The sequence below is a fragment of the Paracoccus sp. JM45 genome (assembly GCF_003590715.1).
In the GTDB taxonomy this organism is placed as follows: Bacteria; Pseudomonadota; Alphaproteobacteria; order Rhodobacterales; family Rhodobacteraceae; genus Paracoccus.
Genome location: NZ_QQVY01000001.1, coordinates 1 through 113,373, shown reverse-complemented (window position 1 = coordinate 113,373; position 113,373 = coordinate 1). Strand labels below are relative to the sequence as shown.

The window sequence follows — 113,373 nt, the reverse complement described above, 5'->3', positions numbered from 1 at the left end:
TTGCGGTTGTTGATGCGGACCATGAAATCGCCACGGGCGATGCCCACGGCCTCCAATGCGTCGGCCAGCATAGCGCATATCTCGGCGTCTGCCGCGACCGATGCGCTGCCCACCGTATCGGCGTCGCATTGATAGAACTGGCGGAAGCGGCCCGGGCCCGGCTTTTCATTGCGCCAGACAGGCCCCATCGCATAGCGGCGGTACGGGCTGGGCAGGTCGTTGCGGAACTGCGCCGCCACACGCGCCAAGGGCGCTGTCAGATCGTAGCGCAGCGCCAGCCAGTCGCCAGCGGTGCCGCCACCCGGGACAGCCTCTTCCTGCCACGCAAAGACGCCGGCGTTGGGGCGGTCCACATCGGGCAGGAATTTGCCCAAGGCATCCACCGTTTCGACCGCGCTGGTTTCCAGCGGATCAAAGCCATGGCGATGATAGATTGCAGCGATGCGATCCAGCATCTGCTTGCGTTCGGTGACATCCGCGCCGAAATAGTCGCGAAAGCCCTTGGGCGTCTCGGCCTTGGGTCGGGGCTGCTTCTTTTGATCTTTTGCCATGGTTCCTGTGCCTTTACGGGGCCAAATCCAAACGCCGACTTAACGGAAGGAGCCGACATGGACAAGAAGCCCGACGACCGTATCACCGAACTAGAGGAGGCTTTGGCCTATCTGACCCGCGTGACCGACGATTTATCCGAGGTGATTGCACGTCAGGATCAGGATATTTCCCGACTGACGCGCCGTCTTGATATGTTGATGCGCGCCGAGGCCGAACGCCAGTCCCAAAGTGACGGCAGCATCGCCGTCGCGGACCAGCCACCGCCGCATTACTAGGTCGCGGGCCGAAATCGCTGCTTCCCCCGCGCAGGGGGATGCGCTAAGTCCAATCCGAAAAGATTTCGGAAAACGGAAGGATCGTCCATGGCCAATGTTGTGGTTGTCGGTGCGCAATGGGGCGACGAAGGCAAAGGCAAAATCGTTGACTGGTTGTCTGAACGCGCAGATGTGATCGCGCGGTTCCAAGGCGGCCATAACGCCGGACATACGCTGGTGATCGACGGTAAAGTCTTTAAACTGTCGCTGCTGCCCTCGGGGATTGTGCGCGAAGACAAGCTGGCCATCATCGGCAATGGTGTGGTTCTGGACCCTTGGTCGCTGTTTGCGGAAATCGACAAGCTGGCGGCGCAGGGCGTCAAGATCAGCACCGATAACCTGATGATCGCGGAAAACACCCCGCTGATCCTGCCGCTGCATCAGGATCTGGACAAGCTGCGCGAAGAAGCCGCTGGTAAGGCCAAGATCGGCACGACCGGTCGCGGCATCGGCCCCTCGTACGAGGATAAGGTCGGTCGCCGTGCGATCCGTCTGGCCGATCTGGCCGATGAGAAGACGCTGGACGACCGTCTGGACCGCCTGCTGGCGCATCACGATGCGCTGCGTAAGGGTCTGGGCGCGGACCCCATCGACCGTGCCGATCTGAAGGCCAAGCTGCTGGAAATCGCGCCGCAATTGCTGCCCTATGCCCAGCCGGTCTGGAAGGTCATGTCCGACGCCCGCAAATCGGGCAAGCGTATCCTGTTCGAGGGCGCACAAGGCAGCCTGCTGGACATTGATTTCGGCACCTATCCCTATGTCACCAGCTCGACCACCACATCGGGTGCTGCGGCTTCTGGCACCGGCATGGGTCCGGGCGCGATCGATTTCGTGCTGGGCATCGTCAAAGCCTATACCACCCGTGTTGGCGAAGGTCCGTTCCCGACCGAACTGGACGACGCGGACGGCCAGCGCCTTGGCGAACGGGGCCATGAATTCGGCACCGTAACGGGACGCAAGCGTCGCTGCGGTTGGTTCGATGCGGTTCTAGTGCGCCAGACCTGTGCGATCAGCGGCGTCAGCGGCATTGCCCTGACCAAGCTGGACGTGTTGGACGGTTTCAAGAAGCTGAAAATCTGCGTCGGTTATGAAATTGACGGCGTGAAATATGATTACCTGCCCACGGCGGCGGCCCTTCAGGCCAAAGTCACCCCTATCTATGAAGAAATGGACGGCTGGCAGGAATCGACCCAAGGTGCCCGCAGCTGGGCCGATCTGCCCGCTGCTGCCATCAAATACGTCCGTCGGGTCGAAGAACTGATCCATTGCCCCGTGGCAATGCTGTCGACCAGTCCCGAACGTGATGATACCATTCTGGTAACCGACCCCTTCGAGGATTGATCCCCGATCCGGAACTGCCGGGGGCGCCGTCGCCATGACGGCGCCCTTTGCAAAGGAAACAACGCAATGAACCTGAAGACCCGCAAGCGCCTGTCCCTGTTGATCCTTGTCGTCGGATTGCCGCTTTATGTGGTTGTTGCCGTGACGCTGATGAACTGGCTGGACACGCGTTTTGGCCGCCAGCCCATCCTGATCGAGGTTGGGATCTATGTCCTCCTGGGCATTCTTTGGGCATTGCCGTTCAAGAACGTCTTTCGCGGCGTCGGCAAGGACGAATGATCGCGCGCCCCGTGATCAGCAACCGGGGCGTGACCGTTATCGGCGGGGGTGAGGTCAGCCCCGCCGATCTTGCGCTGGCCATGACCATCGCACCGACTTTGGTGGCCGCCGATGGCGGGGCTGATCGCGCCCTGTCGCTTGGCAGAATGCCCGATTGGGTGATGGGTGATCTGGACAGCATTTCTCCGCCTGCGCGGGCATCGATTCCTGCGGATCGTCTGCTGCATATCGAAGAACAGGACAGCACCGATTTCGTCAAATGCCTGACACGCATAGACGCCCCCGTGGTCATGGCCGTGGGGTTTGCAGGGTTGCGGCTGGATCACACATTGGCCGCCCTGACTGCCATGGTCACGGCGGAAGGGCCAAGGGTTATCATGATCGCCCCGAATGACGTCGTCTTCGTGGCGCCACGGCGGATCACCTTGCCTTTGATGCCCGGAACGCGGGTCTCGCTTTATCCGATGGGGCCGACGCGGGGGACCAGCAGCGGGCTGGAATGGCCGATCGATGACATCGAATTCATGCCGGGCGGACGTGTCGGGACCTCGAACCGGGCGACCGGTCTGGTATCATTGCATATTCATGGCCGGATGCTGGTCATGTTGCCGCGTGCCTGTCTGGGCACAATCCTGACAGCACTGGCCATTCCCACAGCTTGATGCATGGGGGGCGGTTGTCGTCCTGCCCTGCATGGCATATCTGAAGGGCAACCCGTCCACCGGAGGCTTTCTGATGTCGCTGAACCCGATCCGTCCATGGCGCAATATCGAGCGTCGGAAATCCCGCCAGATCATGGTTGGCAATGTGCCCGTCGGGGGCGACGCGCCGATCAGTGTCCAGACGATGACCAATACCAATGGCCATGATGTCCGCGCCACGCTGGATCAGGTGATCCGCGCCGCCGATGCCGGTGCCGATATCGTCCGCATCAGCGCACCCGATCAGGAAACCACCCATGCGCTGAAAGAAATTTGCCGCCAAAGCCCCGTGCCCATCGTGGCGGATATCCATTTCCACTACAAACGCGCGATCGAGGCCGCGCAGGCGGGCGCTGCCTGTCTGCGGATCAATCCCGGTAATATCGGCAGCCCCGAACGCGTCCGCGAGGTGATCAAGGCTGCGCGGGATTACGGCTGTTCGATCCGGATCGGCGTGAATGCGGGCAGTCTGGAAAAGCATCTGCTGGACAAATACGGTGAACCTTGCCCCGACGCGATGGTCGAAAGCGGTATGGATCACATCAAGATCCTGCAGGACAACGACTTTCATGAATTCAAGATCAGTGTGAAGGCCAGCGATATCTTCATGGCGGCTGCTGCCTATCAGCAGCTGGCCGATGTCACCGACGCACCGATCCATCTGGGCATCACCGAGGCGGGCGGCTTTGTCGGTGGCACGGTCAAATCCGCTATCGGCATGGGCAACCTGCTCTGGGCCGGTATCGGTGACACCATCCGCGTCAGCCTTTCCGCCGATCCGGTCGAGGAAGTGAAAGTCGGGTTCGAGATCCTGAAATCCCTTGGTCTGCGGACCCGTGGTGTTCAGATCATTTCCTGCCCCAGCTGCGCCCGTCAGGGCTTTGACGTCATCAAGACGGTCGAGGCTTTGGAAAAGCGTCTGGAACATATCAAGATCCCGATGAGCCTGTCGATCATCGGCTGCGTGGTGAATGGCCCGGGCGAGGCGCTGATGACCGATCTGGGCTTTACCGGCGGCGGTGCGGGCAGCGGCATGATCTATATGGCCGGCAAGCAAAGCCATAAGCTGTCGAACGAAAAGATGGTCGATCACATCGTCGAACTGGTCGAGGAACGCGCCGAAAAACTGACCGCCGAAGCTGCCACAGCCGAAGCCGCGGCAGAATAATTTCAACCTAAGAATTTAGTGGCAATGGACGGACCCGCGGGAATTATCCATGTGACAGCATTGCCCCGGAGGAGAGTTTTACGGCATCCTCCGCCATGGGCTAATGCTATTTGCGGTGCAACCAATGCTGCCAGACAAATCAGTTTTACGATTCAACCTTTCAAAATACACCTCTGAAAGGTTAACAAGTCGTTAACAAAATACCAGCCAGATCAACCGCCAGTATGGCTCATGTGGCGGGTCATCTGGCCTTCGATTTTCTGGCGGGAATAATCGAAATCATGGCCCTTAGGTTTGCGCGAGATTGCATTGCGGATTTCTTCACGCAGGGCCGTGTCGTCGGAATATGCCCGCAATGGTGCCCGCAGATCGGCGTTATCTTCCTGACCCAGACACATGAACAATTCGCCCGTGCAGGTGACGCGCACACGGTTGCAGCTTTCGCAGAAATTATGCGTCATCGGGGTAATAAAGCCGATCTTCTGACCCGTTTCGGCCAGTTTGACATATCGGGCAGGGCCGCCAGTGCGTTCGGCCAGATCCAGTAAGGTAAAGCGTTCGGTCAGTTGGTCGCGCAGGTCTGACAGGGGCCAATATTGGTCCAGTCGATCCTCGTTTCCAAGGTCGCCCATCGGCATCACCTCGATGAAGGTCAGGTCATGGCCTTCGTCACTACACCATTTGACCAGATCGAACAATTCGACATCATTCACACCCTTCAGCGCCACGGCGTTGATTTTGACCTGCAATCCGGCGGCTTTCGCGGCCTTGATGCCATCCAGCACTTGGGCCAAACGGCCCCAGCGGGTGATTTCGGCAAATTTCGCCGTATCCAGCGTGTCCAGTGAGACATTCACGCGGCGGACACCACATTCATACAATTCAGCCGCGTATTTGCCCAACTGGCTGCCGTTGGTGGTCAGGGTCAATTCATCCAGACCCTTACCCAGATGGCGGGACATCTGGCGGAAAAACCCCATGATGCCGCGCCGGACCAGCGGTTCACCGCCGGTGATGCGCAGCTTGCGAACGCCCAGACCGACGAAGGTGGTGCACAGGCGGTCCAGCTCCTCCAGCGTCAGCAGCTCTGCTTTGGGCAGGAACTGCATATGTTCGGCCATGCAATACACACAGCGGAAATCGCAGCGGTCAGTGACCGACACCCGCAAATAGTTGATGGGGCGGGCGAAGGGGTCAATCAGGGGTGCGTGCATGTCCATGGCTGCAATCTAGGCACGCAAGGCGTCCTGAACAATGGGCAGGATCACAGGACTGCCAGTGGACCTTTCACTTTTCTCGTGCCTAAGGTGGGCCCAAAGACAAAGAGACAGGAGACGCCGATGCGCATGACATCCCTTGCCGTGACGATGGGCTTTGGGCTGGCACTGGCCGGTTGCACCCAGACCGCCAAGACCGAGGATCGCCCGACCGGCGAACCCGCAACCGCAGCCACCGCCGAACAGGTATCTGCCGCCACCGCAATCACCCGCGCCCCTGCGCCGCGTCCGGCAGCCCGCGCAACGCCCGCGCAGCTGGACACAACCACCAAGGAACAGCGCGAGGCTGCGGCACAAATCCCTGTAGCGGGCGGTGAAACCAAGCTGGGCACCACAATCGGGTCGCTTGGCAATCCATCCGAGGGGGGGTTGTGGATCAAGACGCCGCTGGTCAAGGAAAGGGCCATGGGGCGGATCGTAAACCCCGCGACCAAAAAATCGGCCAAGGTGGAATTGATCCCGCTGACCGGTGGCGGCAGCGGCAGTCAGGTGTCCCTGCCTGCGCTGCAATTGCTGGGCGTCTCGTTGACCGATCTGCCGACGCTTGAGGTTTACAAATCCTGATCGGGATCTGACGGAGCCTGCTGATCCCGCGGCGCGCTATCTGCCGCAGGGTTTTCAGCAGTCGGTTCGGCTTCGGCGCGCAAGGCCAAGGCACCCGCAACGTCAGCGGCGCGCGTGCTGCGCCATTCGGCCACGCGTTCGGGCGCACGTTTGGCAAGATCGCGCAGCCATGTCTCGATCGCCTGACGGACGGCACCGTTGCTGTCATCGGCCAGATGCAAGGTCCAATCCAGCACGCGTTCGCGGATATCGACGTCCTCGGGCTTGGGGTTATTCATCTTGGCCCAAGGCAGGGTGGCCATCAGTGCCGCGCGACGTAACCACGGGCTGGACGATTGTGCCCAGTCCAGCATCACATCCATCCGTTCGGGATGCGCCACGACGCGGCGCGATGCGGCGGTGGTGACGGCATCGGTAATATCGGGGCCATCCATCTTGGCCGACCAGTCAAGGATCGCTGCCCAGACAGCGTCATCCTGCGGGATGCGGGCCTGCACCAGCAGACGGGGGGCGGCAAGGCGTGCCTCGTGGATATTGCTGTCCCACAACTGACGCGCAAGGGCCACGCGGCCGTCCAGATCCAGCCCTTCGCGCCATCCGGTGACGGCGGCCTCGATTTGGGCAGGCGTCAGGCCAAGCGTCTCGCGGCCGCTTTTATGTCGCGCGGCCATGCGTTCGGCCAGTTCGGGATTGGCCAAAGCGCGCAGCTGGTCCAGTTCCTGCATGAAATTCTCCTGTTTTCTGGGGTCCTTCTAGGCGCGTGCGGGCAAAGCCTCAAGAAGATGGTGGAAGCGGCGCGGCCTGCAGGCTAAAAGACCCGCAAAATCACGAGGTATCCCATGTCGCATTCCGCCCCAGCCCGTCCGATGACCTCTCGCCGCAGCGGCCCCCTGACGGGCGAGGCGCTGATCCCCGGCGACAAGTCCATCAGCCACCGCGCCCTGATCCTTGGCGCGATGGCCATAGGTGAAACCCGCATCACCGGCCTGCTGGAGGGCGAGGATGTTCTGGACACCGCCAAAGCCATGCGCGCTTTCGGTGCGGAAGTAACCCAGCACGGCAAAGGCGAATGGAGCGTGCATGGCGTCGGCGTCGGTGGTTTCCGGTCGCCCGAGGGCGTGATCGATTGCGGCAATTCGGGCACCGGTGTCCGCCTGATCATGGGGGCGATGGCCACGACCGCCATCACCGCGACCTTTACCGGCGATGCCAGCCTGTCGCGCCGCCCAATGGCGCGTGTGACCGTGCCGCTGGCGCAATTGGGCGCGCACATCACCGCCCGCGAAGGTGATCGCCTGCCGATCACCATCGAAGGTGCGGCTGATCCCGTGCCGCTGACCTATCGCACGCCGGTGGCCAGTGCGCAGATCAAATCGGCGATCCTGCTGGCCGGGTTGAACGTGCCCGGTGAAACGGTCGTGATTGAATCCGAACCGACGCGTGACCATTCCGAACGTATGCTGGCAGGTTTCGGTGCGGAAATCCGGTCCGAAACGACCGAAGATGGCCATAAGATCACCCTGACAGGTCGCCCCGAATTGCGTGCACAACCGGTTGCTGTGCCGCGAGATCCCTCTAGCGCGGCCTTCCCTGTCGCGGCTGCGCTGATCGTGCCGGGCAGTGAAATCCGCGTGCCCGGTGTCAGTCGCAACCCGACGCGCGACGGCCTTTATGTCACGCTTTTGGAAATGGGTGCGGATATCACCTTTGAAAACACGCGCGAGGAAGGCGGCGAACCCGTTGCCGATCTGGTCGTCCGTCATGGCCCGTTGAAGGGTGTCACTGTGCCCGCCGAACGCGCGGCCAGCATGATTGACGAATTCCCGATCCTGTCGGTGATTGCGGCATTTGCCAAAGGCCCGACCGTTATGAACGGCGTGGCGGAACTGCGCGTCAAGGAAAGCGACCGCATTGATGCGATGGCCCGCGGGCTAGAGGCCAATGGCGTCAAGGTCGAGGAAACCAATGACACCATGACCGTGCATGGCGCGGCAACGGTGGCGGGTGGTGGCAATGCTGTGACCCATCTGGATCACCGCATCGCCATGTCGTTCATGGTGCTGGGCCTTGCGACGCAAAACCCTGTGCAGATTGACGATGCAACGCCGATCACCACCTCTTTCCCCGATTTCGAGCCGCTGATGATCCGCCTTGGCGCAAGCCTTGGCTAAGTGCGATCAGCCTTCGCAGGGATAACCGACCCCTGCCAGCGCGATGCGGATTTCATCCAGAATGGCGGGGTCGTCGATGGTGGCGGGGGTTTTCATCTCCTCGCCATCGGCAATCTTGGCCATCGTTGCCCGCAGGATTTTGCCGGATCGGGTTTTGGGCAGACGGTCGACAATGCAGGCGGTCTTGAAGGCCGCCACAGGGCCGATGTGGTCGCGGACCATGCGGACCACCTCGGTCAGGATCTGGTCGGGGGCGGTGGTCACGCCCTTTTTCAGACAGAGCAGCCCCAGTGGCGCTTGCCCTTTCAACGTATCGACGACGCCGATCACCGCGCATTCCGCAACGGCAGGGTGGGATGCCAGAACCTCTTCCATCGCGCCGGTGGACAGGCGGTGGCCTGCGACGTTGATCACATCGTCAGTGCGGGCCATGATAAAGACATAGCCGTCATCGTCGACATATCCGGCATCGCCGGTTTCGTAATAGCCGGGGAAATGGTCCAGATAGGCTTTGCGGAACCGGTCCTCGGCGTTCCACAGCGTCGGCAATGTGCCGGGCGGCAGGGGCAGTTTCAGCGCAATCGCCCCTAATGTTCCGGCAGGGACCTGATGGCCAGCCTCATCCAGAACATGGATGTCATAGCCGGGCATAGGAACCGAGGGACTGCCTTTGCGCACCGGCAACAGCCCCGCACCGACCGGATTGGCAGCAATCGCCCAGCCGGTTTCCGTCTGCCACCAATGGTCGATGACCGGAACCTTCAGGTGGTTTTCGGCCCATGTGATGGTGTCGGGGTCGGCACGTTCGCCCGCCAGAAACAGCGCCTTAAGATTGCCAAGGTCGTATTTTTCGATCAGTGTCCCGTCAGGGTCGTCGCGACGCACGGCACGGATGGCGGTGGGCGCGGTGAAAAAGCTTTTGACGCGGTGATCGGAAATGATCCGCCAGAAGGTGCCCGCGTCGGGGGTGCCTACGGGCTTGCCTTCGAATATCACCGTCGTCGCACCTGCAATCAGCGGGCCATAGACGATATAGCTGTGGCCCACGACCCAACCCACATCGGATGCCACAAAGAAAACATCGCCCGCATGGATGTCATAGATATGCGGCACGCTCCACGCCAAAGCCACCAGATGACCGGCAGTTTGGCGGACAACGCCCTTGGGTTGGCCGGTCGTACCCGACGTATAGAGGATATAGGCGGGGTGGTTGCCTTCGACCGTCACGCAATCAACGGGGGTGGCATCGGCCACGGCCTGCGTCCAGTCAAGATCGCGCCCCGCCGTCATCGCCGCTTTGCAGTCGGAACGCTGGAAGACCACACACAGATCAGGTTTATGCGTCGCTTCGTCCAGTGCCTGATCCATCAGCGGCTTATAGGGGACGACGCGGTTCGGCTCTAACCCGCAGGACGCGGCCAGCATGGCTTTGGGGCGGGCATCGTCGATGCGGACGGCCAGTTCATGCGCTGCAAATCCGCCAAAGACGACCGAATGGATGGCACCGATCCGCGCGCAGGCCATCATCGCCTGCAAGGCTTCGGGGATCATCGGCATATAGATCAGGACACGGTCGCCTTTGGTCACCCCATGCGCCGCCAGAACCCCCGCCAGCCGCGCAACCTGATCCTGCAACTGGGCATAGGTCAGACGCTGGACCTGACCGGTCATCGCGCTGTCGTGGATCACGGCCATCCGGTCGCCATGCCCTGCCTGAACATGGCGGTCGATGGCGTTCCAGCAGGTGTTGACCATGCCATCGGCGAACCATTCGCCCGCTGGTCCCTGATCGAAAAAGGCGCGGCTTGGTGGTCGGGTCCAATCAATGGCCTGACTGGCATTCATCCAGAAAGCTTCGGGATTGTGTTGCCAATCCGCATAGATGTCGTGATATGTCATGCCGTCCCCCCACAAGTCAGCTTGCACATTGTTGCGCCAGACATACGGGATCACGCAAGCATGTTAGCGCCTGTGATCAGGGGGATTCTGCAAATATGGCCATCACGGACGGTCAGGGGTTTGCAAAGTTGTCCCTGCCGCAAAACCCGCTTTGCGCGGGTTCGCATTTTGCAAAATCGGGGGGCGAATCCATCGCCCCCCGAAGGTATCAGCCGTAGTGGTTGACGGGGGTGCCTGCCAGCACGCTCATGTTCAGCAGGCCGCGTGTGGTGATCGAGGGCGTGACGATATGTGCGCGGTTGCCCATACCCATCAGGATCGGCCCCACCTCAAGCCCGCTGGCGCGCATCTTCAGCGCGTTGCGCACGCCGGATGCCGCATCGGTGCCTGCAAAGACCAGCACGTTGGCGACACCCTCCAGACGCGAATTCGGGAAGATCCGTTCGCGCAATTCGGGGTCCAGTGCCGCATCGACGTGCATTTCGCCGTCATACATGAAGTCGGGTTCGCGCGCGTCCAGCATTTCCAGCGCATCACGCATTTTGCGGCCCGAATAGCTGTCGGTATTGCCGAATTGCGAATGGCTGCACAGCGCGATTTTCGGCGTCAGGCCAAAGCGGCGCACGTGGCGGGCAGCACCCAGCACGGCCTCCATCACCTGATGCGGGGTGGGGTCGTTGTGGCACTGGGTGTCTGCAATAAACAGCGGGCCGTCTTCCAGAATGATCATCGACAACGCACCCGTCGGATGCAGACCGTCGCGCGCCAGAATCTGGCGGACGTATTCCAGATGCCAGCTGTATTGGCCAAAGGTGCCGCAAATCAGGCTGTCAGCCTCGTTCCGGTGGACCATGACCGCGCCGATGGCGGTGGTGTTGGTGCGCATGATGGCGCGGGCGATGTCGGGGCTGACACCGCGACGGGCCATCAGCCCGTGATAGGTTTCCCAGTAATCGCGGTAACGCGGATCGTTTTCGGGGTTCACGATCTGGAAATCGACATCGGGCCGGATCGGCAGGCCTGCGCGTTCGGCGCGTATGGCGATCACCTCGGGGCGGCCGATCAGGATCGGGACATCGGTGGTTTCTTCCAGCATGGCGTTGGCGGCGCGCAAGACGCGTTCATCCTCGCCCTCGGCAAAGACAATGCGGCGTTCGGTGGTGGCGGCAGCCTCGAAGACCGGACGCATGATCATCGCCGATTTGAAGACCGAGCTGTCCAGCTTATGCTTATACGCCTCAAGATCCTCCAGCGGGCGGGCGGCGACGCCGGTTTCCATCGCGGCCTTAGCCACGGCGGAACTGACGACACCGACCAGACGCGGATCGAAGGGTTTGGGGATCAGGTAGTCCGGCCCGAAGGTCAGCGTTTCACCGCGATAGGCGGCGGCAGCCTCGGCTGCGGTGGTGGCGCGGGCAAGGGCGGCGATGCCTTCGATGCAGGCGATCTTCATGTCGTCATTGATGGTTGTCGCACCGACATCCAGCGCACCGCGGAAGATGAATGGGAAGCACAATACGTTGTTGACCTGATTGGGATAATCGCTGCGACCGGTGGCTATGATCGCATTCGGTTTGACCGCACGCGCGGCATCGGGATCAATTTCGGGATTGGGGTTGGCCAGCGCGAAGATGATCGGCTGATCGGTCATGCGGGCAACCATTTCAGGCTTCAGCACGCCGGGGCCTGACAGCCCGAGGAACAGATCGGCACCGTCGATCACATCGCCCAAGATACGCTTGTCCGAGGCTTGGGCATAGGCAGCCTTTTGCGGGTTCATATCCTCGGTCCGGCCTTCATAGACCAGCCCGTGGATGTCACACAGCCAGACGTTTTCGCGTTTGACGCCCAGCTTCAGCAGCATATCTAGACAAGCGATGCCGGCAGCGCCGCCGCCGGTGGAGACGATCTTGATATCCTCGAACCGCTTTCCGGCAATCCGCAGCGCGTTGGTGGCGGCAGCACCTACAACAATGGCGGTGCCGTGCTGGTCGTCGTGGAAGACCGGAATGTTCATCCGTTCACGGCAGATTTTTTCGACGACAAAGCAATCGGGTGCCTTGATGTCCTCAAGATTGACGGCACCGAAGGTGGGTTCCAGCGCACAAACGATTTCAGCAAGTTTGACGGGGTCAGGTTCGTTCACCTCGATGTCGAAGCAATCGATATCGGCGAATTTCTTGAACAGAACAGCCTTGCCTTCCATTACCGGCTTGGATGCCAGCGCACCGATATTGCCCAGCCCCAGAACCGCAGTGCCGTTGGAGATCACCGCCACAAGATTGCCACGGCTGGTATAGCGGGCAGCAGTCGCGGGATCGGCCTTGATTTCCAGACAGGCTTCGGCCACGCCGGGCGAATAGGCGCGGGCCAGATCGCGGCCATTGGCCATCGGCTTTGTTGCGCGGATCTCCAGCTTCCCGGGACGCGGGAATTCGTGATAATCCAGCGCCGCCTGACGTGCTTTATCCTGCCTGCGATCTTCCATGACTCACCTCCGGTTTCGGAATTGGTTGACCGTTAAACCATTTATATCGCGGGGAACAGCAGCCTTCTACGCTGCGTTTGCACGGCAGAACGGGACGGCCCGCTTGCACTGATCGCCGCAGACGCGCAAATTGACAGAAATAACACAAGGGGACGGATGATGTCTTTGTTGGATGCGGCGCAGGATGTGCGCGAACGGGCCTATGCGCCATATTCGAAATTCAAGGTCGGCGCGGCCATCCGGGGCGAGTCGGGGGCAATCTATCGCGGATGCAACGTGGAAAACGTGGCCTATCCCGAAGGCACTTGCGCCGAAGCCGGTGCCATTTCCTCAATGATCGCCGCCGGAGAGACGCGCCTGACCAAAGTCGCCGTCATCGCCGACAGCCCGAACCCCGTCCCGCCATGCGGCGGCTGTCGCCAGAAGCTGGCCGAATTCGGTGCCGAAGATACGGTCGTTATCCTTGCCACAACTGATGGTGCGCGTCTGGAAACGACAATCGGTGATTTACTGCCCGGCCGTTTCGATGCGGGCCATATGACGAATGCATCATGACAGATCCCCGTCCCGTTATCGCCTCTGTTCGCGACGGTCGTGGGTTGGACGGTCCCGGCGCGGCCCTGATCGCCCAAGGTCTGGCTGACGGATCGGTCAGTGACGCACAGGCCGCGGCATTTGCCATGGCGATATTGACCAAAGGCGCAGGCCCCGCCGGACGGGTGGCCCTGACGCGGGCCATGCGCGATTCGGGGCAGGTGTTGCAATGGGACCTGTCGGGGCCTGTGGTGGACAAGCATTCCACCGGCGGTATTGGCGATACGGTCAGCCTTGTGCTGGCACCGCTGCTGGCGGCACGCGGGGTCTTTGTGCCGATGGTGTCGGGTCGTGGTTTGGGCCACACCGGCGGCACGCTGGATAAGTTGGAGTCGATCCCGGGCTTCATCTGCGATCAGCCGCAACAGGATTTCGCCCGGATCGTCCGGCAGGTCGGCTGTGCGATCGTTTCCGCGACGGGGGATGTCGCGCCTGCGGACAAGCGCCTTTACGGCATTCGCGACGAATCCGGCACGGTGGAATCCATCGACCTGATCACCGCGTCGATCCTGTCCAAGAAGCTGGCCGCAGGTCTGGATGCCTTGGTGTTGGATGTTAAGGCAGGGTCGGGGGCGATCATGAAAAAGCCCGACAGCGCGCCGCGTCTGGCCCGTGCTTTGGTCGATACGGCCAATGGGGCGGGCTGCGTCACCTCGGCCATGATCACCGATATGGACCAACCGCTGGCCCGCAGCGCCGGTAACGCGCTGGAGGTGGCCGAGGCGATCCGCGTCCTGCAGGGCGAAAAGGGGGCTTTGCGCGACCTGACGCTGGCTTTGGCCGCTGAATGCTTGCGGCTGGCTGGACAGTCGGCGGACGGGCTGGAAAGCACATTGGACAGCGGTGCCGCAGCCCAGGTGTTTGGCCGGATGGTTGCCGCCCAAGGCGGTCCGACTGATCTGATGGAACAGGCGCAGGCCTATCTGTTGCCCGCACCGGTAATCATGCCGGTTTACGGCCCTGCGGCGGGTCGCGTGGCCCGTATCGATGTGACTGCCCTTGGGCATGCCGTTGTGGCCCTTGGTGGCGGGCGCGTGCGCGCGGGTGAAGTCATCGACCCCCGCGTCGGTCTGGACCGGATGGCCAAGCTGGGTGATGATGTCGGCCCCGACCGGCCCTTGGGCTTTGTCCATGCCGCCGATGAGACCGCAGCGCAGGTTGCGATTGCGGCGGTGCAGGCGGCCTATCACTTGGGTGATGACGGCCATTCCGGCCCCCTGATCCGCGAAAGGATCACCGCATGAGCCGCGCCTTCCTGATTGTCATGGACAGTGTCGGCATTGGCGGTGCGCCGGATGCGGACCAGTATTTCAACGACGGCTTGCCCGATACCGGCGCGAATACCGTCGGCCATATCGCACAGGCCCGCCCGCTGGACATGCCGCATCTGGCGGCGCTTGGGCTGGGGGCGGCGGTCAAACTGGCCTCGGGTGATGACGCGCCGGGGTTGATGGTGGAACCGCAAGGGCTGTGGGGGGGCGCGACCGAAATCTCGCGCGGTAAGGATACGCCTTCGGGGCATTGGGAAATTGCCGGTGTTCCGGTGCCTTGGGACTGGCATTACTTTCCCAACACCACGCCGGCTTTTTCGCCCGAAGTGACCGCGCGTATTTGCGAACTGGCTGGTACGGTCGGTATCCTTGGCAATTGCCACGCATCAGGCACGCAGGTGATTGATGATTTCGGCGTCGAACATCTGCAGACCGGCTGGCCGATCTGCTATACCTCGGTCGACAGCGTGCTGCAGATTGCCGCGCATGAGGATGTCTTCGGTTTGGACCGTCTGATCCAGCTGTGTCAGGACCTGTCGCCGATGCTGCATAAGATGCGTGTCGGACGGGTCATCGCCCGTCCCTTTCTGGGGCAGGAAGGCAGCTTCAAACGCACGCCGAACCGTCGTGACTTCGCCATCGCCCCCCCGGATGATACCATTCTGGATATTGCGACGAATGCGGGCCGCGTGACCCATGCGATCGGCAAGATCGGCGACATCTTCAGCCATCGCGGCATCACCCATCTGCATAAGGGCAAATCCGACGCGGATCTGGGTGACCATCTGATCCGTCTTGGCCAAGAGGCCGAGGACGGCAGTCTGACCTTTGCCAATTTCGTTGAATTCGACACCAACTTCGGCCATCGCCGTGATGTTGCCGGCTATGCCGCCCAGCTGGAATGGTTCGACACTGTCGTAGGGCGCTTTCTGGCGACCCTCGGCCCTGATGATCTGGCCATTTTCACGGCCGACCATGGCAATGACCCCAGCTGGCGCGGGACGGATCACACCCGTGAACGCGTCGCGGTACTGGCCCATGGGGCAGGGGCGCGTTCGGTGGGGCAGGTGGGCTTTGGAGATATCGGTGCCTCGGTCATGGAACATCTGGGGCTTGCAGCCCCCAAACACGGGATCTCTTTCCTATGAAGAAAATCGAACTGCATCTGCATCTGGAAGGTGCCGCCCCGCCCGATTTTATCCGCGCGGTCGCCAAGGAAAAACGCGCCGATCTGACCGGCGTTTTTGACGAACGCGGTGCCTATGCCTATGATGATTTTGCCGGATTTCTTCAATGCTATGAAGCGGCGACCAGTGTCCTGAAAACCCCGCGCGATTACGCCCGTCTGCTGGCCGAGGTTCTGGAACGCTGCGCCGAAGAGGGCGTCATCTATACCGAATTGTTTGTGTCACCCGAATTCTGTGGCGGTGGCGATCTGTCGGCATGGCGCGATTATCTGGCCGCCATGACCGAGGTTGCCGATAAGGGCCGCGCACAAGGCATCGACAGCCGTGGCATTGTTACCATGATCCGCCATTTCGGCCCCGATCGCGGCAAGCTGACCGCGCGTTGTGCCGCGGAAACCGCTGGCGGCTGGATCACCGGTTTCGGGATGGGCGGTGCCGAACAGATGCATCAGGCGACCGATTTCGCATACAGCTATGATTTCGCGCGCGAGGCGGGATTGGGCCTGACCTGTCATGCCGGTGAATGGGGCGGACCGCAAAGCGTGCGTCAGGCGCTGGAACTGGGCTGCACCCGCATCGGTCACGGCGTTCAGTCGATTGATGATCCGCAACTGGTCCGCGATCTGGCCGAACAGGAAATCACGCTTGAGGTCTGCCCCGGTTCGAACATCGCCCTTGGGGTTTATCCGTCATGGGACAAGCACCCCATCGTGCGGCTGGCCGATGCGGGTGTGCGGGTGACGGTGTCCACAGATGATCCGCCGTTCTTCCATACGACGATGCGCGATGAATACGACCGGCTTGCATCGACCTTTGGCTGGGGCGATACCGAGTTCAGACAGATCAACCTCTGGGCCGCCGAAGCCGTGTTCTGCGATGCGGCGACCAAAGACCGCCTGAAAAAGGAATTCGCCTGATGCCTCATTTGACCGTCGTCAACCATCCCCTGATCCAGCACAAACTGACGATCATGCGCCAGAAAGAGGTGTCGACCGCAGGCTTCCGCCGCCTGCTGCGCGAAATCAGCCTGCTGCTGGCCTATGAGGTGACGCGAGAGCTGGAACTGACCACGATGACGATCCAGACCCCCATGTGTGAAATGGAGGCCCCCACGCTGGAAGGCAAAAAGCTGGCGCTGATTTCCATCCTGCGCGCAGGCAACGGTCTGATGGACGGTATTCTGGAACTGATTCCGGGTGCGAGGGTCGGTTTTGTCGGCCTGTACCGCGACCCCGAAACACTGAAGCCGGTCGAATATTACTGCAAGGTGCCGAAAGAACTGGACGCCCGTATGACGATCGTCGTCGATCCGATGCTGGCCACGGGCAATTCATCAGTTGCGGCAATTGATATGCTGAAGGAACGCGGCGCGAAAAACATGCGCTTTTTGTGCCTGCTGGCCGCGCCCGAAGGCGTTGAACGGATGCGTCAGGCCCACCCCGATGTGCCGATCTTTACGGCATCGCTGGACGAAAAGCTGGATGACCACGGCTATATTGTTCCGGGTCTGGGCGATGCGGGTGACCGGATGTTCGGCACGAAATAAGCCGGATGCGTTAACTGCCGTTTCACGGTTTTTCCCTAATGTCGGGGCAAAACAAGGTGGACGGCAGATGACGCGGATATTTCGGCTAGCGATGATTTTAATGACGGGTGCGGCAGCAGATGCCGCGCCGGTTTCCACGCCGCCTGACGGATTTGCAGGAACGCAATATATCGACAACACCGGTTGCGTTTTTGCGCACAGCGATGCTGGTTGGACGGCGCGTCTGGACGGGGCAGGGCAACCGCTTTGCGGGTTCCCCCCCAGTATCGGTGTCAATCGCGCGGATGCTGCCCCCTTGGTGGAAGAACCGGACGCCGAAACTCTGCTGATCGAACAGCTGACCCAGCATTTACGCCCCGGTGAATGGTCTGCCGATCCGCGCCCTGCTGAAACGCGCCATGCGGCCCCGGTGCCCGCCGCCGATCCAATCCAGACAACCCTGAAGGACGCCTTGTTTGTCGCCCCCGCCTTGCGGCAGGCCAGCGGGTTGCAGATATCACAGGACGTCTGTGCGCAGCTTGGATATGAACCCGATACAGATACCACGCCCATTCCGCAGGCTGCATTGGGGCTGTGTGCGGGAATGAAAGCTGGCGGGTTGGCACCGGCGGCTGCGGCCAAATCTGACGTGCCTGCGGCCAGACTCGCGACCAAAACGGCCAGTGCAATTGTAGCCCGCAGGCCAAGCCCGCCGCGGGTATCGAAGCCTATGCTGGAAATAATCCCCGCATCGGCCCGATACATACAAGTCGGCGCATTCGAGGATGGGGAAAACGCACTGATCGTTCTGCGGGCGCTGTCTGGGCAGGGCTATCCCGTGGCCCAGACCCGTATCAACGAAAAGGCCAGAGGCATGCGGGTTATCATGGCCGGTCCGTTCCTCGACCGTAAAACACTGGTCGAGGCTTTGGTGACATTGCGCCAGACAGGATACGCTGGCGCAATGCCGCGTTAGGCGGTGCGGACAGCCTCGATCATGCGGGCAACATTGTCGGGGTCCGCATCGGGGGTAATGCCGTGGCCAAGGTTGAAGATATGCGGTCCACCGCGCAGGCTGCGGGTGATGCGCTGTGCCTCGGAAACCAGATCCGGCCCACCTGTGACCATATGGCCTGACGCCAGATTGCCTTGCACACAGCCGTCGACCTGCACATTTTCGGCTGCCCATTCGGACGAAACCGAATTGTCCAGCGCCACGCAATCCGCACCGGTTGCTTTGGCAAAGCCGATATAGCGATCGCCCGCTTCGCGCGGGAAGGCGATGACCGGAATGGAAGGGTGGCGTTCTTTCAGGGCGGCAATGATGCGCTTGGCCGGGGCCAAAGCGAAATCGTCGAAATCCCGGCCCTTCAGGCTGCCCGCCCAGCTGTCGAATATCTTGACGACCTCGGCCCCAGCCTCGATCTGGGCAGACAGATACAGGATGGTTGCTTCGGTGATCAGATCGATCAGCACGCTAAAGGTGGCACGGTCGGTAGATTTGAAGGCATGGGCAGGCCCCTGATCCTTGGTGCCGCGACCGGCAATCATATAGGTGGCCACGGTCCATGGCGCGCCCGCAAAACCGATCAGGGTCGTTTCGCGCGGCAGTTCCTTGGACAGGATTTTCAGTGTCTGGTAGATCGGGTTCAGACGTTCGTGGATATCCTCTACGGATTTCAGCTGCGCGAAGTCTTTTGCCGATGTGATGGTCGACAGGCGCGGGCCTTCGCCCGTGACGAACCACAGATCGGCGCCAAGCGCCTGCGGCACCAGCAGAATATCGGCAAAAAGGATCGCACCGTCAAAGCCGAAGCGGCGGATCGGCTGCAACGTCACCTCGGCCGCCAGTTCGGGGTTATAGCACAGTGACAGAAAGTCACCGGCCTTGGCACGCGTGGCGCGATATTCCGGAAGATAGCGACCGGCCTGGCGCATCATCCAGATCGGGGGGGTGGGCAAAGTCTCGCCCGCCAGGGCACGCAGCAGAAGTTTGGTCATATAGCCTCCTATGCCCCTTGAAAGCGAGGCGACAGACGTTGTCAAGCACGGCTCGGGAAGCTATGCCAAAGGCATGAAACAGATGCCCGACACCACCCGTCCCATCAAGATCGGCACCCGCGGATCGGTTCTGGCATTGGCCCAGGCCCATGAAACGCGCGATCGCATGATGTCCGCCCACGGCCTGGCTGCCGATGCCTTTAAAATCGTCGTCATCAAGACGACCGGTGACCGGATTACCGATCGCCCCCTGAAAGAGATCGGGGGCAAGGGGCTGTTTACCCGCGAAATCGAAGAGGCGCTGACAAACGGCGCTATCGATATTGCCGTGCATTCGATGAAAGACATGCCGACCCTGCAGCCCGGTGGTTTGATTATCGACTGCCTGTTGCCGCGCGAAGATGTTCGCGACGCATTTGTCAGTCTGCATGTCGGTTCCATTGCCGAATTGCCGCAGGGGGCGACAGTCGGATCGTCAAGTCTGCGCCGTCGAGCCCAATTGGCGCACCGCCGTCCCGATCTGAAACTGGTCGAATTTCGCGGTAATGTGCAGACCCGATTAAGAAAGCTGGAGGATGGGGTTGCCGTCGCGACCTTCCTTGCGATGGCAGGTTTGCGCCGCCTTGATATGGTCCATGTCGCGCGCAGCGGGATAGACCCGGAAGAAATGCTGCCTGCCGTCGCGCAGGGTGCAATCGGGATCGAGCGTCGTTTGGACGATCTGATGATGGCCGAATTGCTTGCAGCCTTGCATGATACTGAAACCGGATATCGCATCGACGCAGAACGTGCGTTTCTGGCGCGCCTTGACGGATCGTGCCAGACGCCGATCGCCGGATTGGCCGAAGTCATCGGCGACCGTCTGACTCTGCGCGGTGAGATTTTGCGCCCCGACGGCAGTGCGGTGATCAGCGGCACCCGTGAAGGACTGATCGCGGAGGGACCGGCGATGGGTAAGGATCTGGCGACCGAACTTCTGGGTCGGGGTGGTCCTGATTTTATGGAAATGTAGTGCACAGCCGCGTGGTTTTGCCGCAGCCGGAATGACATAGGGCGCGCCATGTGAATGGTGCGCCCTATCGTTTAGTAACTGCGAATCAGCCCAACAAGACGACCCTGAATGCGGACGCGATCCTCGGGGAACAGGCGGGTTTCATAGGCCGGATTTGCCGCCTCTAGCGCAATCATCGCGCCTTTGCGGCGATAGCGCTTCAGAGTTGCTTCCTGATTGTCGACCAGCGCGACAATGATATCGCCGGTTTCAGCGGTGTCCTGTTCACGGATCACCACGACATCACCGTCGTTGATGCCCGCTTCGATCATCGAATCACCCGTCACCTCAAGCGCATAGTGATGTTCGCGACCGGCAAGCATTGTGCCGGGAACCGCCACGTGATGCGAGACTTCCGAAATCGCCTCGATCGGGACACCGGCGGCAATGCGACCCATCAGCGGCACCTGAACCGCGGGGCTGTCCACGACTGTCATCGCACCGCGTGGGCGGGCGGGGCGTGAATTTGAAATGACGCGCGGCACAAATGCGGGCTTATCAACCTCGGGGGTGGTGGGGGACGCCAGATGTGCCAGTGCATCTGGAAGGCGCAAAACCTCCAACGCGCGGGCGCGATGGGGAAGGCGGCGGATAAAGCCGCGTTCTTCCAGCGCTGTGACAAGACGGTGGATACCGGATTTCGACCGCAGGTCCAGCGCATCCTTCATTTCATCGAAGGAAGGCGGCACCCCATCGCGGACCATCCGCTTCTGAATAAATTCCAGCAGTTGGATCTGCTTTTTTGTCAGCATTGCCCGGCCTCATGACTCTGTTCTGTTAATGTTCTAGCCCATGGCCCGAATCACGTCAATCAGTTGAAAGGGACAAGATGAAAAAACAGTTAATTGTCAGAGGCCAAGCGGAATGTATTCCACTACCTCGCCACCATTCTTTTGCGGGTCATGGGCGGGACGGATCAGCAAAGCATCAGCTTGCGACATCAGGGACAGTCGTGCGGAATCCTGATCCGAAAACGGCGTGATGACAGGGGTCATGCCGGTCCGATCCAGCTTGGCACGCAGGTAATGCTGGCGCGGTCCCTCTGGCTTTAGGGGAACGCCAAGTAGGGCATGTTCAGTCCGGATACCGGCTGGCAGTCCTTGCATCGCGCGGATCAGAGGTTGCATGAATAAAATCCCGCAAGTCATTGCAGAGACCGGATTTCCAGGCAATCCCAGCATTGCGGATTCAAGCAGTTTTCCTGCCATTAGCGGCTTTCCGGGCCGCATCGCGATTTTATAGAATGCACGGTCCAAACCCAGTTCCGCTGCAATCTTGCCAACCAGATCATGATCCCCAACCGAGGCGCCGCCGATCGTTACGATCAGATCGGCTCCGCGTGCGGCCGCAAAACTAGCGCGCAGACTTCCATCCGTATCCCGTGCGATCGGCAGAATGTTCGCCACCCCGCCCGCTTGGGTAACCATTGCAGCAATCGCCAGATCGTTCGAACTGATGATCTGGCCCGGCTGCGGGTCACTGCCGGGGGGCAGAAGTTCATCGCCACCTGCAAGAATGGCAACAACCGGTCGTTTCGCGACTGTTACCTTTGGCAGGTTCATCGCCGCCAACAGGCCGATGTCGGCGGCTGACAAGACGCGTCCGGCCTGCATGACATCGCCTTGGGCAAAATCATTGCCTTTGGCGCGGATGTTGCTGCCCGATGATCTGGTAGTAACCGTGATGACATCACCGTTACGGTCGATATGTTCCTGCAGTTCGACGTGGTCGAAACCATCGGGCACCGCAGCGCCGGTGAATATCCGCAGTGCCTGTCCTGCGGATGCCTGCCCCTGCCACGGGTGGCCCGCTGCGGCTGTTCCCACCACCTGCATCGGCCCCGCCATATCGACAGCGCGCATCGCATATCCATCCATCGCCGAGGCATTGAACGGGGGTTGGGTTAATCGCGCCACTGCCGGTTCCAGCAAGGCGCGACCGTGGGCTTGTGCCAGTCCGATTGTTTCTGCCTGCGGTTTGCCCGCCAATGCAAGAACGCGGGACAGCGCCTCGGGGACGGTGATCATGGTTGCGCCTCATAGAGGCCGGATTTGCCACCCTCTTTCCGTAACAGGCGAATGTCGGTGATCTGCATCGATTTTTCGGCGGCCTTCAACATGTCATAGATGGTCAGGCATGCGGTGCTGACTGCGGTCAACGCCTCCATTTCTACGCCGGTGCGACCGGTCGTGCGGACGGTCGCGGTGACGCGGATGCCGGGCAGGGTGTCGTCCGGCGTCAGTTCCAGCGCGACCTTGGCAATGGGCAGCGGATGGCACAGCGGGATCAGGTCAGCCGTGCGTTTGGCCCCCATGATTCCGGCCAGACGCGCCACACCCAGCACGTCACCCTTGGCCGCACCGCCCTTGGCCAAAGCCAAGGTTTCCGCAGCCATGATGACGCAGCCGGTCGCCACCGCTTCGCGGGCGGTTTCTTCTTTGGCCGACACATCAACCATATGCGCCTGACCTGCGGCGTCGAAATGTGTCAGGGTCATGCGGGGACATCCAGAATGGCGCGGGTGGCTGCGGTGACATCGTCCTGACGCATTATGCTTTCGCCGATCAGGAAGCGACGCGCGCCAACCTGCATCATCTGGCCCAGATCCGACGCGGTAAACAGACCGCTTTCGCAGACGACATGGCGATCGGCAGGGATGCGCGGCGCCAGTTCGCGTGTCACATCAAGTGTCACCTCGAACGTCTTCAAATTGCGGTTGTTTATCCCGATCATCGGTGACTTCAGACGCAGGCCACGCTCCAGTTCTGCGGCGTTATGGACCTCAACCAGGGCGTCCATGCCCCAATGGAGTGCAGCGTCTTCCAGCTCGGCGGCCAGTGTGTCATCGATGGATGCCATAATGATCAGGATGCAATCGGCACCCCATGCGCGGGCCTCGGCGACCTGATAGGTGTCGTGCATGAAATCCTTGCGCAATGCGGGCAGATCGCATGCGTTACGTGCATCCGTCAGAAATTCGGGTGCGCCCTGAAAGCTGGGACCATCGGTCAGTACCGAAAGGCAGGCCGCACCACCGGCCTGATAGGCGCGGGCCAGTTCGGCGGGCGCGAAATCGGGGCGGATCAACCCTTTCGAGGGGCTGGCCTTCTTGATTTCGGCAATTAACGCAGGACCATGTTCGGCAGCCGCGTCCAAAGCACGGGTAAAACCACGAGGGGCCGAGGCGGCGCGGGCGGCGGCCTCGACATCGGCCAGCGGGTGCGCGGCCTTGGCGGCAGCGATTTCTTCCAGCTTATAGGCCTTGATCTTTTCAAGAATATCCATGGGTCCGGTTCTATCTGTGCCAGCAGGGCATGGGAAGGGGACCTAAGCGGTCCAGTCGATGGGCGTGCGGCCTTTGCCGGCCAACCAGTCATTGATGCGACTGAACGGCTGACTGCCAAAAAAGCCCCGTCGTGCGGAAAGGGGGGAAGGATGTGCCGTGGCAATGACCAGATCCTGTGGGCGGGCCAGATCGGACAGCGTTTTCTGCGCGTGGTTTCCCCAAAGCAGAAACGCCAGCGGTCCATGCGCCTGTGCGTCGGCCACGGCCTGACGCGCCAGTTCCTGCCAGCCCCATTTGGCATGGACGCCAGCCTGTCCTGGCAGAACGGAAAGGGCGGTGTTTAGCAGCAGAACCCCTTGGCGCGCCCAGCCGGACAAATCGCCATTCGACGGGGCGCTGCCGATATCGTCGTACAGTTCCTTGAATATATTCCGCAGTGATCGTGGCAGCGGCGTTTCGGGCGTGACTGAAAACGCCAACCCGTTGGCATGACCGACCGTCGGATAGGGGTCCTGTCCCAGAATGACGACGCGGGTGTCGCGCGGGCGCGTCGCTTGCAGGGCAGCGAAAACCCTGTCGGGGCCGGGCAACCAATCGGGATGCTGCGCTAGGCGGTCGCGAATTGCGGGCCATTGATTCTGGAAGAAGGGCAGATGCGCCCATTCGGGGGGCGGGGTCATGCCTCGGGCGGGCCGGTGACTTGGGACAGGGCAGTCAGGCTGGCTTTGGCCGCGCCGCTGTCGATGGATTCGGCTGCCATTTTTACGCCATCACGCAGGTCACTGACCTTATCTGCCACCAGCAGGGCCGCAGCCGAATTCAACAAAACGGCATCACGATAGGCCCCTTTTTGACCTTCCAACAAAGCGCGGAAAGCTGCGGCGTTATGCGAAGGTTCGCCGCCGATGATTGCCTCGAACGGGTGGCGGGGCAGACCGGCGTCTTCGGGTGTGATGGTAAATTCGGTGATCTGGCCGTCTTTCAACGCGGCGACATGGCTTTCCTCGGCGATGCTCAGTTCATCCGTGCCGTCACCGCCATGCACCAGCCATGCGGCATCCGACCCCAGATCGCGCAACACCTCGGCCATGGGTCTGATCCAGTCGCAGCTGAAAGCGCCGGTCAGCTGGCGACGGACCGAGGCCGGATTTGTCAACGGTCCCAGAAGGTTGAAGACGGTTCTTGTGCCAAGCTCGGTGCGCGGCGGACCGACATGGCGCATGGCGGGGTGATGCATCGGGGCCATCATAAAGCAGATGCCTGCCTCGGAGATGGCGCGCTGTGCGACGGCGGGGCCACCCATGACGTTGATGCCCATCTTGACCAGCGCATCGGCCGCCCCGGATTTCGACGACAGGTTCCGGTTGCCATGTTTGGCCACCGGAACGCCCGCACCGGCCACCACAAATGCCGCAGCGGTGGAAATATTCAGCGTGCCTTTGCCATCCCCGCCCGTGCCGACGATATCCATCGCACCGGCAGGCGCCGTGACGCGGTTCATCCGCGCCCGCATCGCGCGGGCGGCGGCGGCGATTTCGTCAACCGTTTCGCCGCGCACCCGCAAGGCCATCAGCAACCCGCCGATCTGGGCGGGGGTCGCGGCCCCGTCGAACAGGGCCGAAAAGGCTGTTTCGGCCTCGGGGCCGGTCATGGGGCGGGTGGCTGCGATCCCGATCAGCGGGCGGATATCGGTCATGCGGCCACCTTGGGCGTGGTAGTGCAGCGGGTCAGGAAACTGCGGATCATCTCGTGCCCGTTTTCCGAGGCGATGGATTCGGGGTGGAACTGCACCCCTTCGATCGGAAGGTCGCGGTGGATCAGGCCCATAATCGTGCCGTCGTCAGATGTCGCCGTGACGCGCAGGCAGTCAGGCAGGCTTTCGGGCTGCACGGTCAGCGAATGATAGCGGGTGGCATTCATAGGGGACGGCAGACCGGTAAAGACCCCTGTGCCGTCATGGCTGATGGCATCGACCTTGCCATGCAGGATGCGGGTGGCACGGACAATCTTGCCACCAAAGGCCTGACCGATAGATTGATGGCCCAGACAAACGCCCAGCAGTGGAATGCGACGTTCCGCAGCGGCGTTGATCAGCTCCAGACAGATCCCCGCCTGATCGGGATCGCACGGCCCCGGAGAGATGACGATTCCCTCGGGCTCTAACGCCAGGGCGTCCTGCACGGTCAGCTGGTCATTGCGCCGCACGGTGACATCTGCCCCTGCCTCGCCCAGATAATGGACCAGATTCCAGGTAAAGCTGTCATAGTTGTCGATCAGAAGGATCATGTGCAGATCACCTTGCGGCCAAGAAATGGGGGCGGTTCCCCCTAGGAAAAGCGTCCGCTATAGATGGGGCAAAGCGCGGCCAAGGGTCAAGACCAGCCGATCAAAATGGCGCGAGAGCGTTCGAAGCGACAAGAGGGACGAATGGCACGGGGAATTCTGACAGGTGTCGTCCATGGCGCATTGGTTGGCGCGGTGGTTCTGACGGGACTGTCGCTGCTGGCACCCTTGCCGGCGGATAACAGGTCACAGCCGATGGCCAAGGGCGATGTAACGCCCTCGGGGCAGATGGAATTGCCGGTGGGGTCGGAATTCGGTCGCGCGGGTGATCTTGCGCCCCGCGCGCCATCACCGATCAGCGGGGGCGACAGCGACCGCGTCAGTGAACCTGCAGCCGTGGCTGCGCCGCGCGCCGAACCCGCGCCACGTCTGGTGACCGATGACAATGCCCGCCCCGAAACGCTGACCGGCGACCGGATGCCGTCACAATCGCAACCCGCGACCTTTGATCCGGTCCCCGATGTACAACTTCCCGCTGCAGCGGGGAATGCGCCGATGGCCCGCAGCCTGCCGGGCTTTTCAGTGGATGCGCCGCAAGACAGCCTGCCGCAATTGTCCCGCGACCCCGACGATACCGGTGCACAGGACAGCATCCCCCGTCTGCCCGCGCCGGGCCTTGACCTGTCGCTGCCCCCCGATCTGACCGATCTGCGTAAGATGGAACGTAACTGATGAAGCCCTTGAACCCCGCCCTTGCCGCGACCTTCCTGCCCCCCGTGATGGAGGCGCGCCGCTGGTTGCAGGGCGTCGATTTCCCGCCCGAACGCCCGCTGATCAATGTCAGTCAGGCGGCGCCGGTGGAATCGCCCCCCATGGGGTTGCGCCAAGCCATCGCGGAGGCAGCTCTTCACAGCCCCGAGGCGCATCTTTACGGTCCGGTTCTTGGCAATGCCGACCTGCGCGAGGCGGTCGCCGAATGCTTTTCAACCGCTTATGGCGGGTCATTGACCGAAGGGAATGTTGCGATCACGCAAGGTTGTAATCAGGCATTCTGCGCGGCGATGGCGTCCTTGGCGGGGGCGGGCGATCAGGTGATTGTGCCCACGCCGTGGTATTTCAATCATAAAATGTGGCTGGATATGTCCGGCGTTCAGGCCGTGCCGCTGCCTTGCCGCGACAATATGCTGCCCAACCCCGAAGAGGCTCGCGCCCTGATCACCTCGAGCACCCGTGCCATTGTGTTGGTGACACCGAACAATCCGTCAGGGGCGGAATACCCTGCCGAACTGGTGGGGCAATTCTTCGATCTGGCCCAAAGTCATGGGCTGGCGCTGGTGGTTGATGAAACCTATCGCGATTTTGACAGCCGGACGGGGGCACCCCATGACCTGCTGACGCGGCCCGATTGGGATGAAACCCTGATCCAGCTTTACAGCTTTTCCAAAGCCTACAGGCTGACAGGACATCGCGTTGGAGCGTTGATCGCAGGGGGAAATAGGCTGGCGCAGGTTGAAAAATTTCTGGACACGCTGGCCATTTCGCCGGGGCAACTGGGGCAGGTGGGGGCCGTCTGGGGTCTGAAACATCTGGACGACTGGCTGGCGGGCGAACGGTTGGAAATTCTGGCACGGCGTGATGCGACCCGCGCGGCGATGGCCGGTCTGTCGGGGTGGACGCTGAAATCTGCGGGGGCGTATTTCGCCTGGGTGGAACATCCATTCGACGAAAGCTCGGCCGCTCTGGCGCGGCGCATGGTGTCGGACATCAGTGTGCTGGCCTTGCCGGGCACGATGTTTACGCCTGCGGATGACCCGGCAGGGGCGCGGCATCTGCGTCTGGCATTTGCCAATGTCGATACCGCAGGAATTACCGCACTTGCCGGACGTCTGGCACTTCTGGGGGTCTGATCTACTTGTGGCGCGGGGCGCGGCGTCCTAAAGACTTGCACAGACACGACCACGAGGAAGGCCGCGCCATGTCACAGCTGCGAACCAAGGGCAAATCGACCGTCGTCTGGATCCTTTTGGGTCTGATGGTTATGGGGTTGGGGGGCTTCGGCGTCACCAGCTTTTCAGGGGGCACGACCGAGGTCGGCTCGGTCGGGGATACCAAGATCACTGCGGATGAATACGCCCGCGCCCTGCAATCACAGATGCAGACCCTGTCCCAACAGACGGGCCAGCAGATCACCATGGCGCAGGCCCAGCAGATGGGGTTGCCCGCGGCTGTGCAAGGCCAGTTGATCGGTGCCGCCGCTTTGGCCGAACAGGCACGCAGCATCGGTGTATCGGTCGGCGATGAACAGGTCGCGCAGACGATCATGAACGCCGGTGCCTTCCAAGGCCCCAATGGCAGCTTCGACCGTGCCGCCTATTCCGATGTCCTGAACCGCGAACGCCTGACCGAAGCCGATTTCGAGGCCAGCGTCCGTGACGACGAAGCCCGCGTCCTGCTGCAGAATGCGGTCGCAAATGGCGTGACGGCCCCCAATCCGATGGTTGACCAGACCGCCCGCTGGTTGTTGCAGACCCGCGATTTCGCATGGCGCGAACTGACCGTGGATGATCTGGCCGAACCCATCGCCGACCCCGATGAAGCCACGCTGAAAGCTTGGCACGAGGCGAACGGCGATCGCTTTACCGCGCCCGAGACCCGCAAGATCAGCTATGCTTGGGTCACGCCCGACATGCTGTCGTCCGAAGTGACACTGGATGACGCCGCCCTGCGCGCGGTCTATGACCAGAACATCGACCAGTTCCAGCGCCCCGAACGCCGGATGGTGGGTCGTCTTGTGTTCCCCTCGGTCGAAGAAGCCGAGGCTGCGCGTGCTGCCATCGACGCAGGCACAAATACATTCGAGGATTTCGTCGTCGAACGCGGCCTTGAGCTGGATGATATCGATCTGGGCGAAGTGACCCGTGGCGCATTGGGGCAGGCGGCTGATGACGTCTTTGCCGCCCAGCAGCCCGGCGTTGTCGGTCCCGTGCAAACCGATCTGGGTCCGGCACTGTTTTCGGTGAATGCGATTCTGGACCCCGTCGATATTTCCTTCGAGGATGCCCGCGATGATCTGCGCGGTGAAGCCGCCCTCAGCGGCGCTGCGCGTCAGATCCGCAGCCGCACCTCGGATTTTGAGGATTTGCTGGCCGGTGGCGCAACCTTGGAAGAGCTTGCCGATGACACCGAAATGCAGCTGGGTCAGGTCGATTGGACCGTCGAAGGCGATCCCGAAAGCGGCAGCATCACCGGATACGAAGCGTTCCGCGAACGCGCCATCGATATTTCCACCAGTGATTTTCCGCAGTTGTTCGAATTGGCCGATGGGGGCGTGTTCGCCATGCGTCTGGACGAAATCGTCCCGCCGACCCTGATTACCTTCGAAGATGTCCGCGACGATGTTCTGGCCGATTGGAAAGAGGCCGAATTGCAGCGCCGTCTGCTGGATCGCGCATCCGAAGCACGGCTGAAAGCTGTGGCCAAGACTGCCCCGGGTGTCGATGCCGAACCGCAGGTTGATGCCGCAGCCGAAGACCAGCCTGCGACGCCGGTCGAATGGAACATCGAAACCGGCATGTCGCGCAGCGATTATATGCAGGATCTGCCGCAACAACTGCTGGCACAGGCCTTTACCATGGCCGAACCCGGCGACGTCGGTGTCGTGGATGCAGGCGACCGCGTTTTTGTGCTGCGCCTTGACCAGATCGAAGATGCCGATCTGTCCAGCGACGAAGCCGTGCAGATTCTAGATGGTGTTAAATCGCGCCTGAACCAGTCGCTGCAAGGGGACATCTTCGAATATTACGCCCGCCATGTGCAACGTAATTCGAAGGTGCAGATCAACCAGCAGGCGATCAACGCCATCAACGCACAGGTCCAGTAATGCAACTGACGCCCGATTTCGACGCGTTTCAAGCCCAATGGGATGCCGGTCAGAACCAGTTGGTGACGATTCGGCTGGCAGCCGATCTTGATACGCCCGTCAGTCTGATGCTGAAACTGGCCGAGGCCGCACCGCAAAGCTTTATGCTGGAATCTGTGACCGGAGGCGAGGTTCGCGGACGCTACTCCATCGTCGGGATGAAGCCTGATCTGGTCTGGGAATGCCGTAATGGCAAAGCACGGCTTAATCGTCAGGCCCGGTTTTCGGACGAATTTCAGGATGATGACCGTCCCGCGCTGGACAGCCTGCGTGCGCTGATTGCCGAAAGCCGGATCGAGACAATGCCGGACGGTGTGCCACCAATGGCTGCCGGTCTTTTCGGTTATCTGGGCTATGACATGATCCGTCTGGTCGAACATCTTCCCGATGTGAACCCCGACCCGCTGGATCTGCCTGATGCGATGATGCTGCGACCTTCCGTCGTTGCCGTATTGGACGGGGTCAAAGGCGAAGTGACGCTTTGTGCACCCGCATGGCATGACGGTAATGACAACGCCCGCGCCGCCTATGCCCGCGCCGCCGAACGCGTGATGGAGGCTTTGCGCGCGCTTGACCGCCAGCCGACCGAACCACGTGCCTTGGGCGACGAGGTCCAGATCGGCGCGCCGGTGTCGAATTTCACCAAACCGGATTATCTGGCCGCTGTTGAAAAGGCCAAAGATTATATCCGCGCCGGTGACATCTTTCAGGTCGTGCCAGCACAACGCTGGCGGCTGGATTTCCCGCTGCCGCCTTTTGCACTGTATCGCAGCTTGCGCCGGACCAATCCGTCACCTTTCATGTTCTTCCTAAATATGGGCGGTTTCCAGATTGTCGGTGCCAGCCCTGAAATTCTTGTGCGTCTGCGTGATGGCGAAGTTACCATTCGTCCCATCGCGGGCACCCGACCACGTGGCGCGGACGAAGAACAGGACCGCGCGCTCGAGGCCGACCTGCTGGGCGACCAGAAGGAACTGGCCGAGCATCTGATGCTGCTGGATCTGGGCCGCAATGATGTCGGTCGTGTCTCAAAACCCGGAACAGTTCGCCCGACCGAACAATTCATCATCGAGCGTTACAGCCATGTGATGCACATTGTTTCGAACGTTGTCGGGCAATTGCGTGATGGCGAAGATGCGCTGTCGGCACTGTTGGCGGGTCTGCCTGCAGGCACTGTCTCGGGTGCGCCGAAGGTCCGTGCCATGCAGATCATCGACGAGCTGGAGCCGGAAAAACGCGGCGTCTATGGCGGTGCCGTAGGCTATTTTTCCGCCAATGGCGAAATGGATATGTGCATTGCCCTGCGTACAGGGGTCGTCAAAGATAAGGCACTGTATATTCAGGCGGGCGGTGGCGTCGTCTATGACAGCGACCCCGAGGCTGAATTTGAAGAGACAGTCAACAAAAGTCGCGCCTTGCAACGCGCTGCCGAAGAAGCATCGCGCTTTGTTCGTGGCAATTCATAAGGACCACCGACAGCTGAGCAATGAAAAACGGCGGCCCGATCGGGCCGCCGAATTATATTCCACTGGAATGCTGCATCAGTTTGCGGGAACCGGCTCTTCGGTCGGTTCTGCTTCCATGCCGTCATCGGCCATTGGATCGGCTTCCATGGTGTCCGTCGCCATCGGGTCGGCTTCCATTGGTTCGGTTGCCATCGGTTCGGTTGCCATCGGCTCGGTCGCCATCGGTTCGGTGGCTGACGGATCTGCGGCCATATCACCTGCAGGGGCTTCTTGATCGCGGAACACATATTCTGGCGCCGCGTCAGCTTCTTCCTCGGTCAGATCGGTCGTGATCTCTTGTGCGTCCGAATTGACGGTCAGGTCGGTCCACGGCAGGGCGATCTGCTTTTCGCCGATACCCAGAAAACCACCTACGCCGATGATCGCGGCTTTCATTTCGCCGGTTTCGCTGTCAACAATCAGGTCGTTGATATCGCCAATGGTTTCACCTTCGGGCGACATCACCGAAGTGCCGGTGATCCAGTCAACGCGCCATTCGTTGGCGGCTTGTTCAACCTCGACCTTTTCAGCGGCTGCAGCTTGGGCAGCGGCGTCATCAGCCTCGGTCATATCCTCGGTGGGCTCGGCCATGGTGTCGGTGCCCATGGTTTCCGTCTCGGTCGTTTCCATGGCAGGATCGGTCGCCGGTGCGGTGTCTTGTGCGAACGCTGCACCAAAGGTCATCGGCAGGGCGACGGCGGTGGTCAAAAGAAGATTACGCATAGTTTCCTCCTGGTTTCCGTTTCGCAGGTTGCGTTTGCATCCCGCTATTGGGTTCACAATGCGCAGATCGGGACAGAGGTTCCCCGCCGATTTGCGGTCGGCAGGGTGAAAATATGCAAGTAATTGTGATGGAACTTTTCAGTCTTCGCCACGGAACGGTTGCACGTATTGCAAGGCCATATCCCACGGGAAATAGATCCAGGTATCCTGACTGACCTCGGTGACATAGCTGTTCACCATCGGCTTGCCCTTTGGCTTGGCATAGACTGTCGCCATATGCGCCTTGGGGTAAAGGTCGCGGATCAGTTCCAGCGTCCGGCCGCTGTCGACCAGGTCGTCAACGACCAGAATGCCTTCGCCATCCCCCATCAGTTCGGGGTCGGGTTTCTTCAGAACGGTCAGGCCCGATTGTTCCTGTTTGTGATAGGATTTCACGCTGATCGTGTCGATCGTGCGGATGTCCAGTTCACGCGCCACAATCATCGCGGGCGCAAGGCCGCCGCGGGTCACGGCCAGAACGGCACGCCATTCCTGTTCTTCCATCCGCCATGCCAAGGCACGTGCGTCGCGGTGCAGCTGGTCCCAGCTGATATGAAAACCTTTTTCGTGGGGCAGACGATCCGTCATGCGTCTTCTTCCTTCTTCAGGGATTGAGAACAAGCGAAAGGCCCAGCAACGCAATTGCAAGGCCGGCCCCCCGGTCGATCCAGAATTTCATGTCATAATAGCGGTCCCGCAGCCACGGCAGCGCCATCAAACTGGCAAGTGCGGTATAGAATAAAAGCTCTACCGACAAGGCTGTCGCATAGATTGCGCCCTTATCGGCCAGCCCCAATGCGGCCGGAAAGATCGACAACAGCACCGCGGAATAGAAAAGCGCAGGCTTCGGGTTCGACACGTTCAGCGCCATGCCGGCCCAGAAGTTCAACCCACGTCCACCTGTCATCGGATCGGGCAGGGGATCAACGGCATGGACCCACATTTTCCACGCGATATACAGAAGATATGCTCCGCCCAGCAGATGCATCGCGGCCAGCGTCCAAGGCAGAACGCGGAAAATCACCGTCAGCCCCAAAAGTGCGAACAGGCACCAGACCGATGCGCCGATGGCCAGACCCCAGCCATAGGGCAGGGCCCGTTTGCGACCCAAAGAAAAGGCACCCTGACTGACGGCGATGACGCCCGGACCGGGCGACAGGATCGCCACGGAGAGGGTCGCCACAAAAAGCCCAAGCTGGTCGGCAGAAACCGAAATCATGACCTGCCGCCCCTTTTGGTCTTTAGTCTTTCTTGACCGCTGCAATATCGGGCGCGTCAACGGCCTTCATGCCAACAACATGATAGCCCGCATCGACGTGATGGGTTTCGCCCGTGACACCTGCGCCCAGACGCGACAGCAGGTATAGCGCCGAATTTCCGACATCTTCCTGCGTGACATTGCGACGCAGAGGCGAGTTCAGCTCGTTCCACTTCATGATATAGCGGAAGTCACCGATGCCCGATGCGGCCAGCGTCTTGATCGGACCGGCGCTGATGGCATTGACGCGGATGTTGTCCTTGCCGAAATCCTCGGCCAGATAGCGGACCGATGCTTCCAGTGCGGATTTGGCAACGCCCATGACATTGTAATGCGGCATGACACGTTCGGCGCCGTAATAGGTCAGCGTCAGCATGGATCCACCGTCCGTCATCATCGCGGCCGCCCGACGGGCAACAGCGGTGAAGGAATACACCGATATATCCATTGTTTTCAGGAAATTGTCGCGCGTGGTTTCGGCATAGCGCCCGCGCAGCTGTTCCTTGTCGGAAAAGCCGATTGCATGGACGATGAAGTCCATCTTGTCCCATTTGGCGGCCAGATTTTCGAACAGCGTATCAACGGACGCCTCATCCGACACGTCGCATGGCAGCACCATGTCTGACCCCAATTGTGCCGCCAGAGGATCGACCCGCTTTTTCAGCGCATCCCCCTGATAGCTGAATGCCAGTTCGGCACCCTCGGCAGCCAATGCCTTTGCGATGCCCCAGGCAATCGATTTGTCATTGGCCAAACCCATGATCAGACCGCGCTTGCCGGCCATCAGGCCAGACCTCTGCTCGCTTGACATGTCCAGTCCCTCGCGCTTTCAACAGTTCCAGCGGTGATTAGGCCCTTTACCATGCCGCATCAAGCATAAGGAACGGATCATGACAGATCGCACCGGAATCTTTGCAGGGGATGACCCCTTCGATATCGTCCGCGCATGGCTGGCCGAAGCGCAGGAAACCGAGATCAACGATCCCAATGCCATCGCGCTGGCCACGGTCGACGCCGACGGCATGCCCGATACCCGTATGGTGTTGCTGAAGGATATCGACGGGCAGAAGGACGACGGTTCGTTCGTTTTCTATACCAATTACGACAGCGCCAAGGGGATGCAGATCGGGGACACCGGCAAGGCCGCCTTTGTGATGCACTGGAAGTCCCTGCGCCGCCAGATCCGCGTCCGCGGTACCGTCACCCGTGAAGAGGGCGCGCAGGCCGATGAATATTACGCCAGCCGTGCACTGAAAAGCCGTCTGGGTGCCTGGGCCTCCAAACAGTCACGCCCGCTGGACAGCCGCGCGACACTGGTTGCCGAGGTCGCGAAGGTAACGCTGCGTCAGGGAAATAATCCGGTGCGTCCGCCGTTCTGGGGCGGTTTCCGGATCAATCCTGTCCAGATCGAGTTCTGGGCCGATGGTGCATTCCGGCTGCATGATCGCTTTATGTGGAGTAAACAAGCGGATAGCCGCTGGGATATTTCGCGCCTTTCACCCTGAGCTTGACGGATTGGTCACGAACGCAAAGACTGTACTTAAGCAACGCTGTTGTATCTGCGTTGCCGTTATATTTGTTGTAGTCATATTGTTGTGGTCATAATGTCTGCGCCAATGTGGCACCGCGTGGAAATATGCAAACGATGACAGAAGATACTGGCCTCAAATTGGTAACCGGACTGGTAAAGTGGTTCGACGCGACCAAGGGCTATGGTTTCATCGTGAATGACCAAGGTGGGGAAGACGTTCTTCTGCACGCCAATGTCCTGCGCAATTTCGGACGCAGTTCGGTCGCGGACCAGTCGCGGGTTGCTGTGCTGGTGCAAGATACCAAACGTGGCACGCAGGCCGCCGAAGTTGTTTCCATCGATCCGCCGGCCGGTGACGGGCTTCCGCCGATTGCGGATCTGGATCCCGAAGTGATCGAACATATGGACAGCCTGCCGCTGCGTCCCGCACGAATAAAATGGTTCGATAAAAGCAAAGGCTTTGGATTCGCAAACATTTTCGGGCATCCCGAAGATGTTTTTGTGCATATTGAGGTGGTGCGCCATTCCGGTTTTGCTGACCTTGCCATAGGCGAGGCGATCTGCCTTCGCGTCATCGAAGGCCCGCGCGGGCTGATGGCAGCGCAAGTGTCATCATGGGACAACGCGGTGATCGAAACGGATCTTGCGGCGCATGTGCATGACGAAATGGGGCAGCTTGATTTCCATGTCCATGTTGCGGAATAAGCTTATGCTTTCTGCGGTGCTGGCGGCTGTGCTGGCACTGGGGACCACAGGTGCCGGCATGGCGCAGCAGCCGTCGCGCGCCGAATCATGTTCAGCCGACACGGTGGTGATTCGGGCAGCCGATGCGAATCAGTTGTCCCTGCAAGTCGAGATTGCCGATACCCCAGACGAACGCGCACAGGGTCTGATGTATCGCAAAGACGTCCCGCAGGGGACCGGTATGTTGTTTATTTATGAACGGCCCCAGCAGGTGGCGTTCTGGATGCGTAACACCCTGGTGCCTTTGGACATGCTGTTTCTGGATGAAACAGGGGTCATCCGCCACATCCACCGCAATGCACGCCCTTTGGATGAAACCGGAATTCCGGGTGCCTCGGTCGGTGATCCGGACCCTGATCGCCTGATGGTTCTTGAAATCGCCGCAGGCGAGGCTGACCGTCTTGGTCTGAAGGAAGGGCAGCCTCTGGCCCATCCGTCAATTGATCAAAGCAAAGCTGCATTTTCATGCAACTAGGTCTTTCCACCGCCAATAACTTACGCTAGAGAACCCTCAGTCGGGGCGTAGCGCAGCCTGGTAGCGCGGCGGTTTTGGGAACCGTAGGTCGGAGGTTCGAATCCTCTCGCCCCGACCACTTTCAATAACATCACCGGATGATATGCAGCGTACAACGCTGTTGAAAGTGGTCTTTTGATGTCAGGCAGCAGCCTTTTAGTCGACATCTCCATGGCGCTGACCGTCCTGATCCACCCACCAGCACAGAATTCTCCCGGTATCCAGCGTTTGGGCATCGGATGATGCATCGGCTGTGCGCGTCCGGTGGGCTGTGATTCCGGCAAAGCTGACCGATCCGGATGCGCCATAGCCCAGTTTCGCCGTAATGATCTTATCAACCAGATAGGGGGTAAGTTCATCCGCCGTTGCACATTCGGGATCTGCGACAATGGCGGCAAGGCGATCAAGCCGTGCATCTTCCTCGGCCAACAGGCGGGTGACATCTGCGCGAAACGCGGCCTCGGTTGCGATATAGGCATCCAGCGCCGGCAGTTTCTTGGCTGCAGGTTTTTTCAGCTTGATTTTGCCCTGTTGGTACAGCGCCCGTAACAGGCGTGCCCCGATAGGCGAGATCAGCGCAACCGGACCATCATAAAGCACCAGATCACGGTCATCGGCGTCAATCCTGATGCCGGCGACGCGGCCATCCTGTGCGGCTTTGCGTAAAACCGTCAGGGCTTGGGTGCGGTGGACATCGGGGATCATCTCGATCACCGACAGGGCCGGTTTCATACGTGCGCGGATGCTCCAAAGCATGATGAGTTACTTCCGGTGTTATGGGTTCGTTATGGCGGTCTTAATCGCGCCTGACCGTTGCGTCCATCGAATGCTGCGGCTTTCGGTCGTTTCAAGCGGGCTTCACCCCACGTGCTTTCGCCGTTATGACAAGGCAAAGGGCATATCACTGCCCCGATCAACCATCCCAAACGCGAAGGCGCACGATATGGCCGACGATCTGCTGAACAGTTTCAAGACCGGACCCGATGAACAGGGCCGCTTCGGCATCTATGGTGGCCGTTTCGTCAGTGAAACGCTGATGCCGCTGATTCTGGAGCTGGAGGAGGAATACGAGCGCGCCAAGGTAGATCCGGCCTTTGGGGCACAGATGGATGATCTGTGGACCCATTACGTGGGTCGCCCGTCGCCTTTGTATTTTGCCGAACGCCTGACCGAACATCTGGGCGGCGCGAAAATCTATATGAAGCGGGATGAGCTGAACCACACCGGCGCGCATAAGATCAACAACGTGCTGGGCCAGATTTTGCTGGCGATCCGCATGGGCAAAACGCGGATTATTGCGGAAACCGGCGCGGGTCAGCATGGCGTGGCCACGGCGACGGTCTGCGCGCGCTTTGGTCTGAAATGCATCGTCTATATGGGTGCCCATGACGTTGAACGCCAATCCCCCAACGTCTTCCGCATGCGTCTTCTGGGGGCCGAGGTTGTGCCTGTGACCAGCGGTCGCGGGACACTGAAGGATGCGATGAACGACGCCTTGCGTGATTGGGTGACCAATGTAAAAGACACCTTCTATTGCATCGGCACGGTTGCGGGTCCGCATCCCTATCCGGCAATGGTCCGTGATTTCCAGTCGATCATCGGCAAGGAAGTCCGCGAACAGATCATGCCGCGCGAAGGCCGTCTGCCCGACACGCTGGTGGCAGCCATCGGTGGCGGCTCGAACGCGATGGGTCTGTTCTATCCTTTCCTTGACGACAAGGAGGTCGGTATCATCGGCGTCGAAGCCGGCGGCAAGGGCGTCGATGACCGGATGGAACATTGCGCCAGCCTGTCAGGCGGTCGTGCGGGCGTGCTGCATGGTAACCGCACCTATCTGTTGCAGGACGATGACGGGCAGATCCTTGAGGGCCATTCGATCAGCGCCGGTCTGGATTATCCCGGTATCGGGCCGGAACATGCATGGCTGAAGGATATGGGCCGCGCCGAATATGTCAGCATCACCGATGATGAGGCTTTGGCCGCATTCCAGATGTGCTGTTCGCTGGAAGGCATCATTCCGGCGCTGGAACCCAGCCACGCGCTGGCCCATGTTATCAAGATTGCGCCCGATCTGCCCGCCGACCATTTGATTGTGATGAATATGTGCGGTCGCGGCGATAAGGATATCTTTACCGTCGCCAAGCATCTGGGCGCCGACATTCAGGCTTGAACCGGAAAGGGGCCCTTTGGCCCCTTTTCTATACCCTAGTCGTTTCTGGAGTGGTTCTGTAACAGCTCGAACGGGACCACCTCCAAGGCGCGCTTATGTGTGCATTCCATCACCACGACCGGTGCGGCAAATTCCTGTGCCGCTTGAAGAAAACGGCTGGCACAAAGGCACCAACGATCGCCTGCCTTCAGTCCTGCAAAGCCGTATTCGGGTCGTGGTGTTGTCAGGTCGTTGCCAAGATAGCGCGACATGGCCAGAAATTCGTCAGTCAGAATCACGCAGACGGTGTGGCTTCCCTGATCCTCGGGGCCGGTATCGCAGCATCCGTTGCGGTAAAATCCCGTGACCGGATCGGTTGAACAGGGCAATAGCTTCGTCCCAAGGACATTCACCGATGGTTCCATATCTGCGCCTTTCGTTTCAGGTCGGCTTGGGGATAAGCCCCGTGTTTCTTGCCAAAGGAGGGTTGGCTTCCAGCGGACCCATCTTCCGTGAAAATCGGCGCGGCCAAGCGACCAGTCGCGCCTTTGCCCGTCCCACAGCGTCAGGGTCAGGGCGGCACCGTCACCGCCGTCAGCCTCCATTTGGAGGTGGGCAAGGGGGGCATCCGCGGTTGCGTTCCGGCCCGCGTTGGTCAGTGCATCGCTGCAAGCGGCTTGGGTCGCGGGCGGAAAATACTGTGCGGCGACGGTGTGGAAGACCAGCGTGGTGCCCTGTGCGGGGTTTGAAAGCTGTCCGGCCAACCACGCGCCTGCATCGCCCCGATCAACGGTTGGCGGATTGTCCGTGGCCAGTTCCAGCGCCGCCTTCAAGCGCGCCAACCGCTGATCCTGATCGGCCCAGCAATAGGCCATCAGCCGCAAACCGTCACATTCGGGATCAAGCGGGTTCAGATCGACACCACGACGACTTGCGATCGTGAAATCACCTTGCGGCATATTGCCCTGCCAGTCGGGGCGCAGGACGACGCCCTGTGTCGCATCACCCAGATGGTATTTGTCGAAATTCAGGTTCAATCCGGCCGAGGCACCAAGTTCGCGCAGATGTAGGGTATGCGGAGCAAGTCCCGACAGAAAGCGGGCACTGGCGATCAGCGGGGCAGAGCGGGCGACTTCGTTCGTTTGCGGGGGCAAGGTCAGCCAGTCCAGCACATGGGCGCTGTGTTCTTGCAGCGTCGACACCAGTTGCTGCGCCGGAAGATGGCGTTGGGCATAGGCCGCTGATAATTCAGGGTCAGCGTCGGTCAGCACCAATGCGTGTAACGCACCGCACAGGCGCAAGGGCACGGAATCCGCACCGCTGCGCGGATCACCCTGCCAGTTCAGAACATGCGCGGCCACAGCGCCCTGATCGGCCTGAAGGTTGTCTGCCAGGCTGTCACAAAGTGCTGCGGTAAAGGGCGAACCCAGATTGCGGCAGGCAACAGCTTGTTCGCGGAATGCCTGCCTGATGTGTGTGGTCATTTGAACCTGTCCGTCAATGACTTCAGCTTATCGGCAAATGCCGTAGGGGCAGGGGCCGGTTTTTCCGCGCGTTGGGCGGGCTTTTCCGACGCTTTTTCAGGGGTTTCCGTGCCACTGTTACGAGCGGGATTTACCCGCGCAGCAACCGCGTTCTGGAACCTGCCGCCGTCGCCCGTCGCCAGTGCCGCGCCACCGTCCGAAATGCCGCGCATTACATCATCCAGCCAGTCCTGTTCGGCCTTGGCAAAATCCGACAGGACATAGCCCGCCACCCGATCCTTATGGCCCGGATGGCCGATACCCAGCCTGACGCGGTGATATTCTGCTCCGATGTGCTGGTGGATCGACCGCAAACCGTTGTGACCCGCATGGCCGCCGCCTTTTTTGACGCGGGCCTTTCCGGGCACCAGATCCAGTTCGTCATGCAGCACAATCACGTCATCCGGCGTCAGCTTCAGATAGCGCATCGCCTCGCCCACGGATTGGCCGGAAAGATTCATGAATGTCTGCGGTTTCAGCAGCGTAGCACGCGTATTGCCCAGCCTGCCTTCGCTGGTCAGCGCCTGAAAGCGTGCTTTCCACGGCGTAAAATTATGATCATCAGCAAGGCGATCAAGGGCCATGAAGCCGATATTATGACGGTTGGCTGCATATTTTGCACCGGGGTTTCCCAGCCCTACAATCAGTTTCACGCGCTTCTCCTGTTTACCCATGCAGCGATTGCACGGGGCGAATTTCGTTCCATCCCTTGCGGCTGACCTTGCTGGTTACTAAGACTCTGTCAACCTATCGCGGCTACGACAGGGGCGAACGCCCGGACGAATCGCGGGGACAAGGACTAGACAGGCAAGGACAGTATATGAGCGATCCGGCAGAATTCTACATGAACACCCTTGTTCCTATGGTGGTCGAACAGACCTCTCGCGGGGAACGGGCCTATGATATCTTTTCGCGTTTGCTGAAGGAACGGATCATTTTTGTATCCGGTCCTGTCCATGACGGCATGTCCACGCTGATCTGCGCGCAGTTGCTTTTCCTTGAGGCTGAAAACCCCAACAAGGATATCAGCATGTATATCAACAGCCCCGGTGGTGTCGTCACCTCGGGTCTGTCGATCTATGACACGATGCAATACATCCGCCCGCGCGTTTCGACGCTGGTGGTGGGGCAGGCGGCGTCCATGGGGTCGCTGCTGCTGGCTGCTGGCGAAAAGGGTCTGCGCTATTCGCTGCCCAACAGCCGCGTCATGGTGCACCAACCTTCCGGCGGGTATCAGGGGCAGGCAACGGATATCCTGATCCATGCGCGTGAAACCGAAAAGCTGAAGCGCCGTCTGAACGACGTCTATGTCGAACATACAGGTCGCCCGCTGGAAGAAGTGGAAGCAGCGCTTGAGCGTGACCGCTTTATGTCGCCCGAAGAAGCCAAGGACTTTGGGCTGATTGATGAGGTCGTGGCACCGCGTGGCAAGGCCGAACCTGAAAAGAAATAGGCCGCTTGGGGATTGTGACGGGCTCTGCTGGCCCTTAACATAGCGACAAATACTCGTGCTGGCACAGGTTGGCACGGGCAATCCGAAGACGCGGCGCGCGGGAACCCCCGTCGTCGCCCGCCGGCGAAAGCGCACAGGCGGCAATGAGGGAAGTGGACGATGGCCAACCAGTCCGGCAACGACAGCAAAAATACGCTCTATTGCAGCTTTTGCGGCAAGAGCCAGCACGAGGTTCGCAAACTAATCGCTGGACCCACCGTGTTCATCTGCGACGAATGCGTCGAGCTGTGCATGGACATCATCCGCGAGGAAACGAAGTCCAATGGCCTGAAAATGGGTGAGGGCGTTCCGACACCGCGTGATATTTGCGGTGTTCTGGATGATTATGTCATCGGTCAGGAACACGCCAAGCGCGTTCTGGCCGTGGCGGTGCACAACCACTACAAGCGTCTGAACCATGGCTCGAAATCCGATATCGAGCTGGCAAAGTCGAACATCCTGCTGATCGGTCCGACCGGTTGTGGCAAGACGCTGCTGGCGCAGACCTTGGCGCGCATTCTGGATGTGCCCTTCACCATGGCCGATGCGACGACGCTGACCGAAGCGGGTTACGTCGGTGAGGATGTTGAAAACATCATCCTGAAGCTGCTGCAGTCCAGCGAATATAACGTTGAACGCGCACAGCGCGGCATTGTCTATATCGATGAGGTCGACAAGATCACGCGCAAGTCGGACAACCCCTCGATCACGCGCGACGTGTCGGGCGAAGGTGTCCAGCAGGCGCTGCTGAAGATCATGGAAGGGACCGTGGCCAGCGTTCCGCCGCAAGGTGGTCGCAAGCATCCCCAGCAGGAATTCCTGCAGGTGGACACCACGAACATCCTGTTCATCTGCGGTGGTGCTTTTGCCGGTCTGGACCGTATTATCCAGCAGCGCAACAAAGGCACGGCCATGGGCTTTGGCGCTGCCGTGAAGGAAAACACCGATCAGGGCGTGGGCGAAACCTTCAAGGATCTGGAGCCTGAGGATCTGTTGAAATTCGGTCTGATACCGGAATTCGTTGGTCGTCTGCCGGTGATCGCGACGCTGACAGATCTGGATGAAGAAGCGCTGATTATCATTCTGACCAAGCCCAAGAACGCTCTGGTCAAGCAATACCAGCGCCTGTTCGATCTGGAAGGTGTGCAACTGACCTTTACCGACGAAGCGCTGACCGCGATTGCCAAACGCGCCATCAAGCGCAAAACCGGTGCCCGTGGCTTGCGTTCGATCATGGAAGGCATCCTGCTGGAAACTATGTTCGAACTGCCCGGTATGGATACCGTTGAAGAGGTTGTCGTGAATGAGGACGCCGTCGAATTGGCGACAGCCAAGCCGCTGCTGATCCACGCCGATCCCAAGAAAGAAAGCGCCTCGGCGGGGTAATCCCGCCAGGATGCCATTCGGCATGCCAAGGCTGGACCTTGGTGGCCGGATGGGGCATATCGTCAAGTAATTCTGATCGGTGAGGTCCTATCGATGTCCTATCCATTGCGCTTTCTGACCTGGTGGAACAGCCAGACGCTTAACACCCAGTTCTGGACTTGGCGGAACGGTATCAAGGTCGGCGAAGACGGAAATGGCAACGTTTTCTATAAGTCGAAAGATAGCAAGCGTCGTTGGGTGATCTATAATGGCGAAGCCGAGGCAAGCCGGATCAGCCCCGATTGGCACGGTTGGCTGCACCACACATGGAACGAACCCCCGACCGAGGTCGCCGTTCCGACCCGCACTTGGTCCCAACCACATAAGCCGAATATGACAGGCACGACCGAAGCCTATGTGCCAGCCGGATCGATCAGCCGTGTGGCGCCCGTGTCGCGCAGCGATTATGACGCGTGGCAGCCTGAATAATATGCCGCAACCGGCGCATGAAGGACGGGCCGAACTGGTTGCAGGCGGTCTTGTTCTGGCTGTCGCCGCAGGCTTTCTGGCTTGGGCCGCGCAGGGGCAATGGTCTGGCGCGGCGGGTTATCAGGTGACAGCCTCGTTTCCCGATGTTGACGGCGTTACTGTCGGGACCGAGATCCGTCTTGCGGGTGTGAAGATAGGACGCGTCAGCGACATCCGCCTGAATCCGCAGACCTATCTTGCCGACGCCGTTTTCCAAATTCCCAATGATATCGTATTACCCGCTGACAGTGCGGCATTGATTCAGTCAGATGGCTTGCTGGGTGGATCGTATATCCAGCTACAACCCGGCGGCAGTATGGACAACCTTGAACCAGGCGACGAGATTGAGGATGTTCAAGGGGCTGTCAGTCTATTGCAACTGATGATGAAATTCGTCGACAGCCAATCCGCTGATGAGGCAGGAACAGCACCATGATCAAAGCCATTTTCTGCCTTGCACTGATGACAGCGCCTGTTATGGCGCAAGATACTCGCCAAGGCAGTGCTGCAATGCTTCGTGGTTTGGATAAGGTATCGGGTCGAACGACCGATCTGGTTGTTCCGGTAGGGGACGCCGTGAACTATGGCCGTCTGGAAGTTCGGGTTGGGGAATGCCGCTATCCGTCAAGCGACCCCAGCTCGGACGCTTTTGCACAACTGTCTGTCACCGACCTGCGCCAGAATACTACGGTTTTCAGCGGGTGGATGATTGCCAGCTCTCCGGCACTATCGGCGCTGGATGATGCGCGTTACGACGTTTGGGTTATGTCCTGCCAAAGCTGATCCGCGCTGACCAGCGGTGCAGCATTGAAATCTGCTGCCCGTTTCAGGGCTGACGACAGGTTTTCATGATAAGTCTCGCGATCAATCTCACTGCCGCCCATTCGCTTCAGATGTGGCGTCAGAAACTGCGTATCAAACAAGGTGAAACCGCATCGCTTGAGGTGGTTCGAGGCCCAAAGCAGGGCCATCTTGGACCCGTTGGTCCGGCCAGACACCATGGATTCACCGAAAAATGCCGCGCCTAATGTCACGCCGAAAATTGCACCAGCGAAAATTCCGCTATGGCGTATTTCGATCGCATGGGCATGTCCAGCACGGTGCAGTTTGTCATATAGATCCGCAAGCGGCGCATTGATCCATGTGGTGTCACGGTCGGCGCATATCGCGACCATCTGATGAAAATCGCTGTCCAGATGCGCGCTCCAACCGCCTTTGTGCAGATCGCGTAAAAGCGAACGCGACGCATGGACGCCGCCAATGGGCAAGATCCCCCGCAAAGGAGGATCGAACCAATACAGCCGGTCGTCATCGGCGCTTTCGGCCATCGGAAAGACGCCCCGCGCATAGCCGGTCAGCAATTGCGAGGGCGTCAGCACCATTGCCTCAGGCGTAATGTTTGGCCAGCCAGCGTTCCAGCCAGTGGATGGAATAATCGCCCGACAGGATATCGGGTTCTTCCAACAATGCGCTGAACAGCGGGACGGTCGTATCGACACCGTCGACAATCAGTTCACCCAAGGCGCGGGACAGACGGGCCAATGCCTCGTTCCGGTCGCGACCGTGGACGATCAGCTTGCCAATCAGACTGTCGTAATAGGGCGGAATCGAATACCCCTGATAGAGTGCTGAATCCATCCGCACACCCAGACCGCCGGGGGCGTGATACTGGGTGATTTTGCCGGGGCAGGGTGAAAAGCTTGGCACTTTTTCAGCATTGATCCGCACTTCGATCGAATGGCCGTTGATGGCCAGATCTTCCTGCTGGAATTCCATCGGCAGACCGGCAGCGACACGGATTTGCTGGCGCACCAGATCGACACCGAAAATCGCTTCAGTCACCGGATGTTCGACCTGAAGGCGGGTGTTCATCTCGATGAAATAGAACTCCCCGTCCTCGAACAGGAATTCAATCGTGCCGGCACCGGCATAGCCGATCTTGGCAACGGCATTGGCGCAAACCGCACCGATACGTTCGCGCTGTTCGGCGGTGATCGAGGGGCCGGGGGCTTCTTCCAGCACCTTCTGGTGGCGGCGTTGCAGCGAACAGTCGCGTTCACCCAAGTGCACCGCACGGCCTTTGCCGTCACCGAAAACCTGAATCTCGATGTGGCGGGGGCGTTGCAGGTATTTTTCGATATAGACGTCGGGGTTGCCAAAAGCGGCCTTTGCCTCGGAACGCGCGGTGCGGAAGGCGACTTCCAGACCGGTTTCGTTTTCGGCGACCTTCATACCACGACCGCCACCACCGGCTGTTGCCTTGATGATGACCGGATATCCGATTTCTGCGGCGACGCGCTTGGCCTCGTCGACGTCGTTCACGCCACCTTCACTGCCCGGAACGCAAGGCACGCCAAGCGCCTTCATCGTGTCCTTGGCGGTGATCTTGTCGCCCATAATGCGGATATGTTCGGCGCGGGGGCCGATAAAAGTGATGTCGTGATCTTCCAGCATCTGCACGAAACCGGCGTTTTCCGACAGGAAACCGTAACCGGGATGGATCGCCTGCGCGCCGGTGATTTCACAGGCCGAGATCAGCGCAGGCATCGACAGATAGCTGTTGGTCGAGGACGGCGGGCCGATGCAGACCGATTCGTCGGCCATGCGAACATGCATTGCGTCGGTATCGGCGGTGGAATGGACCGCAACCGAGGCGATGCCCATTTCTCGGCAGGCACGGATCACGCGCAGCGCGATCTCTCCTCGGTTGGCGATGAGAATCTTGTCGAACATGGGTGTTTGCCTCACTCGACGATCATCAGGGGCGCGCCGAATTCAACGGGGCTGCCGTCGTCGATCAGGATGCGCTTGACCGTTCCGGCGCGGGGCGACGGAATGTGGTTCATGGTTTTCATCGCTTCGACAATCATCAGCGTATCGCCTTCGGCGACGACCTGACCGACCTGAACAAAAGGCGCGGCGCCCGGTTCAGCCGACAGATAGGCCGTGCCAACCATGGGCGAGGTGACGATACCCGGCAGGCTGGCCGGATCTTCGTTGACCGCCGCTGGTGCTGCTTGCGGTGCAGCAAGGGCCGGAACGGGGGCGGCGGCGGGTGCTGCTGCGGCCTGCTGGGCTGCTGCGGCATAGACGACCTGCTTGCCCTGCTTGGTCAGGCTGACCGTCAGGCGGTCATGTTCGCCATAGTCACGCTTGACCGAGATTTCGTTCAATTCGCTATCGTTCAGCAGTTGGGCAAGCGACTTGATGAAAGCCACATCGCCTTCGTGGTGCTTGTCGTTGTTGGAATCGTTGCTCATGCCGTCCTCTGCCGTGTTTTGGTCAGGCCGCGTGTTGCGCGGCGATTGCTGGGCTTATAGCCCTTGTGGTTGGTCAAGGGGAAGGGTTTCAACCCCTTGGGGATCATTTGCGCGTGGTTTAACGCGTCATTTCTGCGTTCGCGCTGCCTTTTCGGTCAGGCCGGACACACCTTCGCGGCGCGCCAGCTCTGCCTCGACATCGGCCAACGAGACATCGCGGGCGGCCAACATCACAAACAGGTGAAAAATCACGTCTGCCGCTTCCGAGGTAAGGCGTTCGCGGTCGCCTTTTACAGCCTCGATAATCGCCTCGACCGATTCTTCGCCGAATTTCTCGGCGCATTTTTCGGGTCCTTTGGCCAGCAGTTTGGCGGTCCAGCTGCTCTCGGGATCAGCCGATTTACGCGATTCGATGGTGGCGGCAAGGCGCTGGATGGCGGTCATGTCAGCCTCATGGGAATACCGGCGGCGGCCATATGGGCCTTGGCCTCGGCGATGGTATAGGTGCCGAAATGGAAGATCGAGGCCGCAAGAACCGCGCTGGCGTGGCCTTCGGTGACTCCTTCGACCAGATGGTCCAGCGTGCCAACCCCGCCCGAGGCGATGACCGGCACATTGACCGCATCGGCAATCGCGCGGGTCAGGGGCAGGTTAAACCCCGACCGCGTACCGTCACGGTCCATGCTGGTCAGCAGGATTTCACCCGCGCCTTTGGATTCGACCAGACGGGCGAATTCCACCGCATCGATGCCGGTCGGTTTGCGGCCGCCGTGGGTGAAAATTTCCCAGCGGCCATCGGCAACGGTCTTCGCATCAATGGCCACGACAATGCACTGGCTGCCGAAACGGTCGGCGGCGGCAGCAACGACGTCAGGGTCGGCCACAGCGGCGGAATTGAAACTGACCTTATCGGCCCCCGCCAACAGCAGCGCGCGCACATCGTTATGGGTGCGAACCCCGCCACCGACGGTCAGTGGCACAAAGCATTGTTCGGCCGTTCGCGTGACCATATCGAACATGGTGCCACGGTTTTCATGGGTGGCATGGATGTCCAGAAAGCAGATTTCATCCGCACCGGCGGCATCATAGGCGCGTGCCGCCTCGACCGGATCGCCGGCGTCGATCAGATCGACAAAGTTGACGCCCTTGACGACGCGGCCATCGGCCACATCAAGACAGGGAATGATGCGCGTCTTCAGCATCGCGTGACCTTTCCAAAGCCGCATGACGCGGCGGCATTTTCCCAGCCTTCTAAAGCCAAATCGCCGCCACAGCCAGAGGGGGTTACTTCAACGCCGCCAGCGCCTGCGTCAGATCCAGCGCACCATCATAAAGCGCACGTCCCGAAATCGCGCCCGCAATGATATGCGTGTCTGCCAGCGCCTGTAGATCGGCCATCGACGACACCCCACCAGATGCGATGACGGGGATGTTCACGGCGCGAGCCAAAGCCTCGGTCGCTTGCACGTTGGGGCCGCCCATCGCACCGTCGCGGTCGATGTCGGTATAGATGATCGCGGCAACGCCTGCGTCCTGGAACTGGCGGGCCAGATCGGTGGCCATCACATCGGTTTCCGTCGCCCAGCCACGGGTGGCCACACGGCCGGCGCGTGCGTCGATGCCGACGGCGATACGACCCGGAAAGGCCATTGCCGCTTCGCGCACCAGATCGGGGTTTTCGACCGCGACTGTCCCAAGAATTACCCGCGTCAGCCCGCGCTCCAGCCAGCTTTCGATGGTGGCCATATCGCGGATGCCGCCGCCCAGCTGGGTGGGAATGTCGGTGGCGGCAATGATCGCCTCGACCGCGGCGGCATTGACGGGCTTACCTTCGAACGCGCCATTCAGATCGACCAGATGCAGCCATTCGGCACCGGCATCCTGAAACGCGCGGGCCTGTGCGGCAGGGTCGCTGCCGAACACCGTGGCGGCCTCCATATCGCCGCGCAGCAGGCGCACGCAATTTCCGTCTTTCAGGTCGATGGCGGGATAAAGGATCATGTCGCATGCCTCGCGCGGATTGGGTTGGCTGTTCTTTGCCACGGGCCGGTGCATGACGTAAAGGCCCCGACCTGACGTCATGCTTGCATGGTGCATGATCCGCCGATCATCATGACCCATCCTGAGGAGGAGAGATCATGCGTCATATTATTCTGGCAGCCGTTCTGGCGCTTGGCGCCACAGCCGCCACAGCCGCCACAGCAGACCCGATCGAGGGTCTGTGGCAAACCCAGCCCGATGAGGGGACCTTTGCCCATGTTGCCATCGCCCCCTGCGGGCTAGCCTATTGCGGCACCATTACCCGTGCGTTCAAAGGCACGCAGGAATATCAATCCCCCAATATCGGACGCCAGATCGTTATCGATATGGCACCCCAAGGGGGTGGCAAATATCAGGGGCAGGTGTGGCGTCCTTCGAACAACAAAATCTATGCGGGCAAGGCCACGGTGGCGGGGAACCAGCTAAGCCTGTCAGGATGCGTCGCAGGCGGGTTGCTTTGCAAAAGCCAGGCGTGGGTCAAGGTCCAATAGGGCCTAGGACTGCTGGTCCTGAATGCGCTGCATATTTTCCATATGCAGCGCAATTGCTTCTTCCAGATCATCCATATAGGTCAGCTTGCCATTATCAAGCACCGCGCCTGCATGGCAGGTCGCGCGCAGCATCCCCATCGAGTGGGACACAACCACTGCCCCTGACCGTGACATGCGTTCGTTGAAGACAAGGTTCGATTTCGCCTTGAAGGCGGCGTCACCCACGGCTGATACCTCGTCCACCAGATAGGTGTCGAAGGGGACGGCCATTGACAACCCGAAGGCCAGTCTGGATTTCATCCCCGAGGAATAGGTTCTGAACGGCAGATGGAAGTGTTCATCCAGTTCGGCAAAGTCTTCTACAAAGGCCAGTAACTCACGGGTGTTGACACCATAGACGCGGGCCACAAAGCGGCAGTTCTGTTCGCCCGTCAGTTCGCCGTTGAACGACCCCGAAAAACCGACCGGCCAGCTGATCGTGCCGGTGGACAGGATCTTGCCCGATGTGGGCAGCATCGCCCCCGAAATCATCCGCAACAGCGATGATTTTCCCGCACCGTTCCGGCCCAGCAGCGCAACCGATTTCCCCGAAGGAAAGGTCGCCGTAATATCATCCGCGACGATCTTACGGCGGCCGTTCAGGTTATAGGCCTTGCAGATATTCTGCAGATGAATCATCGGCGGTCGCGCAAGCTATAGAAGACAAGGCTGCCGATGACCCAGAGGACCGACAAAAAGCCGATAATCGTCAGCAGCAGCTTGGTGCGCTGCGGGAATTCAGCCTCTTGTGCCAAGGTCGGTCGGATATAGGCTGCCAGATAGCGGGACTGTCGCACAGCTTCGGCGCGGGCGCTTTCATAGGAGGCCAGTGCGGCGGTATAGCTGGTTTCAGCAAACTGGCGATCAACGGCCAGTACCTCGTATTGGCCGACCAGTTCGGACAAGGCGACATCCTCGCTGTCCGAGCCGAATTTTTCACGTTCGGCGTCGATCTGTTCGCGGATGATCTGGATACGCAGATCGGTCTGGCTGATGCGCGGATCATTGGACTGGGCATTGGCCTGAAGCATACCCAAAGACACCAGCTGTTCGGCCAGCTGCTGTTGCAACGATGTCACCACGCCGATCTGGCTTTGTACATCGGCAGTCGGATCAACCAGTTGATAGCGGTTGCGGAATTCGCTGACGTTCTGGCGCGCCTCGCGCAGCAGGGTTTGCGACCGTTCCAGCTCGCTTCGTGCATAGCGCAGCGCGTCTTCGCGGGCGATATCGTTCAATTCGTTGATCAGCGTGCCGCCTTCGTCAAGAATGGCCTTGGCAATATTCTGGGCATCAAGGGGATCGAAGGCCAGAATACGCAGGTCGATCATGCCGTTATCATAATAGATACGGACCTTGCTTTCCCATTCCTTAACCAGATCCTCTAACGCGTCACCACCGTGATAGCTGAAGATGGGATCGTCGGGGGCCTTGGACCAGATTTCGCGCAGGTCCAGATTTTCATTCACCCGTTCGACCAGATCGCGGCTCTGGATGAATTTATAGAGGATGTCGGTATCACTGGTCGAACTTGAGGTTGCCCCCACCAGTGATCCCAATCCACCCAGCACATCTGTCGTGCTGGACGTCGTTTCGCTGCGCACGGAAAACCCGACGAAGGAGGCATATTGATCCGCCGCACGGGTATAAAGATAGAACCCGCTTAGAAAAGACGGCAGGATCACGAACAGCACAAAGCTGATGACCATGCCGAAATGACGCTTTTCCAGCTTTGCGGGGCTGGCTGTCGGAAGAACCGGCTTTTGCATCGCGGTCTGCATGCGCTGCTTCATCGGACCACCCAGTTTACCGGGCCTTCCGTGCTTGGCAGGTCCGCCAGCGCGCATCATACCGCCAGGCTTGCCCTGGCCCATACGCCCTTGCCCCGGTTTGGGACCGGGTTTCCGGTTGGGACCGTTCACGGCTGGCGATGGGGATTTGGATTGGCCTTGCGCCGGCTTTTCGTCCGGACCGGATGTCTGGTTGTCCCGTGGGATGGTCATTTCCGGTTTATCGTCTTGGGCGGACATGCGCTTACCCCGCCTGTCTTGTTGAAGTCTTCGCTGCTCTCATACATAAGCGAAAGGAACAGTTCCAGCACTGATCCTCTTGAGGATCGTGATCAGCAAAAAGCGCTATGGCGCGGATCCATGTCCCACATGTCCCAGATTTCCAAACCACTGTCCGGTCGTCCATCGCTGCCGCAGCACAATCGCCTGCAAAATACAGGCGTCTTGAAAGAAGTGCGCCAGCATCGCAGCTTTGCCAGCCTGCGTGCCATCGGTGCGCTGGTTCTGCGTGAAATGCAGACAAGCCACGGTCGCGCCTCGGGGGGGTATTTCTGGTCCATCGCCGAGCCTGTCGGTGGCATTGTTCTGCTGACGCTGATCTTTTCCGTAGGCTTCAGAACGCCCCCGATCGGCACCAGTTTCGCGATGTTCTATGCCACAGGGATCGTACCTTTCATGGCCTACCTGAGTGTATCTGGAAAGGTCGCAAGCTCGATCCGGTATTCGAAGTCCCTGCTGGCCTATCCTGCTGTGACATTCATGGATGCGCTGCTGGCACGCATTGCGTTCAACACAATCACCCAGCTTATGGTCGCATTCCTGATCTTTGGCGGCATTTACGGGGCGATGGAAACAAGGACCAGCCCGCAGATTGATCAGGTTGCCTTGGGGATGTTGATGGCACTGACATTCGCCTCGGCCGTCGGTGTCATGAACTGCTTCATGATCGAGGCGTTTTCATGGTGGTCGCCGCTTTGGGGTATTTTTATGCGCCCGCTGTTCTTGATGTCCTGTATTTTCTTTATGTTCGACAATGTTCCCCAGCCTTATCAGGACTGGCTGTGGTGGAACCCGTTGATCCATATTGTCGGGCAGATGAGGTCAGCTTTCTATCCCAGCTATAGCGGGGATTACGTCAGCTATGTCTATCTGTTCGGGGTCAGCTTGGGGCTTTTTGCTTTCGGTCTGGCGCTACTAAGCCGCTATCACCGCGACCTGCAGAACAGTTAAGGCGCGCCGCGCGGGTCGATCAGGCGCGCCAGTACTGCTTTTCGGGTAATGCGGCCGCCGCCGATTACGGGGATGGCCGCATCTTCGGACAGGCGGTCCATGACCATTTTGACCGGCATATCACGGCGGATGGGTTCGCCGTCCGCCGCGCCATCCTCGACCACATCTTCGGCTGTCAGAACGGCCAGCGGGTTCATGTGGCTGACAAAATCGGCGACATAATCGCTGACCGGATTGGCGATAATCTGACGTGCAGTGCCGATCTGGACAATGCGGCCACCTTCCATCAGGGCAATCCGGTTGCCCAGCTTGAAAGCCTCGTCCAGATCATGGCTGACAAAGATAATGGTGCGCTGTGTTCTGGCCTGTAATTCCAGCAATTCATCCTGAAGGCGGGCGCGGATCAGCGGGTCAAGCGCGCTGAAAGGTTCATCCATCAACAGAATCGGTGCCTCGGTGGCGAAGGCACGGGCCAGCCCGACACGTTGTTGCATGCCCCCCGACAGATCGCCCACCTTGCGGTCGGCCCATTCGTCCAGACCGACAGTTTTCAGCTGCATATCGACACGTTTGCGCCGGTCTGCGGTCGATACGCCCGCCAGTTCCAGCCCCAGACCGACATTTTCGCGCACGGTGCGCCACGGCAGCAGGCCGAACTGCTGGAAAACCATTGCGACATTCCGCAGACGGATATCACGCAAAGACCGTTTGCCCGCACCTGTGACGCTGACCATCCTGTCGCCCTGCCGTATCCGGACATCGCCACGACAAACATGGTTCAATGCGTTCACGCCGCGCAGAAGCGTCGATTTTCCTGATCCCGACAGGCCCATCAGGACCAGAATTTCACCCTCGGGGACGTTCAGGGAACAGTTATGGACACCCAGAACCTGACCGGTTTCATCCTTGATAGGGCTGCGATCCAGCCCTTCGTCCATCAATGGCAGGGCGGTTTCGGGGGCATCGCCGAAGACAATGCAGACATCTTCGAATTCGACAGCATTGCGGATCATTTCCGGCCCTCCATCCGCAGCATCCGGTCCAGAAGGATGGCCACGACCACAATCACGATACCCGATTCGAAACCAAGCGAGGTGTTGACGCTGTTCAGCGCCCGAACGACGGGCACGCCAAGGCCCGATGCGCCGACAAGTGCCGCGATAACCACCATCGACAAGGACAGCATGATGGTCTGGTTCAAACCCGCCATGATCTGGGGCAGGGCACTTGGCAATTCCACCTTCCACAGCAATTGGCGTGGGGTGGCGCCGAAGGCGGTCGCAGCCTCGACCAATGCAGAGGGCGTGGATGCGATGCCCAGTTGCGTCAGGCGAATCGGGGCAGGCAATACAAAGATCACGGTGGCCAGCAGGCCGGGAACCATACCGATGCCGAAAAATACGATGGCGGGGATCAGATAGACAAAGGTTGGAAGGGTTTGCATCAGGTCCAGCACAGGCCGCATCCACGCGTAAAGCCGCGGATGGTGGGCTGCTGCAATGCCGATGGGCACGCCTATGGCCATACAGACGATGCAGGCCGATAAAACCAGCGTCAGCGATTGTAGGGTTTCATCCCAATATCCCTGATTCAGCACGAACAGCAGCCCCACAGCCATCAGCAAGCAGGGACCAAGCCGCCGTTGCAGCCCCCAAGTCAGGGCAACCGCAAGGGTGATGAACACGAACGGGTGCGGTGCCTCCAGCGCGGTCAGGATGGCGTCGATCAGCGCGTCCATGACATCCGAGATGGTGTTGAAAACCCCTGCGCCATGAGTGTTCAGCCAGTCAAAGATGACCTTGGCCGTTTTTCCCACAGGGATCTTATTGCCCGTGACCCAATCGGTCAGCTGTTCCATTCTGGTCCCCTTGTCTGGCCGCCCGTCTTGCGGCGCGGACCCGACTGGGCCCGCGCCCTTTTTATCAGCCTTCCAGCGCCGCAGTCAGGGCCGCATGCGGATCATTGCCATCAATTGTTGTTACACCGTCCAGCCACGGGGTGGCTGCGTCGGGATTGGCCGTCAACCATTCCTTGGCTGCTTGCGACGGGTCTTCGCCGTCATTCAGGATCTTGCCCATAATCTCGTTTTCCATGGCAAGGGTGAATTCCAGATTCTGTAACAGCTTGCCGACATTCGGACATTCCTGAACATAGCCGGCGCGGGTGTTCGTTCGCACCTCGGCACCGCCCAGATCGGGGCCGAAGATATCATCCCCGCCAGTCAGATAGGTCATCTGCATCTGCGCGTTCATGGGGTGGGGTTCCCAGCCCAGAAAGACAATGGGATCGCCACTGTTGCTGGCCCGCTGCGCCTGCGCCAGCATGCCCTGTTCGCTGGATTCGACTACTTCGAATGTGCCCATGCCGAACTGGTCGTTCGCCACCATCTCCAGCAACAGACGGTTGCCGTCATTGCCCGGTTCGATGCCATAGATCTTGCCGTCAAGGTCCTCTTTATGTTCGGCAATCTTGCTGAAGTCGGTAATACCCAGATCGGCACCGGCCTTATTGGTGGCCAGCGTGTATTTCGCGCCGGTCAGATTGGTACGGACGGTATCGACGGTGCCTTCGTCACGATAGGGGGCAATATCGGCCTCCATCGTGGGCATCCAGTTGCCAAGGAAGACATCGACGTCATCGGTCGACATTGCGGTATAGGTGACGGGCACCGACAGGATGCGCGTTTCGGTGTCATAGCCAAGCGCCTGCAGAACCGTGCTGGTCAGGGCGGTGGTGGCAGTGATGTCCGACCAACCCACGTCCGAAAATACAACCTTGCTGCATTCTGCGGGTTCGGCGGCACCGGCGGCCCCGGCGATAGTGGCCCCAAGCGCGAATGTTGCGGCGAAACGGAGAAGGGTCATAACAGGCTTCCTGTTCTTGATTGGCTGATCAATTAAAGATAGGCTGGGCAGAGAAAGCAACCGATTTTTCCCGATGCAGGTACAGACATGCCCAAACTTGGCGCCGAGCCTATCCGAAAAGCAGCGCTAATCAACGCGACGATTTTCGAGGTCGGGAACGCAGGATCCCTTGATGTGACCGTGGCCCAGATCGCCCGTCGCGCGGGTATGTCACCTGCCTTGGCGCATCACTATTTCGGGTCCAAGGACCAGATGTTCCTGTCTGCTATGCGTTATATCCTAAGGACTTATGGTCAATCGGTGCATGACGGCTTGCCCGGCACCGGTCCGCGCGGGCGTCTGGATGCCATCATCAAAGCCAGCTTTGCCCCGCAGAACTTCCAGCGCGAAACGGTCAGTGCGTGGCTTAACTTTTACGCACTTTCTTTTGTCAGCAAGGACGCCGCCCGCCTGTTGCAAGTCTATCACCGTCGTCTGCAGTCAAACCTGATCGTGGCATTGCGCGGGCTGACCGACCGGCCGGAACGAGTGGCCGAAACCTTGGGCGCATTGATCGACGGGGTCTATCTGCGGACCGTTCTGACCCAAGGCCCCATCGATGCCGCTGCCGCCCAAAGCATCATCACGACCTATCTTGAGGAGGCGCTGGCATGAGCCTGACCGCACAACCCGCCGCCAGCCTGTTCATCAACGGCACCTATGTCGAAGGGCAGGGCGACGAACTTACCGTCCGCTATCCATATACCGGCGAAAGAATTGCAACCCTGCACGAAGCCAGCACCGATCAGGTCGCATTGGCCTGTCAGGCAGCAAAAGCCGCCCAGCCCGCATGGGCGGCCCTGTCGCCTGTCGAACGCGGACGCATTCTTGGTCGTGCTGCTGCAATTATCATCGCGCAGAATGATGAGCTGGCCCAGTTGGAAACGTTGGACACCGGCAAGCCAATTCAGGAAACCTTAGGGGCTGACTGGCCGTCAGGGGCTGCTGCACTGGAATATTTCGCGGGCCTTGCCGCCACGCTGACCGGTCAGATGATCCCGCTGGGGGCCGATTGGGCCTATACCCGACGCGAGGCGCTTGGCGTTTGCGCGGGCATCGGGGCGTGGAACTATCCCAGCCAGATCGCTTGTTGGAAAGCCGCGCCCGCGTTGGTCATGGGCAATACGATGATCTTCAAACCCTCCGAGGAAACGCCGCTTGGTGCCTTGAAACTGGCCGAGATTTTGTTGCAAGCCGGCCTGCCGGCCGGTGTTTTCAACGTCATACAGGGGCGCGGTAAGGTGGGCGCTGCGCTGGTCGGCGATCCGAATGTGGCCAAGGTATCGCTGACCGGTTCGGTCCCGACGGGCCGCCGCGTGTACGCCGCCGCAGCCGAAGGCATGCGCCACGTTACGATGGAACTGGGTGGCAAATCGCCCCTGATCGTTTTCGACGATGCGAACCTTGAGGACGCCGTCAGCGCGGCCATTCTGGCGAACTTCTACAGCTCGGGTCAAATCTGTTCGAACGGTACGCGCGTTTTCCTGCAGGAAGGCATCAAGACCCCGTTCCTTGAGCGGCTGGCCGAACGCGTGAAGGCGATCAAGATGGGCGACCCGATGGACCCCGACACCAACCACGGTCCCACCATCAACCCGACGCAGGCCGCGAAGATCCGTGAAGCCATCGCCGCCGGTCAGGCCGCCGGTGCGCGTCTGGTCTGTGGCGGTCCGGGCGAGGGTGCGTTCATCCCGCCGACCGTCTTTGCCGACGCGACTGACGACATGACCATCGCCACCGACGAGATCTTCGGCCCGGTGATGACGACGCTGTCCTTCTTCGACGAGGAAGAGGCGGTGCGTCGCGCCAATGGCACCGGCTTCGGTCTGGCCGCGGGCGTCTTCACGCAGGATGTGACCCGCGCCCATCGCGTTGTCGCGGGCCTCGAGGCGGGCACCTGCTGGATCAACACCTACAACCTGACCCCTGTCGAAATGCCCTTCGGCGGCGTCAAGAATTCGGGTCTGGGCCGTGAAAACTCTGCCGCCGCGATCGAGCATTATTCGCAGCTGAAATCGGTCTATGTCGGAATGGGAGGCGTCGATGCCCCGTACTGAGAACACGAACGCGGCAGCGCCCGCAGATTATGTCATCATCGGTGCAGGCAGCGCCGGTTGCGCGTTGGCATACCGCCTGACCGAAGCCGGGCGGACCGTCACCCTGATCGAATTCGGCGGCAGCGACATCGGCCCCTTCATCCAGATGCCGGGCGCGCTGTCCTATCCGATGAATATGGCGCGCTATGACTGGGGCTTTGCGTCCCAGCCCGAAGAGCATTTGGGGGGGCGCAGTCTGGCCACACCGCGCGGCAAGGTGCTGGGCGGGTCGTCCTCGATCAACGGGATGGTCTTTGTTCGCGGCAACCCGCTGGATTACCAGCATTGGGAAGACAGCGGCGCGACCGGCTGGAACTATGCCGACGTGCTGCCCTATTTCAAGCGGATGGAGACGTGGCACGGCGATCCCTCGGGCGACCAGACCTCGCCCTGGCGCGGTGACAGCGGCCCGATGCATGTGTCGCGCGGCAAGCGCAAGAACCCGCTGTTCAACACCTTCATCAAGGCCGGCGAACAGGCGGGCTGGCCGCGCACCGATGATTACAACGGCGAACAGCAAGAGGGCTTCGGCCCGATGGAGGCGACCATCTGGAAGGGCCGCCGCTGGTCGACGGCCAATGCCTACCTGCGCCCCGCCAAGAAGACCGGCCTGCTGACCGTCGTTCGCGGCTTGGCACGGCGTGTTCTCTTCGAAGGAAAGCGTGCCTACGGCGTTGAGTTGGAACAAAAAGGCCAGATCACGCAGGTTGAGGCCAAGCGCGAGGTTATCATTTCGGCCAGTTCCATCAATTCGCCGAAACTGCTGATGGTATCCGGCATCGGACCGGCGGATCACCTGCGCGAACATGGCATTACGCCGCTGGTCGATCGTCCGGGCGTGGGTGCGAACCTGCAGGACCACCTCGAGGTCTATATGCAGTATAAATCGCTGAAGCCGATCACGCTCTACAGCTATTACAACCTGCTGGGCAAAAGCCGCGTGGGTGTCGAATGGCTGCTGCAGAAGACGGGCTTGGGCGCGTCGAACCAGTTCGAAAGCTGCGGGTTCATCAAGTCCGATGACGCTAAGGATTATCCCGATATCCAGTATCACTTCCTGCCGCTGGCCGTGCGGTATGACGGTAAGGCGGCGGCGACGGGCCACGGGTTTCAGGCGCATGTCGGTCCGATGCGCTCGGCCTCGCGCGGGACGGTTCGTCTTGCCAGCGGCGATCCGAACATGGCACCCAAGATATACTTCAATTACATGTCGCAAGACAGCGATTGGGAAGAATTCCGCGCGTGTGTCCGTCACACCCGCCGGATTTTTGCCCAACCGGCTTTCGCCGAATTCTGCGGGGATGAAATCCAGCCCGGCATCGATTTGCAAAGCGATGAAGAACTGGACAGCTTTATCCGCGAACATGCGGAATCGGCCTATCACCCCTGCGGGTCCTGCCGGATGGGTGCGGCTGACGACGACATGGCGGTGGTTGACCCCGAGTTGCGGGTGATCGGGGTCGAAGGGCTGCGCGTCGTCGACAGCTCGATCTTCCCGCGGATCACCAACGGCAATCTGAACGGGCCGTCGATCATGACGGGCGAAAAGGCCGCCGATCATATTCTGGGGCGTCAGATGATGCGCGCCGATCTGGACCAATTGGGCCGCTGACCGGCGCGTCGGTGTTATGCGGCATCGGCTGCCGCCTTGCGCTTGGTATAGTTAAGGACAGGGGCCAGCCAACGCTCGACCTCCTCCAGCGACATGCCTTTGCGGGCGGCGTAATCGCGGGCCTGATCTTCTTCGATCTTGGCGACGCCGAAGTAATAGCTGTCTGGGTGCCCGATATAAAGCCCCGAGACCGATGATCCCGGCCACATTGCCATGCTTTCCGTCAGCGTCACACCGGTCGCTGCTTCTGCGTCCAGCAGGCGGAACAGGGTCAGCTTTTCGGTATGATCGGGCTGTGCGGGATAGCCCGGCGCGGGGCGGATACCGGCATAGGGTTCGCCGATCAGATCGCCGGGCTCATAGGTTTCATCCGCGCCATAGCCCCAATATTCCTTGCGGACGCGTTCATGCAGCATCTCGGCCATGGCTTCGGCAAAGCGGTCGGCTAGCGCCTTGACCATGATCGAGGAATAATCGTCGCCCGCTTTTTCAAAATCATCCGCAATAGCTGCCTCTTCGGGGCCTGCCGTGACGACAAAGCCGCCGATATGGTCCGCAGCTTGCGGTGCCACGAAATCTGACAGGGCGACGTTCGGGCGACCGTTGCGCTTGGTCACCTGCTGGCGCAGCGTATGCAGCGTGGCCAGTTCCTGTTCGCGATCCTCGCCGGTGAAAAGGCGGATGTCGTCGCCCGCGGCATTGGCGGGCCAGAAGCCGACCACCGCGCGCGGCTTGAACCATTTGCCGTCGATGATTTTTACCAGCATCTCTTTCGCTTCGGCGAACAGTGTGCGTGCAGCCTCGCCCTGCTTTTCGTCCTCCAGAATGCGAGGATAGACGCCCTTCAGCTCCCACGTCTGGAAGAAGGGGGTCCAGTCGATATAGCGGGCGATTTCAGCCAGATCCCAGTCATCGATAATCCGCGCGCCGGTGAATTGCGGCGCAACGGGGGTATAGGCCGACCAATCGACCTGCAGGGCATTGGCGCGGGCGGTTGCAAGGGGCAGGCGGGTCTTGGCGGCCTCGGCCCGTTCGTGGCGTTCGGCGACATCGACATATTCCGCTTTGACCTTCGCGACATAAGCGTCCTGGCGTTCGGGGCTGAGCAGTTCGGACACCACACCCACCGCGCGGCTGGCATCGGTCACATAGACCGCTTGTCCCGCCACATAGCGCGGGGCCACCTTGACCGCCGTATGGATTTTCGAGGTGGTCGCCCCGCCGATCAGCAGCGGCACGTTGAAGCCTTCGCGCTGCATTTCGCTGGCAACATGGACCATTTCGTCCAAGGACGGCGTGATCAGTCCCGACAATCCGATGACATCGACATTTTCCGCCTTGGCCACTTCCAGAATTTTCTGGGCAGGGACCATCACACCAAGGTCGATCACCTCGTAATTGTTGCAGGCCAGAACGACGCCGACGATATTTTTGCCGATGTCGTGCACGTCGCCCTTGACGGTGGCCATCAGGATCTTGCCAGCCGACTGACGTTCGGTTCCACCGTTAAGGCGCTTTTCCTCCTCCATATAGGGCAGAAGGATGGCGACGGCCTGCTTCATCACGCGGGCCGACTTAACCACCTGTGGCAGGAACATCTTGCCCGCGCCGAACAGGTCGCCGACGACATTCATGCCCGCCATCAGCGGACCTTCGATGACATGCAGCGGACGTTCGGCCTGAAGGCGGGCTTCCTCGGTGTCAGCATCGACATATTCGGTGATGCCATTGACCAGCGCATGTTCCAGACGCTTTTCGATGGACCATTCGCGCCACGTTAGGTCTTTTTCACGACCCTTGGCACCGGCTTCCCCACGATAGCGTTCAGCAACCTCCAGCAGGCGGTCGGTCGCATCGTCGCGGCGGTTCAGGACGACATCTTCGCAGGCTTCGCGCAGGTCGGCGTCGATCTGGTCATAGACGGCCAGCTGACCGGCGTTGACGATGCCCATGTCCATGCCCGCCTGAATGGCATGGTACAGGAACACAGCATGCATCGCCTCGCGCACGGGTTCATTGCCGCGGAAACTGAAGGACAGGTTCGACACACCGCCCGACACATGCGCATGAGGCAGGTTCTGGCGGATCCAGCGCGTGGCCTCGATGAAATCGACGCCGTAGTTGTTATGTTCCTCGATCCCCGTGGCCACGGCAAAGACGTTGGGGTCGAAAATGATGTCTTCGGGCGGAAAGCCGACCTCATCGACCAGAATACGGTATGCGCGTTCGCAAATCTGGATCTTGCGCGCGCAGGTATCGGCCTGACCCTGTTCATCAAAGGCCATGACGACAACCGCAGCACCATAGGCCAGACACAGGCCAGCCTGATGGCGGAACTGATCCTCGCCCTCTTTCATGCTGATGGAGTTGACGACCGGCTTGCCCTGTACGCATTGCAGGCCCGCCTCGATCACCTCCCATTTGGAGCTGTCGATCATGATCGGCACGCGGGCGATGTCGGGTTCGGCAGCCAGCAGGTTCAGGTATTCGACCATAGCGGCTTTTGAATCGATCAGGCCTTCGTCCATGTTAATATCGATGATCTGCGCGCCGTTTTCGACCTGATCGCGAGCAACCTCCAGCGCGGTGGCATAGTCGCGGTTCTTGACCAGTTTGCGGAAACGTGCGGAACCGGTGACATTCGTGCGTTCGCCCACGTTCACGAAGGGGATGTCGGGCGTCAGGACGAAGGGTTCCAGACCGGACAGGCGAAGCATGCGATCAGACATAGGCGGGCACCTTTCTGGGGGCGAAACCGGCGACGGCTTCGGCGATGGCGCGGATATGATCAGGGGTCGTGCCACAGCAGCCGCCGACGACATTGACCAGCCCCTCGCGGGCGAAATCGGCGATCTGCGGGGCGGTGTCCAGCGGGCCTTCGTCATATTGGCCAAAGGCGTTGGGCAAACCGGCATTCGGATAGGCGCAGATCAGCGTATCAGCCACGGTCGACAGTTCGGCCAGATGCGGGCGCATGGCATTGGCCCCCAGCGCACAGTTCAGACCGATGGTCCATGGTTTGGCGTGCCGGACCGAATGCCAGAAGGCCGTCGGCGTCTGTCCCGACAGCGTGCGCCCCGATGCGTCGGTGATCGTGCCGGAAATCATCATCGGCAGGGCGCGGCCATGTTCCTCCATCGCCTGAATGCAGGCAAAGATGGCGGCTTTGGCGTTTAGCGTATCAAAAATCGTCTCGATCAGCAGAATGTCCGATCCGCCGGCAATCAGACCCTTTGCTTGCTGCAGATAGGCCACGCGCAGATCGTCGAATGTCACGGCGCGGTAGCCGGGGTCATTCACATCGGGGCTGATGGAGGCCGTGCGGTTCGTCGGCCCGATCGCACCCGCGACGAAGCGCGGCTTGCCATCAATTGCGGTCGCACGATCCAGCGCGCGGCGCACGACACGCGCACCATCGACGTTCAGGTCGTGGACCGCATCCTGCATGCCGTAATCTGCCTGCGCGATAGTCGTGGCGGAAAACGTGTTGGTTTCAACAATATCCGCACCGGCCATGGCATAGTTGAAATGGATTTCCTCGACCGCTTCGGGCTGGGTCAGGATCAGCAGGTCGTTATTGCCCTGCTGGGCGTGGTCGGAATGGTGACGGCAGACGTGGCCCGATCCGTGGCCGGTATAGTCATCCTCGCCCAGTCCAAGGGACTGGATCTGGGTGCCCATCGCGCCATCCATAATCAGGATGCGTTCGGACGCAGCCTTGTTCAGGGCCGCAAAGGCATCGGATTGGGGAAGCTTACCGGACATGATCACGCCTTTCATCAGAAGTCGGCTGTATAGACCCCTGAATGCTTGGCGGCAAATTCATAGTTTTCGATAAGATCATGAATCTGCTTCATGTCATGTCGGCAGCGGGGGCATTCCCCGCTGCCGGCGTCGTCTTAGAAACCTGCTTTGATTTTCTCGAATTCAGCCAATTGGCGTTGGCGCTGTTCGGGGTCATTCGGCGTCTGGGCCAGAACCGGCACGTCTATGTCTGCCAGACCTTCGGCAACGGAAGGTTCATCCTTGATCGTTTCCATCGCCTCGGTCGAACTGTGGCCATAACCGATGGTGTCCAGCAGGGCTTTCCCTGCCGAAGGCTCCATCCATGCGTTGATGAAATCATATGCGCGTTCTTCGTCGCCCGGACCGTCCTTGACGTTCACAAAGCCGCAAAAGAAAGTCGAGGATCCTTCGGTCGCCTCGCGCTGGAAGCCGACGGGATAATTATCTTCCTGAAGATAGACGACGCCGTCATTCCACGACCATGCAACATCGACCGCACCCGAGGCCATCAGCTGCGCCTGTTCCGACGGGTCGGCCCAATAGGCGGCGACGTTCTGATGTGCCTTGCGCAACCATTCCGCAGCGGCGTCGAATTGTTCGTCGCTGACATCGGTCCAATCGGTGGTGCCGGTTGCCAGATAGGCCAGCGCCCAAACATCATCCGAACTGTCGGGCAGCGATGTGCGGCCCTGATATTTCGGGTCAAGGAAGACATCCAGCGACGCCACATCCTCGGCCGGGACGGTTTCGGTGTTATAGGCAATAGCCGTTGCGCCCCAATCGGCAGGGATGAACCAAACGCCCTGATCATCGCGGAAAATCTCGGAATCAAGGAATTTTTCATCGATCTTGTCGAAATTCGGGATCTTGCTGGTGTCCCAAGGCTCGATCAGACCCGCGTCGCGGTATTTTCCGACCATCTGGCTGCACGGATGGATGATATCGGCACGAAAGCCCGATGCGACCTTCTGGAAGGCTTCGTCATCATCGCCGAAAAAGGCAAAGGTCGGGCTGTCGCCATGTTTGTCGATATAGCTCTGGAAAATCGAGGGTTCCTCGAACCCTGCCCAATCGAAAACCGTCAGTTCTTTGTCGGCGGCATAGGCGGGCAAAGCGGCCATGGCCAAAATGGTGGTGGTCAGCAAACGCATGAAATCTGGCCTTTGTGTTTCGTCCGGTTTGACACAAGGCTAGCCGTCGGCCCCGCACCGCGCAAGCGTTTCACGCAGGGCAGGGGCGCGATTGCCTAGCGCATCCGCAATGCGCCATCCAAGCGGATCACTTCACCATTCAGATAATCGCTTTCGACGATAAACGCGGCCATACGGGCGTATTCTGCGGGATCACCAAGGCGCTTGGGGAATGTTACCTCCGAGGCAAGGCTGTCCTGCACATCCTGCGGCAAACCCGACAGCATAGGCGTGCCGAAAATGCCCGGCGCGATGGCGCAAACCCGGATGTTCTGACCCGCCAGATCGCGCGCCAGGGACAGGGTCATCCCCGCAATCCCCGCCTTGGAGGCCGCATAGGCTGCCTGCCCTTTCTGGCCGTCAAAGGCTGCAATCGATGCGGTGTTGATGATCACACCATTGGCCGAGCAGTTGTTCTGGACCATCCGTTCAGCGGCCAGACGCAGGACATTGAAACTGCCGATCAGGTTGATTTCAATTGTGCGACGAAAGCTGGCCAGGCTGTGGGGGCCGTCGCGTCCAAGGGTTTTTTCGCCCGTCGCGATACCCGCACAATTCACGCAGATGTCGATGCCACCCATCAGCGATACGGCCTGATCCACCGCGGCAGATACGCTGTCCTCATCGGTCACATCGGTCCGGATGAAACCGGACCTGCCGCCAGCGGCCAGATCCAGCACCACAACCTGCGCGCCCCTTTCGCGGAAATGCGCGGTGGTTGCAGCGCCAAGGCCGGACGCACCACCGGTGACGATGGCGCGGCTGTTTGACAGGTCCATGATACCCTCCCAGATTGTCCCATGGGAAGGTTGTGTCATGCGGCCCGTCATTGGCCAAGAGTGTCAGTCGCGCAGCAGTTCCGGTCCGCCTGCAATCAGCGGGTCGATTGCGCCGATGGCATCCAGATCTTTGCCCGCATAATCGACCGCGTGCAAAATGGTCTGGATGGCAGCCACCCGCGCGCGTTTCTTGTCATCTGACCGGATGACCGTCCAAGGGGCGATGGGGGAATGCGACAGGTTCAGCGTGTCGCGGATGGCATCGGTATATTCATCCCATTTCGCCAGACCCTGAACGTCAATGCCGCTCAGCTTCCATTGCTTCAGCGGGTCTTTTTCGCGGTCCAGAAAGCGCTGTAATTGTTCGGCGCGCCCGACATTCAGCCACAGTTTGACCAAAATCACCCCGTCATCGACCAGCATCTGTTCAAAACTGGGCAGCTGGCGGAAAAAGGCGTTGCGCTGTGCATCGGTGGAAAAGCCGAAAACGCGCTCGACCACGCCGCGGTTATACCAGCTGCGGTCGAACAGCGCCAATTCGCCCGCCGCGGGCAGGCGGTCGACATAGCGTTGGAAATACCACTGGCCGGCCTCGCGCTCGGACGGTTTGGGCAGGGCCACGACATAAGCGGAACGCGGGTTCAGGTTTTCCTGAACGCGTTCGATGGTGCCACCCTTGCCCGCGCCGTCACGGCCCTCGAACAGGACGACGATGCGTTTGCCGGTTTCCAGCGTGTCATACATCATCCGGATCAGTTGCAGATGCAGCTTGTCCATCCGGTCGTTGTAATCATTCTTTTCCATCATTTCCCGATAGGGGAAATCATCGTCCATAATGTCATGCTTGCCCGCGTCCCCGATCTGTTTGCGGACGGATTTCGGGGCGTGTTTTTCCAGATATTCGGTGATCTGGCCGACATAGGGCAGGTTCGATGGTGCGGATGTATCGGCCATGGTCACTCTTCTCCGATGCGGGACATGTCATAGACGGTGGTCTGGTAAATCTCGTTGATCCAGTTGCCGTAAAGCAGATGGGCGTGACTGCGCCAACGGTTCGGCGGCAGGCGCGAGGGGTCGTTTTCGGGAAAATAATTTAACGGAACATCGACCGGCTTTCCCGCCTCGATATCGCGGTCGTATTCGTCTTTCAGCGTCGTATTGTCATATTCGAAATGGTTGAAAACATACAGCCCGCGCCGCTCGGCATCGGCCAGCAGACATGGCCCGACCTCGGGGCTGGACAGCAAGGTCGTCAGGGCAGGGCGGGCATCGACATCTTCCTGACGCACCTCGGTCCAGCGGCTGACAGGGACCATAACCTCATCCGAAAAACCACGCAGGTAATGCGATGCCGGATCAAGGTTCTGGTGACTGAAACAGCCGAATGCCTTGCGGTCCAGAATATGCTTGGGCAGCCCGTGGAAATGCCACGCCATCGCCATACCGCCCCAGCAGACGCCAAAGGTGGAATGCACGTGGGTGCGCGTCCATTCGAAAACGCGGGCCAGTTCGTCCCAATAGGTGACCTGATCGAAGTCCAGATGTTCGATGGGCGCGCCGGTGATGACCAGCCCGTCAAATTTCTCGCCCGTGGCCTCGACCTCGCGGAAGGACCGGTAGAAGCTTTCCATATGGTCGGCGGCGGTGTTGCGGCTTTCATGGTCCGACATACGGATCAACTGGAAGTCGATCTGCAAGGGCGTCGCGCCGATCACGCGGGCAAACTGGTTTTCGGTCTGGATCTTCTTGGGCATCAGGTTCAGCAACCCGATCCGCAGCGGACGGATGTCCTGCGTCGCGGCCCGCCCCGGAGACATGACCATCACGCCTTCCTTGGACAGGATACGATAGGCGGGCAGGTTCTCGTTCAGGGTAATGGGCATATCAGGCTTCCTTGCGGGTAATCGCCAGCGCGATCAGGTCATTGAAATCGGCGGGGGTGCGGATCTTTGCAACCTCCTCTGCCAAAATCGTGACGCCATGTGTCGCCATTGCGGCATAGCGCGGCTGGCGATGGGCCAAAGCGCGGGCATAGGTCCAGCGGATGAAGTCGTCGGGATTGACCTGTTCCTCCTCCAACCCCTTTTCGACGCGATAGGCGATCCATGCTTTTTCCAGAAATTGCGGCTGGTAATACATGGGCTTGGGGGCGCGATCAAAGCGGCGGACCAGTTCGGCGGTATGGGCGTCGCTGCCCTTGATCCAGACCATCAGGAAGTCGCGCGACAAGGCCGTCAGCACAGGATCATCGGGGTTTTCGGGGTCGACAACCTCGCATATCGAACCACCCGTGTCGCAAATGAAATGCGGCGTGCCATAGATGTCCTGCGCCCGGTCCATAAAATGGCGCGTGTCCAGCAAGGCCGCGATTTCCGCGCGGCGGTGCTGGTTCTGGCGGTTGCAGTAGTCATCGAAAGGCAGGCCGCCACGGCTGGGACTGCCGGGCTTGCCCAGATAGGTCGACAGCGGCGCCAGATTGTCGAAGGTGATATTGCTGGAAATATGCACGCTGTCGGACATCAGCAATTCGCGCAGAAAGGGGACCTTCATCGCCTCGCGCTTGAAATTATCGGCGATATATTCGCCCATATACCGCGTGCCGATGCGGTAATCGACGGAATAGTGGAACCAGTCATCCGTATCCCGCAGCATCGAGGCCAGATAGGTTTTGCCCAATCCCGACATCCCGAACAGGACAATCCGTTTGGACGGGGCTGCCCGCCAAGCCTCTGCACTGCGATAGATCATTTGCCGTCCCTTGTTTCCGCAGGGCCTTAGGTAAACCGCGCAATGGCCAAGGGGAAGGCCCCCTTATGATCAGGGGTAATGCGGGAAAAAAGGCCCGATCTTTGTCGATCGGGCCTTTCGTCATTAAAACGGATCAGAAGGAATAGCCGATCCGCATGCCCGCGCCCCATGCATCGCTGTCTTCCATATAGGCGCGCGCGGTGTCAGCAGTCTGGGCATTCGCATCGCCCAGCTTGATATAGCTGACGCCGGTCGTGACCTTGATCGGGCCTTCGGTATAGATCGCGGCAAGCGTAATGCCTTTGCGACCGGTCGTCGGCGCCAGAGGCGAAACCAGCTTGTCACCGGCCTTTTCATAGCTGAACGCCGCCGAACCCGACCATTTTTCAGTGAACCTGCGTCCTACGCCGATGGTATAGGTCGTTGTATCTTCCAGATCAACCAGACCGCTGCCGGTCAAAGCGGTAAAGACGGCTGGGTCGACTCGAAAATCGCTCCAGTTGACCCAGCGGACCGAACCGAAGACCAGCGTATCTTCGGCAACACCGGTCTGGAATTCCAGATTCCAGCTTTCAGGTGTGTCCACCGTTGTGGTCGAGGCATCGGCGCTTAATGCCTGTGCTGCAATCGGGCCGCTGCCATCAGGGTCAAGGGTTTCGGTGGTGCGGAAGTTATGTTCGATCTTGGAGTTGTAGGTTAAAGAAATCCGCGCGGCAATTTCCGGCTTTTCCCAAGCAGCCCCTGCCACCCAGCCGATACCGGTGTCGGATTCAAGATCGGCAGTATAGCCCGAGACGCTGCCATAGGCCAAACCGTTCAGCGACACGGTCGCATCGGCCCGCGATCCGCGGATGCCACCATGGACCGAGAAATTATTCGGCATCTTATAGCGGCCAAGCGCGGTGAACGTGGTGGAATCAACCTGTGCCAATGTCCCCCCGAACACAGATGATCCGCCATTTTCCACGGTTGGATAAAGGATATCCGCGCCAAAGGGCTGTTCGACGATAATCGCCCCCGAGAAGGCTTCCGTAAATTGCTGTTTATAAGACAGGCCGGTAAAACCGTAGCCTTGCGCGACATCACCGGTTGCAGATCCAAGAAAATCTGTGCCTTCGACCGTCGGATTGACGCCACCGAAGCTAAGCTCGATATAATTTCCGTCCTCGAACAGGGCGTTCAGCGATTGGGGCGCGCGTTCGATGCCGCCCGCAAACAGTTGGGATGCGCTTAGCATCAGGATAGCGATGCCCGATGATGCAATTTTCATTGTTTCCTCCCTAAAAGGGCTCGTTGGCCCAAGGACAGCCTAAAGAAGGACCATTACGATTCAATTAGCGCAGTCAATTTACCTCACGTTCATATCACCTTTCCGTGGCGTCTCGTGGCAGTTCGGCAACGCAGATTGAGTGCGATCAAGGCTGGACAATTGCCGCTGCACGTGAAAGTGGAAACTGCCAAACGAAATTGCCGCAAGGACACCCCCATGCAGATTCGTGAGGCTCTCACATTCGACGACGTTCTACTGGTTCCGGCTGCCTCGACGGTGATGCCGTCGACCGCTGACGTGACCACAAATGTCACCAGATCCATCCGCATGAACATCCCTTTGCTGTCGTCGGCCATGGATACGGTCACCGAAAGCCGGATGGCCATTGCGATGGCACAGGCAGGGGGCATGGGCGTGATCCATCGCAACCTGACCACCGAACAGCAGGCCGCCGAAGTCAGCCGCGTCAAGCGGTTCGAGTCCGGCATCGTCTATAACCCGATTACCCTGACGCCCGACCAGACGCTGGCCGATGCCAAGGCGTTTCAGGACCGCTATAACGTCACCGGTTTTCCGGTCGTCGACGAACAGGGTCGCGTTCTGGGCATTGTCACCAACCGCGACATGCGCTTTGCCAACGACAGCCGCACCCCCGTACGTGCCATGATGAGCGCGGACAACCTTGCGATCCTGCGCGAACCTGCCGATCGCCAGCAGGCGATTGATCTGATGAAATCGCGCCGCATCGAAAAGCTGCTGATCACCGATGGTCAGGGCAAGCTGACCGGTCTGTTGACGCTGAAGGACACCGAAAAGGCCGTCCTGAACCCCTTGGCCTGCAAGGATGACATGGGCCGTCTGCGGGTTGCTGCTGCCTCGACCGTGGGGGACGAAGGCTTCGAACGCAGTCAGGCCCTAATCGAGGCTGGCGTCGATATGGTCGTCATCGACACCGCGCATGGCCATTCGGCCGGTGTGGCCAAAGCGGTTGAACGTGTGAAGGCCATTGCGGGCAACGTTCAGGTCATCGCCGGCAACGTCGCCACGGCCGAAGCTGTGCGCGCCCTGATCGGTGCAGGCGCCGATGCCATCAAGGTCGGGATCGGTCCGGGCAGCATCTGCACCACCCGTATCGTGGCAGGCGTCGGTGTTCCGCAGTTGACGGCAATCATGGATGCGGCATCGGGTGCAGGTGATATCCCGATCATCGCCGATGGCGGGATTAAATTCTCGGGCGATTTCGCCAAAGCGATCGCGGCGGGCGCAAGCTGCGCGATGGTCGGCAGCGCGATTGCCGGCACCGATGAAAGCCCCGGCGAGGTGATCCTCTATCAGGGTCGCAGCTATAAATCCTATCGCGGGATGGGGTCGCTGGGGGCCATGGCACGCGGATCGGCGGACCGTTACTTCCAGAAGGATGCGGCATCCGACAAGCTGGTCCCCGAAGGGATCGAAGGGCAGGTTCCCTATAAGGGGCCCGCTGGCACCGTCATTCACCAGCTGGTCGGCGGTTTGCGCGCAGCCATGGGTTATACCGGTTGTGCCACCGTTCCCGAAATGCGCAAAAACTGCGAATTTGTGCGTATTACCGGTGCCGGCCTGAAAGAAAGCCACGTCCATGACGTGCAGATCACCCGTGAATCGCCCAATTATCGGGCCGGATAATTTGACAACCCGACCACGGATAACGGCCTTGCCGCTGTCCGTGGTTTCCCTTGCTTGACAAGCCCGACGCGCCTGCCTAAAGACCCGCCCTTCGTTCAGATTTCACGGGGTGTGGCCATGACACATGCGATCGGCATCGACTTTGGCACCTCGAATTCGGCTGCGGCCTATCTGGTGGATGGCAAGCCACGGATGATTCCGATGGCGGACGGGCAGATGACCATGCCCACGACGTTTTTCTTCAATCAGGAAACCCGCCGTACGCTGATTGGCGAACCTGCCAATCAGGCGCTGCTGGACGGGACCGAGGGTCGCTTTATGCGCGCCCTGAAGCGTGTTCTTGGCACCAAGCTGATGCATGAAAACCGCCAGATCCTGCACGAGCGTGTGACCTTTGTCGATATCATTGCCCGCTTCCTGAACCAGATCAAAACCCGCGCCGAGTCTGAAACCGGTCTGACCTTCGACCGCGTCATGTCGGGCCGTCCCGTGGTCTTTCACGGCGCCAATGACCCGCGCGAGGCGCAGGCCGAGGAAGACCTGCGTGCCTGCTATCTGGCTGCCGGTTTCACCCATGTCGATTTCATGGCCGAACCCGAAGCCGCCGCCATTGCCAGCGGCGCCTTGGAACAATCACGCATGGTGGGTCTGATCGTCGATGTGGGTGGCGGGACGTCCGACTTTTCGCTGTTCCGGTCCGGTAAGGATGGCGTGCAGATTATGGCCAACCACGGTGTCCGCATTGGCGGGACCGATTTTGACCGTGCCATCAATATCGACTGGGTCATGCCGCTGCTGGGCAAGGGAACGGAACTGCGTAAGGCGATGGGTTCTGGCACCTCGCCCACGCCGAATGCGATTTTCAACGATCTGGCGACATGGGAAAAGATCCCTTTCGTCTATACCCCGCAGAACAGCCGCATGGTTGCTGAAATGGTGCGTCTGTCACAGGAACCCGAAAAACTGTCCCGCCTTGCCACTGTTCTGCAGGATGAATTGGGCCACGAACTGGCCTTTGCGGTCGAACGTGGCAAAATCGCTGCCAATAGCGGGGCGGATGACGCACAGATCGTTCTGAATGCCGTCCAGCGGGGGCTAAACGCACCCTTGTCACCACAGGCCGTGACATCCAGTCTTGCCCGCCACGCCGAAATGCTGGCCGAGGGCGCGCAGGAAACGCTGCGGATGGCGGATATTGATGCGGGTCAGGTCGGGCAGGTGATCTATGTCGGTGGATCAAGTCTGATGTCGATGGTGTCGGATACGATGCGCGCGCAGTTTCCTGATGCGCATCATTCCTTCAGCGAGGTGTTCACCGCCGTCACCGACGGTCTGGCGATTGCGGCAAACCGCTGATCAAGCGGCGCTGACCCGCCAGATAATATCGCCAACATCATCGGCCATCAAAAGCGACTTCTTGTCGGGGCCGACCACGACACCGACGGGACGACCATAGGAGGTTTTCTCGTCCTCGGACAAGAACCCCCACAGGATATCGCGTGGCGGCCCGCTGGGTTTTCCGTTCTGGAACGGGATAAAGATCAGCTTGTATCCGCTGAGGGTCGACCGGTTCCACGACCCGTGCTGCCCGATAACCATACCGTCCGGAAATCCGGGCAGGGTGCCCGATGGCATCCAGCACAGCCCCAGTGACGCCGTATGGCCGCCCAAGGCATAATCGGGGGTGATGGCGGCGGCGACCTTTTTCGGGTCCTGGGGGACCCTATCATCGACCGTCTGCCCCCAATAGGAATAGGGCCAGCCATAAAACCCGTCCTGCTGGACCGAGGTCAGGTAATCGGGCGGCGTTTCATCCCCCAAACCGTCGCGTTCGTTCACAACCGTCCAAAGCGACCCTGTGACAGGTTCCCATGCCATGCCGACGGCATTACGCAGGCCCGATGCAAAGATGCTTGCCTGACCAGTTGCGATATCCAGTTCCCAGATGGCGGCACGGCCTTCCTCGGTCTGCAAGCCCTGATCGGCGATATTGGTCAGCGACCCCACACCGGCATAGATACGCGTTGCATCAGGTGACACGATCAGGCTGCGCGTCCAATGGCCCGCCGGTTTGAAATTGACCAGCTTGTTACCTGTGCCGAAAATCGATGTGTCGCCATCCTGATAGGGGAAGGCCACAATGCCGTCGGTATTACCGACATAAAAGGTGCCATCCACCAGCGCCATGCCGAAGGGCTGGTTCTGGTTTTCCAAGAATACTTCGCGGATTTCGGCAGTCCCGTCACCATCGGCATCGCGCCACAGGGTAATGCGGTTGGCACTGTCACCGATGGCGCGGGCACGGCGCATGGTGGCCTGCGTCGCGCGGTCCATCAGGGTTTTGACGGGGCCGGGCTGTTCCTTTGCCTCTGAGACCAGAACATCGCCGTTGGGCAGAACCTCGATCCAGCGGGGGTGATCCAGATCCGAGGCGAAGGCGTTGACCTGCAATCCTTCTGCCGCCGTCGGCTTGTGTCCCGGTGCCCAGCCTTTGGCGGTCGGCATCTTCAGGGTCATGATGCCCTGCTTGCGGGCTTCGGGAATATCCGGTGTTCCCCCCATTGCCTGTGTGTCCGGTGCGCCAAAGCGTCTGATTGCGACCATAACCCCACCGACAAGGGCGGTCGCGCGTGCCATGAATTCCATGCTGCTTCCCGATTTTGCTTTTGTCACACATTAGCCAAGGCCAGCGCCCCGTCAAATGTCGTCGCGCGATGCGGTCGATCCGCCAAGGACAAAGTCAGGCGTAATCTCGAACCGCATAGTGTCAACGATGGCCTTTTTTCCTAAGGTCATCAGTAACAGTTCGGCCGTGCGGCTGCCGATGCGGCGGGGATGGGGATTGATGGTGGTGATGGTCGGATGGGCAACGCCCGCAATTTCATAGGCGCCAAAACCCGCAATGGCGATATCATCCGGTACGGCAATGCCACGGCGGGCGCATTCCGATAGCGCGCCAAAGGCCGACAGGTCGGACACACAGATCACCGCGTCGGTATCCGGCAGGTCGGACAGCAGGGTGGCCATGGCCGCCGCACCTTCTTTCATAGAGATCGGAACCTGCCCCCCGGGGATCAGACGATTGGCGTCCAGCCCCCGCGCAGTCATTGACTGGATGAAACCCTTGCGGCGTTCGGCCCCGCGTGTGTCACCTGTCGCATCGCCGCCGATAAAGGCAATACGCTGCCGTCCGGTGGTATGAAGATGGGCGACCAGCGGTTCCATCGACAGGGCATTGGAAAAGCCGACGACATGCCCGATGGGGTCGGCGGGCAGGTCCCATGTCTGGACCACCGGAATACCGGCATTGGCCAACAGCTTGCGCGTGCGGTCCGTATGCAGACCGCCCGTCACCACAATGGCCGCCGGTTTGCGCTGCAGGAACTGGGCAACCAGCCGTTCTTCCTGCTGGATGTCGTAATTCGTATACCCCAGCAGGATTTGCATGCCGGATTTTTCAAGCACCTCGGACATGGCGCTGACGGTATCGGCGAAATTGGCGTTGTTCAGCGAGGGAATGGTCACAGCAACGAAATCGCTGCGCTGTGACCGCAGGTTGGCGGCTGTGCTGTCCATCACATAGCCCAGATCCTCGGCCAGTTTCAGGATCTGGGCGCGCTTTGCGGCACTGACGGAGCTGTCGGCCTTGAAGGCGCGGCTGACCGTCATCACCGATACACCGGCAGCGCGGGCTACATCCTTCATGGTGACGGTACGTTGGGTCATTCGCGCCTGATTTCCTTTGGTCAATACTATCCGTCTTAAAGCGAGGCGCTGATGCCACCATCCACAAAAACCGTCGTGCCATTCACAAAGGATGACGCAGCAGATGACAGGAAGATTGCCGTGCCGACCAGTTCATCGACCTTGCCCCAACGTCCTGCAGGCGTGCGTTTGGCCAACCATGCGCTGAATTCCGGATCATCGACCAACGCTTGGTTCAGCGGCGTTTCGAAATAACCCGGCGCAAGGCCGTTGCACTGAAGACCATAACGGGCCCAGTCGGTTGCCATGCCTTTGGTCAAATTCGCGACCGCGCCTTTGGTGGCGGTATAGGGTGCGATGCCCGGGCGTGCCAAGGCGGTCTGGACGGAACAGATGTTGACGATCTTGCCTGCACCGCGTGCGATCATATGACGGGCAACGGCCTGACCCACATGAAAGACCGATGCCACATTGGTTTGCAGCAGGCGGTCGAAGGCGTCGGCAGGAAAATCCTCCAACGGGGCGCGGTGTTGCATGCCGGCGTTATTGATCAGGATGTCGATGGGGCCGGTTTCAGCCTCGAAACTATCAACTGCTTTGCGGACGGCATCATGGTCGGTAACATCAAAGGCCAGTTCGTCGACAGATGCGCCTGCATCCCGCAGCGTCTTTGCCGATTGCGCCAGCTTGGCAGGGTCACGACCGTTCAGCACGATGCTGGCACCGGCTTCGGATAGGCCCTTGGCCAATGCAATACCGATCCCTTGGGAAGACCCTGTGATCAGCGCCCGCTTTCCGGTCAGATCAAACAGCTGGATGCTCATATAACGGCCTTTCGGATTTACGCTCGACATTGATTTGGGACGAAACTATGTTATCGATAACAAACAAGTCAAGCAGGGAAGTTCGATGACCAAGCCGGTGATTTTGCAGGTCGGTGCCTATCCCGAACAGGACCAGCAGTTGCTGGACGCCGCCTTCACGGTCCACCGGCTGGATCTGGCACATGACAGGACGGCATTGCTGGCGAAGGTTGGTGCCGACGTTCAAGCCATCGCAACGCGGGGGGAATTGGGGGCCGATCATGCCATGATCGATGCATGTCCCAATACCGGACTGGTTGCCGTCTATGGTGTCGGAGTTGATGCGGTTGATCTGGAGATCTGTCGTGACCGCGGCATTCGGGTGACCAATACACCGGATGTGTTGACAGGTGATGTCGCCGATCTGGGGGTGGCGATGATGCTGGCCCAATCGCGCGGAGTAATCGGTGCCGATACCTGGGTGCGCGATGGCAGTTGGACCGGTAAGGGGCTGTATCCGCTGGGGCGTCGTGTCTTCGGGCGCAAGGCGGGCATTCTTGGGCTTGGTCGCATCGGACGGGCAGTCGCCACCCGTCTGGCAGGCTTTGGTATGGATATCGCCTATAGCGATCTGACTGATATGCAAAACATCAAGGGATGGACCTTTATCGCCGATCCGGTCGATCTGGCCCGCCATGCCGATTTTCTGTTCGTGACTCTGGCCGCATCACCCGCCACGCGACACATAGTTAGCAAGGATGTAATAGAGGCGGTTGGCCCAGAAGGGATGATCATCAATGTCTCGCGCGCTTCCAACATCGACGAACAGGCGCTGATTGCGGCGCTTGGCGACGGGCGTCTGGGGGCTGCCGCGCTGGATGTGTTCGAAGGCGAACCGGCGCTGGACCCGCGCTTTCTTAAATTGCCGAACGTCCTGCTGCAACCGCACCATGCCTCGGGCACGGTGGAAACGCGCAAAGCAATGGGCCAGTTGCTGCGTGACAATCTGACAGCATTCTTTGCAGGCCAAGACCTGCCCACCCCAATCCAATGAGGCAGCTATGAAAGCCATTGTTATCCACGACGCGCGGGATCTGCGGATCGACGAACAAACCGTCCAGAACCCGGGGCCGGGGCAGGTCCTGATCCGGATGGCGGCAGGGGGGATCTGCGGGTCGGATCTGCATTACTATAACCACGGTGGTTTCGGCACCGTGCGCCTGAAAGAGCCGATGGTGCTGGGGCACGAAGTCTCGGGTCATGTCGAGGCGCTGGGCGAGGGTGTGACAGGTCTGTCCAAGGGCCAGCTGGTGGCCGTCAGCCCGTCGCGTCCATGTGGCGATTGCAAATATTGTGATCAGGCGATGTTCAACCATTGTCTGAACATGCGGTTCTATGGATCGGCCATGCCATTCCCGCATATTCAGGGCGCATTCCGTGAACTGCTGGTGGCAGAGGCATCACAATGCGTTCCCGCCGATGGTCTGACGCCCGCACAGGCTGCAATGGCCGAACCGCTTGCGGTCTGCCTGCATGCAACGCGCCGCGCTGGGCCCTTGTTGGGAAAGTCGGTCCTGATCACCGGCTGTGGTCCCATCGGCATTCTGTGCATCCTTGCTGCACGCAGGGCAGGGGCTGATCTGATCGTAGCCACCGATCTGGGCGATTTCGCCTTGCAGATGGCGCGCAAGGCAGGGGCGGATGTGGTGCTGAATACCGCGCGTGACCAGAATGCGCTGGATGCATATGCGGCTGACAAGGGCAGCTTTGATCTGCTGTATGAATGTTCAGGGGCGGCACAGGCACTGGCAGGAGCGATACCCGCGATGCGTCCTGCTGGAACCATTATTCAATTGGGCCTAGGGGGGGATATGACATTACCCCTTCAGGCGATGACCGCGAAAGAGCTGTTGTGGAAAGGCTCTTTCCGTTTCCACGAGGAATTCGCCACAGGCGTCAGTCTGATGCAGAAGGGGTTGATCGATGTCAGCCCCTTTGTCACCCACAGCTTTGCCATGGATGACGCAGATGCGGCGTTCCGGATTGCAGGGGACCGCAGTCAGGCCATTAAGGCGCAGATCGTCTTTAACTAGGGCCTTGCAAGACCGGTGTGGATTATAAACGCTCCACACCGGTTGTGGCATTATTTGGCCCTTTGGACAGGTGGTTCCATCCGATATTGCATTTTCCGACGATTTTAGTCAGAAGAAAGAAAAGCCAGTTCCTTGACCCGGAGTTTCGATGCGCCTTCTGACAACGACTGCCCTTTGTGTTCTGACCGCAACTGCTGCCCATGCAGTGGAAGAACAGGATGTCCTTCGCAATTACACTGATATGGCCGCTGCTGCCTATGGTGACAGCCTGACAACGGCCCAGCGCTTGCAGGAAGCGGTCCGGACATTGATCGCCGAACCTTCGGCCCAGCATCTGCAGGATGCGCGCGATGCATGGCTGTCGGCTCGTGTCCCCTATCAGCAATCCGAAGTTTTCCGTTTCGGCAATCCGATTGTTGATGAATGGGAGGGCAAGGTCAACGCATGGCCGCTGGATGAAGGTCTGATCGATTATGTCGATGCTGCAGGGACCGCACCGACCGAAGGTTATGATGAAAACCCCGCAGCCAACCTGAATGTGATTGCCAATCCGACGCTGTCCATTTCCGGCACGGAGATCGATGCGACGACAATCACCCCCGAGTTGCTGGCCGATGTCCTGCACGAAGCCAATGGCGCCGAGGCGAATGTCGCCACCGGTTATCACGCCATCGAATTCCTGCTGTGGGGACAGGACCTTGGTCCCTATGATGCGACCGCAGGCCAGCGTCCGTGGACGGATTACGCAACCGGCGATGATTGCACGAACGACAACTGTGACCGTCGTGGCGCTTATCTGCAGGCGGCGACCGATCTGCTGGTTTCGGATCTGGAATATATGGCCGCTGCATGGGCACCAGAAGGTGACGCCCGCGCCGAGGTTATGGCAGATCCCGCAGGTATCAACCGTATCCTGACCGGCATGGGCAGCCTGTCCTATGGTGAACAGGCCGGTGAACGCATGCAGCTGGGCCTGCTGCTGAACGACCCCGAGGAAGAGCATTCCTGCTTCTCGGACAATACGCATAACGACCACTTCTATGACGCGCTGGGCATCCGCAACGCGTTCTATGGCGAATATGTCGGGGTGGACGGCACGGTGACCAAAGGCGCATCTCTGCGTGATCTGGTCGCTGAAAAGGATCAGGCGGTTGCCGATGGTCTGGGTGCAGCGCTGGATCATACCCAGTTCCAGATGACCCGCATGAAAACCACAGCCGAGGCTGGACTGCGTTATGACATGATGCTGAACCCCGCCAACGAAGCCGGTGGCCAGCTGGTTCAGGATGCCATTGACGGTCTGATCGCCCAGACGCGTGACATCGAACGCGCTGTCGCCGTATTGGGTCGTGATGCGATTGCTTTCGAAGGGTCAGACAGTCTGGATGACCCCGAGGCCGTGTTCCAGTAAACACATATCACAAGAAGCTGCCGGCACCCTGTCGGCAGCTTGATCAGGAATGCAGATGACAACGAAGATCATTTCCCCCCGCATCGGTCTGTCGGCCACATGCCTTGCCCTGTTATTGTCGGGCACCGCCCATGCGCAGACCTTCGATCCGCATCTGCAGGTCGTCCCCCGTACCGAGGTCGAGGCCGCACGGATCAAATCCGTCACAACGCCGACCCGTGATTTCACCAAGGCCGTCCCGTTCGAATCCAATCAGGGTGGTGCGGGCACCGTGCGGCGGACGGGCGATCAACAGGCCTTCAGCCTGTCCCAAAAGAACCTCAGCTTCGAACAGGCAGCCGAGTTTTCGGTCGGCAACGGTCTGTTCGAACGCATCTGGGTGACGCCACCTTCATCCACCATCGCCTCGGACGGTCTGGGGCCGATGTTCAACACCCGCGCCTGTCAGGATTGCCATATCAAGGACGGTCGTGGCCATGCGCCCACCGGACCCGATGATGACGCGGGCAGTCTTGTGGTGCGATTGGGTATCCCCGTTGATCCCGAACCCGCCGATCTGCAGGCCGTGGCTGATTATATCTCGGCCAAGGGTGATCCGGTCTACGGGCACCAGTTTTCAGATCTGTCCGTCGCAGGCATGACCTCCGAAGGGAAAGTCACCGTCAGCTGGCGCGACGCTGATACCGTTACGCTGGCGGGCGGTGAAACGGTCACGCTGCGACGGCCGGAATGGTCGCTGGACAATCTTGGCTATGGTCCCTTGGATCCTGCTACCAAAATCAGCCCGCGCGTTGCCCCCCAGATGATCGGCCTTGGTCTGGTCGAGGCGATACCGGCAGAAGATATCATTGCCCTTGCCGATCCGCAGGATGCGGATGGTGACGGCATCAGCGGACGGGCCAATATGGTCTGGTCCAGCGAATTCAACCAGCCGATGTTGGGTCGTTTCGGCGTACGGGCCAGCACCCCGACATTGCGCCAGCAGGCAGCAGATGCCTTTCACGCCGATATCGGTATCGCATCGCCCCTGCATCCCACGCCTTGGGGTGATTGCACCCAAGCGCAGACCGAATGCCGCAATGCCCCCGACGGGCTTAGCCCCGAACAGGACAATCTGGAAGTATCAGGTGACAGCCTTGATCTGGTGACTTTCTACAGCCGCAATCTGGGCGTTCCCGCGCGGGCCGATGTCGATGACCCGCAGGTGCTGCATGGCAAGCAGGTTTTCTATGAAACCGGCTGTATTTCCTGTCATCAACCGTCCTTTGTGACCAGCCGGTTGCAGGATCGTGATGAACAGAGCTTCCAGCTGATCTGGCCTTATTCCGATTTTCTGGTGCATGATATGGGGGCAGGGCTGGATGACGGCCTTCCTGCAGGACAGGCATCCGGCGCGGAATGGCGCACGCCGCCCCTTTGGGGGCTGGGTGTGACGCATCAGGTTTCCGCCGAACGCAATTTCCTGCATGATGGCCGCGCCCGTACCCTGACCGAAGCTGTCTTGTGGCACGGAGGAGAAGGCAAAGCCGCCAAAGACGGTTTTGTCCGATTGCCCCCCGAAGACCGCGCGGCATTGATCGCATTTCTGGAGTCTCTATGATCCGCACTCTTGCCCTGATCTGCCTTGCGACACCGGCGCTTGCCGATGTTGACGGGGTCCTTGATCACCACATCCTGCCGCGTATCGACCATTTTACGGAAACCGCGACCACACTTGCCGACACCACATGTGATGTCCCCGCCCTGCGCGCGGGCTTTGCGGAAACAGCGCAGGCATGGGCAGGTGTCTCGCATCTGAACATGGGGCCGATACAGGATGGTGGCCGTGCAAAGGCCGTCCTGTTCTGGCCGGATGATCGCGATGCCACGGCGCGCGGCTTGCGCCTGTTACAGGCACAGGGCGCTGAGGCCCTGACGCCAGAGGCATTGGCGCAGGCATCTGTTGCAGCGCGTGGCTTGGGCGCGCTGGAACGGCAGATTTTTGAAAATGAAGCCCAGCCTTGTGATGTGACGCTGGCACTGGCCGATGATCTGGCCGCGACGGCCACCACCATCCGCGACGGCTGGCATGAAGATTTCGCCGACCAGATGCGCAATCCGGGTCAGGACGGCCATCTGCGCTTTTTGACGAAGGACGAGGTGAACCAAAGCCTTTATACCGTGCTGCTGGCGGGGATGGAGTATCTGGCCGACCAGCGCCTTGGCCGCCCCTTGGGCAGTTTCGACGATCCGCGTCCCCTGCGCGCCGAATTGCGTCGTTCGGAACAATCGCTGCCGATGATCCAGACGCAGATCGTATCCCTGCGCGAACTTTCGGCGCAACTGGGTGATGCGCCACTGACCGATGCGGCCTTTGCACGTGCGCAAGATCAGGCAGGACGTCTGGCCGATCCGGCATTGGCCGATGTCAATGACCCCGCCATGCGTTTCCGCGCCGAGGCTGTGCAGACCACCATCAAGGAAGCACAGGCCCTTGCACAGGAAGAATTGGGCAAAGCCCTGAACGTTCAGGTCGGCTTTAATGCCGCGGATGGTGATTGATGCTAAGTCGTCGTCGTTTGTTGGCCAGTCTTGCGGCTGGCGGGGCAGGGGCCCTTATCCCTGCGGCCAGCTGGGCTGACGTCGGCAACCCTTCGTTTTTGGCGGCGGCGCGTGATCCGTCCGGTGCATTCGCGCTTTACGGTCTGACCGCCAAGGGGGTGATTGCGTTCCGCGTCGATCTGCCCGACCGAGGCCATGCCGCAGCCGCCCATCCGACACGGGCCGAGGCTGTGGCCTTTGCCCGCCGCCCCGGCACATTCGCGCTGGTTCTGGATTGCGCCAGCGGGCGGGTTGTCCGCCGTCTGGAGTCCCCCGAAGGCCGCCATTTCTATGGCCACGGTGCCTATCTGCAAAACGGCGATATTCTGGTCACCACCGAAAATGCCTATGAAACCGGCGACGGTATGCTGGGCGTCTGGGACACCCGTCGCAATTATACCCGCATCGGCGAAATTCCTACCGGTGCCATCGGCCCGCACGAAGTGATCCGCCTGCCCGGAACCGAGGTTCTGGCCGTCGCCAATGGCGGTATTCTGACCCATCCCGACAGCGAACGCGAAAAGCTGAACCCCGAGGATATGCACCCCAACCTGACCTACATCAGGGACGGAGAGATCATTGATACGGTCACGCTGGCCCCTGAACTTGCCAAAGGGTCAATCAGGCATCTGTCGGCACGCGACGACGGAATGGTGGCGGCTGCAATTCAGTGGGAAGGTGATCTGGAAACGGTCATCCCGCTGTTGATCCTGCATAAGATGGGACAGGAACCGCGCTTGCTGTCCGCCGATCATGCCGAACAGCGCGCGCTGAACGGTTATGCCGGTTCGGTGTCGTTTTCGGGGGATGGCAGCACGGTTGCCATTACCGGTCCGCGTGGCAATGCCGCCCATATCTTTCAGGCCGATACGGATGAGCCGCCGCAGATCATGCGCCGTGGCGATATCTGCGGGGTCGCCAAAGCGGGCAACGGTCTGGCCTTTACCGATGGTCTGGGCGGGGTGATCTGCCCGAACGGCGCGATGGTCCATGATCTGGCATGGGACAACCATCTGGTCAGTCTTTGAAAAACGACCGCCCCGATCATTCGGGGCGGCGTTTCATCAGCTTGCAGGGCGGCTGAACGCCAGAACCGATTGCCAAGGCACATCCACCACACCCAACGCGGTTTCATCGCAGGAAACATCATCGCGGGCTGTGTCGATCTGCAAATGCCAGTCGCCATCGGGCAGCGCAAATTCCGCATCGTCACCGGCGTTTACGACGATCAGCACCTGATCCGGCCCGCTGCCTTTCACCAGCATCCCCATACATTGCAACTGATCATCGGCCCAATCGTCAGGCGTCATGTCATCACCACGCGGATGCAGCCAGCAGGTGACGGGATGATCTGGATGGGGCTGGTCGGGCGGCACGGCAAAGCGTGCCTGTGCCAGCGCAGTTCTGGCACGGAAGGCTGTCAGCGCCTGCACCGCAACCTGCACATCTTGACGACCGCTTTCCCAATCGAGCCATGAAATCTCGTTATCCTGACAATAGGCGTTATTGTTACCGCCTTGGGAATTACCGATTTCATCCCCCGCAAGGATCATCGGCACCCCTTGGGACAGGATCACGGTCGCCAGCATCGCACGAGCACGGCGCAAGCGGGCAGTGTCGATACCTTCGTCGTCGATCGGACCTTCGGCGCCCAGATTGTCGGACAGATTATGGTCGTGGCCGTCGCGGCCACCTTCGCCATTTGTCTCATTGTGTTTGTCGTTGAAGCTGACCGTATCCCACAGCGTGAACCCGTCATGGGCTGCCACGAAATTGACGCTAGAGGTGGCAGGACGCTGGCTGTGGTTGAATTGCACAGGCGATCCCGACAGCCGTTCGGATATGACGGGCAGCAGGCCGGTATCACGACGCCAGAAGGCGCGGGTGTCATCGCGGAACTTGTCGTTCCATTCACGGAAGGGCCAGCGATAGCCACCGACCTGATAGCCGCCATCCCCGATGTCCCACGGCTCGGCAATCAGCTTGATGCCGGACAGCACGGGGTCCTGGCGGATCGCGTTAAAGAACGACCCGTCGCGTTCAAAGCCATACCCCTCGCGCCCCAAGGTTGAGGCAAGGTCGAAGCGGAAGCCGTCGACATGCATCGCCTCGACCCAATAGCGAAGGCTGTCCATGACCATACGCAGTACCATCGGATGCGACAGGTTCAGCGTATTGCCGGTGCCGGTGGTGTCGAAGCCGTGGCGTTTGTCGTCAGGCGACAGCAGATAGTAGGATGCGTTGTCGATCCCGCGGAACGACAGCGTCTGGCCCAGTTCGTTGCCTTCGCAGGTGTGGTTGAAGACCACGTCCAAGATAACCTCAAGCCCCGCCTTGTGGAAACGACGGATCGCCTCCTTCACCTCTTTGATCTGGCCGGATTGCAGATAGGGGGCGTGGGGCGCAAAGAAAGACAGCGTGGAATAGCCCCAATAGTTCGACAGGTCCTTTTCCGTCAGAAACCGGTCATTGGCGAAGGCGTGGATGGGCAGCAGCTCTATCGTTGTAACGCCGATGGTTTTCAGATGGTCGATCACCGCATCCGATGCCAGCCCCTGAATGCTGCCGCGCAGGTTCTGCGGCACATCGGGATGCATCTGGGTCATGCCTTTGACATGCGCCTCATAGATGACGGTTTCGGACCAAGGCGTGCGCAGGGCGCGGTCACTGTCCCAATCGAACTGGCTGTCGACCACGACTGCCTTGGGCATAAAGGGTGCGCTGTCACGTTCGTCAAAGGACAGGTCATCCTGACCGATGGTATATCCATGCAGCGCGTCGTCCCAGATGATCTCTCCGCGCAATTCGCGGGCATAGGGGTCCAGGAGCAGCTTGTGATGGTTAAAGCGATGGCCCTGTTCGGGGGCATAGGGGCCATGCACGCGATAGCCATAGACCTGACCGGGCATAATATCGGGCAGATAGCCATACCAGATCCCTCCCTCCATCATCGGCAGGGACAGGCGGTGCAATTCGGTTTCGCCGGTTTCGTCGAATAGGCAAAGCTCGACCTTGGTCGCGTTTTCCGAAAACAGGGCGAAGTTTGTTCCTTCACCCTGAAATTCCGCCCCCAATATGTCTGACCGCGCCAAGGTCGGATCGAAAGAGGGCGAAGTGGTCATGTCACGCATGAAGTTTGTCTTTCCCATATGCCGGTTCATCAAACACAGGTGTAACACAAATCCGGCTGCGCGGGATCCGCATGACAGCTCTGCGATCCAGCATTGCCTGCGTAATCAGCACAGTTCCGGCTTGGGTGCGGGTAAACCACAACGCATCCTCGTGCGGGTCCTGACCTGTGACCAGTCCGGGGGGCACAAATGTGCCGGATGCCACGATGGTATTGGTCAGATCAGCGCTGTGGGACACAACTGCACCGGTCATCGCAACGCTGCCCTTGCCAAGATACCAATCGGCAACCGGCGTCTGGCGCGGCAGACGGGCAGGGGCCGCGTCGATAAAATCAAGCTGGCTAAGGCGCAGGGCATCCAGCGTACCGACATCGCGCCAATAGGTTTCGCCATTCGCCCCCACCGGCAATTGATAGACCGAGGCTTGTCCCTGCTGGACCGCCAGCGGAATGACATCATGACCGAAATCCATGGCATCGGGGTGGGTGTCGAACATCACGCTGTGCAACCAGCGACGCGACAGGACATAGACACCCATCGATACAAGTGCTTTGTCCGGATGGCCCGCCATCGCCGGTGGGTTGGCCGGTTTTTCCAGAAAGGACAGGATACGCCCGTCCGCGCCTGCTTGCATTACACCGAAAGCTGATGCTTGCGCCACGGGCACCACATCCACCGCCACCGTCGCCACAGCGCCCGAAGCACGGTGTGACTGGATCAGCGCCGCATAATCCATGTCATAGACATGGTCAGCGGCCAGCACCAGAACCTCGTCCGAGGTGCTTTCGCAGATTGCGGGCCAATTGTGGCGCAGCGCATCAGCAGTGCCCAGATAGCGGTTTTTTCCATCACGCAGCAGGATGCCATTGCGGGCGAATTGCTGGCCCCAGCGGGCGGGCAGATAATCATGCAGCGTCTGTGGCGCGAATTGCGTGGCCACCAGCATGCGGGCAATTCCCGACCGCGCAGCATTGGCCATGGCAAAGTCGATGATACGGTTGCGCCCCGCAAAGGGCACCAACGGCTTGCTGTCATTGGCGGTCAGATCGTGCAGGCGCGTCCCCTTGCCGCCCGCCAGCAGAACGGTGGCGACATCACGGACGGTTTCACGCAAGGCTGGGTCGAAAAAGCAGGTCTGATTATGGGAGGTCACGGCGAAATCCTCGGGTCAGGGTGACGGCCGCTCTTGCTGGTCAAAGCCGGAACGCGGTCGGATATTGCCTGAACAGAAAACGGGTTCGCCTTGTTCCCCAGGTTGTCAAATGTTAGTCGGCGCAGGGGATGGTTGAAAGGCCGTCAGGGTCACCGTGCAACCATCATCCGATTGGAAAGACAGAAGATTGTGACCCTCGGCGGTTTCTGACCTATCCATGCACAGCTGCGCCATCATGCCGTGATCCATGTTTCCCCGCAGAATCCGGATGCAGTCACCTTCGACATGCGCTTGCGTCGGGGCATCGGCCAGAAAGGGTGCATGGTCGCGGCGCAATGTCAGCAAATTACGCGTCCACCGCGCCTTGATTGCGCCAAAGCCTGATTGATCTGGCAGCGCGGCCAGATGTGCCCAATCGACCGCGCGCCGGTTGTCCGGATCGGTCAGCGCCAGAAAGCAATCCTCGGACCCGCGATAGAAATCGGGAAAGCCCGGCATCAGCGCTTTGAACAACAATTGCGCCAGCGACAGTGCCTGTCCGCGTTGCAGCAGGCGTAACAGCGCGGGCTGCGGGTTGTCGCGCCATTGGTCCAGCACCGCATGGCCCATGCGGGCGGCGGCTGCCTCGGCATCCTGATCGGGATTAGTCCAGAAACTGGTCAGCTTTGCCTCTCGCATCGCTTTTTCCATGTGGTTGGCAAGGCGGTTGCCTGCATCATCGGCACCATGGATCGCCAGTGCCGATTGCAGCAGATACCATTGCCAGTCGGGTGCAAGATGTTTCGCGCAGGGCAGGGATTGTGCGTCGTGCAGCAAGCTGCGGAAGTCTTCCGGAAGATGGCTGATGGCGGCCAGGCGCATGCGCGCATCCTCGGACCGTTTGGTATCATGGGTCGAGGTCAGCACCATATCTGCAGGTTTGCGGGCGGACAGGATGCCGGTGGCCTCGGCACTGGTCACCGTGGCTTCGTCGGGTTCGGCACCCACCTCATTGGCGGCCAGATAGCGGGTCCAGCGAAAGCCTGCGGTGTCTTCCTGCGACTTGGCCAGCAGTGCGCCCGATACCTGCTGGAAGCGGGTGACAAAAGCGTGCTGCGCCTCGGACTTCGGATCGGTCATGATGGTTTGTAGCATGCGGACAACCGTATCCGATCGCAGCCCTTGGGCCGCATCATCAGCGACGCGGGCGATCAGGGCACGGTCATCCTTGGACGTCTGGCCATCATAGACATAGGTGCGGTAGCGCGGCAAAGCGATCAGCAGGGCTGTCACAGCCTCGCGCAGGGATTCGGGGCCGGGTTGGGCGATGGTCGACCCCGCGCAGGCATCAGCCGCAAGGCGCGACAGCTGCCGCCTTTCAGCCGCCAGTTCATTGTCCAGAACATCGGCTTTGGCTTGGGACAATGCCTTTGCAAAGCCAAGGTCATTGCCGGTTGTCTGGCACCAGATGGTATCAAGGCGGGACAAGCCGTCGGCATGGGTCAGCATGCGGGTGATCAGTTCTGCGGCCTCATATCCGGTCGTGCCTGCGGTGGGCCATGCGTCGGGCAGGCGTTCGTCACCGACAAGGATTTTCTCGACCCAGATCGGGGTGTCGGGCAGTTCCTGCGCCAGACGCGTCAGATATCCGGCGGGATCGACCAGACCGTCGATATGATCCACGCGCAGGCCCTGCACCATACCGTCACGCACTAGTTCGATGATCAGCGAATGGGTGTCATCGAACACACGCGGATCCTCGACCCGCATCCCGATCAGGCCGGTGACGTTGAAAAAGCGGCGGTGGGTGATACCGTCGCGGTCCAGATCGCTGTGCACCAGCCGCCAATGCTGCGCCTGATGGATGTCGCGAAGATCGCCGTCAGCGGTGTTTTCGGCCAAGGGGATCGCCAGATCACCCATGCGCCACATGCCGTCGCTGACCGTAAAGGCCCCGTCGGACAGCAGTTTTTCGAAAGGCTCCGGCAGGAATGGCAAGACCAGTGGCCCCGCCTGCCAGTCGATGTCGAAATGCGGGGCATAACGGCTAGAGGGGCCGCGTCGCAGCACATCGTCCAGCCAAGGGTTTTCCGTTGAAAACGCGGTATGGTTCGGGACGATGTCCAGAATAATGCCCAAGCCCTGATCCGTCGCCGCCTTGGCCAGATCACGAAAACCCTGCATCCCCCCCAATACGGGATCAATCCGGCTGGGGTCTATGATGTCATATCCATGGGTCGAACCTGTGACCGCGCTGAAAATCGGCGACAAATACAGATGCGATATGCCCAAGCCCGCGATATAGCCCAAGCGGGCTTGAAGTCCGGCAAAATCCAGACCGTCACGCAGTTGGACGCGATAGGTGGCGGTCGGGATATTTGGGGTCATGATAAATTGCCTTTGCACTCAGCGAAAAACGTCCGGTCGGGGATGCAGTATGGAACATGGCGTCAGGGAACGGATCAGGGTCAGGTTGGCCGAATGCCAGCGACAAAGCCAGCGTTCCGGCCTGAAACTGCCATTCGGCGCGGATCAGATCGGGGGCAGGGCGGCTGACCTGAACGCCTGTCCGGCGCGTCTTGATCAGCGGAACAACATGTCGTGCCCGAAATTTCAGGGCCTGTTGTGTCAGAAACATCCACGATTGCGCGGGTTCATCATCGCGCCAGCCCAGCTTGGAACGATCGAAGGTTGCCTTGTCCAGCGGGTCGGGGACCGCGTCACCCAAAGCGGCAATGCCCGAAAATTCGGCAGCACGGCCTTTGCGGACAGCCTCGGCCAGATCACCTTGAAAATCGGCGAAGAACTGGAAGGGGGCGGTTTCGCCGCGTTCCTCGCCCATGAAGACCATCGGGATATAGGGGCACACCAGCAATAGGGCATAGGCAACCGCGACATCGTCAGGATCGGCCAGCGTTGTCAGCCTGTCGCCATGGGCACGGTTGCCGATCTGGTCATGGGTTTGGATGGCATTGACGAAAGCCGTCACTGGCAGATGATCGCAGGGTTCCCCGCGCGGTGTTGCCAAAGGCGGGCGGGGCTGCCCTTCCTCGATATGGCCGTTTTGCAGGGCAAGGTTTAGGTCGGCCAGGGGATCGACTGAAAAACTGGCGTAATAGCTGTCAGCCTCGCCCGTCAGGGCGACGTGGATGGCGTGATGGAAGTCATCGTTCCATGAGGCGTCATAGCCCGCATTTTCGCGCAGATCTGGGATGTTACGCTCATCCTCGGTAATCAGGTGGCGGCGGGGGAACAGGGCTTTGATTTCGGTGGCCAGATCGCGCATGAAACCGTCGGCACCCGGTCCGCGGATCTGGTGCACGGCGTCCAGCCGCAATCCGTCGATGCGGTATTCTTCCAGCCAGTGCAGGGCGCAACCGGTCCAGAAGTCACGCACGGCGGATTGGTCGAAATTGATGGCCGGACCCCATGGTGTGTCACGGCCAGCGTCAAAGAAATCGGGCGATGAATGGTGGATATAGGCACCATCCGGCCCGAAATGGTTCATCACCAGATCAAGGATGACCATCAGACCGGCGGCATGTGCCGCATCGACAAACCGCTTCAAGTCATTCGGACAGCCATAGGCCGGATGGGGCGCATAGGGCAGCACGCCGTCATAGCCCCACCCGCGATTCCCCGAAAACTGGCCGACGGGCATCAGTTGGATGGCTGTAAATCCAAGCTCGGCCAGCGCGTCCAGCTTTTCCTGCGCGGCGGCGAATGTGCCCGCGTGGGTAAAGGTGCCGATGTGCAATTCGTATATGACTGCCTCGGACCAATCGCGTCCGGACCAGTCACAGCGCCAATCATGGTTGTCAGGAAGGGTCAGGACCGAAGCATCATCGACGCCCCCTGCCTGAAGGCGGCTGGCAGGGTCGGGCATATCGGTGCCATCAACACGGAATTTATAGGTGGTGCCCGGACTTGCGGTGATTTGCGCGGACCAGATACCGTCGTCGTCGCGGGTCATTGGGGTGGGGGCGTCGCCTGAAACCAGTTGGACCTGCGCCGCGCGCGGTGCCCATAACCGGATTGTCCAGAGCCCTGCGTCAAAGCCCGGACCCCAAAAGTGACGCGCCATGACAGCCCCCCTGTGCCTGCATCTGTCGGAATAATGACAGAAATGTCATCATCGTTCCCACGATACACAAAAAGCAATCACGAAGGGCGCCAAGGCTCGTTTTATCAGAATGCGTTCAGTAGATTGATCACCGCAAGAATACGCTGTGTCTGGCTGTCCACGCGATAGACCTGACCGCCATCGCGATAGTATTCCCAATCACGCCGCTGTTCCAAACCGTGTCGGGCGGGGTGGCGCAGATGTTCATGACTTCCGCGTGAAAAACGGTCGCCGGTTTTATAATGCGATGCACGGCGCGGGGGCTGCTTACCGTGGCGTTCGCGGGCTTTCTTATGGCCGCGCGCCTCGTGGCGACCATTGTCGTGGCCGTTGTACCCTTTGTCAGCCAAAGCAGGCGTCGCGCCCATCATGCTGATCGCTGCCAAAGAGGCGACGATATTCTGTCGAATGTTCATATTCTTCTATCCCGTGATCTTTGAGGCATTTGACCAAGGGTGGCCATAAGCCGCAATTAACGCTCGTTCACGAAAACGGCAGAATGCGGATATACGAAGGGGCCCCACAGGGCCCCTGATGTCGTCGGATTGCTACCGGTCATCAGGCAGCCTTTTGTGCGTCCAGTTCGGTGACGACGTAGCGGGGCGATTCCTCACGCGTGAAATAGCCATACATCTGGTCCAGAACGGCATCCGCCTCGATGCTGCGTTTGCGGTCCGCGATGCTAAGCGGTTTCTGCTGGGTGTTCGACATTGTTCCATATCCTTGGGCTTGGGTCATTTCCTTCCCGAGCGGTCAGATATGGCGTTGCCGGACGGAATACCACCGCCCTGACGCAAGGTCAGGGCGGTGGCATGGCAGCTATGACGTCAGCTCAGATCAGGCCTTGGCCGTATCCAGACGCAGCATCCGGTGCTTTTTCTTCCCGACCGAGATTTTGACCCCTTCGGACAGGGCGGCCGGATCGACCATGGTTTGCGGGTCGGTGACCGCCACGTTGTCCACGCGCAGACCGCCTTCCGCGATCAGGCGCTTGGCCTCTTTCCCCGATGCGACGATGCCTGACTGGACCAGCGCCTGAATGACGGTCAGGCCATCCGTCGCGGTATCGGCGGGCAGCAACGCCACCTCTAGATCGCCACCGGCACCGCCCTGTTCAAAGACCTGACGGGCGGTTGCTTCGGCGCTGGCCGCGGCTTCAGCGCCATGAAGCAGGGTCGTGACCTCATTGGCCAGCAGAACCTTGGCCTCGTTGATTTCGGATCCTTCCAAGGCACCCAGACGATCACATTCCGTGACCGGCAATTCGGTGTAAAGCTTCAGGAAGCGTCCCACATCGGCGTCGGTCGTGTTGCGCCAGAACTGCCAGAAGTCATAGGCCGACAGCATCGCGCCATTCAGCCAGACAGCACCGCCCTGCGATTTGCCCATCTTGCGGCCATCGCTGGTGGTCAGCAGGGGCGAGGTCAGGCCCCACAGCTGGGTGTCATCCACACGGCGCGTCAGATCGATGCCGTTGATGATATTGCCCCACTGATCGGACCCGCCCATCTGCAACTGGCAGCCATAGCGACGGTTCAGTTCCAGAAAGTCATAGGCCTGCAAAATCATATAGTTGAATTCAAGGAACGACAGCGACTGTTCGCGGTCCAGACGCGATTTGACCGATTCAAAGGCCAGCATCCGGTTGACGCTGAAGTGCCGCCCGATATTGCGCAGGAAGGTCAGATAGTTCAAACCGTCCAGCCATTCGGCATTGTTCAGCATGGTTGCGCCATCGGGACTGTAATCCAGATAGCGGTCAAAGACCTGCTGCATCCCATCGATATTGGCCTGGATCGCGGCATCGTCCAGCAAGGGGCGTTCATCGCTGCGGAAGGAGGGATCGCCGACCTTGGTCGTGCCGCCCCCCATCAGGGTGATGGGGCGGTTGCCGGTTTTCTGGAACCAGCGCAGCATCATGACATTCAGCAGGTGCCCGACATGCAGGCTGGCCGCCGTCGCGTCATAGCCGATATAGGCGGTGACCGGCCCGGCAAGCAGTGCCTTGTCCAAGGCTTCATAATCCGTGCAGTCGGCCAGATAGCCGCGCTCGGTCATGACGCGCAGGAAGTCGGATTTGGGCTGATAGGTCATGGGCTTCATCCTTTTGAACACCCGCGATATACAGGCTGTGGCAATAAAGGAAAAGGCGCGATGATCACGGCTTTGGGGATGATGTCGGGGACCTCGCTTGACGGGGTGGATGCAGCGCTGATTGAAACCGACGGCGAAAGGATCGCGGCTTTCGGCGACACCGCCTTTCGCGCCTTTTCCGGAAATGAGGCCGCGGTTCTGCATGCGGCCCTCGGGTCATGGCAGGATGCGCCCTGCATTCCGCATGTGGCGCGTCTGGTTCAGGACAGTCACGCCGAGCTGGCCCGCCAGTTTCCGCAGGCGCAGGTCGTCGGCTTTCACGGGCAGACGCTGGCGCATGATCCGCGCGGTCGCGGTACCCATCAGGCGGGCAATGGTGCCGAACTGGCCCGCGCCATCAACCGCCCTGTCGTCTGGGACTTCCGGTCCGAGGATGTCCGCCAAGGCGGCGAAGGCGCGCCACTGGTGCCCTTTTTCCACTGGGCCTGCGCGGAATGGGCCATCGGGCAGGGGCATCTGCCCGCAGCGCCGGTGGCGTTTCTGAACCTTGGCGGCGTGGGGAATATCAGCTGGGTCGATCCGACATCAGCCTCGCCCCAGACCAAAGGGGCCTGTGTGGCCTTTGATACCGGTCCCGCCAATGCGCCCATCAATGATCTCATGCGCAAGCGCCTGCAGAAGTCGCGTGATGACGGCGGGGCGTTGGCGGCAAGCGGGAAGGTCGATGCGGCAATTCTGGCGGAATTTTTGGCGCATCCCTATTTCGACCGGCCCGCGCCCAAATCACTGGACCGCGACCAGTTTGCGGGGCTGATTGCGGCTGTTGACCGGCTTTCGGTCGAAGATGCGGCGGCAACGCTGGTGGCTGCCGTGTCCGGTTCCGTTGCAGCGGGGATGCGTTGGATGCTCGCGGGCTGTACGCGCGTTCTGGTCTGTGGTGGCGGTCGGCATAACGCCGCGATCATGGCGGCGTTGACCCGCGATCTGGGTATCCCTGTCGCGCCCATCGAAACGGTCGGCCTGGATGGCGACATGCTAGAGGCGCAGGCATTCGGGTGGATGGCGGTGCGGGTCATGCGCGGTCTGCCGATTTCGGGTCCGATGACCACGGGTGTTCCCGCGCCGGTCTGCGGCGGGCGCATCAGCCATCCACGTTAGGCGCGGCGGAACCCTTATCCTGCTGGTTGGTTGACACGGGAATGCCGCAAGGCACCCGTATCATCGTAGGAGGATCTGATGGTCAGACATCTGTTGGGAACCGCCGCCGCTGTCACTTTGCTGACCGGCCCCGCTTTTGCACAAGACACCGCCGAAGGTGGGGCGATGACAGTCCAGCAATGTGCCCCCGTGGTCACCGTGACGCAGACGCCCCCCAAGGTGACCGTGACAATGCCGGAAGACGCCAACGCCGATCCGATGGTCACAGTCTCTCAGTCAGCCCCCGAAGTGACGGTCGAGAATTGCGCACCCACAGTCATGGGTGCCGATGGCGAACAGATCGAAGCCAAAGTGACCGAAGCAGAAGCCAATGTTACGATCAACGCGGCGGAAACTGCCGAATTGACCGTGACCCGCATGGGCGCTGCCGCAGAACCGGCGGCTGATGAGGCGACAGCCGAAGAACCGGCAGCTGGAGACGCAATGGCTGAAGAAGCCGACCCGAAAGACCAGATGGGCGAAGCCCCCGAGGGGGAGGAGGCCGCAACCGAAGCAGAACCCGCCCCCGAAGCCGAGGTTGAACCCGCCTCGGACGATATAGCAGCCCCCATGACCGAGGCTGAAGACGGTCCCGAAGCCGCAGTTGCGCCGGAATCAGACACAATGCCGACCGAGGCAATGCCGGAATCCGATCCACAGGCGCCTGATGCCGATGCCGCCACAGAAGATACCGCCGACGAAGCTGTTGCCGATGCGGCGACCACCGAAGTCGCCCCCAGCTCGGGCGAGGTAACGGCCAGTGCCAATGCCATTGCACTGCGCGAAGGCAGTTCGCTGGTCGAGGCGGATGAGGTGATGGCCGAAGGCATGGACGGCACGCCTGTCTATAGCGCGGACGATGAGGAAGTCGGCAGCATCGAAATGTTCGATACCGACAGCGAAGCCGCCATTATCGGTGTCGGCGGTTTCTTGGGTCTGGGCGAAAAGAATGTCGCGCTGCCATTGGCCGATTTGTCCTTCCAGCGGGACGAGGATGGTGAACTGCGGGCCTATATCGCAACGGCATCCGATCAGATCGAAGCCTTGCCGGAACATAAGGCCAGTGAATAACCCCAGTAAAACCTATATAAAAATCAGAGACTTCGAATAATTTCACAAAAACTTCGAAAAACTTCACGGGCGGCCTTGACGGGGCCGCCCCCTCTGAGTAGATACCGCCTCACTGCAGAGGACGAACGCTGCAGTGAATGAGTTGGGCGGTTGTAGCTCAGTTGGTTAGAGTACCGGCCTGTCACGCCGGGGGTCGCGGGTTCGAGCCCCGTCAACCGCGCCACAACTCATTTGTCGTCCGAAGATATGCGCGGTTGTAGCTCAGTTGGTTAGAGTACCGGCCTGTCACGCCGGGGGTCGCGGGTTCGAGCCCCGTCAACCGCGCCATTTCTTCATTTTAAATCCTTCCAGATAGACCGAAAAGAAGACCACCCCCGCGGGGGCGCAATCTTTTTTAATTGCATGGTTTTCACGCGCAATCGCGCAGGGGGATGAAATGACGGATATGGCACTGGCGCAGCAACTGATCGACGGTCTTGGCAAAGCCGCACGTTTGGCTGCGGTCGAACTGGCGCAGGCACCAGCACCGGCAAAGCGTGCGGCTTTGCTTGCTGCGGCTGATGCAGTGATCGCCGGTTCGCCACCCATTCTTGATGCCAATGCCCGCGATCTGGAATTTGCCCGCGAAAAGGGCCTTAGCGACGCAATGCTGGACCGCCTGCGGCTGGATACATCGCGATTGGAGGCAATTGCCAAAAGTCTGCGCGATGTGGCCGGACAGGATGATCCGGTGGGTCAGGTGATTGCCGACTGGGACCGCCCGTCGGGGCTGAACATCAAACGCGTCCGTACCCCCATCGGCGTGATCGGTGTGATCTATGAAAGCCGCCCGAATGTAACCGCCGATGCAGGTGCCCTGGCGCTGAAATCCGGTAACGCAGTGATTCTGCGTGGCGGTTCGGAAAGCCTGCATTCCAGCGCCGCCATCCACGCCTGCATGGTTCATGGGCTGCGCGCCGCCGGTCTGCCTGAAGCCGCCATCCAGATGGTGCCGACCCGTGACCGCGCCGCGGTCAGCGCGATGCTGGGCGCGCAGGGGCTGATTGACGTGATCATTCCGCGCGGTGGTAAAGGCCTTGTGGGGCTGGTCCAGCGTGACGCCCGCGTGCCGGTTTTTGCACATCTGGAAGGCATCTGTCACGTCTATGCCGATGGCGCGGCAGATCTGGAAAAAGCGCGACGTGTGGTGCTGAACGCCAAGACGCGCCGCACGGGTATTTGCGGATCGGCGGAATGCCTGCTGATTGACCGCGCGTTTTACGCCATGCATGGCGCTGTCCTGATCGAGGATCTGGTGAAAGCCGGTGTCGAGGTCCGTGCCGAAGGGGAGCTGGCCCGTATCAAAGGCACCGTTCCAGCCAAACCCGATGATTTCGGGCAAGAGTTTCTTGACATGATCATCGCTGCCAAACTGGTGGATGGTGTGGAAGGTGCCATTGCCCATATCCGCGAATATGGCAGCCAGCATACCGAATCAATTCTGACGCAGGATGACGCGGTTGCAGAACGCTTCTTTGCCGCGCTGGACAGTGCGATTCTGATGCGTAATGCCTCGACCCAGTTTGCCGATGGTGCCGAATTCGGGATGGGTGCCGAAATCGGCATTGCAACGGGCAAGATGCATGCCCGTGGTCCGGTCGGGGCCGAACAGCTGACCAGCTTCAAATATCTGGTCACCGGTGATGGGACCATCCGCAGCTGATCAAAGTGGCGGGATCAGAAACCGATCTCGCCGCCTTTGTCATCCAGCTGATGGGACAGGCGTTTGCCTGCTTCTCTGGCGGTTTCAGACAGCATTGCAAAATGAACCTCGGATGCCGCGGGGGTGCGCGCCGCACCGCCGTCGAGCCACGCCCAAAGTTCGGGGTCATGTTTCAACCGCGCACAGGTGGCAACTAGCCGCCAGCACGGTGCCTGACGCAAAACGGTGACGCTGCCGCCCCATGGCATTGCGGTTTCCAGACACATCAATGCCAGCATCACCATGCGGATATCGGTGCGGGCAAAATTACCATCGGCCTGCAGCGTGATGGCCAGACGGCCTTGCGCGGTCATTCCGTCCAGCAAACGCTGAGCTTCGGCCAGCGGAATGCGCTGGTCGCCCGATGCCATGCCAAAAGCCATGCGGTATCCCTGAATGCGCGAACGGGCCGCCGAAACAGCCTCGGCAATCAGTCGCATTTCGGGGGATTGGGCAATGTCGGGGAAGTCCGGTGACATTTCAAGCAGTTCGACCCCGTTTCCGATGGCCCCCAAAGGCGACACCAGATCATGGCAAAGTCGCGACCCAAGAAGTGCGGCCAGATCGCCCGCAGCGATCCGCGTTGTATCGACCGTCATATTTGTCTATCTTTCTGCTAACTGAAGGAGTTGGTGCGGTGAATGAGATACTGGAACCCGGCGTGATCGTCCGTCATCCCGGCGCACCTGAATGGGGCGAGGGGCAGGTCCAGTCCCGCATCGGTGATCGCATTACCGTCAATTTCGCCGATGCCGGAAAACAGGTCATCGATGGAAAGCGGGTCCAGCTTGAAATCGTGCGTTTTAATGAAATGTAATCGCGTCTCATGACGAAACTTTGCAACTATAGGTTGTTTTGTGCAAGCTTGACCTTATCCGCGTCCGTGACGTCGGGTGTGTCATGTTGCAATGATGCCCCGCGTTTCCTAGACAGGCGCAATAGTATTCAAGCCGAGGTCCCGTGAACCGCGCCGAACCATCCTTCTTCCAGATCCGCCTTGCCAAAAGCACGCAGGACCTGATGGCCGCGCAGCGTCTGCGTTATCGCGTCTTCGTCGAGGAGCTGGGCGGCACCGGTCCAATGGTCGATCACGATGCCCGTCTGGAACGCGACGAATTCGATCCGGTGGTGGATCATCTTTGTCTGGTGGATACACGGCGCAACGCCGAAACGCTGGATCATGTCGTCGGGGTCTATCGCCTGTTGCCGGGGGATCGGGCTGCGGAATTCGGGCGCTTCTACTGTGATACCGAATATGATCTGGCCCCTTTGCGGGCCAGCGGTCGCCCGCTGCTGGAACTGGGCCGGTCCTGTGTCCACGCCGATTATCGTGGCGGTTCGGGCATGTTCCTGATGTGGAACGCCTTGTCCGATTACGTGCTGGAAAAGAAATCCGAGATTTTGTTCGGCGTCGCCAGCTTTCACGGCACCGATGTGCAAATGCTGGCGCCTTCGCTTAGCTGGCTGCACCACCAGCATATGGCCCCCGTTGATCTGCGCCCGCGCGCGCAACCGGACGGCTTTGTTGATATGGACCTGATTACGCCCGAACGCCTTGACCGGCGCGAGGCGATGGTTGGCATGCCCGCATTGATCAAAGCCTATCTGCGCGTCGGCGGTCTGGTGGGCGAGGGCGCCTATGTCGACCGCGCCTTCAACACCACCGATGTGTTCCTGATGATGGACACCTCGGAGATGTCGCCGCGGCACAAGCAGTTCTACGAAAGCCGCCGGCACACGTCATGACCGAACCGACCTGGCGCGAGGGTGAACCACTGGCTCTTTCCGGCCCGCATGGGCTGCGTGACTGGCTGCGCGTGGCACGTCGCGGTATCCCCACCATTCTGGTCCTTCTGATCGGTGTGATCCTGCTGTTGCCCCTGCGTGGGGTCGAACGGCTGTTCTATGGCATACGCCGCCCTTGGACCGGCCCTTACGTGCAGGCGGTCTGCAGTTTGTCGCTTATGTGCATCGGCTTGCGCTGGTCGCGGCAGGGAAGGCCGATGCGCGGTCCGGGGGCGGTTGTGGCCAACCATTCCAGCTGGCTTGATATTCTGGTCATGAACGCCGCCATGCCGGTGTTTTTCGTCAGCAAGGCCGAGGTGGCGAATTGGCCCGGCATCAACGTCCTGACGCGTGTGACCAATACGCATTTCGTTGTCCGCGACCCTCGTCTTGCCCGTCAACAGGCCGCCGAATTTTCAGCCCGTGTGCGGGCGGGGCATCGGTTGCTGTTCTTCCCCGAGGGCACGTCATCTGACGGCCAACGCGTTTTGCCATTCAAGGCGACGCTGTTTCAGGGTTTTCTTGCCGATGACCTTCCGCAGGATCTGGCCATCCAGCCAATGACCGCGATATACCGCGCCCCTTCGGGGCAGGATCCGCGATTCTATGGCTGGTGGGCCGATATGGATCTGGGGTCACATCTGCTGAATGTGTTGTCGGTAAAACATCACGGATCGGTGGTTGTTTGCCTTCATGATCCACTGCCGATTCTAGGTGAAACGCGTAAGTCACTGTCGTCCAAGGCAGAAGTTATCGTGAGATCAAAACTGACTTGAAATAGTCATTTTTGCCATATTGCCCCCGGCCATAGATCACGTTAAACCACCAGCAACGACACCATATATGGTGCATCCCCTAGCATTGAACACTAAAGGAAGCTGCTATGACACGCTTTGCTGCCCCTATCGCGGAACAAATCTGGGATATGAAATACCGGATGAAAGACGCCGATGGGCAAGCCGTTGACGGCTCGGTCGAGGACAGCTGGCGTCGCGTGGCACGCGATCTTGCGCGTGTAGAACAGGAACCCGCCAAGTGGGAAGAACAGTTCTATAGCGCGCTGGAAGATTTCAAATATCTGCCCGCTGGCCGCATTCTGGCCGGTGCCGGAACGGGGCGTTCGGTCACGCTGTTCAACTGCTTTGTCATGGGCACAATTCCGGACAGCATGTCAGGCATTTTCGACATGCTGAAGGAAGCCGCGCTGACCATGCAGCAGGGCGGGGGAATCGGTTACGACTTCAGCACCGTGCGTCCGCGCGGCGCGGCGGTCAAAGGTGTGGCAGCAGACGCCTCGGGTCCCTTGTCGTTCATGGATGTCTGGGATGCGATGTGCCGGACGATCATGTCGGCAGGCTCGCGCCGCGGGGCCATGATGGCCACGATGCGTTGCGACCACCCCGATGTCGAACATTTCATCGAGGCCAAGCAGGACAGCGCCCGACTGCGTATGTTCAACCTGTCGGTCCTGATCACTGATGATTTCATGGATGCCGTCCGTGCCGACGCGCCGTGGGAACTGAAGTTCGACGGCAAGGTGTACCGCACCGTTCAGGCGCTGGATCTGTGGAACCAAATCATGAAGGCGACCTATGACTTTGCCGAACCGGGCGTGATTTTCATCGACCGGATCAACAAAGCCAACAACCTGAACTATGTCGAAACCATCGCCGCGACGAACCCCTGTGGTGAACAGCCGCTACCGCCTTATGGTGCGTGTCTGCTGGGCTCGATCAACCTTGCGCGTCTGGTCAAGAACCCCTTTACCGACGCCGCCGAGCTGGACCCCGAGGCGCTGGACGATCTGGTCCGCACTGCGATCCGCATGATGGATAACGTCGTCGACGCCTCGAAATTTCCGCTGGACAAGCAAGAGGCCGAAGCCAACGCCAAGCGCCGTATCGGTCTGGGTGTCACCGGTCTGGCCGATGCGCTGCTGATGCTGGGCCTGCGTTATGGTGCCGCTGATGCGGTTGCACAGACCGGTGTCTGGATGAAAGCGATTGCGCGGTCTGCCTATCTGGCATCCGTGGATCTGGCGAAAGAAAAGGGGGCTTTCCCGCTATTCGACGCCAAAAAATATCTGGCGTCCGGCTTTATGTCCAAGATGGACAAGGACGTGCGCGACGCGATCGCCAAGCATGGCATCCGCAACGCGCTGCTGACCTCGATCGCGCCGACGGGCACCATCAGTCTTTATGCAGGCAACGTGTCTTCGGGGATCGAGCCAGTCTTCGCTTATGCCTATACCCGCAAGGTCCTGCAGAAGGACGGTTCGCGCACCGAAGAAGAGGTCGTCGATTACGCCGTCCAGATGTGGCGCGACCTCAAGGGCGACACCGCGCTGCCCGATTACTTCGTAAACGCACAGACCTTGGCCCCGAAAGATCACGTCGCCATGCAGGCAGCGGCGCAGGAATGGGTCGACAGCTCAATTTCGAAAACCATCAACTGCCCCGAAGACATCAGCTTTGAAGAATTCAAAGACGTTTATATGTCGGCGTGGGATCTGGGCTGCAAAGGCTGCACGACCTATCGCCCCAATGACGTGACCGGATCGGTCCTGTCGGTCAGCGAAAAAACCGAAGCCGCCCCCGAAGCTGATCAGGGCGCCGATGTCGTTTACCTGACCGAGCCACTGGACCGTCCTGCAGCGCTGGAAGGCGCGACCTATAAGCTGAAATGGCCAGGGTCGGAACACGCGATCTATATCACGATCAACGACATCGTTCAGTCGAACAACCGTCGCCCGTTCGAGATCTTCATCAACTCGAAGAACATGGAACATTACGCCTGGACTGTTGCGCTGACGCGCATGGTGTCGGCTGTTTTCCGTCGCGGTGGCGATGTGTCCTTTGTGGTCGAGGAACTGAAAGCCGTCTTTGATCCGCGCGGTGGTGCATGGATGCAGGGTCGCTATGTGCCCTCGATTCTGGCGGCGATTGGCGGCGTGATCGAACGTCACCTGATCGAGACAGGCTTTCTTGCCGGCGAAGGCATGGGCCTGAAGACCGACCCCAAGGCCGAAGTCGTGGCCGTTGGCGAAGGCGAAGCCCCCCGCGGTCCCGCATGCCCCAGCTGTGGCCAATACGGTCTGCGCATGGTCGAAGGCTGCATGACCTGCCCAAGCTGCGGCCATTCCAAATGTGGGTGATGTAAGCGGTATCATTGTGGCGTGTCATGTTACCTGACATTACCCAACCGTCTTTGAAGTTTATTTTACATAGATGATGAAACGGCCTCGGAAACACCTCCGAGGCCGTTTGCATGGTGATGGGTTATGGGTGCCCATCAAGCGAGCCGATAAAAATCAAATAAGATGATGATTTTTATAAAATTCATCTGAAAATGTATTTTTAGCTCTGTCAGTCTCACGTGTGGCTGCTCGATCCTGACAATTATTTGTCATGCTTTCTTAAGATGTCTATCTGGCCGCTCAGCTCATGCCGAAGATGCGCTTCAATTGCACGAAAAGCCTCTCTACCATCTTCCAATTTTTTCGGTATTTCTTATAGCATTGGTTTTTTGGCATTAGGGCGCTTCCTTGGGGGCATAGGTGTCGTATCGAACCTCCGCTTTCGGACAGAAAATATTATTAGGGGGACAGGTCTGACATGCCGCCTTCAAGAGGCAATATTTATTCCCCGCCGGTGTCCTGAACCGGGGTCGGATCAGAGCAGTTCAGGCGGTGTTGCTTGAGGGCAGGAATGGATTATTCGCCTCGTCATACTCGAAATTGCATTGAACGAAGGTGCCTTCGGTCCGCTTCGACTTGTCGATCATCTGGGATGAAGGAAATGATGCTGCGCGTCCCAAGCAGTTATCCCAAGATCTAAGTGATGCCATATGCTGAGTCAGCCGCCAGCCGGTCGGGCTGGATTTGAACCGTTTCTCGGTTCTGTCGAGTATAGCCCAAGAGGCCGCGACCTCGCCCTGCTATGGATTGTGCTCGTTGCCTCAACATCCAAGCTCACCTAGGGCCCGTGGACAATTATACTTCCCATAGATTTTGATTTCTGATTCAAATCTCCCAAACGGAGGTTGGGATGAACGAGCAGCGCTTTGTGGTGACGGATCGTGTGTGGTGGCGGCTTGAGCCGCATTTGCCGGGAAAAGCCAGCGACGCGGGGGCTACGGCAAATGATAACCGTCTGTTTCTGGAAGCGGTGTTCTGGCGCGTTCACACCGGGTCTCCATGGCGCGATCTGCCGCCCGCCTTCGGCAACTGGAACAGCCAGTTCTGCCGCTTCCGCAGATGGGCGAAAGCAGGGGTTTTCGAGAGCCTTTTCATAGCCATGAGTGGTGACCCCGACCTTGACTATGCCCTCATCGACGGCACCATCGTTCAGGTTCACCAGAAGGCAACCGGCGCAAAAGGGGGACTCAGGCTCAGGCCATCGGACGCTCGCGTGGCGGCCTGACGACTAAAATCGTCGCGCTTGTGGATGCGCTCGGCAATCTGATCCGTTTCCTATTATTGCCCGGGCAGGCACATAACACAAAAGGCGTCGCGCCACTGATCCGTAAAGTTCCCTTCGGGGCTCTTCTGGCAGACAAAGCGTTTGACGCGAACTGGCTCCTGGAAGAACTGGATGCACGTGGGGCATGCGCCGTGATCCCACCGAAATCAAACCGAAAGCAACAGCGTAACTACGACGCAGACGCTTACAAGTGGCGCCATATGGTTGAAAACTACTTCGCAAAGATCAAGGAATTCCGAGGCATAGCAACACGCTATGACAAGACCGATTGCAGCTACACCGCCAATTGGAACCTCGCCGCAGCCCTGATTGCTGCAAGATGAATGTCCACAGGCCCTAAATCAACGTTATAAAACAATTGTGCCGGTGTCGTTTGGGTGCCTATCATAAGAAAATCCTACTATTCCCCATATAATCGGGCGGATTAAAAGACTCGCCATGCTGCAAAGAGAATTTTCAGCTGCAGCGGTAAAAGGCAAGCCTTTGCCGCATCATGTATGAAAATTCGCCATGCGAAACAGAACCGCACTTTATTGATTTGGTCCGAAAGCCAGCAATACTTTGGCTTTGCGGCGACGCCAGTGCGCTGGACTTTGTCATAATGACGTCTCTCCATCAGGAAATTAGTCAATTTACACAGCAACTGTCGGGCCTCAGAAGACGTTCAAACACCGACTAAAGGGCATTGGATTTTTAACGACCCTTTTGCCGCATAATCTAGAAGTAACACTGTTTGGTGGATCGTTAGGCAAGGTAGTACACAAAATATTCCGCATTCAAACCTTAGCGCGTTTATTCTATTCACGCGGCTCTGAAAAATCACCCTTTTCCTGAACCTAAAGCGGAGCTGATGAATGTCAGACGAAAATACGCTTAGCCCACCGATGACCGAGCTTGATATCAAAACAGCCGATGGCGGTTTTTACGATGGCTTTTCAACATCGGTTGCGGTGCCTGCCAAGATCATCATCTCGATCATTGTTGTTTGGGCCATCTTCTGGCCAGTCCAGTCCGGTGCCGTGCTCAACAGTATGAACGCGGTCATCCTCGAGGTTTTCGCCTCTTGGTATATATGGCTTGTTGCCTTCTTCGTCATTGTTTGCATCATTCTGGCGCTCTGGCCTGCGGCCGGTCGCCTTAATCTTGGCCTTGAAGGTGAAAAGCCTGAATTCGACAACTTCTCGTGGTTCTCGATGATGTTCGGGGCCGGGATCGGTGTCGGCATGCTGACGTGGGCTGTGGCCGAACCTGTCTCTCATTTCGGGTCCAACCCGCAGACGATTATGGGACTGGCGACCGCCAAAACGGAAGACAATATTCGCAATGCCTATCAATGGTCCTTCCTGCACTGGGGCTTCAGCGCTTGGGCGTGCTATGCGATCTGTGGCCTGTCTCTGGCCTTCTTCAGCTATCGCCGAGGCTTGCCGCTGACCATCCGGTCTGGCCTGACCCCGCTGTTTGGCCAAGCACTTGCCGGTATCCTCGGGCATGTCATCGACGTAGTTGCCGTTGTCGCCACCATCCTTGGCGTTGCACAAACCCTGGGGTTCGGGGTGGACCAGTTCGTCGCCGGACTGACACGTATCGGCATCGGTGGCATGATAACCGACGAAGGTGGCGCATCCACAGCAGGTGTCATCGTTGCCCTGTTCGTCATCATGGGCCTTTCCACGCTTTCGGCTCTGTCGGGCGTCGGCAAGGGCATCAGATGGCTGTCGAACCTAAATATGGTGCTTTCGATCATTCTGCTGGGCTTCTTCATCATCTTCGGCGCGACATGGTTCGGCTTCAACGCGATGTTCATCGGCCTTTGGGACTACGTGATCGCGCTTCCGGAGATGAGCATCAATGTCTTCAGAAGCGATGGCGTCGAAGGATCGGAAGCGTCCCTACTTGCGCAATGGCAAGGGTGGTGGCCGGTATTCTACTGGGCCTGGTGGATCGCTTTCGCGCCGTTCGTGGGTCTGTTCCTTGCGCGGATATCTCGCGGTCGAACCATCCGCGAATTCGTTCTAGGCGCTTTGATCGTGCCTGCGCTGATGTGCTTTGTGTGGTTCGCATGGGCCGGTGGCACCGCCATCGATCTTGAGCTTAACGGAGGCGCGAACGGCATCATCTATGATGCGGCAAACGGCGACAAGATCTTTGCAATGACCGAGTTCATGCTGTCGCCGATCTCCGAAGCTCTCTCTTACGGCTTTACGCTGCTGATCGTCGTCCTGCTGCTGACGTTCCTTGTGACCTCCGCAGACTCGGCGGTGCTGATTGTGAATACGATCAATGCAGCGGGGGACGAAGGTCCGAAGTCACGTCCCCACATCCTGTTCTGGGGTGTCGCGCTGGCACTTGTCGTGGCAGGTTTGCTGATCTCGGGCGGAACCTCGGCGATCCAGACAGCGATGGTGATCGGTGCTTTGCCGTTTTCGGTTGTCATGGCGCTTATGGCCATCGCGCTGCTTAAGGCAATCTATAATGACACCCGTCGTGAAAAGGTAGGTGTGCCCACAACCTTCGACAACATCGAAGGAGCCACTGGCAACGGCCTCTCATCCGGTCTTTCCGCAGAATAGGCTGATAGGAAGTTTACTGCGGGTCGCTGCCTTTTTGTAGCGACCCTTTGTTGTTATCTGGAAGGGGCTCTGTTGCGCAAATCCGTTCGGGGATTCATCTCGTGAATCCAGCATGGTAGCTGGACGGCATGAGCAGACCTACACCCCCGACCTACAAGACCAGGAACTGGCTAGCCTACAATGAAGCGCTCAAGCGCCGAGGCTCGCTGACGATCTGGTTTGACCCCGACATGACCTGGGATGCCGCGCCGACAGGACGGCGTGGCCGCCATCAGACCTATAGCGACGCCGCTATCCAGACGTGCCTTTCAATGAAGGTCTTGTTCGGTATGGCGCTCCGGCAAACAACTGGTTTCGTCGAGAGCCTGCTGAAGTTGGTCGGCTTGAACTGGGCGGTGCCCGACTTCAGCACGCTGTCTCGTCGACAGAAGACCTTGGCCGTGAACATCCCCTATCGCGGGTCCAAGGGCCCGCTGCATCTGCTGATCGACAGCACCGGCATCAAGGTCGAGGGCGAAGGGGAGTGGAATGCCCGCAACCACGGCGGTCCCAAACGGCGGGTCTGGCGAAAGATCCACCTCGGGATCGATGAGCAAACGTTGGAGATCCGTGCCGTCGAGTTCACCAGCAGTGGTATCGGCGACGCCCCCATGCTGCCGGAACTGCTCGATCAGATCCCACCCGAACAAGAGATCGGCAGCGTCACCGCAGACGGCGCCTATGACACGCGCAAGTGTCATGATGCCATTGCGGCTCGTGGCGCCGCCGCCGTCATCCCACCTCGCAAGAACGCAAAACCATGGAAGCCGAACACCCTTGGAGCGGTCGCACGAAACGAAGCCCTCCGGGCATCGAAATATCTCGGCCGGGCGCTTTGGCGAAATTGGAGTGGCTATCACCGCCGAAGCTGCGTCGAGAGCAAGATGCATTGCGTGAAACTTCTGGGGCAGCGCTTCATGGCGCGAGACTTCGACCGCCAAGTTGCCGAGATCCAGGTTCGGATTGCCGTGCTGAACGGCTACACCACCCTCGGCATACCTGTTACAGAGGCCGTAGGATAAGTCTGTCCGGAAATAGGGGAAGCTCGGCCGTCACCCGATTTGCGCAACAGAGTCTCGTCGCGCACGGCCTTCGAATACCAGCCGGTGCGGGTGTTCACATCCGTGTTGTTGACCGCCGAGGCGCCGACGCGGATCAGAACCTCGCCTGCGGCAGGCTGCGGCACGGGAACGTCGGTGCGATATTCCCATCGGTCAAGGCCGCCGTGGCCGATCAGCAGGACAGCCTGCATGGTTGTTGGTAATGTCATTTTGCGGTTCCCTTTGGTGTAGAACATATCCTCTACCTTGCGGGGGTAGAGGGAATGTTCTACCCCGTCAACCATGATGCAGACACAAGACAGGATTGCTGCAGGTCTGGAACGTGCCTTCGCCGCCCATGGCTTTACCGCGCCAAGCGTGGATAGTTTGCGGGATGCGGCGGGGGTCAGCCTGCGGACGCTTTACAAATACATGCCGTCGCGGGCGGATATGGTGCTGGCCGCGCTGGAACATCGCCACCAGCGTTACATCCGCCATGTGCTGGATGGTCTTTGCAAAGACCCCTTTCAGGCCCGTGGTGTAATTATCGAACGCGTCGCGGACTGGATGCAAACCGAGGCATCACATGGCTGTCTGTTTCACGCCGCCGTTGCCTCGGACCCTGAAAACCCTGTACTGCGCGCCCTGCTGGAACGACATAAGCATGAAGTGGCGCAACGTACCGCGACAGCCACCGGACTGGCGGGACAGGAGGTTGTCCTATTGCTGATCCTTGAAGGATTAACGCAATCCTGGGCTTTGAACGGGGCAGGTGCTGTTACAGCTGCCAAGGCGCTGGTGTCAGCTCTGCCAATAGAAAATCCATGAAAACCCGTACCTTGGGTGTCAGCACATTGGATTGCGGATAGATCAGCCACAGGACCGATGCATCATCCAGCTGCCAGTCGGGCAACAGATGCACCAGACGACCGGTCCGGATCTCATCCGCGACATTCCAGTGCGAATTGACCGAGATGCCGCCACCCGCCAGCGTTGCGATCCGTTGGGATGTGCCATCATCCAGAATTGTCCGGCACACCATCCGGCGCGCGTCCAATGTGAACCTTTTGTCACCGGTGACCAGATCGCGTGGTGTGGCGTTGCCCCATGACAGCAGATCATGCCCGTCCAGGTCCTGAGGGTTCAAGGGGATGCCGCGCCGCGCAAGGTAATCAGGGGCGGCGCAAAGAATGCGCTTATCCTCGCCCAATTTGCGGCCCCGCAAGCTGCTGTCTTTTAAGGGGGCACTGCGCAAGGCCAGATCGAAGCTGCCCTCGATCAGGTCGAACCTTGTGTCGGATAACCGCAGATCCAGTGTGATGTCGGGATATTGCGCATGGAACGTAGGAAGCAGCGGGATAATGTACAATTGGGCAAAGCTGCTGGGGGCTGCGAACCGTAAGATGCCAGAGGGGCTGTCGGCATTCAGGCCCAGTGCTGCACGGGCCGCTTCGGATTGGGCAAGAATTTCGCGTGCGTAGGGCAGGAAGGCCTCACCCTCTTGGGACAGGGATACTTTACGGGTGGTGCGGTGCAAAAGCTCGGCGCCCAATTCGCGTTCCAGTTTCGCCAGACGGGCGCTGGCCATCGCGGGTGCAAGGCCGAAGCTGCGCCCCGCGGCAGAAATATTCAGCCGTTCTGCAGCCGCCACGAAAAGGCGCAGGGTTTGCGTGTCCACGGGATTATCCTGAAAACCGGAAAACTGAAGTCTGATATGCGCCGTTTTTATTGAAATACAAAGGAGTATTTTCAGGACCAAGCAAGATGCAAAAGGATCCACCCCATGAAATCGATCGGCTATAGACAGACAGGCCCCGCCACCGAACTGACGACGCAGGATGTGGCAAACCCCTTGCTGCGTCTGCGTGACCTGCTGGTTGCGGTGAAAGGAATCTCGGTCAATCCGGTGGACGTGAAGCTGCGTGCGGCCCGCGCCCCTGAAGGGTTTGCCATCCTTGGATTCGATGCGGCGGGTGTTGTGGTGCAGGTCGGCTCCGAGGTTACAGGCTATAATATCGGCGACGAGGTGTTTTACGCCGGTGACGTGACGCGTGACGGGACCAATGCCGAATTCCATGCCGTGGATGAACGTATCGTGGGCCGCAAACCGGCATCGCTGGATTTCGTCGAAGCCGCCGGTATTCCTCTGACCGCCATTACCGCGTGGGAAATGCTGTTCGACAGCTTCGGGATGGTTCGCGGAACAGGTCAGGGAAAGACCCTGCTGGTTATCGGGGGTGCGGGCGGTGTCGGGTCGATCCTGATCCAGCTGGCCAAGCGCCTGACCGGCCTGACCGTGATTGCCACAGCATCGCGCCCCCAAACGCAGGACTGGGTGCGCCGGATGGGTGCGAATCATGTGATCGACCATCGCGGCGATATGGCGGCCCAGCTTCGCGACCTTGGGATCACGCCGGATTACGTTGCTGCGCTGACCGGCACCGAAGGCCATTGGCCCGCGATTGTCGATCTGATCGCACCACGTGGTCATGTGGCCCTGATCGACGATCCGCAAGGGTTGGACATTGCCGCTGCAAAACCCAAAGCCCTGACCTTCAGCTGGGAGTTTATGTTTACCCGCGCGATGTTTGGTGCCGACATGGAGGCACAGCGCGATCTGCTGAACTGTGTATCAGACATGCTAGACGCGGGTGATCTTGTCTCGACCGTGACCGAACGTGCCACGGCATTGACGGTCGAAAGCCTGATTGCCGGACATCAGCGACAGGAAAGCGGGCAGGTGATCGGCAAGCAGGTGCTGCCGGGTCTGTCCGCCTGAACGGAGCTTGATATGAAAACCATCCTGATTACCGGTGCCACCCAAGGGCTGGGCAAGGCGACAGCCCATGCGCTGGCCAAAGCGGGCCATGCGCTGATCATCCATGGCCGTGATGCGGCAAAACTGGCGGAAACGGCCAAGGCGCTGAAACCGGCGGCAGCATGTGTCACAACCCACATTGCCGATCTGTCCGATCTGACAGAGGTTGCGGCGATGGCATCCCGTATCAGGGATGCACATCCACAGATCGATGTGCTGATCAACAATGCCGGCGTTTTCAAAACGGCGCAGCCGGTGGCACATAGACTGGATGTCCGCTTTACGGTAAACACTCTGGCCTCGGCGTTATTGGCAAGGCTGCTTTTGCCGGCCATTCCGCAAAGTGGACGAATTATCCATCTGTCCTCGGCGGCGCAATCACCTGTCGATCCGCAGGCTCTGACGGGTGAATACCGCTTGCAGGATATAGAGGCCTATGCCCAAAGCAAGCTGGCCATCACCCTGTGGAACCAGAAATTCGGGCAGGATTATCCGGACGGACCCCTGTCACTGGCGGTGAATCCCGGGTCGCTGCTGGCCACACGGATGGTCCGCGAAGGCTTTGGTACCGCCGGAAATGATGTGGAAACCGGCGTCGATATTCTGACCCGCGCTGCGTTGTCCGATGAGTTTACTGGTGCGACCGGACGCTATTACGACAATGACGCGGGCAGATTGGCACCCCCGTATTCCGACGTCGTCGTGCGCGATGTTACGGCGCGGATCGATGCCCTTCTGGCCGATCTCTGAACATTTCTGAAAGGAAAATTCCCATGAAAACCATGATCCTGAACGCCTATGGACCCGATGCACCCTTTACCGAGGCTGACCAGCCCCGCCCGAATGTGACCGACGGTCATGTCGTCATCCGCATCAAGGCCACCAGCGTCAATACGATCGACACGATGATCAAGGATATCGGCACCGATTTGCCCCTGTCGCCGGCATTGCCCGCAGTTCTTGGCATGGATTTTGCCGGTTTCATCGAAGAGGTCGGCACCGGCGTTACCGGCTTTGATAAAGGGGATGAGGTTTATGGCTGCGCTGGCGGTCTGGCCGATCTGAAAGGCGCATTGGCCGAATACATGCTGGCGGACGCGCGTCTGATTGCAAAAAAGCCAACAAGCCTGACCATGCGCGAAGCTGCCGCTTTGCCGCTGGTGGGGATCACGGCATGGGAAGGTCTTGGCCGCGCAGGTGTTGCCGCAGGGCACAAGGTGCTGGTGCACGGTGGTGCAGGGGGCGTCGGCCATATCGCCGTGCAACTGGCGCGCCATCTTGGGGCTGATGTTTCGGCCACAGGGACGGGCGTGGTGCAAGAGGATGTGATCAAAGGCTTTGGCGCGTATGCCATTGATTATAAATCCACGCAGATCGATGATTATGTCGCGGCGCGGACCGATGGCGCGGGCTTTGATATGGTCTTTGATACTGTTGGCGGGCCGAACCTGATCAACTCCTTCGCCGCGGCTGCGCTGAATGCACATGTCGTGACAACCGTCGCCCTCTCTGAAATTGATCTGAGCGGTGCGCATTTCAAGGGACTGTCACTGCACATCGTTTTTATGCTTTTGCCGATGCTGCATGACGTCAATCGCGCCGCCCAAGGCAAGATTCTGGCTCAACTGGCAAAGCTGGTCGACGCGGGCGCAGTAAAGCCTTTGCTAGACCAGTCCCAATTTACCCTTGGCGAGGTTGGCGCGGCCTATGCCAGACTGAAAAGCGGCCAAGCCTTGGGCAAGGTAGTTGTGGACGTTTGATCCATCATATCGTGATTTGAACGGCATCCGGACACTTATGTCAGGTCATCAATACGGCGCGACAGGGAAGGCGCATACTGACCCTGTCGCGGTTTTTATTAGGTTTTGGTAATCTGAACATGTTGTTGGCCGCCGCAGGTAAGCGCTTGCGTTACCTTCAGGTGTGATCAGGTTGGATTAGACACACGTTCAGTGATCCATATTATCGCTAAGATCAAAGAATACCGATGCACCGATGGCGAATGTGTTTGCGGATGTGTTATAGTTGCCCGAACATAACGCTGTCGGGAAATGTCGATGTCTGGATACGCCTACGGAGTGTCGCTTGGTCTTATGGCAGGCTTGGCATTTGCAGCACCTGCCCAAGCCGAAAACATCACGGTTTTTGCGGCGGCCAGCCTGAAAACAGCGCTGGATCAGATCGCCGTGGATTGGAATGCCGACGCTGACGACAAAGTTGTCGTCTCCTATGCGGGCAGCTCGGCTTTGGCCAAACAGATCCAGCAGGCCGCACCTGCCGATATTTTTATCTCGGCCTCGGTCGAGTGGATGGACCTGCTGCAGGAACAGGATTTGATCCGCGCAGACAGCCGGACGGATCTTCTGGGAAACTCGCTTGTCATGATCGGCTATCAGGCCGGAAATTCCGATGCGGTACTTGATCGGGATTTTGATCTGTCAGGACGTCTTGGCGGCGGCAAGCTGGCGATGGCATTCGTCGATTCCGTCCCCGCGGGCGTCTATGGCAAACAGGCGCTGACCTCATTGGGACTTTGGGATAAAGTTCAGGATGTGGTGGCACAGGCCGACAATGTCCGCGCTGCGCTGGCACTGGTCGCCATAGGCGAGGCACCATTGGGGATTGTCTATGCAACCGATGCGATTGCCGAACCAAGGGTCGGGATTATCGGCACCCTGCCTGCGGAAAGCCACGATCCCATCATCTATCCCGCGGCTTTGACGACAGACAGTGATAATTCGGATGCGATATCTTTCCTGGATTATTTGCACAGCGATGCGGCCACTGCAGTGTTCGAGGGGCAGGGCTTTTCCGTGATTGCCCGTAATGATTGAACTGACGCCGCAAGAATGGCAGGCGGTTGCACTGTCGCTAAAGGTCTCGGTCTGGGCAACGCTGCTAAGTTTGCCATTCGGGGTCTTTGTCGCATTTGTGCTGGCGCGCTGTGAATTCTGGGGCAAGCAGGTGCTGAACGGATTGGTGCATCTGCCGCTGATCCTGCCGCCGGTGGTCACGGGGTATATCCTGCTGCTTGGCTTTGGTCGACGTGGCCCGATCGGGGGATTTCTGGACGAATGCTGTGGCATCATTCTGGCCTTCCGCTGGACAGGTGCGGCACTTGCGGCGGCAATCATGTCTTTCCCACTGATGGTTCGCGCCATCCGCTTGGCGATCGAGGCGGTTGACCCGAAATTGGAACAGGTGGCAGGCACCCTTGGGGCGTCACGCCTGTGGGTTTTTGCGACAGTAACCTTGCCCCTGATCCTGCCGGGAATTGTGGCAGGTGCCATTCTGGCATTCGCCAAGGCAATGGGGGAATTCGGTGCAACGATCACCTTCGTCAGCAATATCACCGGCCAGACGCAGACACTGCCATCGGCCATTTATTCATTCTTGCAAGTTCCGGGTGGCGAAGGGGCTGCCCTGCGACTGGTCCTGATCGCAGTCGCCATCGCCATGATTGCCTTGATCGCGTCCGAATGGATCAGCCGTGTGATTGCCAAACGGATCGCAGGCACATGAGCCTTTCTGTCGCGCTGCGCCATAGTTTCCGCAATTTTGAACTGGATGTCGAATTTCAGGCATCGCAAGGCATCACTGCTTTGTTCGGACGTTCGGGGTCGGGGAAAACCTCGGTTATCAATGCAGTTGCAGGGTTGTTAAGGCCTGACCATGGCAGGATCATCCTTGAGGGGCATGATCTGATGGACAGCGCCAAGGGTATGTGGTTGCCGCCCCATAAGCGGGGGATCGGCTATGTGTTCCAAGACAGTCGCCTGTTTCCGCATCTTAGCGTGCGGCAGAACCTGCTTTATGGCCGATGGTTTGCGCGGCGAACCGACAATATCCGTTTCGATCATGTAGTTGATTTGTTGGGCATTAGTCCGCTGCTGGACCGTCGCCCCGGTGCCCTATCGGGCGGAGAAAAGCAACGTGTCGCCATTGGCCGCGCCCTTCTTGCGCGTCCACGACTGTTGTTGATGGACGAACCCCTTGCCGCATTGGACGCACAACGGAAATCCGAAATCTTGCCTTATCTGGAACGCTTGCGGGACGATACACAGATACCGATCCTCTATGTCAGCCACGCGATGTCCGAGGTGGCCCGTCTGGCCAGCACACTTGTTATCGTGCAGTCCGGCAAGGTCAGCAGGGCAGGGCCATTGTCTGATCAGATGTCCGATCCTGCAGCTGCAGCCATGCTGGGCCTTCAGGACATCGGCGCAGTCGTGAAAGCCCGCATTGCATCGCATGAGGCTGACGGCCTTAGCCGCTTGGACACCCCGTTGGGTGTGCTTTGGGTGGCGGGAATCCCCGCCAGTATCGGCAGTATGCTGCGGGTTCGCGTCCATGCACAGGACGTAATGCTGTCGCTGTCCCCGCCAAAAGACATATCGGCCCTGAATGTCCTACGCGCCACTGTCACACAGGTGATGTCGGGGCAGGGGCCTGATGTATTGGTCCAGCTGGGCGTTGAGGGCGATCGGCTGCTTGCCCGTGTCACCCACCGCTCTGCGGCAAATTTGGGCTTGGTCAAGGGATTGCCGGTGTATGCGATCATCAAATCAGTCGCCGTCGTGCGTCCGTCTTGAACAGGATAAGCAAACTGGTTGAATCCACGCTATGTTATAAGGAACGTTGCGATCCAAGCGAATACTTTTCTACCCTTATCCTATCTGAGCCATGAATGCCTTAAGAGATATAATTCTTTCGTTTAGCGCTGCGACGGGAAACCTGAGGGTCAATATACCTATACTCTATTAACGAGTGCTGGACTGACTCAAGTAATTCGCAGGTAATCCCATCGAATATTTCGGCCTTACCTTTAAAAATTTCAAAACCAGTCGCTTTGTAAAAACTGAAAAAGCATCTGTTTAAAAACCTGCCCATCGCAATAGAGCTGGCTGCGGCTTAGCAAGATGGTCCAAATCACCGTCGGATGCAAAATTCCGAAATCTCTGCGCCGTCAAAATACCACTGACAATCAATAGTATCAAAAGAGGAGAAGGTCTTGGCAGACAATTCAAGGTACTTCTGAAAGGCGCTGTTGCACAAATCAGCTAATGACCGCAGTTTCCCTTTCCCCGGCCACACTTATCCCAGGGGCACAGTGACGGGGATGCCGAGGGCAGTGAAGCGGTTCATGACCGCCGCACGGATCTGAACTTCTGCAATTTGGCGGTCGAAGTCGCGGGACATCAGCCTTTGTCCGATCAGCTTCACGCAGTTCATTTTTGTCTCTACCCTGCTACGTCGGTGGTAGCCGCTCCAATTCCGCCAAAGCGCCCGGCCAAGAAGTTTTGACGTCTGCAGGATCTCGTTGCGCGCTCGGGCTCCTGCCGTGTCCGGCTTCCAGAGCCTCGCATTGCGACGGGGCGGAATGATTGCTGCCGCGCCGCGGTCGGCGACCGCGTCGTG

General features: G+C 59.6%; 110 protein-coding genes, 3 tRNA genes and 1 pseudogene (1 of these 114 only partly in view). 60 read left to right on the top strand and 54 right to left on the bottom strand.

Features of this window, described 5'->3' with window-relative positions:
- Positions 1–551, bottom strand: partial view of a histidine--tRNA ligase gene (gene hisS, locus DWB67_RS00565; protein WP_119805562.1) — the 5' end (the start) only. The gene continues 934 nt to the left of window position 1, outside the view; the window shows 551 of its 1,485 coding nt (coding positions 1–551); it begins with the start codon at positions 549–551; its stop codon lies beyond the left edge, outside the window.
- 57 nt (positions 552–608) lie between these two features.
- On the opposite strand from hisS, the gene DWB67_RS00560 reads away from it, so the two are divergent.
- The 5 genes from DWB67_RS00560 (at position 609) to ispG (ending at position 4,355) form a co-directional block, all read left to right on the top strand.
- Positions 609–827 carry a SlyX family protein gene (locus DWB67_RS00560; RefSeq protein ID WP_119805561.1) on the top strand — a complete coding sequence of 73 codons (219 nt, stop codon included), beginning with the start codon at positions 609–611 and terminating at the stop codon, positions 825–827.
- A gap of 87 nt (positions 828–914) precedes the next feature.
- Entirely contained in the window at positions 915–2,207 is a 1,293-nt protein-coding gene (locus tag DWB67_RS00555; RefSeq protein ID WP_119805560.1) for an adenylosuccinate synthase, read from the top strand.
- A 66-nt stretch (positions 2,208–2,273) separates the two neighbouring features.
- Positions 2,274–2,486 (top strand): DUF2842 domain-containing protein, encoded by a 213-nt coding sequence (locus tag DWB67_RS00550; protein ID WP_119805559.1) that lies wholly within the window; start codon positions 2,274–2,276, stop codon positions 2,484–2,486.
- On the top strand, positions 2,483–3,148 hold the full coding sequence (locus tag DWB67_RS00545) for a thiamine diphosphokinase (protein WP_119805558.1): 666 nt from the start codon (positions 2,483–2,485) through the stop codon (positions 3,146–3,148). The genes DWB67_RS00550 and DWB67_RS00545 overlap by 4 nt, the downstream gene beginning before the upstream one ends.
- Positions 3,149–3,221: 73 nt before the next feature.
- The gene (ispG, locus tag DWB67_RS00540) at positions 3,222–4,355 is read left to right on the top strand and encodes a flavodoxin-dependent (E)-4-hydroxy-3-methylbut-2-enyl-diphosphate synthase (RefSeq protein WP_119806122.1); all 1,134 of its coding nucleotides are present in this window, start codon (positions 3,222–3,224) and stop codon (positions 4,353–4,355) included.
- 212 nt (positions 4,356–4,567) lie between these two features.
- Here the strand turns inward: ispG and moaA are convergent, their stop codons facing one another.
- Positions 4,568–5,575: a GTP 3',8-cyclase MoaA gene (gene moaA / locus DWB67_RS00535; RefSeq protein ID WP_119805557.1), complete on the bottom strand. Its 1,008-nt coding sequence runs from the start codon at positions 5,573–5,575 to the stop codon at positions 4,568–4,570.
- 120 nt (positions 5,576–5,695) lie between these two features.
- Between moaA and DWB67_RS00530 the strand changes: the two genes are divergently transcribed.
- Entirely contained in the window at positions 5,696–6,196 is a 501-nt protein-coding gene (locus tag DWB67_RS00530; RefSeq protein ID WP_255418493.1) for a hypothetical protein, read from the top strand.
- Here DWB67_RS00530 and DWB67_RS00525 read toward each other — a convergent pair.
- A complete protein-coding gene (locus DWB67_RS00525) occupies positions 6,184–6,921 on the bottom strand; it encodes a DNA alkylation repair protein (protein ID WP_119805556.1) in 738 nt (245 codons plus the stop codon). The genes DWB67_RS00530 and DWB67_RS00525 overlap by 13 nt on opposite strands.
- A gap of 114 nt (positions 6,922–7,035) precedes the next feature.
- Here DWB67_RS00525 and aroA point away from each other — a divergent pair, with 114 nt between their 5' ends.
- Positions 7,036–8,367, top strand: coding sequence for a 3-phosphoshikimate 1-carboxyvinyltransferase (gene aroA / locus DWB67_RS00520; RefSeq protein WP_119805555.1), 1,332 nt, complete (start codon positions 7,036–7,038; stop codon positions 8,365–8,367).
- A 6-nt stretch (positions 8,368–8,373) separates the two neighbouring features.
- Here the strand turns inward: aroA and DWB67_RS00515 are convergent, their stop codons facing one another.
- The gene (locus DWB67_RS00515; RefSeq protein ID WP_119805554.1) at positions 8,374–10,266 is read right to left on the bottom strand and encodes a propionyl-CoA synthetase; all 1,893 of its coding nucleotides are present in this window, start codon (positions 10,264–10,266) and stop codon (positions 8,374–8,376) included.
- A 208-nt stretch (positions 10,267–10,474) separates the two neighbouring features.
- Positions 10,475–12,754 carry an NADP-dependent malic enzyme gene (locus DWB67_RS00510; protein ID WP_119805553.1) on the bottom strand — a complete coding sequence of 760 codons (2,280 nt, stop codon included), beginning with the start codon at positions 12,752–12,754 and terminating at the stop codon, positions 10,475–10,477.
- A gap of 156 nt (positions 12,755–12,910) precedes the next feature.
- On the opposite strand from DWB67_RS00510, the gene DWB67_RS00505 reads away from it, so the two are divergent.
- The 6 genes from DWB67_RS00505 (at position 12,911) to DWB67_RS00480 (ending at position 18,307) form a co-directional block, all read left to right on the top strand.
- Positions 12,911–13,309 (top strand): cytidine deaminase, encoded by a 399-nt coding sequence (locus tag DWB67_RS00505; protein WP_119805552.1) that lies wholly within the window; start codon positions 12,911–12,913, stop codon positions 13,307–13,309.
- Positions 13,306–14,592 carry a thymidine phosphorylase gene (locus DWB67_RS00500; RefSeq protein ID WP_119805551.1) on the top strand — a complete coding sequence of 429 codons (1,287 nt, stop codon included), beginning with the start codon at positions 13,306–13,308 and terminating at the stop codon, positions 14,590–14,592. The genes DWB67_RS00505 and DWB67_RS00500 overlap by 4 nt, the downstream gene beginning before the upstream one ends.
- The gene (locus DWB67_RS00495) at positions 14,589–15,767 is read left to right on the top strand and encodes a phosphopentomutase (RefSeq protein WP_119805550.1); all 1,179 of its coding nucleotides are present in this window, start codon (positions 14,589–14,591) and stop codon (positions 15,765–15,767) included. Before DWB67_RS00500 ends, DWB67_RS00495 begins: the two co-directional genes overlap by 4 nt.
- Positions 15,764–16,723: an adenosine deaminase gene (locus DWB67_RS00490; RefSeq protein ID WP_119805549.1), complete on the top strand. Its 960-nt coding sequence runs from the start codon at positions 15,764–15,766 to the stop codon at positions 16,721–16,723. Before DWB67_RS00495 ends, DWB67_RS00490 begins: the two co-directional genes overlap by 4 nt.
- Complete coding sequence (upp, locus tag DWB67_RS00485; protein WP_182911443.1) at positions 16,723–17,352, top strand: uracil phosphoribosyltransferase; 630 nt, start codon at positions 16,723–16,725, stop codon at positions 17,350–17,352. The genes DWB67_RS00490 and upp overlap by 1 nt, the downstream gene beginning before the upstream one ends.
- 67 nt (positions 17,353–17,419) lie before the next feature.
- Positions 17,420–18,307 carry an SPOR domain-containing protein gene (locus tag DWB67_RS00480; protein ID WP_182911442.1) on the top strand — a complete coding sequence of 296 codons (888 nt, stop codon included), beginning with the start codon at positions 17,420–17,422 and terminating at the stop codon, positions 18,305–18,307.
- On the opposite strand, the gene hemE is transcribed toward DWB67_RS00480, so the two are convergent.
- Positions 18,304–19,332, bottom strand: a complete 1,029-nt coding sequence (gene hemE / locus DWB67_RS00475) for a uroporphyrinogen decarboxylase (RefSeq protein ID WP_119805546.1) — start codon at positions 19,330–19,332, stop codon at positions 18,304–18,306. The genes DWB67_RS00480 and hemE overlap by 4 nt on opposite strands.
- An 82-nt stretch (positions 19,333–19,414) precedes the next feature.
- On the opposite strand from hemE, the gene hemC reads away from it, so the two are divergent.
- Entirely contained in the window at positions 19,415–20,344 is a 930-nt protein-coding gene (gene hemC, locus DWB67_RS00470; protein ID WP_370453561.1) for a hydroxymethylbilane synthase, read from the top strand.
- A 71-nt stretch (positions 20,345–20,415) separates the two neighbouring features.
- Here hemC and lexA read toward each other — a convergent pair whose 3' ends face one another.
- The 7 genes from lexA to DWB67_RS00435 all read right to left on the bottom strand — a co-directional run bounded on the left by lexA (position 20,416) and on the right by DWB67_RS00435 (position 25,955).
- Complete coding sequence (lexA, locus tag DWB67_RS00465; protein ID WP_119805545.1) at positions 20,416–21,135, bottom strand: transcriptional repressor LexA; 720 nt, start codon at positions 21,133–21,135, stop codon at positions 20,416–20,418.
- 96 nt (positions 21,136–21,231) lie between these two features.
- Entirely contained in the window at positions 21,232–22,410 is a 1,179-nt protein-coding gene (locus tag DWB67_RS00460; RefSeq protein WP_119805544.1) for a molybdopterin molybdotransferase MoeA, read from the bottom strand.
- Positions 22,407–22,880, bottom strand: coding sequence for a cyclic pyranopterin monophosphate synthase MoaC (gene moaC, locus DWB67_RS00455; RefSeq protein WP_119805543.1), 474 nt, complete (start codon positions 22,878–22,880; stop codon positions 22,407–22,409). The genes DWB67_RS00460 and moaC overlap by 4 nt, the downstream gene beginning before the upstream one ends.
- A complete protein-coding gene (gene trpC / locus DWB67_RS00450; protein WP_119805542.1) occupies positions 22,877–23,668 on the bottom strand; it encodes an indole-3-glycerol phosphate synthase TrpC in 792 nt (263 codons plus the stop codon). The genes moaC and trpC overlap by 4 nt, the downstream gene beginning before the upstream one ends.
- 42 nt (positions 23,669–23,710) lie before the next feature.
- Positions 23,711–24,349 carry a uracil-DNA glycosylase gene (locus DWB67_RS00445; RefSeq protein WP_119805541.1) on the bottom strand — a complete coding sequence of 213 codons (639 nt, stop codon included), beginning with the start codon at positions 24,347–24,349 and terminating at the stop codon, positions 23,711–23,713.
- A complete protein-coding gene (trpD, locus tag DWB67_RS00440) occupies positions 24,346–25,365 on the bottom strand; it encodes an anthranilate phosphoribosyltransferase (protein ID WP_119805540.1) in 1,020 nt (339 codons plus the stop codon). Before trpD ends, DWB67_RS00445 begins: the two co-directional genes overlap by 4 nt.
- Entirely contained in the window at positions 25,362–25,955 is a 594-nt protein-coding gene (locus DWB67_RS00435) for an aminodeoxychorismate/anthranilate synthase component II (RefSeq protein WP_119805539.1), read from the bottom strand. The genes trpD and DWB67_RS00435 overlap by 4 nt, the downstream gene beginning before the upstream one ends.
- Positions 25,956–26,096: 141 nt before the next feature.
- On the opposite strand from DWB67_RS00435, the gene DWB67_RS00430 reads away from it, so the two are divergent.
- The 4 genes from DWB67_RS00430 (at position 26,097) to trpE (ending at position 31,337) form a co-directional block, all read left to right on the top strand.
- Positions 26,097–26,684, top strand: coding sequence for a hypothetical protein (locus tag DWB67_RS00430; RefSeq protein ID WP_119805538.1), 588 nt, complete (start codon positions 26,097–26,099; stop codon positions 26,682–26,684).
- Positions 26,681–27,859: an aminotransferase gene (locus tag DWB67_RS00425; protein ID WP_182911476.1), complete on the top strand. Its 1,179-nt coding sequence runs from the start codon at positions 26,681–26,683 to the stop codon at positions 27,857–27,859. The genes DWB67_RS00430 and DWB67_RS00425 overlap by 4 nt, the downstream gene beginning before the upstream one ends.
- A gap of 68 nt (positions 27,860–27,927) precedes the next feature.
- Complete coding sequence (locus tag DWB67_RS00420) at positions 27,928–29,832, top strand: peptidylprolyl isomerase (protein WP_255418492.1); 1,905 nt, start codon at positions 27,928–27,930, stop codon at positions 29,830–29,832.
- Positions 29,832–31,337 carry an anthranilate synthase component I gene (gene trpE, locus DWB67_RS00415; protein ID WP_119805536.1) on the top strand — a complete coding sequence of 502 codons (1,506 nt, stop codon included), beginning with the start codon at positions 29,832–29,834 and terminating at the stop codon, positions 31,335–31,337. The genes DWB67_RS00420 and trpE overlap by 1 nt, the downstream gene beginning before the upstream one ends.
- A 75-nt stretch (positions 31,338–31,412) precedes the next feature.
- On the opposite strand, the gene DWB67_RS00410 is transcribed toward trpE, so the two are convergent.
- The 4 genes from DWB67_RS00410 to fabI all read right to left on the bottom strand — a co-directional run bounded on the left by DWB67_RS00410 (position 31,413) and on the right by fabI (position 34,207).
- Positions 31,413–32,099 (bottom strand): PRC-barrel domain-containing protein, encoded by a 687-nt coding sequence (locus DWB67_RS00410; RefSeq protein WP_119805535.1) that lies wholly within the window; start codon positions 32,097–32,099, stop codon positions 31,413–31,415.
- A gap of 138 nt (positions 32,100–32,237) precedes the next feature.
- Positions 32,238–32,726 carry a xanthine phosphoribosyltransferase gene (gene gpt, locus DWB67_RS00405; protein ID WP_119805534.1) on the bottom strand — a complete coding sequence of 163 codons (489 nt, stop codon included), beginning with the start codon at positions 32,724–32,726 and terminating at the stop codon, positions 32,238–32,240.
- 16 nt (positions 32,727–32,742) lie between these two features.
- Entirely contained in the window at positions 32,743–33,357 is a 615-nt protein-coding gene (locus tag DWB67_RS00400) for a LysE family translocator (protein WP_119805533.1), read from the bottom strand.
- Positions 33,358–33,379: 22 nt separating this feature from the next.
- The gene (gene fabI / locus DWB67_RS00395; RefSeq protein WP_119805532.1) at positions 33,380–34,207 is read right to left on the bottom strand and encodes an enoyl-ACP reductase FabI; all 828 of its coding nucleotides are present in this window, start codon (positions 34,205–34,207) and stop codon (positions 33,380–33,382) included.
- Positions 34,208–34,286: 79 nt separating this feature from the next.
- Between fabI and pdxH the strand changes: the two genes are divergently transcribed.
- From pdxH to DWB67_RS00375, 4 genes are all read left to right on the top strand, one after another.
- The gene (gene pdxH / locus DWB67_RS00390) at positions 34,287–34,901 is read left to right on the top strand and encodes a pyridoxamine 5'-phosphate oxidase (protein WP_119805531.1); all 615 of its coding nucleotides are present in this window, start codon (positions 34,287–34,289) and stop codon (positions 34,899–34,901) included.
- Between the two features lie 140 nt (positions 34,902–35,041).
- Positions 35,042–35,632 (top strand): cold-shock protein, encoded by a 591-nt coding sequence (locus DWB67_RS00385; protein ID WP_119806118.1) that lies wholly within the window; start codon positions 35,042–35,044, stop codon positions 35,630–35,632.
- Positions 35,619–36,146 carry a DUF192 domain-containing protein gene (locus DWB67_RS00380; protein ID WP_119805530.1) on the top strand — a complete coding sequence of 176 codons (528 nt, stop codon included), beginning with the start codon at positions 35,619–35,621 and terminating at the stop codon, positions 36,144–36,146. Before DWB67_RS00385 ends, DWB67_RS00380 begins: the two co-directional genes overlap by 14 nt.
- Before the next feature lie 41 nt (positions 36,147–36,187).
- Positions 36,188–36,264 (top strand) — tRNA-Pro (locus DWB67_RS00375).
- A gap of 77 nt (positions 36,265–36,341) precedes the next feature.
- On the opposite strand, the gene DWB67_RS00370 is transcribed toward DWB67_RS00375, so the two are convergent.
- Positions 36,342–36,941, bottom strand: a complete 600-nt coding sequence (locus DWB67_RS00370; protein WP_119805529.1) for a hypothetical protein — start codon at positions 36,939–36,941, stop codon at positions 36,342–36,344.
- Positions 36,942–37,128: 187 nt separating this feature from the next.
- On the opposite strand from DWB67_RS00370, the gene trpB reads away from it, so the two are divergent.
- Positions 37,129–38,355, top strand: coding sequence for a tryptophan synthase subunit beta (trpB, locus tag DWB67_RS00365; RefSeq protein ID WP_119805528.1), 1,227 nt, complete (start codon positions 37,129–37,131; stop codon positions 38,353–38,355).
- Positions 38,356–38,390: 35 nt separating this feature from the next.
- Here the strand turns inward: trpB and DWB67_RS00360 are convergent, their stop codons facing one another.
- From DWB67_RS00360 to pth, 3 genes and pseudogenes are all read right to left on the bottom strand, one after another.
- Positions 38,391–38,759 (bottom strand): DUF2237 family protein, encoded by a 369-nt coding sequence (locus DWB67_RS00360; RefSeq protein WP_119806117.1) that lies wholly within the window; start codon positions 38,757–38,759, stop codon positions 38,391–38,393.
- Between the two features lie 81 nt (positions 38,760–38,840).
- Positions 38,841–39,818, bottom strand: a pseudogene (locus tag DWB67_RS00355) (DUF2332 domain-containing protein); the annotation flags it as partial.
- The gene (gene pth, locus DWB67_RS00350; protein WP_119805527.1) at positions 39,815–40,510 is read right to left on the bottom strand and encodes an aminoacyl-tRNA hydrolase; all 696 of its coding nucleotides are present in this window, start codon (positions 40,508–40,510) and stop codon (positions 39,815–39,817) included. The pseudogene DWB67_RS00355 and the gene pth, both read right to left, overlap by 4 nt.
- Before the next feature lie 167 nt (positions 40,511–40,677).
- Here pth and DWB67_RS00345 point away from each other — a divergent pair, with 167 nt between their 5' ends.
- The 5 genes from DWB67_RS00345 (at position 40,678) to DWB67_RS00325 (ending at position 44,025) form a co-directional block, all read left to right on the top strand.
- The gene (locus tag DWB67_RS00345) at positions 40,678–41,310 is read left to right on the top strand and encodes an ATP-dependent Clp protease proteolytic subunit (RefSeq protein WP_119805526.1); all 633 of its coding nucleotides are present in this window, start codon (positions 40,678–40,680) and stop codon (positions 41,308–41,310) included.
- Between the two features lie 159 nt (positions 41,311–41,469).
- Positions 41,470–42,735, top strand: coding sequence for an ATP-dependent Clp protease ATP-binding subunit ClpX (gene clpX / locus DWB67_RS00340; RefSeq protein ID WP_119805525.1), 1,266 nt, complete (start codon positions 41,470–41,472; stop codon positions 42,733–42,735).
- A 93-nt stretch (positions 42,736–42,828) separates the two neighbouring features.
- Entirely contained in the window at positions 42,829–43,203 is a 375-nt protein-coding gene (locus DWB67_RS00335) for an NADH:ubiquinone oxidoreductase subunit NDUFA12 (protein ID WP_119805524.1), read from the top strand.
- Positions 43,181–43,678, top strand: a complete 498-nt coding sequence (gene mlaD / locus DWB67_RS00330) for an outer membrane lipid asymmetry maintenance protein MlaD (protein ID WP_255418491.1) — start codon at positions 43,181–43,183, stop codon at positions 43,676–43,678. The genes DWB67_RS00335 and mlaD overlap by 23 nt, the downstream gene beginning before the upstream one ends.
- A complete protein-coding gene (locus tag DWB67_RS00325) occupies positions 43,675–44,025 on the top strand; it encodes a DUF2155 domain-containing protein (protein ID WP_119805522.1) in 351 nt (116 codons plus the stop codon). The genes mlaD and DWB67_RS00325 overlap by 4 nt, the downstream gene beginning before the upstream one ends.
- On the opposite strand, the gene aat is transcribed toward DWB67_RS00325, so the two are convergent.
- From aat to hisA, 6 genes are all read right to left on the bottom strand, one after another.
- A complete protein-coding gene (gene aat, locus DWB67_RS00320) occupies positions 43,992–44,624 on the bottom strand; it encodes a leucyl/phenylalanyl-tRNA--protein transferase (protein WP_119805521.1) in 633 nt (210 codons plus the stop codon). The genes DWB67_RS00325 and aat overlap by 34 nt on opposite strands.
- A gap of 4 nt (positions 44,625–44,628) precedes the next feature.
- The gene (gene accC, locus DWB67_RS00315) at positions 44,629–45,975 is read right to left on the bottom strand and encodes an acetyl-CoA carboxylase biotin carboxylase subunit (RefSeq protein WP_119805520.1); all 1,347 of its coding nucleotides are present in this window, start codon (positions 45,973–45,975) and stop codon (positions 44,629–44,631) included.
- 11 nt (positions 45,976–45,986) lie between these two features.
- The gene (gene accB, locus DWB67_RS00310) at positions 45,987–46,502 is read right to left on the bottom strand and encodes an acetyl-CoA carboxylase biotin carboxyl carrier protein (RefSeq protein WP_119805519.1); all 516 of its coding nucleotides are present in this window, start codon (positions 46,500–46,502) and stop codon (positions 45,987–45,989) included.
- Between the two features lie 126 nt (positions 46,503–46,628).
- Positions 46,629–46,946 carry a phosphoribosyl-ATP diphosphatase gene (locus tag DWB67_RS00305; protein WP_119805518.1) on the bottom strand — a complete coding sequence of 106 codons (318 nt, stop codon included), beginning with the start codon at positions 46,944–46,946 and terminating at the stop codon, positions 46,629–46,631.
- Positions 46,943–47,704, bottom strand: coding sequence for an imidazole glycerol phosphate synthase subunit HisF (gene hisF, locus DWB67_RS00300; RefSeq protein WP_119805517.1), 762 nt, complete (start codon positions 47,702–47,704; stop codon positions 46,943–46,945). Before hisF ends, DWB67_RS00305 begins: the two co-directional genes overlap by 4 nt.
- Before the next feature lie 82 nt (positions 47,705–47,786).
- Positions 47,787–48,503, bottom strand: coding sequence for a 1-(5-phosphoribosyl)-5-[(5-phosphoribosylamino)methylideneamino]imidazole-4-carboxamide isomerase (hisA, locus tag DWB67_RS00295; RefSeq protein WP_119806116.1), 717 nt, complete (start codon positions 48,501–48,503; stop codon positions 47,787–47,789).
- A gap of 137 nt (positions 48,504–48,640) precedes the next feature.
- Between hisA and DWB67_RS00290 the strand changes: the two genes are divergently transcribed.
- Positions 48,641–49,033 (top strand): DUF2147 domain-containing protein, encoded by a 393-nt coding sequence (locus DWB67_RS00290; RefSeq protein ID WP_119805516.1) that lies wholly within the window; start codon positions 48,641–48,643, stop codon positions 49,031–49,033.
- A gap of 3 nt (positions 49,034–49,036) precedes the next feature.
- Here DWB67_RS00290 and DWB67_RS00285 read toward each other — a convergent pair whose 3' ends face one another.
- On the bottom strand, positions 49,037–49,711 hold the full coding sequence (locus DWB67_RS00285; protein WP_119805515.1) for an ABC transporter ATP-binding protein: 675 nt from the start codon (positions 49,709–49,711) through the stop codon (positions 49,037–49,039).
- Positions 49,708–51,102, bottom strand: a complete 1,395-nt coding sequence (locus DWB67_RS00280; protein ID WP_255418490.1) for a hypothetical protein — start codon at positions 51,100–51,102, stop codon at positions 49,708–49,710. The genes DWB67_RS00285 and DWB67_RS00280 overlap by 4 nt, the downstream gene beginning before the upstream one ends.
- A gap of 129 nt (positions 51,103–51,231) precedes the next feature.
- On the opposite strand from DWB67_RS00280, the gene DWB67_RS00275 reads away from it, so the two are divergent.
- A complete protein-coding gene (locus tag DWB67_RS00275; protein ID WP_119805514.1) occupies positions 51,232–52,092 on the top strand; it encodes an ABC transporter permease in 861 nt (286 codons plus the stop codon).
- Here DWB67_RS00275 and choV read toward each other — a convergent pair.
- The 3 genes from choV to choX all read right to left on the bottom strand — a co-directional run bounded on the left by choV (position 52,089) and on the right by choX (position 54,956).
- On the bottom strand, positions 52,089–53,105 hold the full coding sequence (gene choV / locus DWB67_RS00270; RefSeq protein ID WP_119805513.1) for a choline ABC transporter ATP-binding protein: 1,017 nt from the start codon (positions 53,103–53,105) through the stop codon (positions 52,089–52,091). The two genes, DWB67_RS00275 and choV, sit on opposite strands and share 4 nt — an antisense overlap.
- Complete coding sequence (gene choW / locus DWB67_RS00265; RefSeq protein ID WP_119805512.1) at positions 53,102–53,950, bottom strand: choline ABC transporter permease subunit; 849 nt, start codon at positions 53,948–53,950, stop codon at positions 53,102–53,104. The genes choV and choW overlap by 4 nt, the downstream gene beginning before the upstream one ends.
- 64 nt (positions 53,951–54,014) lie before the next feature.
- Positions 54,015–54,956: a choline ABC transporter substrate-binding protein gene (choX, locus tag DWB67_RS00260; RefSeq protein WP_119805511.1), complete on the bottom strand. Its 942-nt coding sequence runs from the start codon at positions 54,954–54,956 to the stop codon at positions 54,015–54,017.
- Positions 54,957–55,043: 87 nt separating this feature from the next.
- On the opposite strand from choX, the gene betI reads away from it, so the two are divergent.
- From betI to betA, 3 genes are read left to right on the top strand one after another with little or no spacing between them, the layout of a single operon-like run.
- Complete coding sequence (betI, locus tag DWB67_RS00255) at positions 55,044–55,610, top strand: transcriptional regulator BetI (protein WP_119805510.1); 567 nt, start codon at positions 55,044–55,046, stop codon at positions 55,608–55,610.
- Between the two features lie 2 nt (positions 55,611–55,612).
- The gene (gene betB / locus DWB67_RS00250) at positions 55,613–57,052 is read left to right on the top strand and encodes a betaine-aldehyde dehydrogenase (RefSeq protein WP_182911475.1); all 1,440 of its coding nucleotides are present in this window, start codon (positions 55,613–55,615) and stop codon (positions 57,050–57,052) included.
- Positions 57,039–58,703 (top strand): choline dehydrogenase, encoded by a 1,665-nt coding sequence (gene betA / locus DWB67_RS00245; protein WP_119805508.1) that lies wholly within the window; start codon positions 57,039–57,041, stop codon positions 58,701–58,703. The genes betB and betA overlap by 14 nt, the downstream gene beginning before the upstream one ends.
- Before the next feature lie 14 nt (positions 58,704–58,717).
- Here betA and metH read toward each other — a convergent pair whose 3' ends face one another.
- The 8 genes from metH to DWB67_RS00205 form a co-directional block, all read right to left on the bottom strand.
- A complete protein-coding gene (metH, locus tag DWB67_RS00240; RefSeq protein WP_119805507.1) occupies positions 58,718–61,432 on the bottom strand; it encodes a methionine synthase in 2,715 nt (904 codons plus the stop codon).
- The gene (locus DWB67_RS00235) at positions 61,425–62,468 is read right to left on the bottom strand and encodes a homocysteine S-methyltransferase family protein (RefSeq protein WP_370453554.1); all 1,044 of its coding nucleotides are present in this window, start codon (positions 62,466–62,468) and stop codon (positions 61,425–61,427) included. Before DWB67_RS00235 ends, metH begins: the two co-directional genes overlap by 8 nt.
- 134 nt (positions 62,469–62,602) lie before the next feature.
- Positions 62,603–63,640, bottom strand: a complete 1,038-nt coding sequence (locus DWB67_RS00230; protein ID WP_119805505.1) for an extracellular solute-binding protein — start codon at positions 63,638–63,640, stop codon at positions 62,603–62,605.
- Between the two features lie 95 nt (positions 63,641–63,735).
- On the bottom strand, positions 63,736–64,458 hold the full coding sequence (locus DWB67_RS00225; RefSeq protein WP_119806114.1) for an SDR family oxidoreductase: 723 nt from the start codon (positions 64,456–64,458) through the stop codon (positions 63,736–63,738).
- Between the two features lie 63 nt (positions 64,459–64,521).
- Positions 64,522–65,412 (bottom strand): polyphosphate kinase 2, encoded by an 891-nt coding sequence (ppk2, locus tag DWB67_RS00220; RefSeq protein ID WP_119805504.1) that lies wholly within the window; start codon positions 65,410–65,412, stop codon positions 64,522–64,524.
- A gap of 2 nt (positions 65,413–65,414) precedes the next feature.
- The gene (gene metA, locus DWB67_RS00215; protein WP_119805503.1) at positions 65,415–66,341 is read right to left on the bottom strand and encodes a homoserine O-succinyltransferase; all 927 of its coding nucleotides are present in this window, start codon (positions 66,339–66,341) and stop codon (positions 65,415–65,417) included.
- 1 nt (position 66,342) lies between these two features.
- The gene (locus tag DWB67_RS00210) at positions 66,343–67,206 is read right to left on the bottom strand and encodes an ATPase (protein ID WP_119805502.1); all 864 of its coding nucleotides are present in this window, start codon (positions 67,204–67,206) and stop codon (positions 66,343–66,345) included.
- Positions 67,207–67,339: 133 nt separating this feature from the next.
- Positions 67,340–68,476: an OmpP1/FadL family transporter gene (locus DWB67_RS00205; protein ID WP_119805501.1), complete on the bottom strand. Its 1,137-nt coding sequence runs from the start codon at positions 68,474–68,476 to the stop codon at positions 67,340–67,342.
- Positions 68,477–68,692: 216 nt separating this feature from the next.
- Between DWB67_RS00205 and guaB the strand changes: the two genes are divergently transcribed.
- Both guaB and DWB67_RS00195 read left to right on the top strand, forming a co-directional pair.
- Positions 68,693–70,141: an IMP dehydrogenase gene (gene guaB / locus DWB67_RS00200; protein ID WP_119805500.1), complete on the top strand. Its 1,449-nt coding sequence runs from the start codon at positions 68,693–68,695 to the stop codon at positions 70,139–70,141.
- 117 nt (positions 70,142–70,258) lie between these two features.
- Entirely contained in the window at positions 70,259–71,497 is a 1,239-nt protein-coding gene (locus DWB67_RS00195) for an Hsp70 family protein (protein WP_119805499.1), read from the top strand.
- On the opposite strand, the gene DWB67_RS00190 is transcribed toward DWB67_RS00195, so the two are convergent.
- Genes DWB67_RS00190 through DWB67_RS00180 form a run of 3 tightly spaced genes read right to left on the bottom strand, consistent with a single transcriptional unit; the run spans position 71,498 to position 74,670 of the window.
- Positions 71,498–72,787: a sorbosone dehydrogenase family protein gene (locus DWB67_RS00190; protein ID WP_119805498.1), complete on the bottom strand. Its 1,290-nt coding sequence runs from the start codon at positions 72,785–72,787 to the stop codon at positions 71,498–71,500. It abuts the gene before it with no gap.
- Between the two features lie 51 nt (positions 72,788–72,838).
- Positions 72,839–73,867 (bottom strand): LacI family DNA-binding transcriptional regulator, encoded by a 1,029-nt coding sequence (locus tag DWB67_RS00185; protein ID WP_255418489.1) that lies wholly within the window; start codon positions 73,865–73,867, stop codon positions 72,839–72,841.
- Between the two features lie 35 nt (positions 73,868–73,902).
- Complete coding sequence (locus tag DWB67_RS00180) at positions 73,903–74,670, bottom strand: SDR family oxidoreductase (RefSeq protein WP_119805497.1); 768 nt, start codon at positions 74,668–74,670, stop codon at positions 73,903–73,905.
- Between the two features lie 85 nt (positions 74,671–74,755).
- Between DWB67_RS00180 and DWB67_RS00175 the strand changes: the two genes are divergently transcribed.
- The 6 genes from DWB67_RS00175 to DWB67_RS00150 all read left to right on the top strand — a co-directional run bounded on the left by DWB67_RS00175 (position 74,756) and on the right by DWB67_RS00150 (position 81,761).
- Positions 74,756–75,703, top strand: a complete 948-nt coding sequence (locus tag DWB67_RS00175) for a 2-hydroxyacid dehydrogenase (RefSeq protein WP_119805496.1) — start codon at positions 74,756–74,758, stop codon at positions 75,701–75,703.
- A gap of 7 nt (positions 75,704–75,710) precedes the next feature.
- Positions 75,711–76,742 carry an L-idonate 5-dehydrogenase gene (locus DWB67_RS00170; RefSeq protein WP_119805495.1) on the top strand — a complete coding sequence of 344 codons (1,032 nt, stop codon included), beginning with the start codon at positions 75,711–75,713 and terminating at the stop codon, positions 76,740–76,742.
- A gap of 148 nt (positions 76,743–76,890) precedes the next feature.
- The gene (locus DWB67_RS00165; RefSeq protein WP_119805494.1) at positions 76,891–78,153 is read left to right on the top strand and encodes an imelysin family protein; all 1,263 of its coding nucleotides are present in this window, start codon (positions 76,891–76,893) and stop codon (positions 78,151–78,153) included.
- Positions 78,154–78,208: 55 nt separating this feature from the next.
- Positions 78,209–79,753 carry a di-heme oxidoredictase family protein gene (locus tag DWB67_RS00160; RefSeq protein WP_255418488.1) on the top strand — a complete coding sequence of 515 codons (1,545 nt, stop codon included), beginning with the start codon at positions 78,209–78,211 and terminating at the stop codon, positions 79,751–79,753.
- Entirely contained in the window at positions 79,750–80,694 is a 945-nt protein-coding gene (locus DWB67_RS00155; RefSeq protein ID WP_119805492.1) for an imelysin family protein, read from the top strand. Before DWB67_RS00160 ends, DWB67_RS00155 begins: the two co-directional genes overlap by 4 nt.
- Positions 80,694–81,761 (top strand): DUF1513 domain-containing protein, encoded by a 1,068-nt coding sequence (locus DWB67_RS00150; RefSeq protein ID WP_119805491.1) that lies wholly within the window; start codon positions 80,694–80,696, stop codon positions 81,759–81,761. The genes DWB67_RS00155 and DWB67_RS00150 overlap by 1 nt, the downstream gene beginning before the upstream one ends.
- A 36-nt stretch (positions 81,762–81,797) precedes the next feature.
- Here the strand turns inward: DWB67_RS00150 and glgX are convergent, their stop codons facing one another.
- The 7 genes from glgX to tyrS all read right to left on the bottom strand — a co-directional run bounded on the left by glgX (position 81,798) and on the right by tyrS (position 91,213).
- The gene (gene glgX / locus DWB67_RS00145; RefSeq protein WP_119805490.1) at positions 81,798–83,864 is read right to left on the bottom strand and encodes a glycogen debranching protein GlgX; all 2,067 of its coding nucleotides are present in this window, start codon (positions 83,862–83,864) and stop codon (positions 81,798–81,800) included.
- Entirely contained in the window at positions 83,857–85,017 is a 1,161-nt protein-coding gene (locus DWB67_RS00140; protein ID WP_255418487.1) for a sugar phosphate nucleotidyltransferase, read from the bottom strand. The genes glgX and DWB67_RS00140 overlap by 8 nt, the downstream gene beginning before the upstream one ends.
- A 105-nt stretch (positions 85,018–85,122) precedes the next feature.
- Complete coding sequence (gene treY / locus DWB67_RS00135; protein WP_119805489.1) at positions 85,123–87,384, bottom strand: malto-oligosyltrehalose synthase; 2,262 nt, start codon at positions 87,382–87,384, stop codon at positions 85,123–85,125.
- Complete coding sequence (treZ, locus tag DWB67_RS00130) at positions 87,338–89,080, bottom strand: malto-oligosyltrehalose trehalohydrolase (protein ID WP_119805488.1); 1,743 nt, start codon at positions 89,078–89,080, stop codon at positions 87,338–87,340. The genes treY and treZ overlap by 47 nt, the downstream gene beginning before the upstream one ends.
- Before the next feature lie 104 nt (positions 89,081–89,184).
- On the bottom strand, positions 89,185–89,535 hold the full coding sequence (locus DWB67_RS00125) for a hypothetical protein (protein WP_119805487.1): 351 nt from the start codon (positions 89,533–89,535) through the stop codon (positions 89,185–89,187).
- A 142-nt stretch (positions 89,536–89,677) separates the two neighbouring features.
- Positions 89,678–89,830 (bottom strand): hypothetical protein, encoded by a 153-nt coding sequence (locus DWB67_RS17945; RefSeq protein ID WP_182911441.1) that lies wholly within the window; start codon positions 89,828–89,830, stop codon positions 89,678–89,680.
- Between the two features lie 126 nt (positions 89,831–89,956).
- Entirely contained in the window at positions 89,957–91,213 is a 1,257-nt protein-coding gene (tyrS, locus tag DWB67_RS00120; protein WP_119805486.1) for a tyrosine--tRNA ligase, read from the bottom strand.
- 60 nt (positions 91,214–91,273) lie between these two features.
- On the opposite strand from tyrS, the gene DWB67_RS00115 reads away from it, so the two are divergent.
- The 5 genes from DWB67_RS00115 to DWB67_RS00095 all read left to right on the top strand — a co-directional run bounded on the left by DWB67_RS00115 (position 91,274) and on the right by DWB67_RS00095 (position 95,183).
- Positions 91,274–92,371, top strand: coding sequence for an anhydro-N-acetylmuramic acid kinase (locus DWB67_RS00115; RefSeq protein ID WP_119805485.1), 1,098 nt, complete (start codon positions 91,274–91,276; stop codon positions 92,369–92,371).
- Between the two features lie 78 nt (positions 92,372–92,449).
- Entirely contained in the window at positions 92,450–93,481 is a 1,032-nt protein-coding gene (locus tag DWB67_RS00110; RefSeq protein WP_119805484.1) for a PRC-barrel domain-containing protein, read from the top strand.
- Between the two features lie 146 nt (positions 93,482–93,627).
- Positions 93,628–93,704: transfer RNA gene (locus DWB67_RS00105), tRNA-Asp, on the top strand.
- Positions 93,705–93,731: 27 nt separating this feature from the next.
- A tRNA-Asp gene (locus DWB67_RS00100) sits at positions 93,732–93,808 on the top strand.
- Positions 93,809–93,926: 118 nt separating this feature from the next.
- Complete coding sequence (locus tag DWB67_RS00095) at positions 93,927–95,183, top strand: glutamate-5-semialdehyde dehydrogenase (protein WP_370453560.1); 1,257 nt, start codon at positions 93,927–93,929, stop codon at positions 95,181–95,183.
- 14 nt (positions 95,184–95,197) lie between these two features.
- Here DWB67_RS00095 and DWB67_RS00090 read toward each other — a convergent pair whose 3' ends face one another.
- Positions 95,198–95,821 (bottom strand): histidine phosphotransferase family protein, encoded by a 624-nt coding sequence (locus DWB67_RS00090; RefSeq protein ID WP_119805482.1) that lies wholly within the window; start codon positions 95,819–95,821, stop codon positions 95,198–95,200.
- Positions 95,822–95,859: 38 nt separating this feature from the next.
- Between DWB67_RS00090 and DWB67_RS00085 the strand changes: the two genes are divergently transcribed.
- The 7 genes from DWB67_RS00085 (at position 95,860) to DWB67_RS00055 (ending at position 105,119) form a co-directional block, all read left to right on the top strand.
- Positions 95,860–96,039, top strand: coding sequence for a DUF3553 domain-containing protein (locus tag DWB67_RS00085; protein ID WP_119805481.1), 180 nt, complete (start codon positions 95,860–95,862; stop codon positions 96,037–96,039).
- Positions 96,040–96,242: 203 nt separating this feature from the next.
- Positions 96,243–96,968 carry a GNAT family N-acetyltransferase gene (locus DWB67_RS00080; protein WP_119806111.1) on the top strand — a complete coding sequence of 242 codons (726 nt, stop codon included), beginning with the start codon at positions 96,243–96,245 and terminating at the stop codon, positions 96,966–96,968.
- Positions 96,965–97,783, top strand: coding sequence for a 1-acyl-sn-glycerol-3-phosphate acyltransferase (locus DWB67_RS00075; protein WP_119805480.1), 819 nt, complete (start codon positions 96,965–96,967; stop codon positions 97,781–97,783). The genes DWB67_RS00080 and DWB67_RS00075 overlap by 4 nt, the downstream gene beginning before the upstream one ends.
- Positions 97,784–97,890: 107 nt before the next feature.
- Positions 97,891–100,161, top strand: a complete 2,271-nt coding sequence (locus DWB67_RS00070) for an adenosylcobalamin-dependent ribonucleoside-diphosphate reductase (protein WP_119805479.1) — start codon at positions 97,891–97,893, stop codon at positions 100,159–100,161.
- An 892-nt stretch (positions 100,162–101,053) separates the two neighbouring features.
- Positions 101,054–101,811 (top strand): IS5 family transposase gene (locus DWB67_RS00065; protein ID WP_119805478.1). Its coding sequence is split into 2 segments (ribosomal slippage): positions 101,054–101,390 and positions 101,390–101,811, totalling 759 coding nucleotides; the frame shifts between segments, so codons are not numbered across the junction.
- A gap of 531 nt (positions 101,812–102,342) precedes the next feature.
- On the top strand, positions 102,343–104,058 hold the full coding sequence (locus tag DWB67_RS00060) for a BCCT family transporter (RefSeq protein ID WP_182911440.1): 1,716 nt from the start codon (positions 102,343–102,345) through the stop codon (positions 104,056–104,058).
- 128 nt (positions 104,059–104,186) lie between these two features.
- A complete protein-coding gene (locus DWB67_RS00055) occupies positions 104,187–105,119 on the top strand; it encodes an IS5 family transposase (RefSeq protein ID WP_119805477.1) in 933 nt (310 codons plus the stop codon).
- Here DWB67_RS00055 and DWB67_RS00050 read toward each other — a convergent pair.
- Positions 105,077–105,367 carry a hypothetical protein gene (locus tag DWB67_RS00050; RefSeq protein ID WP_370453553.1) on the bottom strand — a complete coding sequence of 97 codons (291 nt, stop codon included), beginning with the start codon at positions 105,365–105,367 and terminating at the stop codon, positions 105,077–105,079. The genes DWB67_RS00055 and DWB67_RS00050 overlap by 43 nt on opposite strands.
- 73 nt (positions 105,368–105,440) lie before the next feature.
- On the opposite strand from DWB67_RS00050, the gene DWB67_RS00045 reads away from it, so the two are divergent.
- Positions 105,441–105,965 carry a TetR/AcrR family transcriptional regulator gene (locus DWB67_RS00045; protein ID WP_119805476.1) on the top strand — a complete coding sequence of 175 codons (525 nt, stop codon included), beginning with the start codon at positions 105,441–105,443 and terminating at the stop codon, positions 105,963–105,965.
- On the opposite strand, the gene DWB67_RS00040 is transcribed toward DWB67_RS00045, so the two are convergent.
- Positions 105,916–106,815 carry a LysR family transcriptional regulator gene (locus DWB67_RS00040; RefSeq protein WP_119805475.1) on the bottom strand — a complete coding sequence of 300 codons (900 nt, stop codon included), beginning with the start codon at positions 106,813–106,815 and terminating at the stop codon, positions 105,916–105,918. The genes DWB67_RS00045 and DWB67_RS00040 overlap by 50 nt on opposite strands.
- A gap of 105 nt (positions 106,816–106,920) precedes the next feature.
- Here DWB67_RS00040 and DWB67_RS00035 point away from each other — a divergent pair, with 105 nt between their 5' ends.
- From DWB67_RS00035 to modC, 6 genes are all read left to right on the top strand, one after another.
- Positions 106,921–107,916 carry a zinc-binding alcohol dehydrogenase family protein gene (locus tag DWB67_RS00035; RefSeq protein ID WP_119805474.1) on the top strand — a complete coding sequence of 332 codons (996 nt, stop codon included), beginning with the start codon at positions 106,921–106,923 and terminating at the stop codon, positions 107,914–107,916.
- A 12-nt stretch (positions 107,917–107,928) separates the two neighbouring features.
- Complete coding sequence (locus DWB67_RS00030) at positions 107,929–108,705, top strand: SDR family NAD(P)-dependent oxidoreductase (RefSeq protein ID WP_119805473.1); 777 nt, start codon at positions 107,929–107,931, stop codon at positions 108,703–108,705.
- A gap of 23 nt (positions 108,706–108,728) precedes the next feature.
- A complete protein-coding gene (locus tag DWB67_RS00025) occupies positions 108,729–109,715 on the top strand; it encodes a zinc-dependent alcohol dehydrogenase family protein (RefSeq protein WP_119805472.1) in 987 nt (328 codons plus the stop codon).
- 291 nt (positions 109,716–110,006) lie between these two features.
- Positions 110,007–110,789 carry a molybdate ABC transporter substrate-binding protein gene (modA, locus tag DWB67_RS00020; RefSeq protein WP_370453552.1) on the top strand — a complete coding sequence of 261 codons (783 nt, stop codon included), beginning with the start codon at positions 110,007–110,009 and terminating at the stop codon, positions 110,787–110,789.
- A complete protein-coding gene (gene modB / locus DWB67_RS00015; RefSeq protein WP_119805470.1) occupies positions 110,782–111,477 on the top strand; it encodes a molybdate ABC transporter permease subunit in 696 nt (231 codons plus the stop codon). Before modA ends, modB begins: the two co-directional genes overlap by 8 nt.
- Complete coding sequence (modC, locus tag DWB67_RS00010; protein ID WP_119805469.1) at positions 111,474–112,547, top strand: molybdenum ABC transporter ATP-binding protein; 1,074 nt, start codon at positions 111,474–111,476, stop codon at positions 112,545–112,547. The genes modB and modC overlap by 4 nt, the downstream gene beginning before the upstream one ends.
- A 502-nt stretch (positions 112,548–113,049) precedes the next feature.
- On the opposite strand, the gene DWB67_RS00005 is transcribed toward modC, so the two are convergent.
- Positions 113,050–113,373, bottom strand: a 324-nt coding sequence (locus DWB67_RS00005) for a transposase (RefSeq protein ID WP_370453551.1), incomplete at its 5' end; no start/stop codon positions are given.

Coding starts and splice junctions, on each gene's coding strand:
- DWB67_RS00110 (WP_119805484.1), top strand. CDS start 92,450: ATGGTCAGACATCTGTTGGGAACCGCCGCCGCTGTCACTTTGCTGACC.
- DWB67_RS00060 (WP_182911440.1), top strand. CDS start 102,343: ATGTCAGACGAAAATACGCTTAGCCCACCGATGACCGAGCTTGATATC.
- mlaD (WP_255418491.1), top strand. CDS start 43,181: ATGACGCGTGGCAGCCTGAATAATATGCCGCAACCGGCGCATGAAGGA.
- guaB (WP_119805500.1), top strand. CDS start 68,693: ATGCAGATTCGTGAGGCTCTCACATTCGACGACGTTCTACTGGTTCCG.
- DWB67_RS00180 (WP_119805497.1), bottom strand. CDS start 74,670: ATGAGCATCCAGCTGTTTGATCTGACCGGAAAGCGGGCGCTGATCACA.
- DWB67_RS00515 (WP_119805554.1), bottom strand. CDS start 10,266: ATGACATATCACGACATCTATGCGGATTGGCAACACAATCCCGAAGCT.
- trpD (WP_119805540.1), bottom strand. CDS start 25,365: ATGACCGATATCCGCCCGCTGATCGGGATCGCAGCCACCCGCCCCATG.
- DWB67_RS00030 (WP_119805473.1), top strand. CDS start 107,929: ATGAAAACCATCCTGATTACCGGTGCCACCCAAGGGCTGGGCAAGGCG.
- DWB67_RS00505 (WP_119805552.1), top strand. CDS start 12,911: ATGATGTCTTTGTTGGATGCGGCGCAGGATGTGCGCGAACGGGCCTAT.
- DWB67_RS00325 (WP_119805522.1), top strand. CDS start 43,675: ATGATCAAAGCCATTTTCTGCCTTGCACTGATGACAGCGCCTGTTATG.
- ispG (WP_119806122.1), top strand. CDS start 3,222: ATGTCGCTGAACCCGATCCGTCCATGGCGCAATATCGAGCGTCGGAAA.
- DWB67_RS00280 (WP_255418490.1), bottom strand. CDS start 51,102: ATGTCCGCCCAAGACGATAAACCGGAAATGACCATCCCACGGGACAAC.
- DWB67_RS00160 (WP_255418488.1), top strand. CDS start 78,209: ATGACAACGAAGATCATTTCCCCCCGCATCGGTCTGTCGGCCACATGC.
- DWB67_RS00360 (WP_119806117.1), bottom strand. CDS start 38,759: ATGGAACCATCGGTGAATGTCCTTGGGACGAAGCTATTGCCCTGTTCA.
- DWB67_RS00510 (WP_119805553.1), bottom strand. CDS start 12,754: ATGGAAGATCGCAGGCAGGATAAAGCACGTCAGGCGGCGCTGGATTAT.
- hemE (WP_119805546.1), bottom strand. CDS start 19,332: ATGACCAAACTTCTGCTGCGTGCCCTGGCGGGCGAGACTTTGCCCACC.
- hisA (WP_119806116.1), bottom strand. CDS start 48,503: ATGATCCTTTATCCCGCCATCGACCTGAAAGACGGAAATTGCGTGCGC.
- DWB67_RS00035 (WP_119805474.1), top strand. CDS start 106,921: ATGAAATCGATCGGCTATAGACAGACAGGCCCCGCCACCGAACTGACG.
- moaC (WP_119805543.1), bottom strand. CDS start 22,880: ATGACCCTGACACATTTCGACGCCGCAGGTCAGGCGCATATGGTTGAT.
- choW (WP_119805512.1), bottom strand. CDS start 53,950: ATGGAACAGCTGACCGATTGGGTCACGGGCAATAAGATCCCTGTGGGA.
- DWB67_RS00495 (WP_119805550.1), top strand. CDS start 14,589: ATGAGCCGCGCCTTCCTGATTGTCATGGACAGTGTCGGCATTGGCGGT.
- modB (WP_119805470.1), top strand. CDS start 110,782: ATGATTGAACTGACGCCGCAAGAATGGCAGGCGGTTGCACTGTCGCTA.
- DWB67_RS00170 (WP_119805495.1), top strand. CDS start 75,711: ATGAAAGCCATTGTTATCCACGACGCGCGGGATCTGCGGATCGACGAA.
- DWB67_RS00560 (WP_119805561.1), top strand. CDS start 609: ATGGACAAGAAGCCCGACGACCGTATCACCGAACTAGAGGAGGCTTTG.
- DWB67_RS17945 (WP_182911441.1), bottom strand. CDS start 89,830: ATGTCGAACACCCAGCAGAAACCGCTTAGCATCGCGGACCGCAAACGC.
- DWB67_RS00210 (WP_119805502.1), bottom strand. CDS start 67,206: ATGATCTATCGCAGTGCAGAGGCTTGGCGGGCAGCCCCGTCCAAACGG.
- DWB67_RS00275 (WP_119805514.1), top strand. CDS start 51,232: ATGTCCCAGATTTCCAAACCACTGTCCGGTCGTCCATCGCTGCCGCAG.
- DWB67_RS00285 (WP_119805515.1), bottom strand. CDS start 49,711: ATGATTCATCTGCAGAATATCTGCAAGGCCTATAACCTGAACGGCCGC.
- accC (WP_119805520.1), bottom strand. CDS start 45,975: ATGTTCGACAAGATTCTCATCGCCAACCGAGGAGAGATCGCGCTGCGC.
- DWB67_RS00420 (WP_255418492.1), top strand. CDS start 27,928: ATGTCACAGCTGCGAACCAAGGGCAAATCGACCGTCGTCTGGATCCTT.
- DWB67_RS00090 (WP_119805482.1), bottom strand. CDS start 95,821: ATGACGGTCGATACAACGCGGATCGCTGCGGGCGATCTGGCCGCACTT.
- DWB67_RS00155 (WP_119805492.1), top strand. CDS start 79,750: ATGATCCGCACTCTTGCCCTGATCTGCCTTGCGACACCGGCGCTTGCC.
- DWB67_RS00205 (WP_119805501.1), bottom strand. CDS start 68,476: ATGAAAATTGCATCATCGGGCATCGCTATCCTGATGCTAAGCGCATCC.
- DWB67_RS00125 (WP_119805487.1), bottom strand. CDS start 89,535: ATGAACATTCGACAGAATATCGTCGCCTCTTTGGCAGCGATCAGCATG.
- DWB67_RS00545 (WP_119805558.1), top strand. CDS start 2,483: ATGATCGCGCGCCCCGTGATCAGCAACCGGGGCGTGACCGTTATCGGC.
- DWB67_RS00490 (WP_119805549.1), top strand. CDS start 15,764: ATGAAGAAAATCGAACTGCATCTGCATCTGGAAGGTGCCGCCCCGCCC.
- hemC (WP_370453561.1), top strand. CDS start 19,415: ATGCCCGACACCACCCGTCCCATCAAGATCGGCACCCGCGGATCGGTT.
- DWB67_RS00195 (WP_119805499.1), top strand. CDS start 70,259: ATGACACATGCGATCGGCATCGACTTTGGCACCTCGAATTCGGCTGCG.
- DWB67_RS00410 (WP_119805535.1), bottom strand. CDS start 32,099: ATGCGTAATCTTCTTTTGACCACCGCCGTCGCCCTGCCGATGACCTTT.
- DWB67_RS00045 (WP_119805476.1), top strand. CDS start 105,441: ATGATGCAGACACAAGACAGGATTGCTGCAGGTCTGGAACGTGCCTTC.
- tyrS (WP_119805486.1), bottom strand. CDS start 91,213: ATGACCTATCAGCCCAAATCCGACTTCCTGCGCGTCATGACCGAGCGC.
- DWB67_RS00345 (WP_119805526.1), top strand. CDS start 40,678: ATGAGCGATCCGGCAGAATTCTACATGAACACCCTTGTTCCTATGGTG.
- treZ (WP_119805488.1), bottom strand. CDS start 89,080: ATGGCGCGTCACTTTTGGGGTCCGGGCTTTGACGCAGGGCTCTGGACA.
- DWB67_RS00305 (WP_119805518.1), bottom strand. CDS start 46,946: ATGACCGCCATCCAGCGCCTTGCCGCCACCATCGAATCGCGTAAATCG.
- trpB (WP_119805528.1), top strand. CDS start 37,129: ATGGCCGACGATCTGCTGAACAGTTTCAAGACCGGACCCGATGAACAG.
- DWB67_RS00335 (WP_119805524.1), top strand. CDS start 42,829: ATGTCCTATCCATTGCGCTTTCTGACCTGGTGGAACAGCCAGACGCTT.
- DWB67_RS00080 (WP_119806111.1), top strand. CDS start 96,243: ATGGCCGCGCAGCGTCTGCGTTATCGCGTCTTCGTCGAGGAGCTGGGC.
- metA (WP_119805503.1), bottom strand. CDS start 66,341: ATGCCCATTACCCTGAACGAGAACCTGCCCGCCTATCGTATCCTGTCC.
- DWB67_RS00370 (WP_119805529.1), bottom strand. CDS start 36,941: ATGCTTTGGAGCATCCGCGCACGTATGAAACCGGCCCTGTCGGTGATC.
- pdxH (WP_119805531.1), top strand. CDS start 34,287: ATGACAGATCGCACCGGAATCTTTGCAGGGGATGACCCCTTCGATATC.
- DWB67_RS00075 (WP_119805480.1), top strand. CDS start 96,965: ATGACCGAACCGACCTGGCGCGAGGGTGAACCACTGGCTCTTTCCGGC.
- DWB67_RS00480 (WP_182911442.1), top strand. CDS start 17,420: ATGACGCGGATATTTCGGCTAGCGATGATTTTAATGACGGGTGCGGCA.
- choX (WP_119805511.1), bottom strand. CDS start 54,956: ATGACCCTTCTCCGTTTCGCCGCAACATTCGCGCTTGGGGCCACTATC.
- DWB67_RS00175 (WP_119805496.1), top strand. CDS start 74,756: ATGACCAAGCCGGTGATTTTGCAGGTCGGTGCCTATCCCGAACAGGAC.
- DWB67_RS00185 (WP_255418489.1), bottom strand. CDS start 73,867: ATGACCCAACGTACCGTCACCATGAAGGATGTAGCCCGCGCTGCCGGT.
- DWB67_RS00290 (WP_119805516.1), top strand. CDS start 48,641: ATGCGTCATATTATTCTGGCAGCCGTTCTGGCGCTTGGCGCCACAGCC.
- modC (WP_119805469.1), top strand. CDS start 111,474: ATGAGCCTTTCTGTCGCGCTGCGCCATAGTTTCCGCAATTTTGAACTG.
- DWB67_RS00550 (WP_119805559.1), top strand. CDS start 2,274: ATGAACCTGAAGACCCGCAAGCGCCTGTCCCTGTTGATCCTTGTCGTC.
- clpX (WP_119805525.1), top strand. CDS start 41,470: ATGGCCAACCAGTCCGGCAACGACAGCAAAAATACGCTCTATTGCAGC.
- DWB67_RS00115 (WP_119805485.1), top strand. CDS start 91,274: ATGATCACGGCTTTGGGGATGATGTCGGGGACCTCGCTTGACGGGGTG.
- betI (WP_119805510.1), top strand. CDS start 55,044: ATGCCCAAACTTGGCGCCGAGCCTATCCGAAAAGCAGCGCTAATCAAC.
- DWB67_RS00430 (WP_119805538.1), top strand. CDS start 26,097: ATGGCACGGGGAATTCTGACAGGTGTCGTCCATGGCGCATTGGTTGGC.
- DWB67_RS00400 (WP_119805533.1), bottom strand. CDS start 33,357: ATGATTTCGGTTTCTGCCGACCAGCTTGGGCTTTTTGTGGCGACCCTC.
- DWB67_RS00500 (WP_119805551.1), top strand. CDS start 13,306: ATGACAGATCCCCGTCCCGTTATCGCCTCTGTTCGCGACGGTCGTGGG.
- DWB67_RS00165 (WP_119805494.1), top strand. CDS start 76,891: ATGCGCCTTCTGACAACGACTGCCCTTTGTGTTCTGACCGCAACTGCT.
- DWB67_RS00525 (WP_119805556.1), bottom strand. CDS start 6,921: ATGCAGGAACTGGACCAGCTGCGCGCTTTGGCCAATCCCGAACTGGCC.
- DWB67_RS00385 (WP_119806118.1), top strand. CDS start 35,042: ATGACAGAAGATACTGGCCTCAAATTGGTAACCGGACTGGTAAAGTGG.
- DWB67_RS00025 (WP_119805472.1), top strand. CDS start 108,729: ATGAAAACCATGATCCTGAACGCCTATGGACCCGATGCACCCTTTACC.
- accB (WP_119805519.1), bottom strand. CDS start 46,502: ATGAGCAACGATTCCAACAACGACAAGCACCACGAAGGCGATGTGGCT.
- betA (WP_119805508.1), top strand. CDS start 57,039: ATGCCCCGTACTGAGAACACGAACGCGGCAGCGCCCGCAGATTATGTC.
- modA (WP_370453552.1), top strand. CDS start 110,007: ATGTCGATGTCTGGATACGCCTACGGAGTGTCGCTTGGTCTTATGGCA.
- lexA (WP_119805545.1), bottom strand. CDS start 21,135: ATGCTGACAAAAAAGCAGATCCAACTGCTGGAATTTATTCAGAAGCGG.
- DWB67_RS00095 (WP_370453560.1), top strand. CDS start 93,927: ATGGCACTGGCGCAGCAACTGATCGACGGTCTTGGCAAAGCCGCACGT.
- upp (WP_182911443.1), top strand. CDS start 16,723: ATGCCTCATTTGACCGTCGTCAACCATCCCCTGATCCAGCACAAACTG.
- DWB67_RS00055 (WP_119805477.1), top strand. CDS start 104,187: ATGAGCAGACCTACACCCCCGACCTACAAGACCAGGAACTGGCTAGCC.
- treY (WP_119805489.1), bottom strand. CDS start 87,384: ATGACCCCAAATATCCCGACCGCCACCTATCGCGTCCAACTGCGTGAC.
- DWB67_RS00225 (WP_119806114.1), bottom strand. CDS start 64,458: ATGGACCTGTCAAACAGCCGCGCCATCGTCACCGGTGGTGCGTCCGGC.
- DWB67_RS00230 (WP_119805505.1), bottom strand. CDS start 63,640: ATGCGTTTGCTGACCACCACCATTTTGGCCATGGCCGCTTTGCCCGCC.
- trpE (WP_119805536.1), top strand. CDS start 29,832: ATGCAACTGACGCCCGATTTCGACGCGTTTCAAGCCCAATGGGATGCC.
- DWB67_RS00190 (WP_119805498.1), bottom strand. CDS start 72,787: ATGGAATTCATGGCACGCGCGACCGCCCTTGTCGGTGGGGTTATGGTC.
- DWB67_RS00050 (WP_370453553.1), bottom strand. CDS start 105,367: ATGACATTACCAACAACCATGCAGGCTGTCCTGCTGATCGGCCACGGC.
- DWB67_RS00380 (WP_119805530.1), top strand. CDS start 35,619: ATGTTGCGGAATAAGCTTATGCTTTCTGCGGTGCTGGCGGCTGTGCTG.
- aroA (WP_119805555.1), top strand. CDS start 7,036: ATGTCGCATTCCGCCCCAGCCCGTCCGATGACCTCTCGCCGCAGCGGC.
- DWB67_RS00445 (WP_119805541.1), bottom strand. CDS start 24,349: ATGACCCCGCCCCCCGAATGGGCGCATCTGCCCTTCTTCCAGAATCAA.
- DWB67_RS00435 (WP_119805539.1), bottom strand. CDS start 25,955: ATGATCCTTCTGATCGACAACTATGACAGCTTTACCTGGAATCTGGTC.
- DWB67_RS00235 (WP_370453554.1), bottom strand. CDS start 62,468: ATGTCCGGTAAGCTTCCCCAATCCGATGCCTTTGCGGCCCTGAACAAG.
- ppk2 (WP_119805504.1), bottom strand. CDS start 65,412: ATGGCCGATACATCCGCACCATCGAACCTGCCCTATGTCGGCCAGATC.
- fabI (WP_119805532.1), bottom strand. CDS start 34,207: ATGTCAAGCGAGCAGAGGTCTGGCCTGATGGCCGGCAAGCGCGGTCTG.
- trpC (WP_119805542.1), bottom strand. CDS start 23,668: ATGGATATTCTTGAAAAGATCAAGGCCTATAAGCTGGAAGAAATCGCT.
- DWB67_RS00150 (WP_119805491.1), top strand. CDS start 80,694: ATGCTAAGTCGTCGTCGTTTGTTGGCCAGTCTTGCGGCTGGCGGGGCA.
- aat (WP_119805521.1), bottom strand. CDS start 44,624: ATGGTGCTGACGCCCTCGCAATTGCTGACCGGCTATGCGCGGGGCGTC.
- DWB67_RS00530 (WP_255418493.1), top strand. CDS start 5,696: ATGCGCATGACATCCCTTGCCGTGACGATGGGCTTTGGGCTGGCACTG.
- DWB67_RS00070 (WP_119805479.1), top strand. CDS start 97,891: ATGACACGCTTTGCTGCCCCTATCGCGGAACAAATCTGGGATATGAAA.
- glgX (WP_119805490.1), bottom strand. CDS start 83,864: ATGCGTGACATGACCACTTCGCCCTCTTTCGATCCGACCTTGGCGCGG.
- DWB67_RS00555 (WP_119805560.1), top strand. CDS start 915: ATGGCCAATGTTGTGGTTGTCGGTGCGCAATGGGGCGACGAAGGCAAA.
- metH (WP_119805507.1), bottom strand. CDS start 61,432: ATGTCTGATCGCATGCTTCGCCTGTCCGGTCTGGAACCCTTCGTCCTG.
- choV (WP_119805513.1), bottom strand. CDS start 53,105: ATGATCCGCAATGCTGTCGAATTCGAAGATGTCTGCATTGTCTTCGGC.
- DWB67_RS00460 (WP_119805544.1), bottom strand. CDS start 22,410: ATGATCACCGTCCCCGAGGCGCTGTCCCGCGTTCTTGCATTGGCGGGC.
- moaA (WP_119805557.1), bottom strand. CDS start 5,575: ATGGACATGCACGCACCCCTGATTGACCCCTTCGCCCGCCCCATCAAC.
- gpt (WP_119805534.1), bottom strand. CDS start 32,726: ATGACGGATCGTCTGCCCCACGAAAAAGGTTTTCATATCAGCTGGGAC.
- hisF (WP_119805517.1), bottom strand. CDS start 47,704: ATGCTGAAGACGCGCATCATTCCCTGTCTTGATGTGGCCGATGGCCGC.